At 69.5% G+C, this 115343-nt stretch carries 105 protein-coding genes, 3 tRNA genes, 1 pseudogene and 1 riboswitch (2 of these 110 only partly in view); of the genes and pseudogenes, 67 read left to right on the top strand and 42 right to left on the bottom strand.

Features of this window, described 5'->3' with window-relative positions:
- From Raf01_RS06790 to Raf01_RS06805, 4 genes are all read left to right on the top strand, one after another.
- On the top strand, positions 1–1224 hold the end of the coding sequence (locus Raf01_RS06790) for a putative bifunctional diguanylate cyclase/phosphodiesterase (RefSeq protein ID WP_203916853.1). The gene continues 1278 nt to the left of window position 1, outside the view; the window shows 1224 of its 2502 coding nt (coding positions 1279–2502); its start codon lies beyond the left edge, outside the window; the stop codon is at positions 1222–1224.
- A 55-nt stretch (positions 1225–1279) separates the two neighbouring features.
- Positions 1280–2551, top strand: a complete 1272-nt coding sequence (locus Raf01_RS06795; RefSeq protein ID WP_203916854.1) for a glycosyltransferase 87 family protein — start codon at positions 1280–1282, stop codon at positions 2549–2551.
- Positions 2548–3171, top strand: a complete 624-nt coding sequence (locus Raf01_RS06800) for a phosphoribosyltransferase (RefSeq protein WP_203916855.1) — start codon at positions 2548–2550, stop codon at positions 3169–3171. Before Raf01_RS06795 ends, Raf01_RS06800 begins: the two co-directional genes overlap by 4 nt.
- Positions 3172–3473: 302 nt before the next feature.
- Positions 3474–5081, top strand: coding sequence for an ABC-F family ATP-binding cassette domain-containing protein (locus tag Raf01_RS06805; protein WP_203916856.1), 1608 nt, complete (start codon positions 3474–3476; stop codon positions 5079–5081).
- On the opposite strand, the gene dnaB is transcribed toward Raf01_RS06805, so the two are convergent.
- Entirely contained in the window at positions 5074–6507 is a 1434-nt protein-coding gene (gene dnaB / locus Raf01_RS06810; RefSeq protein WP_373319487.1) for a replicative DNA helicase, read from the bottom strand. The genes Raf01_RS06805 and dnaB overlap by 8 nt on opposite strands.
- A gap of 380 nt (positions 6508–6887) precedes the next feature.
- Here dnaB and Raf01_RS06815 point away from each other — a divergent pair, with 380 nt between their 5' ends.
- Entirely contained in the window at positions 6888–7376 is a 489-nt protein-coding gene (locus Raf01_RS06815; protein WP_203916857.1) for a hypothetical protein, read from the top strand.
- Positions 7377–7580: 204 nt separating this feature from the next.
- Here the strand turns inward: Raf01_RS06815 and rplI are convergent, their stop codons facing one another.
- The 4 genes from rplI to rpsF all read right to left on the bottom strand — a co-directional run bounded on the left by rplI (position 7581) and on the right by rpsF (position 9225).
- The gene (rplI, locus tag Raf01_RS06820) at positions 7581–8030 is read right to left on the bottom strand and encodes a 50S ribosomal protein L9 (RefSeq protein ID WP_203916858.1); all 450 of its coding nucleotides are present in this window, start codon (positions 8028–8030) and stop codon (positions 7581–7583) included.
- A 14-nt stretch (positions 8031–8044) separates the two neighbouring features.
- Positions 8045–8284 carry a 30S ribosomal protein S18 gene (rpsR, locus tag Raf01_RS06825; protein WP_203916859.1) on the bottom strand — a complete coding sequence of 80 codons (240 nt, stop codon included), beginning with the start codon at positions 8282–8284 and terminating at the stop codon, positions 8045–8047.
- Positions 8285–8304: 20 nt separating this feature from the next.
- Positions 8305–8820: a single-stranded DNA-binding protein gene (locus tag Raf01_RS06830; protein ID WP_203916860.1), complete on the bottom strand. Its 516-nt coding sequence runs from the start codon at positions 8818–8820 to the stop codon at positions 8305–8307.
- A 114-nt stretch (positions 8821–8934) separates the two neighbouring features.
- The gene (gene rpsF, locus Raf01_RS06835; RefSeq protein WP_203916861.1) at positions 8935–9225 is read right to left on the bottom strand and encodes a 30S ribosomal protein S6; all 291 of its coding nucleotides are present in this window, start codon (positions 9223–9225) and stop codon (positions 8935–8937) included.
- Between the two features lie 503 nt (positions 9226–9728).
- Between rpsF and Raf01_RS06840 the strand changes: the two genes are divergently transcribed.
- The 3 genes from Raf01_RS06840 to Raf01_RS06850 all read left to right on the top strand — a co-directional run bounded on the left by Raf01_RS06840 (position 9729) and on the right by Raf01_RS06850 (position 13375).
- On the top strand, positions 9729–9956 hold the full coding sequence (locus Raf01_RS06840) for a hypothetical protein (RefSeq protein ID WP_203916862.1): 228 nt from the start codon (positions 9729–9731) through the stop codon (positions 9954–9956).
- A 429-nt stretch (positions 9957–10385) separates the two neighbouring features.
- Positions 10386–11159, top strand: coding sequence for a deoxyribonuclease IV (locus Raf01_RS06845; protein ID WP_203916863.1), 774 nt, complete (start codon positions 10386–10388; stop codon positions 11157–11159).
- Entirely contained in the window at positions 11156–13375 is a 2220-nt protein-coding gene (locus tag Raf01_RS06850) for a hypothetical protein (protein WP_203916864.1), read from the top strand. Before Raf01_RS06845 ends, Raf01_RS06850 begins: the two co-directional genes overlap by 4 nt.
- Here Raf01_RS06850 and Raf01_RS06855 read toward each other — a convergent pair.
- The 3 genes from Raf01_RS06855 to Raf01_RS06865 all read right to left on the bottom strand — a co-directional run bounded on the left by Raf01_RS06855 (position 13368) and on the right by Raf01_RS06865 (position 18544).
- Positions 13368–14858: a glycosyltransferase family 87 protein gene (locus Raf01_RS06855; RefSeq protein WP_239133452.1), complete on the bottom strand. Its 1491-nt coding sequence runs from the start codon at positions 14856–14858 to the stop codon at positions 13368–13370. The genes Raf01_RS06850 and Raf01_RS06855 overlap by 8 nt on opposite strands.
- Positions 14859–14975: 117 nt before the next feature.
- The gene (locus tag Raf01_RS06860) at positions 14976–17462 is read right to left on the bottom strand and encodes a transglycosylase domain-containing protein (RefSeq protein ID WP_203916866.1); all 2487 of its coding nucleotides are present in this window, start codon (positions 17460–17462) and stop codon (positions 14976–14978) included.
- Positions 17463–18118: 656 nt separating this feature from the next.
- Entirely contained in the window at positions 18119–18544 is a 426-nt protein-coding gene (locus Raf01_RS06865; RefSeq protein ID WP_203916867.1) for a DUF5318 domain-containing protein, read from the bottom strand.
- Between the two features lie 144 nt (positions 18545–18688).
- Here Raf01_RS06865 and Raf01_RS06870 point away from each other — a divergent pair, with 144 nt between their 5' ends.
- The 4 genes from Raf01_RS06870 (at position 18689) to Raf01_RS06885 (ending at position 21694) form a co-directional block, all read left to right on the top strand.
- On the top strand, positions 18689–19360 hold the full coding sequence (locus Raf01_RS06870) for a PadR family transcriptional regulator (protein ID WP_203916868.1): 672 nt from the start codon (positions 18689–18691) through the stop codon (positions 19358–19360).
- A gap of 4 nt (positions 19361–19364) precedes the next feature.
- Positions 19365–20444: an inositol-3-phosphate synthase gene (locus tag Raf01_RS06875; protein ID WP_203916869.1), complete on the top strand. Its 1080-nt coding sequence runs from the start codon at positions 19365–19367 to the stop codon at positions 20442–20444.
- A 211-nt stretch (positions 20445–20655) separates the two neighbouring features.
- A complete protein-coding gene (locus Raf01_RS06880) occupies positions 20656–21138 on the top strand; it encodes a DUF6584 family protein (protein WP_203916870.1) in 483 nt (160 codons plus the stop codon).
- Positions 21139–21190: 52 nt separating this feature from the next.
- Positions 21191–21694, top strand: coding sequence for a DUF6584 family protein (locus tag Raf01_RS06885; RefSeq protein WP_203916871.1), 504 nt, complete (start codon positions 21191–21193; stop codon positions 21692–21694).
- A 188-nt stretch (positions 21695–21882) separates the two neighbouring features.
- On the opposite strand, the gene Raf01_RS06890 is transcribed toward Raf01_RS06885, so the two are convergent.
- The gene (locus Raf01_RS06890; protein ID WP_203916872.1) at positions 21883–22362 is read right to left on the bottom strand and encodes a methylated-DNA--[protein]-cysteine S-methyltransferase; all 480 of its coding nucleotides are present in this window, start codon (positions 22360–22362) and stop codon (positions 21883–21885) included.
- Positions 22363–22553: 191 nt separating this feature from the next.
- Here Raf01_RS06890 and Raf01_RS06895 point away from each other — a divergent pair, with 191 nt between their 5' ends.
- The 3 genes from Raf01_RS06895 to Raf01_RS06905 all read left to right on the top strand — a co-directional run bounded on the left by Raf01_RS06895 (position 22554) and on the right by Raf01_RS06905 (position 26292).
- Entirely contained in the window at positions 22554–23198 is a 645-nt protein-coding gene (locus Raf01_RS06895; protein ID WP_239133425.1) for an NfeD C-terminal domain-containing protein, read from the top strand.
- A 156-nt stretch (positions 23199–23354) separates the two neighbouring features.
- The gene (locus Raf01_RS06900) at positions 23355–24875 is read left to right on the top strand and encodes a flotillin family protein (protein WP_203916873.1); all 1521 of its coding nucleotides are present in this window, start codon (positions 23355–23357) and stop codon (positions 24873–24875) included.
- 151 nt (positions 24876–25026) lie between these two features.
- Positions 25027–26292: an MFS transporter gene (locus tag Raf01_RS06905; RefSeq protein WP_203916874.1), complete on the top strand. Its 1266-nt coding sequence runs from the start codon at positions 25027–25029 to the stop codon at positions 26290–26292.
- A gap of 6 nt (positions 26293–26298) precedes the next feature.
- On the opposite strand, the gene Raf01_RS06910 is transcribed toward Raf01_RS06905, so the two are convergent.
- The 5 genes from Raf01_RS06910 to Raf01_RS06930 form a co-directional block, all read right to left on the bottom strand.
- The gene (locus Raf01_RS06910) at positions 26299–27024 is read right to left on the bottom strand and encodes an FAD:protein FMN transferase (RefSeq protein ID WP_373319480.1); all 726 of its coding nucleotides are present in this window, start codon (positions 27022–27024) and stop codon (positions 26299–26301) included.
- A gap of 7 nt (positions 27025–27031) precedes the next feature.
- Positions 27032–28513 (bottom strand): CCA tRNA nucleotidyltransferase, encoded by a 1482-nt coding sequence (locus tag Raf01_RS06915; RefSeq protein WP_203916875.1) that lies wholly within the window; start codon positions 28511–28513, stop codon positions 27032–27034.
- A gap of 156 nt (positions 28514–28669) precedes the next feature.
- Positions 28670–29602: a carbohydrate ABC transporter permease gene (locus tag Raf01_RS06920; RefSeq protein WP_203916876.1), complete on the bottom strand. Its 933-nt coding sequence runs from the start codon at positions 29600–29602 to the stop codon at positions 28670–28672.
- Positions 29599–30540, bottom strand: coding sequence for a carbohydrate ABC transporter permease (locus Raf01_RS06925; protein ID WP_239133426.1), 942 nt, complete (start codon positions 30538–30540; stop codon positions 29599–29601). Before Raf01_RS06925 ends, Raf01_RS06920 begins: the two co-directional genes overlap by 4 nt.
- A gap of 7 nt (positions 30541–30547) precedes the next feature.
- A complete protein-coding gene (locus Raf01_RS06930) occupies positions 30548–31873 on the bottom strand; it encodes an ABC transporter substrate-binding protein (protein WP_203916877.1) in 1326 nt (441 codons plus the stop codon).
- A 477-nt stretch (positions 31874–32350) separates the two neighbouring features.
- Here Raf01_RS06930 and Raf01_RS06935 point away from each other — a divergent pair, with 477 nt between their 5' ends.
- The 7 genes from Raf01_RS06935 to Raf01_RS06965 all read left to right on the top strand — a co-directional run bounded on the left by Raf01_RS06935 (position 32351) and on the right by Raf01_RS06965 (position 39333).
- The gene (locus Raf01_RS06935) at positions 32351–33121 is read left to right on the top strand and encodes a DeoR/GlpR family DNA-binding transcription regulator (protein WP_203916878.1); all 771 of its coding nucleotides are present in this window, start codon (positions 32351–32353) and stop codon (positions 33119–33121) included.
- Between the two features lie 222 nt (positions 33122–33343).
- A complete protein-coding gene (locus Raf01_RS06940; protein ID WP_203916879.1) occupies positions 33344–34876 on the top strand; it encodes a protein kinase family protein in 1533 nt (510 codons plus the stop codon).
- A gap of 15 nt (positions 34877–34891) precedes the next feature.
- Positions 34892–35515: an RNA polymerase sigma factor SigM gene (gene sigM / locus Raf01_RS06945; RefSeq protein ID WP_203916880.1), complete on the top strand. Its 624-nt coding sequence runs from the start codon at positions 34892–34894 to the stop codon at positions 35513–35515.
- A complete protein-coding gene (locus Raf01_RS06950) occupies positions 35512–36339 on the top strand; it encodes an RsmA family anti-sigma factor (protein WP_203916881.1) in 828 nt (275 codons plus the stop codon). The genes sigM and Raf01_RS06950 overlap by 4 nt, the downstream gene beginning before the upstream one ends.
- 127 nt (positions 36340–36466) lie before the next feature.
- Complete coding sequence (trxB, locus tag Raf01_RS06955; RefSeq protein ID WP_203916882.1) at positions 36467–37399, top strand: thioredoxin-disulfide reductase; 933 nt, start codon at positions 36467–36469, stop codon at positions 37397–37399.
- Between the two features lie 173 nt (positions 37400–37572).
- Positions 37573–37896 carry a thioredoxin gene (gene trxA / locus Raf01_RS06960; protein ID WP_203916883.1) on the top strand — a complete coding sequence of 108 codons (324 nt, stop codon included), beginning with the start codon at positions 37573–37575 and terminating at the stop codon, positions 37894–37896.
- Positions 37897–38172: 276 nt separating this feature from the next.
- Entirely contained in the window at positions 38173–39333 is a 1161-nt protein-coding gene (locus tag Raf01_RS06965; RefSeq protein WP_203916884.1) for an N-acetylmuramoyl-L-alanine amidase, read from the top strand.
- A gap of 31 nt (positions 39334–39364) precedes the next feature.
- On the opposite strand, the gene Raf01_RS06970 is transcribed toward Raf01_RS06965, so the two are convergent.
- Positions 39365–40021, bottom strand: a complete 657-nt coding sequence (locus Raf01_RS06970; RefSeq protein ID WP_203916885.1) for a GNAT family N-acetyltransferase — start codon at positions 40019–40021, stop codon at positions 39365–39367.
- Positions 40022–40217: 196 nt separating this feature from the next.
- Between Raf01_RS06970 and Raf01_RS06975 the strand changes: the two genes are divergently transcribed.
- Positions 40218–41561, top strand: coding sequence for an aminotransferase-like domain-containing protein (locus Raf01_RS06975; protein WP_203916886.1), 1344 nt, complete (start codon positions 40218–40220; stop codon positions 41559–41561).
- A gap of 70 nt (positions 41562–41631) precedes the next feature.
- On the top strand, positions 41632–42576 hold the full coding sequence (locus tag Raf01_RS06980; RefSeq protein ID WP_203916887.1) for a D-alanine--D-alanine ligase family protein: 945 nt from the start codon (positions 41632–41634) through the stop codon (positions 42574–42576).
- Positions 42577–42653: 77 nt separating this feature from the next.
- On the opposite strand, the gene Raf01_RS49400 is transcribed toward Raf01_RS06980, so the two are convergent.
- From Raf01_RS49400 to rpmH, 10 genes are all read right to left on the bottom strand, one after another.
- Positions 42654–43367, bottom strand: coding sequence for a hypothetical protein (locus Raf01_RS49400; protein ID WP_373319488.1), 714 nt, complete (start codon positions 43365–43367; stop codon positions 42654–42656).
- Between the two features lie 259 nt (positions 43368–43626).
- Positions 43627–44391 (bottom strand): GNAT family N-acetyltransferase, encoded by a 765-nt coding sequence (locus Raf01_RS06990; protein ID WP_203916888.1) that lies wholly within the window; start codon positions 44389–44391, stop codon positions 43627–43629.
- 143 nt (positions 44392–44534) lie between these two features.
- Positions 44535–45578, bottom strand: a complete 1044-nt coding sequence (locus tag Raf01_RS06995; protein WP_203916889.1) for a ParB/RepB/Spo0J family partition protein — start codon at positions 45576–45578, stop codon at positions 44535–44537.
- Entirely contained in the window at positions 45575–46687 is a 1113-nt protein-coding gene (locus Raf01_RS07000; protein ID WP_275412964.1) for a ParA family protein, read from the bottom strand. Before Raf01_RS07000 ends, Raf01_RS06995 begins: the two co-directional genes overlap by 4 nt.
- 369 nt (positions 46688–47056) lie before the next feature.
- Positions 47057–47818: a 16S rRNA (guanine(527)-N(7))-methyltransferase RsmG gene (gene rsmG / locus Raf01_RS07005; RefSeq protein ID WP_373319489.1), complete on the bottom strand. Its 762-nt coding sequence runs from the start codon at positions 47816–47818 to the stop codon at positions 47057–47059.
- Positions 47819–47836: 18 nt separating this feature from the next.
- Positions 47837–48406, bottom strand: coding sequence for a Jag family protein (locus Raf01_RS07010; protein WP_203916890.1), 570 nt, complete (start codon positions 48404–48406; stop codon positions 47837–47839).
- Between the two features lie 131 nt (positions 48407–48537).
- Complete coding sequence (gene yidC / locus Raf01_RS07015) at positions 48538–49725, bottom strand: membrane protein insertase YidC (RefSeq protein WP_203916891.1); 1188 nt, start codon at positions 49723–49725, stop codon at positions 48538–48540.
- 18 nt (positions 49726–49743) lie between these two features.
- Positions 49744–50010 carry a membrane protein insertion efficiency factor YidD gene (gene yidD / locus Raf01_RS07020; RefSeq protein ID WP_203916892.1) on the bottom strand — a complete coding sequence of 89 codons (267 nt, stop codon included), beginning with the start codon at positions 50008–50010 and terminating at the stop codon, positions 49744–49746.
- Positions 50007–50372, bottom strand: a complete 366-nt coding sequence (gene rnpA / locus Raf01_RS07025; RefSeq protein WP_203916893.1) for a ribonuclease P protein component — start codon at positions 50370–50372, stop codon at positions 50007–50009. The genes yidD and rnpA overlap by 4 nt, the downstream gene beginning before the upstream one ends.
- Before the next feature lie 19 nt (positions 50373–50391).
- Complete coding sequence (gene rpmH / locus Raf01_RS07030) at positions 50392–50529, bottom strand: 50S ribosomal protein L34 (RefSeq protein ID WP_203916894.1); 138 nt, start codon at positions 50527–50529, stop codon at positions 50392–50394.
- Between the two features lie 489 nt (positions 50530–51018).
- Between rpmH and dnaA the strand changes: the two genes are divergently transcribed.
- The 6 genes from dnaA (at position 51019) to Raf01_RS07055 (ending at position 57637) form a co-directional block, all read left to right on the top strand.
- Positions 51019–52755 carry a chromosomal replication initiator protein DnaA gene (dnaA, locus tag Raf01_RS07035; protein ID WP_203916895.1) on the top strand — a complete coding sequence of 579 codons (1737 nt, stop codon included), beginning with the start codon at positions 51019–51021 and terminating at the stop codon, positions 52753–52755.
- A 130-nt stretch (positions 52756–52885) separates the two neighbouring features.
- A complete protein-coding gene (locus tag Raf01_RS50505; RefSeq protein ID WP_275412963.1) occupies positions 52886–53014 on the top strand; it encodes a hypothetical protein in 129 nt (42 codons plus the stop codon).
- 855 nt (positions 53015–53869) lie between these two features.
- Entirely contained in the window at positions 53870–55000 is a 1131-nt protein-coding gene (gene dnaN, locus Raf01_RS07040; protein ID WP_203916896.1) for a DNA polymerase III subunit beta, read from the top strand.
- Positions 55001–55028: 28 nt separating this feature from the next.
- The gene (gene gnd, locus Raf01_RS07045) at positions 55029–55907 is read left to right on the top strand and encodes a phosphogluconate dehydrogenase (NAD(+)-dependent, decarboxylating) (RefSeq protein WP_203916897.1); all 879 of its coding nucleotides are present in this window, start codon (positions 55029–55031) and stop codon (positions 55905–55907) included.
- A 25-nt stretch (positions 55908–55932) separates the two neighbouring features.
- A complete protein-coding gene (gene recF / locus Raf01_RS07050; RefSeq protein ID WP_203916898.1) occupies positions 55933–57054 on the top strand; it encodes a DNA replication/repair protein RecF in 1122 nt (373 codons plus the stop codon).
- Positions 56990–57637 (top strand): DciA family protein, encoded by a 648-nt coding sequence (locus tag Raf01_RS07055; RefSeq protein ID WP_203916899.1) that lies wholly within the window; start codon positions 56990–56992, stop codon positions 57635–57637. The genes recF and Raf01_RS07055 overlap by 65 nt, the downstream gene beginning before the upstream one ends.
- Positions 57638–57645: 8 nt before the next feature.
- On the opposite strand, the gene Raf01_RS07060 is transcribed toward Raf01_RS07055, so the two are convergent.
- Both Raf01_RS07060 and Raf01_RS07065 read right to left on the bottom strand, forming a co-directional pair.
- Positions 57646–59166 (bottom strand): MFS transporter, encoded by a 1521-nt coding sequence (locus Raf01_RS07060; RefSeq protein ID WP_239133432.1) that lies wholly within the window; start codon positions 59164–59166, stop codon positions 57646–57648.
- A 253-nt stretch (positions 59167–59419) separates the two neighbouring features.
- Positions 59420–59977 carry a hypothetical protein gene (locus tag Raf01_RS07065; protein WP_203917091.1) on the bottom strand — a complete coding sequence of 186 codons (558 nt, stop codon included), beginning with the start codon at positions 59975–59977 and terminating at the stop codon, positions 59420–59422.
- 412 nt (positions 59978–60389) lie between these two features.
- Between Raf01_RS07065 and gyrB the strand changes: the two genes are divergently transcribed.
- Positions 60390–62336 carry a DNA topoisomerase (ATP-hydrolyzing) subunit B gene (gene gyrB / locus Raf01_RS07070; RefSeq protein ID WP_203916900.1) on the top strand — a complete coding sequence of 649 codons (1947 nt, stop codon included), beginning with the start codon at positions 60390–60392 and terminating at the stop codon, positions 62334–62336.
- A 100-nt stretch (positions 62337–62436) separates the two neighbouring features.
- Entirely contained in the window at positions 62437–64971 is a 2535-nt protein-coding gene (gyrA, locus tag Raf01_RS07075) for a DNA gyrase subunit A (RefSeq protein WP_203916901.1), read from the top strand.
- On the opposite strand, the gene Raf01_RS50790 is transcribed toward gyrA, so the two are convergent.
- Positions 64968–65471 carry a hypothetical protein gene (locus Raf01_RS50790; RefSeq protein ID WP_308442633.1) on the bottom strand — a complete coding sequence of 168 codons (504 nt, stop codon included), beginning with the start codon at positions 65469–65471 and terminating at the stop codon, positions 64968–64970. The two genes, gyrA and Raf01_RS50790, sit on opposite strands and share 4 nt — an antisense overlap.
- Positions 65472–65490: 19 nt before the next feature.
- On the opposite strand from Raf01_RS50790, the gene Raf01_RS50795 reads away from it, so the two are divergent.
- The 7 genes from Raf01_RS50795 to Raf01_RS07105 all read left to right on the top strand — a co-directional run bounded on the left by Raf01_RS50795 (position 65491) and on the right by Raf01_RS07105 (position 70305).
- Positions 65491–65907, top strand: coding sequence for a DUF3566 domain-containing protein (locus Raf01_RS50795; RefSeq protein WP_308442634.1), 417 nt, complete (start codon positions 65491–65493; stop codon positions 65905–65907).
- A 106-nt stretch (positions 65908–66013) separates the two neighbouring features.
- Positions 66014–66087: transfer RNA gene (locus tag Raf01_RS07085), tRNA-Ile, on the top strand.
- Between the two features lie 64 nt (positions 66088–66151).
- A complete protein-coding gene (locus Raf01_RS49405; protein WP_239133433.1) occupies positions 66152–66280 on the top strand; it encodes a DLW-39 family protein in 129 nt (42 codons plus the stop codon).
- Positions 66281–66299: 19 nt separating this feature from the next.
- A tRNA-Ala gene (locus Raf01_RS07090) sits at positions 66300–66372 on the top strand.
- Positions 66373–66786: 414 nt separating this feature from the next.
- Entirely contained in the window at positions 66787–67464 is a 678-nt protein-coding gene (locus Raf01_RS07095) for a potassium channel family protein (RefSeq protein WP_203916903.1), read from the top strand.
- 120 nt (positions 67465–67584) lie between these two features.
- Entirely contained in the window at positions 67585–68466 is an 882-nt protein-coding gene (locus tag Raf01_RS07100; protein WP_203916904.1) for a hypothetical protein, read from the top strand.
- A gap of 1305 nt (positions 68467–69771) precedes the next feature.
- Positions 69772–70305 (top strand): YbaK/EbsC family protein, encoded by a 534-nt coding sequence (locus tag Raf01_RS07105; RefSeq protein WP_203917092.1) that lies wholly within the window; start codon positions 69772–69774, stop codon positions 70303–70305.
- A gap of 86 nt (positions 70306–70391) precedes the next feature.
- On the opposite strand, the gene Raf01_RS07110 is transcribed toward Raf01_RS07105, so the two are convergent.
- Together Raf01_RS07110 and Raf01_RS07115 are read right to left on the bottom strand one after the other, a co-directional pair.
- Positions 70392–70820, bottom strand: coding sequence for a SufE family protein (locus Raf01_RS07110; RefSeq protein WP_203917093.1), 429 nt, complete (start codon positions 70818–70820; stop codon positions 70392–70394).
- A 101-nt stretch (positions 70821–70921) separates the two neighbouring features.
- The gene (locus Raf01_RS07115; RefSeq protein ID WP_203916905.1) at positions 70922–72628 is read right to left on the bottom strand and encodes a proline--tRNA ligase; all 1707 of its coding nucleotides are present in this window, start codon (positions 72626–72628) and stop codon (positions 70922–70924) included.
- 251 nt (positions 72629–72879) lie between these two features.
- Between Raf01_RS07115 and Raf01_RS07120 the strand changes: the two genes are divergently transcribed.
- The 8 genes from Raf01_RS07120 (at position 72880) to Raf01_RS07155 (ending at position 83107) form a co-directional block, all read left to right on the top strand.
- Positions 72880–73644: an SGNH/GDSL hydrolase family protein gene (locus tag Raf01_RS07120; protein WP_203916906.1), complete on the top strand. Its 765-nt coding sequence runs from the start codon at positions 72880–72882 to the stop codon at positions 73642–73644.
- 119 nt (positions 73645–73763) lie between these two features.
- Positions 73764–74672 carry a sulfurtransferase gene (locus Raf01_RS07125; RefSeq protein WP_203916907.1) on the top strand — a complete coding sequence of 303 codons (909 nt, stop codon included), beginning with the start codon at positions 73764–73766 and terminating at the stop codon, positions 74670–74672.
- 209 nt (positions 74673–74881) lie between these two features.
- Positions 74882–75466 (top strand): TetR/AcrR family transcriptional regulator, encoded by a 585-nt coding sequence (locus Raf01_RS07130; protein WP_203916908.1) that lies wholly within the window; start codon positions 74882–74884, stop codon positions 75464–75466.
- A 76-nt stretch (positions 75467–75542) separates the two neighbouring features.
- Positions 75543–76883: an acetyl-CoA carboxylase biotin carboxylase subunit gene (locus Raf01_RS07135; RefSeq protein ID WP_203916909.1), complete on the top strand. Its 1341-nt coding sequence runs from the start codon at positions 75543–75545 to the stop codon at positions 76881–76883.
- Positions 76884–76902: 19 nt separating this feature from the next.
- Positions 76903–77802 (top strand): hydroxymethylglutaryl-CoA lyase, encoded by a 900-nt coding sequence (locus tag Raf01_RS07140; RefSeq protein WP_203916910.1) that lies wholly within the window; start codon positions 76903–76905, stop codon positions 77800–77802.
- Positions 77803–77887: 85 nt separating this feature from the next.
- A complete protein-coding gene (locus tag Raf01_RS07145) occupies positions 77888–79417 on the top strand; it encodes an acyl-CoA carboxylase subunit beta (RefSeq protein WP_203916911.1) in 1530 nt (509 codons plus the stop codon).
- A gap of 15 nt (positions 79418–79432) precedes the next feature.
- Complete coding sequence (locus tag Raf01_RS07150; protein WP_203917094.1) at positions 79433–80581, top strand: acyl-CoA dehydrogenase family protein; 1149 nt, start codon at positions 79433–79435, stop codon at positions 80579–80581.
- Positions 80582–80677: 96 nt separating this feature from the next.
- A complete protein-coding gene (locus Raf01_RS07155) occupies positions 80678–83107 on the top strand; it encodes an ATP-binding protein (RefSeq protein ID WP_203916912.1) in 2430 nt (809 codons plus the stop codon).
- A 271-nt stretch (positions 83108–83378) separates the two neighbouring features.
- Here the strand turns inward: Raf01_RS07155 and Raf01_RS07160 are convergent, their stop codons facing one another.
- Positions 83379–84233, bottom strand: a complete 855-nt coding sequence (locus tag Raf01_RS07160; protein ID WP_203916913.1) for an LLM class flavin-dependent oxidoreductase — start codon at positions 84231–84233, stop codon at positions 83379–83381.
- Positions 84234–84377: 144 nt separating this feature from the next.
- Positions 84378–84869 carry a MarR family winged helix-turn-helix transcriptional regulator gene (locus tag Raf01_RS07165; RefSeq protein ID WP_373319481.1) on the bottom strand — a complete coding sequence of 164 codons (492 nt, stop codon included), beginning with the start codon at positions 84867–84869 and terminating at the stop codon, positions 84378–84380.
- Positions 84870–84960: 91 nt separating this feature from the next.
- Here Raf01_RS07165 and Raf01_RS07170 point away from each other — a divergent pair, with 91 nt between their 5' ends.
- Positions 84961–85548, top strand: a complete 588-nt coding sequence (locus Raf01_RS07170; RefSeq protein WP_203916915.1) for a YceI family protein — start codon at positions 84961–84963, stop codon at positions 85546–85548.
- 206 nt (positions 85549–85754) lie between these two features.
- Positions 85755–87233, top strand: coding sequence for a glutamate-cysteine ligase family protein (locus Raf01_RS07175; RefSeq protein ID WP_203916916.1), 1479 nt, complete (start codon positions 85755–85757; stop codon positions 87231–87233).
- 15 nt (positions 87234–87248) lie between these two features.
- Here the strand turns inward: Raf01_RS07175 and Raf01_RS07180 are convergent, their stop codons facing one another.
- Entirely contained in the window at positions 87249–88424 is a 1176-nt protein-coding gene (locus Raf01_RS07180) for a hypothetical protein (protein WP_203916917.1), read from the bottom strand.
- Between the two features lie 90 nt (positions 88425–88514).
- Between Raf01_RS07180 and Raf01_RS07185 the strand changes: the two genes are divergently transcribed.
- Positions 88515–89501 (top strand): PASTA domain-containing protein, encoded by a 987-nt coding sequence (locus Raf01_RS07185; protein WP_203916918.1) that lies wholly within the window; start codon positions 88515–88517, stop codon positions 89499–89501.
- A gap of 27 nt (positions 89502–89528) precedes the next feature.
- On the opposite strand, the gene Raf01_RS07190 is transcribed toward Raf01_RS07185, so the two are convergent.
- Complete coding sequence (locus Raf01_RS07190; protein ID WP_203916919.1) at positions 89529–89810, bottom strand: hypothetical protein; 282 nt, start codon at positions 89808–89810, stop codon at positions 89529–89531.
- Positions 89811–90416: 606 nt separating this feature from the next.
- Positions 90417–90692: a hypothetical protein gene (locus Raf01_RS07195; RefSeq protein ID WP_203916920.1), complete on the bottom strand. Its 276-nt coding sequence runs from the start codon at positions 90690–90692 to the stop codon at positions 90417–90419.
- A gap of 372 nt (positions 90693–91064) precedes the next feature.
- On the opposite strand from Raf01_RS07195, the gene Raf01_RS07200 reads away from it, so the two are divergent.
- The 4 genes from Raf01_RS07200 to add all read left to right on the top strand — a co-directional run bounded on the left by Raf01_RS07200 (position 91065) and on the right by add (position 93825).
- Entirely contained in the window at positions 91065–91910 is an 846-nt protein-coding gene (locus Raf01_RS07200) for a helix-turn-helix domain-containing protein (protein WP_203916921.1), read from the top strand.
- On the top strand, positions 91910–92134 hold the full coding sequence (locus tag Raf01_RS07205; protein ID WP_203916922.1) for a DUF397 domain-containing protein: 225 nt from the start codon (positions 91910–91912) through the stop codon (positions 92132–92134). The genes Raf01_RS07200 and Raf01_RS07205 overlap by 1 nt, the downstream gene beginning before the upstream one ends.
- Before the next feature lie 179 nt (positions 92135–92313).
- Entirely contained in the window at positions 92314–92745 is a 432-nt protein-coding gene (locus Raf01_RS07210; protein WP_203916923.1) for a hypothetical protein, read from the top strand.
- A 99-nt stretch (positions 92746–92844) separates the two neighbouring features.
- The gene (add, locus tag Raf01_RS07215; RefSeq protein WP_203916924.1) at positions 92845–93825 is read left to right on the top strand and encodes an adenosine deaminase; all 981 of its coding nucleotides are present in this window, start codon (positions 92845–92847) and stop codon (positions 93823–93825) included.
- A gap of 67 nt (positions 93826–93892) precedes the next feature.
- Here add and Raf01_RS07220 read toward each other — a convergent pair whose 3' ends face one another.
- The 3 genes from Raf01_RS07220 to Raf01_RS07230 form a co-directional block, all read right to left on the bottom strand.
- Positions 93893–94687: a WecB/TagA/CpsF family glycosyltransferase gene (locus tag Raf01_RS07220; RefSeq protein ID WP_373319482.1), complete on the bottom strand. Its 795-nt coding sequence runs from the start codon at positions 94685–94687 to the stop codon at positions 93893–93895.
- Positions 94684–95757, bottom strand: a complete 1074-nt coding sequence (locus Raf01_RS07225; RefSeq protein ID WP_203916926.1) for an NAD-dependent epimerase/dehydratase family protein — start codon at positions 95755–95757, stop codon at positions 94684–94686. Before Raf01_RS07225 ends, Raf01_RS07220 begins: the two co-directional genes overlap by 4 nt.
- A gap of 128 nt (positions 95758–95885) precedes the next feature.
- Positions 95886–95971: transfer RNA gene (locus Raf01_RS07230), tRNA-Leu, on the bottom strand.
- A 153-nt stretch (positions 95972–96124) separates the two neighbouring features.
- On the opposite strand from Raf01_RS07230, the gene Raf01_RS07235 reads away from it, so the two are divergent.
- The 7 genes and pseudogenes from Raf01_RS07235 to pknB all read left to right on the top strand — a co-directional run bounded on the left by Raf01_RS07235 (position 96125) and on the right by pknB (position 105312).
- Complete coding sequence (locus tag Raf01_RS07235) at positions 96125–96892, top strand: FHA domain-containing protein (protein ID WP_203916927.1); 768 nt, start codon at positions 96125–96127, stop codon at positions 96890–96892.
- 3 nt (positions 96893–96895) lie between these two features.
- On the top strand, positions 96896–97378 hold the full coding sequence (locus Raf01_RS07240) for an FHA domain-containing protein FhaB/FipA (protein WP_203916928.1): 483 nt from the start codon (positions 96896–96898) through the stop codon (positions 97376–97378).
- Positions 97375–98799, top strand: coding sequence for a PP2C family protein-serine/threonine phosphatase (locus Raf01_RS07245; RefSeq protein WP_203916929.1), 1425 nt, complete (start codon positions 97375–97377; stop codon positions 98797–98799). The genes Raf01_RS07240 and Raf01_RS07245 overlap by 4 nt, the downstream gene beginning before the upstream one ends.
- A gap of 18 nt (positions 98800–98817) precedes the next feature.
- Positions 98818–100290 (top strand): FtsW/RodA/SpoVE family cell cycle protein, encoded by a 1473-nt coding sequence (locus Raf01_RS07250; protein WP_373319490.1) that lies wholly within the window; start codon positions 98818–98820, stop codon positions 100288–100290.
- 22 nt (positions 100291–100312) lie between these two features.
- A complete protein-coding gene (locus Raf01_RS07255) occupies positions 100313–101824 on the top strand; it encodes a peptidoglycan D,D-transpeptidase FtsI family protein (RefSeq protein WP_203916930.1) in 1512 nt (503 codons plus the stop codon).
- A 19-nt stretch (positions 101825–101843) separates the two neighbouring features.
- Positions 101844–102854 (top strand): annotated as a pseudogene (locus tag Raf01_RS07260) (serine/threonine-protein kinase); the annotation flags it as partial.
- 730 nt (positions 102855–103584) lie between these two features.
- Positions 103585–105312, top strand: a complete 1728-nt coding sequence (gene pknB / locus Raf01_RS07265) for a Stk1 family PASTA domain-containing Ser/Thr kinase (RefSeq protein WP_203916931.1) — start codon at positions 103585–103587, stop codon at positions 105310–105312.
- Positions 105313–105410: 98 nt separating this feature from the next.
- Here pknB and Raf01_RS07270 read toward each other — a convergent pair whose 3' ends face one another.
- From Raf01_RS07270 to Raf01_RS07285, 4 genes are all read right to left on the bottom strand, one after another.
- Complete coding sequence (locus Raf01_RS07270) at positions 105411–106058, bottom strand: aminodeoxychorismate/anthranilate synthase component II (protein WP_203916932.1); 648 nt, start codon at positions 106056–106058, stop codon at positions 105411–105413.
- 5 nt (positions 106059–106063) lie between these two features.
- A complete protein-coding gene (locus Raf01_RS07275) occupies positions 106064–106309 on the bottom strand; it encodes a hypothetical protein (RefSeq protein ID WP_239133434.1) in 246 nt (81 codons plus the stop codon).
- Complete coding sequence (locus tag Raf01_RS07280; protein ID WP_239133435.1) at positions 106281–107078, bottom strand: class E sortase; 798 nt, start codon at positions 107076–107078, stop codon at positions 106281–106283. Before Raf01_RS07280 ends, Raf01_RS07275 begins: the two co-directional genes overlap by 29 nt.
- An 81-nt stretch (positions 107079–107159) precedes the next feature.
- Entirely contained in the window at positions 107160–107969 is an 810-nt protein-coding gene (locus Raf01_RS07285; RefSeq protein WP_203916933.1) for a DUF881 domain-containing protein, read from the bottom strand.
- Positions 107970–108116: 147 nt separating this feature from the next.
- Here Raf01_RS07285 and Raf01_RS07290 point away from each other — a divergent pair, with 147 nt between their 5' ends.
- From Raf01_RS07290 to Raf01_RS07315, 6 genes are all read left to right on the top strand, one after another.
- Positions 108117–108380: a cell division protein CrgA gene (locus Raf01_RS07290; RefSeq protein WP_203916934.1), complete on the top strand. Its 264-nt coding sequence runs from the start codon at positions 108117–108119 to the stop codon at positions 108378–108380.
- A gap of 247 nt (positions 108381–108627) precedes the next feature.
- The gene (locus tag Raf01_RS07295) at positions 108628–110820 is read left to right on the top strand and encodes a (Fe-S)-binding protein (protein ID WP_203916935.1); all 2193 of its coding nucleotides are present in this window, start codon (positions 108628–108630) and stop codon (positions 110818–110820) included.
- 99 nt (positions 110821–110919) lie between these two features.
- Entirely contained in the window at positions 110920–112209 is a 1290-nt protein-coding gene (locus tag Raf01_RS07300; protein WP_239133436.1) for a hemolysin family protein, read from the top strand.
- Positions 112202–113248 carry a hemolysin family protein gene (locus Raf01_RS07305; RefSeq protein ID WP_203916936.1) on the top strand — a complete coding sequence of 349 codons (1047 nt, stop codon included), beginning with the start codon at positions 112202–112204 and terminating at the stop codon, positions 113246–113248. The genes Raf01_RS07300 and Raf01_RS07305 overlap by 8 nt, the downstream gene beginning before the upstream one ends.
- 108 nt (positions 113249–113356) lie before the next feature.
- A complete protein-coding gene (locus Raf01_RS07310; protein WP_203916937.1) occupies positions 113357–114361 on the top strand; it encodes a C40 family peptidase in 1005 nt (334 codons plus the stop codon).
- 234 nt (positions 114362–114595) lie between these two features.
- Positions 114596–114730: riboswitch (cyclic di-AMP (ydaO/yuaA leader) on the top strand.
- A 29-nt stretch (positions 114731–114759) separates the two neighbouring features.
- A protein-coding gene (locus Raf01_RS07315; RefSeq protein ID WP_203916938.1) for a C40 family peptidase crosses the window boundary here: on the top strand, positions 114760–115343 show its 5' portion. 418 nt of this gene lie beyond the right edge of the window; 584 of the gene's 1002 nt are visible here — the first part of the coding sequence; the start codon lies at positions 114760–114762; its stop codon lies off the right edge, out of view.

Raw genomic sequence — 115343 nt, forward strand, 5'->3', positions numbered from 1 at the left:
GGGCACGCCGCCGGCGATCAGGTGCTGGCCGAGGTGGCCCGCCGGCTGGCCGCCGCGGCCGAGCCCGACGACCTCGTGGTGCGGCTCGGAGGCGACGAGTTCGCCGTGCTGTTCTCGAAGATCGCCGCACCCGCGCTGGCCCTGCCCCGGGCGAACGCCGTGCTGGCCGGGCTCAACCCGCCGATCGAGGTCGACGGCATGCGGATCGTCGTCGAGGCCAGCGCCGGAGTGGCGCTCGCCCCGTTCCGCGGCGGGGTCGAAGAGCTGCTGCGGCGCGCCGATGTGGCCATGTACCAGGCCAAACGCGAGGGCCGCACGGTCGAGATGTACGCCCGGTCCCGGGACACCGCCGATGTCGGGCGCCTGGCGCTGTCCGCCGAGTTGTCCCGGGCCGTCGCGGAGCACGAGTTCACGGTCAACTTCCAGCCCGTGGTGGATCTCGGTACCGGCGAGGTGATCTCCACCGAGGCCCTGGCACGCTGGCACCACCCGAAGCGCGGCGACCTCAACCCGAACCGGTTCCTCGACTACGTCGAGCGGTCCGGCCTGCTCTCCGCGTTCAGCGAGGCCGTACTCGACCAGGCGCTGCGCGCCGCGTCGGCGTGGAACGCGGACGGCTTCGCGCTTCCGGTCGCGGTGAACGTCTCACCCCGCAGCCTGCTCGATCCGGGCTTCCCCGAGGTGGTGCAGCGCCGGCTGGAGCTGGCCGACGTACCGGCCGAGACACTGATCATCGAGCTGACCGAGTCGCTGACGCTCAGCCAGCTCGACGTCGTCGACGAGGTCCTCTGCGCGCTGCGCGACCTCGGCATCCGGCTCGCGCTGGACGACTTCGGCACCGGATACTCGTCGCTCGCGACGCTGGCCCGCATCCCGGTGCACGAGCTGAAGATCGACCGGGAGTTCGTCGCCGCGATGGAGGGCTCCGCCGAGGCCGCGGTCGTCCGCTCGACGATCGAGCTGGGCCGCAGCCTGAACCTGCTGGTGGTGGCCGAGGGCGTGGAGAGCGAGCAGCAGCGCGGCCGGCTCTGGGAGCTGGGCTGCCCGGCCGGGCAGGGGCACCTGTTCGCCCGGCCGATGCCGCTTCACCGGCTGCTGGCGACGCTGCGCCGCGGGTACGACGGCCGGCCCGGCGCGCTGGCGCCGTCGCTGCACGAGTCCGGGGCGGTGATCCGGATGCCGGTACGCCGGCCCGGAACCCGTACCCGCGAGGATCTCGGCTGACCGGTCCCGCCCGTGGGCCGGATACGCCACCGATCCAGGCGCGCTAGGCTGACCCGTGCTCGACGCCCCCGCACCGGTACAGACCAGTCGCCGGTCCCGGCTCGCAGCCGCCGACCAGGCCCGCGGCGGTCTCGCCGTCGACCTCGGCCTGTACGCGATCTCGCTGCTGTTCGCGGGCTTCACCGCGCTGACGGCCACACTGCCGCCGCACGGCGCGTGGGGGCGCATCGCGATCTGGGGGTACGCCGCCGCCACGCTTCTGGTGCTCGTCCAGCTGACTGGCCGCCGCCGGTGGCCACGTTTCGCGGGTACCGCCGCCCGGACGGCGCTGACCGTGCTGACCTGGTGCGCCACCGCCCTGCTCCCGCTCGTGATCGAGGCCGCCCAGCGCGCCGCCGGGCGCACTGACCGGGCGCAGGAGGAGGTGATCGTGGTGGAGCACGGGGCGCAGCGGCTCCTGGACACCGGAACGCCGTACCTCGGCCACGACGCGATCGCCGCCCTGCCGCTCGACCAGCGACTGCTCGGTTACCTGCCGTACCAGCCGGGCATGGTCCTTCTGGGCCTGCCCCGGGCGATCGCCGGCGCAGCCTGGTGGACCGACGCCCGGGTCTGGTTCGCGCTGGTCACGGCGGCCACCGTGGGCGCGGCCCTGGTGCTGCTCCGACGGTCCGGGGCGAACGCGCCGCTCCTGGTACGGGCACTGCAGGCGGCCACCGTGGTGCCGGTGTGCACGCTCACCCTCGCGGTCGGCGGCGACGACCTGCCGGTACTCGGGCTGTGCCTGCTCGCGCTCGCCTGCGCGGCGACCCGCCGGTACGGGCTGGCCGGCGTGGCCGTGGGCGTGGCCGGGGCGATGAAGCTGTTCGCCTGGCCGGTGGCGCTGGTGCTGCTCGCCCTCGCGATCGTGCACCGGCGCGGCGGACGCTACGCCCTGGGGGCGCTCGGGCTGCCGGTGCTCTCCCTGATCCCCGCGTTCCTGGTCGACGCCGGAGCGGCAACGGAGAACGTGATCCGTTTCCCGCTCGGCAAGGGCCTGGTGCAGTCCCCGGCGGAAAGCCCCTTCCCTGGCCAGTTGATCGCCGCCCACGCTCCCGGCGGCCACACCGTCGCCACCGTGCTCCTGATCCTGGCTGGCCTCGGGATCGCCGGGTGGCTGCTGCGCCGGCCGCCACGCGACGCGGGCACGGCCGCGCTGATCTGCGCCGCGGGCCTGCTCATCGCGATCCTGCTGATGCCGGCGACCCGGTTCGGGTACTTGCTGTACCCGATCGCGTACGCGGTCTGGGCACCTGCGCTCCGGACCCGGACCACACTGGAGGAGTGAGGGCATACCGGGATCGGGAACACGCCGGTGACCAGTTGGGCAGGGAGCTGTCCGGCTACGCGAACCGTGCCGACGTCACCGCGCTGGGACTGGTCCGGGGCGGGGTACCGGTGGCCGAGCGAGTGGCCCGGTCGCTGAACGCCCCGCTGGACGTGCTGGTGGTCCGCAAGCTCGGAGTGCCCTGGTCGCCCGAGGTCGCGTTCGGCGCCCTGGGCCCGGGCGGGGTACGGGTGCTCAACCCGGAGGTACCCGACCGGATCGGGCCGGACCAGATCGATGCGGTGATCGCCTACGAGCAGGCAGAGCTGACCCGGCGGGAATCCCGGTACCGGGCCGGCCGGCCACCGCTCGACCTGCTCGGGCGTACCGCCATCGTGGTGGACGACGGGCTTGCCACCGGCGCGACGGCGGCGGTCGCGGTCACGGTGGTACGGCAGTTGGGCGCGGCCCGGACGGTCGTGGCGGCCCCGGTCGGCGCGCCGCAGGCGATCACCTGGCTGCGTGGACTCGCCGACGAGGTGTGCTGCCCGCTGGTACCCGAGGACTTCGGCGCGGTGAGCCGGTTCTACCGCTCGTTCGAGCAGGTGTCCGACGACGAGGTCGTCGCGCTGCTGCACTGAGGTCATCGCACTGCCGCACCGGTCGTCGCGCCGCTGCACCGGTCGTCGTGCCACTGCACCGATGCCGGCCGGAAATTCGGTTGCCCGGGCGCGGCCGGCCCGGGCAGCATGGTCGTCGCAGCTGTTCCCGCCAGAAGGAGCCCGCGCAGACATGAGCTGACACGCAGCCATCCGGTTTCCGGGGGACGCGTCGCGTCCTCGGCCGGGTATCTGGCTGCGGTCGGGCTGCCGTTCGCTGCGTCGCACCCGTCACCTCGCCGTACCCGGCATCTCGTTGCCCTGCGCGCTGGAGGTGAGCGGACTTGCTCAAGGCTGTCGATGTTGCACACACCTACGACGACGAACTGCTGTTCCGGGAGGTGTCGCTGCTGCTGGGCCCGGGTGACCGGGTCGGGCTGGTGGGGCCGAACGGGGTCGGTAAGTCGACCCTGCTGCGGGTACTCGTCGGTGAACTCAAGCCCGATCACGGGCAGGTCGTACTCGGTCCGGACGACCGGATCGGATACTTCGCCCAGCAGGTACCGGACCCCGAGTCCACGGTCGGCCGGTTCCTCACCGAGGCACCCGGTGAGCTGGCCGCCCTCGCCCGGAGGATGGACGCCCTGATCGCGCTCCTGGGCTCCGGCGGCCCGGATCCGTCCACCGTGGACGAATACGCCGCAGTCCAGGAACGGTTCGGCCAGCTGGGCGGCTGGGCGTACGCGGCCCGGGTGGACGCGGTACGTGGCCGGCTGGGTGTGGACCTGATCGACCCCCAGCGGCGGCTCGGTACCCTCTCCGGCGGCGAACAGGCCCGGATCATGCTCGCCCGGCTCCTGCTCGCCGAGCCATCGGTACTGGTCCTCGACGAGCCGACCAACCACCTGGACGCCGCCGGTACCGCCTGGCTCGGCGGGTACCTGGCCGAGTTTCCGGGCGCGGTACTCGCGGTCACCCACGACCGCGGGTTCCTCGACCGGTTCGCCAACCAGATCGTCGAACTCGACGGCATCGACGAGCGGCCACAGCACTACGAGGGCAACTACACCGCCTACCGGGCCGAGAAGCAACGGCGCTGGGAGCGGCTGCTGCTCGACTACGAGGCGCAGGAGAAGGCCCGCCAGCGGCTCGCCGAGGACATCGAGCGGACCAAGGAGCAGGCCAGGGGCGTCGAGCTGACCGTCCGGAGTGGACTGGGTTCGGATCAGATCCGGCGGTACGCGAAAAAGGTCGCCCGCAAGGCGAAGGCGCGCGAACGCCGGCTGACCCGGCAGATGCTGGCCGTCTCCTGGCTGGCCGAACCGCAGACCCGGCCGCCGCTGGCGCTGGCGTTCCCGGATGTGGCCGGCTGCGGCGAGCCGGTCATCAAGGCCGCCGGCGTGTGCGTACCGGGTCGGCTCCACCCGCTCGACCTGGACGTGCGCGGCGGGGACCGGGTACTCATCAGCGGACCCAACGGCGCAGGCAAGTCCACGCTGCTCGGGATCCTGTCCGCCCCGTCGGGTCCGGTGGCGATCACCGGAGGCGTCGCGCTGCTCCCGCAGACGCATGACGACCTGCCGGCGCGGATGTCGGTACTCGACTTCTTCCGATCCCGGGTGCCGATGTACGTCGACGAGGCCGAGGCGACGCTGACCTCGTACCTGTTCGACCCGGATCAGCAAGCTCAGCCGCTCGGTACCCTGTCGGCCGGTGAACTGCGCCGGCTGCTGCTCGCCACGATGGTCAACGGGGGCGCCGCCACGCTGCTGCTCGACGAGCCGACCAACTACCTCGACTTCGACTCGCTGGACGTCATCGAGGCCGCCTTGCGCGAGTTCCGCGGCACGATCCTGATGGTGACGCACGACGGGTACTTCGCGTCGTCCGTCGGGTACGGGCGGCACCTGGAGGTACGGGACGGCACGGTGACGGAGCGGCGGGTCAGTTGATCGCCATGTCGACGAACCGGGACAGGTGCAGCTGGGCGGCGACGGTGACGGTGTCGGTCGGCCCGTTACGGTGCTTCGCCACGATGAAGTCGGCCTCGCCGGCCCTGGGCGACTCTTTGTCGTAGTAGTCGTCGCGGTGCAGCAGGATCACCACGTCCGCGTCCTGCTCGATAGATCCCGATTCACGCAGGTCGGACAGTTGCGGGCGCTTGTCGGTCCGCTGCTCCGGACCGCGGTTCAGCTGGCTGACCGCGACGACCGGGCACTCGACCTCCTTGGCCAGCAGCTTCAGGCCCCGGGACAGCTCCGCGACCTCCTGCTGCCGGCTCTCCACCCGCTTCGGCGACGTCATGAGCTGGAGGTAGTCCACGATGATCAGCTTGAGATCGTGGCGCTGCTTGAGCCGCCGCGCCTTCGCCCGGATCTCCATGAGGTTCATGTTCGGCGTGTCGTCCACGAACAGCGGCGCCTCGCTGATCTCGCCCATCCGCCGGGCGAGCTTCGTCCAGTCGTCGTCCGAGAGTTGGCCGGAGCGCAGCACGTGCAGCGGTACCCGCGCCTCGGCGGACAGCAGCCGCATGACGATCTCGACCTTGCTCATTTCCAGCGAGAAGATGGCGCTGGCGTAGTTGTGCTTGAGGGACGCGCTCCGGGCGAAGTCCATGGCGGCCGTGCTCTTGCCGAGACCGGGCCGGCCGGCGACGATGACCAGCTGACCGGAGTGCAGCCCGTTGAGCAGCCGGTCGAGGTCGGTAAACCCGGTCGGTACGCCGGTCATCATGCCGGCCTGCGCGCCGACCGCCTCGATCTCGTCCAGCGTCGGCTGCAGCAGGTCGGAGAGGATCGCGAAGTCCTCGCTGACCCGCCGCTCGGTGACGTCGTAGACCGCCTGCTGCGCCAGGTCGACGAGGTCGTCGACGTCGCGGCCACCGCCAGCGGCCGAGCCGAACCCAAGCTGCACGATCCGGGTGCCGGCCTCGATGAGACGGCGCAGCACGGCACGCTCGCTCACGATCCGCGCGTAGTATGCCGCGTTCGCCGCCGTAGGCACGCTCGCGATCAGTGTGTGCAGATACGGTGCGCCGCCGACCCGACCCAGGTCGCCCGCGTCGGCCAGGGCCGCGGCCACGGTGATGGCGTCGGCCGGTTCCCCTCGCCCGTAGAGGTCGAGGATCGCGTCGAAGATGGTCGCGTGCGCCGGCCGGTAGAAGTCGACGGGCTTGAGGATCTCGATGACGTCGGCGATCGCGTCCTTCGACAGCATCATGCCGCCGAGCGCACACTGCTCCGCGGCGACGTCCTGTGGTGGCGACCGGTCGAACTGACCCTCCGCCGATCGGGGCTCGGAGCCCGAGTCGGGGTAGCGGGGCTCTGCGCTGCGTTGCTCGGGTGGGCGCGGGTCACGGTCAGCGCCGCCACTTCCCAGGCGTCCGCCAGCTCCCGTGCTTTCGCTGATCGACAAGCCGCCCCCCCAAACCGCCAGAGCCCCACTGTCGATGGTCCGCACGGGTACGACAGTTCCCCCGGGGCTAATCAGATCACGGTACGGAAGGCTGGGCCGGCCTCAAAATCGATCGGTGGATGACGCTCGGGAAAACCTGTGGACCAGCCCGTCCGAGCATGTGCGCGACGCTGTGCACATCCTGTGGACAGTGCTGGGGATTGCCGGGGAGATACGCTCCTACATGCGGAAACCTTGCCCACACGATGTGGAGCGGAGAAAGTAGGGCCGGCGTGTCGCGATCGTACCGGGATCTGTCATTTCACTCGTGGACACAGGATCGCGATGACGATGACGCTCCCACCGTGGACTACGACACCTGGCTGGGCAGAAACTCGTTCGGACAGGGCGACACGCCGGAGTCGGAGAGCGAGAGCCTGCCCGAGACCGAGCAGCGTCGCCGCGACTGGCGCGTGGTGCGGCACTCGATCGACCGGACCGACCTGGACCCGGTCGAGGGCGAGAAGTCCTACTTCGCGACGGTGGTCTGGACTCTCGCCTGGTACGTCGTGCCGTTGGCGCTCATCGTCGGCTGGGTGCTGGTGTTCGACAACGACTCGGGTACGGCGTGTGCCACACCGGTCCACAACGTGTGCCCGCCGATGCGCACCGCCGTACTCAACGGGATGATGGACGGCCTGCCCCGGCTCTGCGCGGCGCTCGTCATCAGCCTGGTGCTGGCGCTGCTCATCCGGCTGGGCAGCGGCGCGTGGCGGCCCGTGACGGCGGCGTTCGCCGCGGCCATCATCGGTGCCGGTGCCGCCACGATCCTGTTCACGGTGATGGCGTCCTGACCCCACGAGTGGGCCGGCCCGCTCCGGCGAGGCCGCTCACCGGCACTGCTCGCCCTGGACCAGCGGTTCCTCACCCGAGGATCGCTTGCCCCGGACCGGCGGTTCCTGACCCGGGACAGCGCGGCGCCCCACGCGCGTTTCGCGCCACAAACGACGAACGGCCGGAGCAGGCGCGATGCCTGCCCCGGCCGCCCGGGGAACTCGTTACTTGCCCGCGAGCACGTTGAGAGCGAACTTCGCGGTGACCTCCGGGTGCAGCTTGACCTGCACCTGGTAGGAACCGACCGACTTGATGTGGCCGGGCAGTTCGAGCCGGCGACGATCCAGGTCGGGACCGCCGGCGGACTTGACCGCCGCGGCGACCTCGGCCGGCGTGACCGACCCGAACAGGCGGCCACCGTCTCCCGCACGCGCGGAGAGGCTCACCTTCAGCCCCTCGAGCTGCGACTTGACCTCGTTGGCGTGGCCGAGGTCGCGGATCTCCCGGGCCGACCGGGCCCGCTTGATCGACGTGACCTGCTTCTCCCCGCCCTTGGTCCAGAGGATCGCGAACCCCTGCGGGAGCAGGTAGTTACGGCTGTAACCGTCCTTGACCTCGACCACATCGCCGGGGCTACCGAGACCGGAGACTTCCTGCGTCAGGATGATCTTCATGTCCGGGCCTCCCCTCAGCGAGCCGTGGCCGTGTACGGCAGCAACGCCATCTCGCGGGCGTTCTTGACCGCACGTGCGATCTGGCGCTGCTGCTGGGCGCTCACACCCGTGACCCGGCGGGCACGGATCTTGCCCCGGTCCGAGATGAACTTGCGCAGCAGCGCGGTGTCCTTGTAATCGATGTAGGTGATCCCGTCCTTGTCGAGCGGGTTCACCTTCTTCTTCGGCTTGCGAAGCGCCGCAGCCTTCGGCATGACTCTTACTCCGTAATTACTTAGAAAGGTGGCTCGTCGTCGAAGTTGCCCCCGCCACCGCCGCCGGTCGGAGCCGGCGCGGCGGTCGCCCACGGGTCGTCGTTGGCGAAGCCGCCACCGCCGCCCTGGCCACCACCGGAGGAGCCGAACCCACCGCCGCCGCCCGAGCTGCGCGACATCTTCTGCACCTTCGCCGTGGCGTAGCGCAGCGACGGGCCGATCTCGTCGACCTCCAGCTCGATCACGGTGCGCTTCTCGCCCTCCCTCGTCTCGTACGACCGCTGGCGCAGCCGACCTGAGACGATCACGCGGGCACCACGCTGCAGCGACTCGGCGACGTTTTCCGCCGCCTGCCGCCAGACCGTGCACGACAGGAACAGCGGCTCGCCGTCCCGCCACTCACCGGAAGCGCGGTCGAGAGTCCGCGGCGTCGACGCCACACGGAACTTGGCAACCGCCGCCCCGGACGGGGTGAAGCGCAGTTCAGGGTCATCGGTCAGGTTGCCGACGACCGTGATGGTGGTCTCTCCTGCCATCGCCTACTCCTCGTTTCGGGCCGCGTCGTCGTGGACCGGCATTCGGCCGGGCCTGTGGGATGACAGTCGCCAGACTGTCACACCGGTACGACAGATCGCGGGAGCGCCGGGCGCCTAGCGGACGTCCGGCCGGATGACCTTGGTACGCAGGACCGACTCGTTGAGTCGCAGCTGACGGTCCAGCTCGGCAACGGCCTCCGGCGATGCCTGGAGGTCGATGACCGCGTAGATACCCTCGGTCTTCTTGTTGATCTCGAACGAGAGGCGCCTGCGGCCCCAAACGTCGAGCTTCTCCACCGAGCCACCCGCGGTACGAATCACGTTCAGGTACGTGTCGAGCGACGGGGCGACGGTGCGCTCCTCAAGGCTGGCATCGAGGATCACCATGATCTCGTAATGACGCAAGACGTGCTCACCTCCTCTGGGCTAGCGGCCGCGGTCCTTCCACGGCAGGAGGTCTGGCGTCCGTTCACCAGGCCGGCGCCGGCCTGCCGGCGCCCGTCATCGATGAACTCGGCAAGGATACCTGGCCTGGACACGGAGCCGCGGGGCGCCCCATCCGCCTACCTGGGTGGGACCTGGGGAGGAACGACCACACCGACGAGCTGGATGACTGACGCCCCGCGGAGCTTATGGCTGAATGCTACGCCGTGGCTACCCGGATTGCACGTTGAGTAACGATAGCGCGGATTAGGGCGATAGTGACGCCGATTATGCAAACTGCCGCGATTACGACCAGAAGTCGGGCTGGTCCCTGATGCCCGGATGTCGCCGGCGTTGCCGCACCGACCGAGGCGACCATCGGTCCGCTACTCGGATCCGTCACGACGCCGCCGGCGGCGGCGGACGGTCCGGACGGCCCCACGAGACCGGGCTGATCGAGGCTCGGCGCGCCCGACGGGACAATCGTGCCGCTCGGCGAGGAGGACGGACGGCCCGGGCTGGGCGAGTTGGTCGCAGACGCCTTGACCGTCGGCGAGGCGTGGGTGGGCGCGCCGGTCGTCGGCGCGGGACCGACCGGGCTGCCAGTCGGCGAGGACACCCGGACGGACACCGTTCCGGCGCCCCCGGTGCCGAGCAGGCACGACGGCACGAGGGAGACCGACGCCGACGAACTGAACGACACGCTGACCTGATAGTTGCGGTTCAACGTCGTGCGAGAAGAACCGTTGATGAACAGCTGCGCGGAGCCGTTCAGGTGATTGACGAAGGTCACCGATGAATTGGCGGTGATCTTTACCGATCCGGTACTGGGCTGTGATGACGCACCCACGCCGAGTAGGCCACAGCCACCACTGAAGCTAACCGTGGGTGTCGACGCGGCGACGGCCGCGATCGGCGCGAGGATTGGTCCCGCCGCGACCGCCAAGCCCAGGGTCGCAGCGATTTTCCATCGGGATAACACCCGCATTTGTAGAGACTCCCCAGGTTGATTTGGGCACTGCCCCGGACATATCAACGAGCAGCGCAACGTGATGGTGATGCTCGTGGAGATTGTGGTGCAGGTCGTCGTATTGCGCCAGGGCTGGACGATATCGTCGGGGCCACGACGTAGGCTCGGCGGCATGCGAATCGGAGCCCACGTCGACCCCGCCGACCCGCTCGCCGAAGCCACCGCCCGGCACGCCGAGGTGGTCCAGTTCTTCCTGGCCGACCCTCAGGGCTGGAAGGACCCGCAGGCCCGCGCCGACGCCGACGCGTTGCGGGGTGCCGACGTCGATGTCTTCGTCCACGCTCCGTATGTCATCAACGTGGCCACGACGAACAACCGGATCCGGATTCCCAGCCGCAAGCTGCTGGTGAAGCACGCCGACGCGGCCCGGACGGTGGGCGCCCGGGGCCTGATCGTCCACGGCGGACACGTGGACAAGGGCGATCTCGCCACCGGCATCGACAACTGGCGCAAGACGTTCGCATACGCCGAGGAGAGTGGCGGCTTCGCCACTCAGATCCTGATCGAAAACACGGCGGGCGGCGAGAATGCCTGTGCCCGCCGATTCGACGCGCTGGCCCGACTCTGGGACGTGGTCGGTGAGTTCGGCGTCGGCTTCTGCCTTGACACCTGTCACGCCCATGCCGGCGGTGAAGACCTGGTGGACATCGTCGACCGGGTGAAGGCGATCACCGGGCGGATCGATCTGATCCACGCGAACGATTCCAAGGATGGCTTCGATTCGGGACGGGACAGACACGACAACCTGGGGTCAGGCAATATCGATCCAGATCTGGTCGTGGCGGTCATCCGGGCCGCCGACGCTCCGGTCGTCGTGGAGACGCCGGGCGGAGCGACCGGCCAGTCGGCCGACATTGCCTACCTGCGGAAGCGGTTGAACGGATGAGCGTGGATCAGGAAGGCTCGGCGGTCGTGCCGACCGTCGCGCCTGGCCCGGCGGCTGCCCAGGACCCTCCCGGCGAGGCCCGCACTCACGCGGAGGACACCGGCATGGCGGAGAACGCCGACGTGTCAGCGGACGCGACCGAGCCCGACGGCGACTCGAGCAGGGCGCCCGGGACCGGTCCGGCCGGCGAAACTCCCAGCGGGTCGGCGCGCGCCGACGCGTCCGGGGAAGACACCGCCGAAGCCACGGAGAAGTCGGCCACCGCGGGCGCGAGTGCCGGTGAGGCGAGCACCACCGACGCGAGCACCACCGACGCCGCCGGGACCCCGGACGCCGCCACGGCAGCGGCAGGCCCCACCACCGGGTCGGACACCGCCGCGGGCACCACGGACGCCGCCGGCGACCCGACCACGGAGACCGCCCCCGACGCCGCCGACCGCTGGACCCTGTTCGGCCCCGAGCCCGCACGGCGGGTCGGCCGGCTCCGCCGCGCCGTGGGGGGCACCGGGCGGTTCCTGGTTCACGAGTGGACCGTGGTCAGCCTGGCCGCGATCGCGCTCGCCGTCGTGATGACCTGGCCGAGCGCGTGGCATCCGGCCAGCACCATCCCGTCCGACATCTGGGACCCCACCCTGCAAGCGTGGCAGCTCGCCTGGTCCGGGCACGCCATGCTCACCGACCCGCTGCACGTGTGGAACAGCAACTCGTTCTACCCCGACTCGTACAGTTTCGCGTTCTCCGACACCCTCTTCGGGTACTTCCCATTCGGCCTGGTCGGCACCGGACCCACCGCCGCGCTGATCCGGTACAACCTCCTATTCATCCTGCTGGAGGCGCTCGCGTTCGTCGGCGCTTACGCGCTGGTACGGCAGCTCGGTGCCCGGCGTACCGCGGCGGCCGTCGCCGGTGCCGCCTTCGCCTACGCTCCCTGGCGGTGGGGGCAGGCCGGGCACATGCACGTCCTGTCGGTCGGCGGGATCGCGCTGTCCCTGGCGATGATCGCGCGCGGGCACGGGTTCTCGTTCACGAAGGGGCACCGGCGGGAACTCACCCGGCCGGGCTGGGCGTTCGCCGGCTGGTGCGTCGCCGCCTGGCAGATCAGCCTCGGTTTCGGCATCGGGCTCCCGTTCGTCTACGTGCTGGCCCTGGTCGTCATCGTGTCCGCCATCCGCTGGCTGCTGAAGGGCCGCCGGGCTCTCGGCCGCCGGCTGTTGCTGGCCGACGGCGTCGGGATCGTGGTGTTCGGCGCGGTCGGCCTGTTGATGGGCGTGCCGTACCTGGAGGTCATCAAGCAGCACCCGGAGGCGAAGCGCGGCCTCGACGCGATCGAGGCGTTCTCACCGAACCTGCACTCGTTCATCACCGCGCCCGCCCAGTCGCTGCCCTGGGGGGCCGCGCACGCCGCCGCCCGGGCCACGATGATCGCCCCAGCCGAGACCACGCTGCTACCTGGTTTCATGCTGTACGGCCTCGCCGCGGCCGGCCTGTTCTTCTCGATCTGGTCGCTGCGCACCCGGCTGTGGCTGCTCGCCGGCACCCTGGTCAGCATCGTCCTGGCCGAGGGCACCGAGTTCTACGGCGGCGGCAAGTACACGTACGTGTTCCTCTACAAGTACCTGCCGTTCTTCTCCTCCAGCCGCACCCCCGGCCGCCTGGTCATCTGGACCACCCTGCTGCTCGCGATCCTCGCGGCCGGCGCGGTCGGGGCGTTGGTCGGCCGGTCCTATGACGTTGCCGCGGAGCGAGGACCGGTGGCCACCCGGCCCGGCCTGCTGCTGCGGGTGGCCACCCTGCTGCCGCTGCTGCTGGTACTGGCCGAGGGCACCAACTGGCACACGCTTCCGCATCCGGTCGTGCCCGCCCAGCCCGCCGCCCTGCGTACCGTCGACGGGCCGATGCTGGTGCTGCCGAGCGACGCGCTGATCGACGAAAACGTGATGCTCTGGTCGACGACCAAGTTCCAGAAGATCGTCAACGGCGGCAGCGGTTTCTACCCGACCGATCAGCAGGAAGTGCGCAACGTCGCGAAGTCCTTCCCGGACCAGGCCAGCGTCGAGTATCTGCGCAACCTCGGGATCCGCGCCGTGGTGGTGCTCAAGCAGCAGGCGGCCGGCTCGACCGACTACTCCAAGGCCGCCTCGCCGGACGTGCCGTACCAGGACCTCGGCATCACCCGTCAGGATCTGGGCGACACGTTCGTCTACCGGCTCAGCTGACGCTCGCGGATCCGGCGAGGGCCGTCTGGCCCCCTGCCGCTTGGCCCCCCGTCGGCTGGCCGCCGGCGGGGACGGCGTCTTCCTCGTCCTCCGGCCCCCCGCCCCACCAGGCGATCCACGGGGCGTCCGGGGCGCCGTCGAGCACGCCGCCCTCCGGGTCGTCGGAGTAGGTGTCTCGGACGACGTCGCGCTCAGGGCGCACGATGTCGCGGATCACGTACCCGGCCAGTACGCACACGGTGACGAGGCGCAGCAGGGCGGCAAGATCGAAGACGCTCTCCGGGAAGATGCCCTTGCCCGAGGCGCCGAGCAGCTCTCCATAGAAGGCGCAGAAGTAGATGACCTCTGCCGCCTGCCAGGCCAGGAAGGCTCCCCACCGGGGCCGGGCCAGTACGGCGAGTGGGAGCAGCCACAGCACGTACTGCTGCGACCAGACCTTGGAGAAGACCAGGAACGCGGCCACCACCAGGAAGGCCACCTGCCCGAACCGGGGCCGGCGGGGTGCCATGAAGATCAGGAGTGCGATCCCGATGCAGCACACGGCGAAGAGCCCGTACTGCAGGTAGTTGACCGATGGGATGTTGGTCTGCAGGCGGTTGAAGCCGGGCAAGGCACCCAGGAACGGGAAGTGGACCCCCAGGTACCAGAGCGTGCCCCAGTCGATCCCCCGGGTCCGGTTGAGGCTGAAGAACTGGTCCCACGACTTGTGGTAGAGCAGGTACACCGGCGCGTTGACGACGATCCAGGTGATCAAGCCGACCAGGCTGGCCGTGAAGGCTTGCGAGAACCGGCGTGCCCGTAGCCCGAGGAACAGCAGCGGGATGAACAGGAAGCCCGGCCACAGTTTGGCCGCCGTACCGAGCCCGAGCAGGATGCCGGCCGCCACCGGATGTCGTTTGGCCCACGCGTACACGCCGAACATCGCCAGCCCGACGGCGAGCAGATCCCAGTTCACGCTCGCGGTGAACAACAGTGCCGGGGCCGCCGCGAACAGCGCGGCGTCCCATGGTCGTCGTCGGCGCAGCGCGAGGATCACCCCGACGGTGGCGATCGCGAGCCCGCCGAGCACGACCAGGTTGACGATGTAGAACGCCTCGCCCTGGTTGAAGCCCGGCCGATTCTCGCCGATCGCGTGCACCGGGAGACCGATGAGCCCCATGAACGCGCCGGTCAGCACCGGGTACTCGACCGCGTGGTCGCGGTACGGCACCTTGCCGTCGGAGAGGCCCTCCGCGTAGTACAGCGCGAGCACGTCGGTGTAGCACATCTCGCGGTACTGCTTGTATCCCGTCCAGGCGCCGTTTTCACACGGCGACTTCTGCACCCAGTGCAGCGCGAGGGTCAGGCAGACCAGGGCCATGACGATCCGGCCGGCGGTCCAGAACCGCCCGGACCGCCGGGGCACCGCGTGCGAGCCGACCGGGCCACCGACGGCCTCGGACAGCCCGCGCACGAACTCATCGGACCGGGACGGCGCATCCATCGATGACCGTTCGGGCTCTGCGCTCAGCGTCACCGGTACATCCTGCCCCGGGACGTGGTGGCTGCATAGCCCGACGCCCATCTGAATTCCGTTTGAGGTCCGTCGTGCCGCTTTGACCTATCCGTTGGGCGGCGCCTGCTGCTGGTTCGTCGGTGGCACGTTGTTGTTGCCGCCATGCCCGCGGCCCCCGTTGTCCCCCTGGCCCGGGCAGAACGGCGGGGTCAGGCACGGCTGCTGTTGCTGCTGCTGTTGCTGCTGGTCTGGCGGTGGCGCCTGCGGCTGCGGCGACTGCTCGTTGCCCTTGGTCGCGTCACCGACGTGCTTGGGATCCGGCAGCTTCACCTTCTTCATGCCCTTGGACGCGAGATCCATGTACGTCTTCCAGACCGTACCCGGAAGGTCGGCGCCGTTGATGTCCTTCAGATTGCCGTTGTCGTCCTTCCACTTGACGATCGGATTCTTCGGGTCACGGCTGCCGATGTGCACCACGGTGGCCAACTGCGGGGTGAAGCCCGCGTACCAGCCGTCCTGGTTGTGGGCGGTGTTGCCGTACTGCCAGGTACCGGTCTTGGCCGCCGCCTCCCGGCCACCCGCCAGCTTGTTCTTGGACAAGCCGTTCTGGATCACGCTCTGCATCGCCCAGGTCTCGTCGTCGATCTCCTGCTGGGTCAGGTGCGCCGTCTGCGCGGTGTTGGTCTGCCGGAGCCGCTCCTCGTAGACGAGGTTGGAGCCCTGGTAGACCTTTTCGACGAAGTGCGAGGGCGCCGAGATGCCGCGCGCCGCCAGGGTGGCGACACCGGTCGCGTTGTCCAGCACCGTGGTTCCGTACTGACCGATCGAGAGCTCGTTACCGAAGTACTTCGGCGACAGCTGCGCCCCGGTGTAGTTGGCGAGGTCGAAGCGCTTGTCGATGGTGCTCTTCGGGTTGGCGGGGTCCGGCACCGGCGCCCACAGGTGCTCGATGCCCATCGCCTTGGCCATGTCGATGATGTTGCTGGCGTGCACCACGTCGCCAACGCCGAAGAACACGGTGTTCATAGACTTCTGCAGCGCCATCTGCAGGGTGCAGACGTACTTGACGGGTTGGGTGTTCGCCGGGCAGCTGTCCCCGGCGCCGTCCGCGTTCGTCACCGGGCCGGCGGGACTCTTCGCCGTACGGTTCTGGTCCGGGAACTCCACCTTCGGTGCCCCGTTCCAGTACGAGTCGATCGAGATGCCCTGACTCAGCGCGGTGGCCAGGGTGTAGAGCTTGAACGTCGAACCCGGCGGGAAGTGGGCACCGGTCCAGTTACCGTCGCCGAGGACCGGGTCGTCGTAGATGCCCGCGTAGTCGAGGCCGGAACCGTCGTGGCCGCCGAAGTAGGCTTTCACCCGGCCGGTCGAGGGTTCGATGGTGACCAGGGACGCCTGCAGGTTCGTCGGCTGGCCGCTCATGACCGACCCCTTGACCTTGTCGTCCGCGGTCTTGATCGCGTCCTGCTCCATGTTGTAGTCGATCGTCGTGATGATCTTGTAGCCACCGGTCTTCAACGTCTTCGTGTTGGCCAGTGCCTTGACGTCCGTCTGATGGCTCAGCTCAGCCATCACCTGGTGCAGGATGAAGCCGGTCGGCAGGTCCAGGCCGTACTGGCTGGCGTCCATGGTGTCGGCCGACGGCTTGACCCAGTCGGTCGGGTACGTCAGCTTGCTCGCATCCGCCTGCGACATGAACTTGAGCTTCACCATGTTGGGCAGGATGTAGTTGCCCCACCGGTCCTTGGACTGGGCCAGGCCGTACGCCGGGTCGTAGCCGGGCGACGCGCTCGGATTGTTCAGGTCCGCCGGCTCGGGCTGCTTGATCACGCCGGCGATCAGAATGCCCTCGGCGGGAGTCAACTGGCTGACGCTCTTGTGGAAGTACGCCTGTGAGGCCGCCTCGATCCCGTACGCACCGCGTCCGAAGTACACGGTGTTGAGGTAGGCGTTCAGGATCTGGGCCTTGCTGTAGTCCTTCGTGAGCTTCATCGCGATCACCGCCTCGCGCAGCTTCCGCGCGTACGAGATGCCCTCCAGGTCGGCCATCTTCCGCGCGTACTGCTGGGTGATCGTCGACGCGCCCTCGCGGTCGCCACCGGTCACGTTGTTCACCAGCGCGCGCATGATGCCTCTGAAGTCCACGCCCTGGTTCGTGTAGAAGGTGTTGTCCTCGGCGGCCACCACCGCGTCCTGCACGTACTTCGGGATCTGGTTGATCCCGACGTTCGTCCGGTTCTGATCGCCGATCTTGGCCATCTGGTGCTGGCCGTCGGCGTAGTAGATCGTCGTGGACTGTGCCGGCGTCGGCAGGGCGTCGGGCATCTTCACGCTGTCGAAGTAATAGGTACCGCCGACGACGATGACGCCCGACATCATGATCAACAGAGCGGCCGCGGCCAGGATGATGTTCCGCCGGCGGGTCCGCTTGCTCGTCTTCTTCTTACCGCCGGCGCCTCCCGCGCCGGCGCGGCCCCGACCCGGTCCGTTCGGGCCTCCCGGCCCGCCCGGCCCCGAACCGTCCGGGCCGACCGACGCACGGCCGACGGTCGCCCGGCCGGCCGGGGAGCCGCCCACCGAGGCGCTGCCCACAGAGGCACTACCGACAGAGGCGCTACCTACCGAGGCGCGGCCGGCGGACGCCCGGCCCGCCGATGCCCGACCCGACGAGGCGCGTCCGGTCGACGCGCGGCCGGTCGAGCCGTAGTAGTCGTCCTGAGAGCTGGCCGGCCGGACCGAGGCACGCCCCGATCGCCCGGACCAGTCGCCCTCGTCCGCCCGCCCCGTACCTGGGACGCTCGCTGAGCCGCCGACCGACGCGCGGCCCGCGGAGGCACGACCGGCCGAGGCTGAGGCCCTTCCGGCACTCGACCGTCGCCCGGAGTCACCGTACGAGTCGTATCCGCTGCGGGAACGGTCGGCGCGATCGTCGTACCCATCGTCGGAACCCGGGGGACGGGCCCGACCGTGGGCAGCATTGTTCGAGTCGCCGTAGGACGGATTCATCTGTCACACCCTGCCGGTCGGGGTGGCGAGGGGAGAGACACCACCCGGTTGCCATGAGCGATGCTGCGAGGCTGCCCCATTCGTCGCGCGGACCTGCACCGCGATGTCGGGGTAGCACCACTCAGGCGGATCGGACGGACGCGGCGACGGTGCCACGTCCGAATAAACGGGACAAATTAGGTTTCGATCGTGCGACTCATCCGCGGTCCGTGGGTTCCGGAAGCCGGCCGGGTGAGAGAACGTCATTCCGCGGCCTCGCGTCGCCGTCGAGTCGACGTGGGCGCGTTCGGGCCAGACTCGTCGAGCCCGGAACGGCCAAGCAGGTACTGCTCGACGAGATGGTTCCATCCGCAGCCGCGGCACACTTCCACCACGAACACCTGGAACTCACGGAACGTCATGGCGAGGACGGGCAGTTCGGTCTTGGACCGGGCCTGTCCGGCGGACTGCTTGAGTTCGTCGCCATAGATGTAGTGGACGTGCGTCAGATTCTCCCGGCGACAGACCGGGCATCGGTCGTCGGTCAGTTCGCCGTGGAAGCGAGCAGCATTTTTCAGGTATGGCGAGGCATCGCAGACCTCGTAGATGCCCACCCGCCCCGAGTGCACCTCACGCAGCAGCGCTCGCTTCTGAAGCGAGTAGTCCACCACCTGCCGCTGCGTGCGCATGCGCACGAGGGTACGCGCCTCCGGCCGGACGGGCGAGTTCGTGACTGTCCGTAACGCGACCGTGTGCGAAGTGGAATTGCCGGAGTCCGGGTCCGCGAGTAACGTACCGATGTATCGGTCCGATACATCGAGAGGAGGCCGCCGGTGCTTGATCTCGCCATTCTCGGCCTCCTGCACGAGACTCCGATGCACGGATACGAGCTGCGCAAGCAGCTCGGCACCAAGCTCGGAGCGATTCGGGCGGCGATCTCCTACGGCTCGCTCTACCCGACCCTGCGACGGCTGCAGGCCGCCGGGCTGATCACCGAGGGGGCTCCCGCCGAGCCGGTGACCGCCACCGAGGTACCGGCGCTGACCACCCGCCGCGGCCGGGTTGTTTACAAGATCACAGCCGAGGGCAAAGAGCGCTTCCAGGAGATGCTCGCCCAGGCCGGTCCGGAGACGTATGAGGACGCCGGCTTCGGCGTGCACTTCGCCTTCTTCGCCCGCACGGATCAGGACACCCGGTTGCGGATCCTGGAAGGCCGGCGGCGGCGGATCGAGGAGCGCCGGGAGGGGCTGCGCGACGCGCTGACCCGGGCCGCCGAACGGATCGATGCGTACACCCTTGAACTGCAGCGACACGGCCTCGACGCCTGTGAGCGCGAGGTTCGCTGGCTGGAGGAGCTGATCGCTACAGAGCGCTCCGGCGGCCAACCCGGTCAGAACAGTCGGGCAACGCAGCCCGCTGGGCCGGGCGAGTCCAACACAACACCGCCTCCGCCTGGATCATCCAGACATCTGCCGGAGCGGACCGAAGATGAAGAAGGAGGCTGATCAGATGGGTTCGATCCGCGTGGCCATCGTCGGCGTCGGAAACTGTGCGTCATCCCTGCTCCAAGGGGTGGAGTACTACCGCAACGCCGATCCGAGCGAGCGCGTCCCGGGTCTCATGCACGTCAACTTCGGCGGCTACCACGTCTCCGACGTGGAGTTCGTCGCGGCGTTCGACGTGGATGCCAAGAAGGTGGGGCAGGACCTGGCCGAGGCGATCGTCGCCAGCGAGAACAACACCATCAAGATCTGCGACGTACCGCCGACCGGGGTGCTGGTCCAGCGTGGGCCGACGTACGACGGCCTGGGCAAGTACTACCGCGAGACGGTGACCGAGTCCGACGAGCAGCCGGTCGACGTGGTGCAGGCGCTCCGCGACGCCCGGGTCGACGTGGTCGTGTCCTACCTCCCGGTCGGTTCCGAGGAGGCGGACAAGTTCTACGCGCAGGCCGCGATCGACGCCGGCTGCGGCTTCGTCAACGCGCTGCCGGTCTTCATCGCGTCCGATCCCGCGTGGGCGGCCAAGTTCGAGGCGGCCGGCCTGCCGATCGTCGGCGACGACATCAAGAGCCAGGTCGGGGCGACGATCATCCACCGCTCTCTGGCGAAGCTGTTCGAGGACCGCGGTGTCGAGCTGCAGCGCACCTACCAGCTCAACTTCGGCGGCAACATGGACTTCATGAACATGCTGGAGCGTGATCGGCTGGAGTCCAAGAAGATCTCGAAGACCCAGTCGGTCACCTCGCAGATCCCGCACGAGATGGAGAAGGCGAACGTCCACATCGGACCGTCTGACCACGTGCCGTGGCTGCTCGACCGCAAGTGGGCGCACATCCGGCTGGAGGGCAGGGCGTTCGGCGACGTACCGCTGAACGTAGACCTCAAGCTGGAGGTGTGGGACTCGCCGAACTCGGCCGGCATCATCATCGACGCGCTGCGGGCCTGCAAGATCGCTATGGACCGGAAGATCGGCGGCCCGATCATCTCCGCGGCCAGCTACTTCATGAAGTCCCCGCCGGTCCAGTACGCGGACCCGGACGCCCGGGAGGCCGTGGAGAAGTTCATCCGTGGCGAGGTCGAGCGCTAGTCCTCTCCGCTGCGTGACGCGGCGGGATCCGGGTGCACCGGGTCCCGCCGCGTCGTCGTGTCGGTGGGTTCCTGTCGCGATCGTTTGCCGGCCCGCGGGCGAGCCCGACGCCGTCGATTTTGGCTTATGTCCTGATACGCGGAGAAACGCCCGTCCTATTTGCGGCATAGGTACTCTGGACCCGGCAGGCTCTGCTGTCCATAGTGAGGGAATGGCCAAGGCCGATGTATTTGACAGGGTCGCCGCCGACCTCGCGGACGGCCGCACCCAGCCCGCGATCCAGCGGCTGGGAAGCCTGGTCGCGACCCACCCGACCGACCTCGACCTGCGCCGTCGATTGGCCTCGGTGCACCGGATGACCGGCAACCGCATCGAGGCGGGCCGCTGGAGCTACCTCTACGCCGACGCGGACCCGGAGGAGATCCAGGCGTTCGAGCGGGCATTCCCGTCCCCGGCCGTCCGGCTGCGCAAGCTGCGCTGGCCGGCGCGCAACGGGTACGCGGCGACCGAGTTCGCCCGCCGGCGCCTCACCGAACTGGCGGAGGCGGCCGCCATCACGGGCAGCCCGGACGCGCGGACGCGGATGGCTCGGGTACTGCTGCGGCGGCGCCGGTACGCGATCGGCGCCACCGTCGCGGCGCTGCCGTTCGCGGTGCTGGGTGCGGTCACCGTGGTTCAGTGGATCGTGGGCTGATCGTTACCGTCGCTACTGGCGTCCTTGGATACGGCTGTCCGACCATCGATATGTGGCAAAACCCGACGTGCTTGCCCGGGTACAGAGCGACCTCGCACACGGTCGCACTCACCAGGCCACCCAGCGGTTGCGCACCTTCCTCGCCAACCAGCCGGATGACCTGGAAATCCGCCGAGCACTCGCCGCGATCTACCGGCGCACCGGCAACCTGGCGGAGGCCGGTCGCTGGTCGTACCTCACCGACGAGGTACGGCCGGAGGAGATGGCGGCGTTTGAACGGGCGAACCCGTCACCGTGGCTTCAGCTGCGACTGCTTCAGTTCACCGCCGATCCCCGGATGCTGTGCGAGGCTGCCCGGGCACGGCTGATGAGCCTCGCGGAACGGGCGCAGCGGGTCGGCCCGCCGGACATCTGGTCGGGACCGGCGTCGCTGGAGCACCCGGCCCGCCGCAGCAACACGGTGCCCTGTCTGTTCGTCATCGTCGCGCTGACGGTGTTCGCGGTGCTGGCGGTCATCGGGGTCTACCGGGCCGTGGTCTGGATCTGGCAGTTCTGAGCCGACGCGAGGGCTGTAATACATAGCCTCTGTTCGCCTCTTCTACACCGGCTCGGCCAGGCCCAGGCAAAAGCCCAGGCTGTAATACGCGGCCTGTGCTCGCCTCTACCAAAGAGCGGCTCCGGCTCCGCTCAGGCTGTAACACGTGGCCTGTGCTCGCCTCCACCAAAGAGCGGCTCCGGCTTCGCTCAGGCGAAATCGCGCTCGATCCGCACCCGCGCCTCCAACTCCAGCAGGAACCGCTTGCGCGGCAGGCCGCCGCCGAACCCGACCAGCTTGCCGCCCGCTCCGACGACACGGTGGCAGGGGACCACGACCGGCAGCGGATTGTGGTTGCACGCCGTGCCGACCGCCCGGGCCGCGTCGGGTTCGCCGACGTCGGCAGCGATCTGCCCGTACGTGCGCATCTGCGCGTACGGGATGGCGGCGATCGCCCGCCACACCGCCCGCTCGAAGGCGGAGCCCTCGTTGACCGACAGCGGCAGGTCGAACTCGGTCAACGCGCCGGAGAAATACCTGCCCAGCTGGTCGGCGGCGTCGTCGAACAGGGGATCCGCAGCGGGGGTCCGGGTCGGCGGCGCGCCACCGAACTGGACCCGGCAGATCCCGGTGCCGTCCACGGCGATGCCGAGGCCCCCGATCGGCGTGCTCAACTCCTGCCAGCGCATGTTTCCATTGTGGCTCGCGGATCTGACAGTTTCACCGGGCGGGCCAGACGCGGTAGTCAGCCAAGGGCCCAGCCGCGAAATCGAGCCACGAAGCCCGGTTGCGAGGCCCCGCTACGCGACCCAGCCACGAACGGTACGTCCGGCGGAGCTTCGGACGTGCACGACCGGTTTACCCTCGGATCACGGACCGGATGGACTCGTTGACCACCGGCCCGGGCGCGGGAGGCGCCACGGGGATGAGCGCGCTCGTCGTCACGTTCCTGATCATCGGCGGATTCGCCCTGCTCTTACTGATCCTCGCCCTCCTCGGCGGCGGTCACCTTCATGTAGGTCACCTGGGCTTCGGCCATCTGGACGGCGGGCACCTGCACCTCGGCGACGCCGGAGGGGGCCACGGCGGCGCGGACCTGTCCCTGCCGGTCATCGCCGGGTTCCTCGGCGCGTTCGGCTTCGGCGGGGCGATCGTCGCGGCTGTACTGCCCGGGCACGGCGCCGTCACGGTACTGGCGGCGGTCGTGGTGGGGCTGCTCGCCGCCGTACCGACCGCGTGGCTGGCCGGCCGTCTGGTCCACGCCGCGATCAACATGTCCACGGACGCCACGCTGGAAAGCGACCACCTGCTGGGTGCCACCGGCGTCGTCGTCACTCCGGTTCCGTCCGCCGGGTACGGCGAGGTGCGCCTGTCCGTCGCCGGCCAGCACATGAAGTTCAACGCGCGGTGCGACCGGCCGCTGCCGCTCGGTACCCCGGTGTTCGTCATCGGGGTTCCCAGCCCGAGCAGCGTCCAGGTCGAAGAGACCCCGCCGATCACGGACGGCACCCTGTCCGCGCCCTAGGCATGCCCGCGTGGGCCCACTCGCGCCCGGGCATCCCCGCTACCGACGCCGGCGATGCCGAGATGCCGGATCCTCCCGGCACGCGCCGTCCCACGAATCGTCCCGCAGGCCGCCGGCCCGCCGGGAAGGTCAGTCATCGAAGCAGGAAGAAGGGAAATGTCACCTCTCCTCATCGCGATCGGCGGCGCCGTGCTGCTGGTCCTGCTGATCATCATGTTCGTCCTGTCCAGGATCAGCGTTGCCGGACCGAACGAGGCATTCATCGTGACAGGCCGGAAGGGGCGCGCGGTCCGGGCCGCGGATGGCTCCACGGTCCTCGACCTGTCCGGGCAGAAGGTGGTGATGGGCGCCGCGGTGTTCGTGATGCCCGTTGTCCAGCGCCTGTACCGGCTCTCTCTGTCCAGCCGGGAGATCCCGGTCTCGGTCACGGCGGCGGTGAGCGCCCAGGGCATCCGCTGCGACGCCGACGCTGTCGCGATCGTGAAGGTGGGCGGCACGGCGGAGATGATCCGGCCGGCCGCGCAGCGGTTCCTGCACCAGCAGGACCGGATCGAGGGCTTCACCGGTCAGGTGCTCTCCGGCGCGCTGCGCGCCGTGGTCGGCCGGCTCACCGTGGAGGAGATCATCCGTGACCGGGCGGCGTTCTCGGCCCACGTCGCCGAGGAGGCGGAGCGGGCGCTCACACACCAGGGCCTGGTCCTCGACGCGTTCCAGCTGGAGGACATCCGGACCGCCGGCTCGTACCTGCAGGATCTCGGCCGGCCCGAGGCTGCGCGGGTACTCAAGGCCGCGGCGATCGCCGAGGCGCAGGCCCGGCAGACCGCGGAGACGGAGCGGATGAAGGCGGAGGAGGCCATCGCGTCGGCCGAGCGCAACCTGGCGCTCAAGAAGGCCGAGGTACAGGCCGAGATCGACGCGGCGAAGGCGCGCTCCTCGGCGGCCGGCCCGCTGGCCGAGGCGGAACGCCAGCAGGCGATCCTCTCCGAGCAGCAGAAGGTCGCCGAGCGCAACGCCGAGCTCAAGGAGCGGCAGCTGGACACCGAGGTCCGCAAGCCGGCCGACGCCGCCCGGTACAAGACGGAGCAGGACGCTGAGGCGGCGCGCAACGCGGCGGTGCTGAGGGCGGACGCGGAGCGGCAGGCCACCATCGCGGCGGCGCAGGCGCAGGCGGAGCAGGACCGGCTGGTGGGTGAGGGCGAGCGTGCCCGGCGCGCCGCGCTGGCCGAGGCGGCCGCGATCGAGGGTGCCAAGCAGGGTGAGGCCGAGCAGCGGCGCCGCACGGCGATCGCCGACGCGGTCGAACGGGAAGGCACCGCGGAGGCGTCCGCCATCCAGGCCCGGGGCCGGGCGGAAGCCGAGGCGATGCAGGCCAAGGCGGAGGCGTTCGAGCAGTACGGCGAGGCAGCGGTACTGGACCTGCTGGTCCGGATCCTGCCGCAGGTGGTCTCGGCGGCCTCGGCACCGATGAGCGCCATCGACAAGATGACGGTCATCTCCGCCGACGGTGCCTCGTCGCTGACCCGGTCGGTGGCCGCGAACGTGGCGCAGGGGCTCCAGCTGGGTACCGACCTGACCGGCGTGGACCTGGGCGCGCTGCTGGCCAAGCTCGGCGGCAAGGTCGCCGGTAACGACACGGACGACGACCCCAAGGTCATCTCTCCGGCGCCGAGTCGGTAGCCGGCAACGCGGGTGCCGCCCGGTGCGAACCGCCGGGCGGCACCCGCGCGCTACCCGGGCGGTTCGTACTAGATCGCCCGCTTGGGGTGGATACCCCCCGTAGGCTCGATCCGTGCCATCGTCCGGTACCAGGGGGAACCTCCGCGCGATCATGCGCAGTCGAGGGTTCCGCCGGCTCCTGGCGGTACGGCTGATCAGCCAGCTCGGCGACGGCGCGTTCCAGGCGGCGCTGGCCGGCAGCCTGCTGTTCAATCCGCAGCAGGCGACCGACGCGCTGTCGGTGGCCAGCGGTTTCGCGGTGCTCCTGCTGCCCTATTCGGTGATCGGGCCGTACGTCGGCGTGGTACTGGATCGGTGGAGCCGCCGTACCGTGATCTTTACGGCCAACCTGATCCGCGCCGTACTCGTGCTTCCCGCCGCGCTGCTCATCTGGTGGGGGCAGGAGGACGTGCCGTACATCCTGCTCGCCCTGCTGATCATCGGGATCAACCGGCTGTTCCTCTCCGGGCTCTCCGCGTCCATGCCGCACGTGGTACCCGAGAACCGGCTGGTCACCGCGAACGCGCTGGCCAGCACCCTGGGTACGTTGATCTACTCGCTCGGCCTCGGGCTCGCCGCGCTGGTCCTCGAGGTCACGATGCACAAGGACTTCCACGGGTACGGGGTACTCGCGGTCGCCGGTGCCGCCGGGTACGCGGCGTCCGCCCTGCTGGCCCGGTACTCGTTCGGGTGCGACGAACTGGGGCCGGACGACGCCTGCCGGCAGGGTACGTTCGTCCGCGCGCTGGTGGACGTCGCCACCGGTACCGTGGCCGGCCTGCGTCACCTGGCGTCGCGGCGCACCGCCGGGTACGCGATGCTGGGCCAGTCCCTGCACCGGGGCCTGTATGGCGTGCTGACCCTGGCCACCCTGCTGCTGTACCGCCACTACTTCTACGGCGGTGACTCGGGCAAGGCGCTGGCCGGACTGGCTCAGATCGTGGTGGCGGGCGGCTTCGGCTCACTGCTCGGCGCGTTCATCACCCCGCGGGTCGTCCGGCTGATCGGCGGCCACCGGTGGATCGCCGTACTGTTCGCCGGATCCGGCATCATGGTGCTCCTCGGCCTGCCGTTCCAGCCGGCGTTGCTGGTGGTCGCGACGTTCGGCGTCAACATCGCGTCGCAGGGCACGAAGATCGTGGTGGACACCTCCCTGCAGCGCGAATGCGCGGACGAGTACCGGGGTCGGGTGTTCAGCGTCAACGACACCACGTTCAACCTGTTCTTCGTGGTCGGGCTGTTCATCGCCGCGCTGACGCTGCCCGGCAACGGGCACTCGATCCCGGCGATCGCGCTGGTGTCGGGCGGTTACCTCGCGCTGGCCGGCTGGTACGCGCTGGCCGCCATTCGGGGACCGCTGGCGGTGGCGTCGGGCTGATCGGAGTCATGGGACCACCGGCAGATCGGGAGACCGGTACGCCCGGCCGTCGGAGGTGATCGCCGCGCTCCCGTACCCGTCGAGCCGGGCCAGCCAGGTCAGCCCGGCCTCGCCCATCGCCATGGCGGCCGTCGCGTAGGCGTCGGCGGTACCCAGGTCCGGCCCGACGACGGTGACCGAGGCCAGTGCGGTCGCCGGTCGGCCGGTACGCGGATCGATGATGTGATCGCCCCGCGCGTACCGGCCGGAGGTCGCCACCGCCAGGTCGGTCACCTCCAGTACCCAGGCCACCCGGTCGGGCTCGAACGGATGCTGAATGCCGACCCGCCAGCCGCGGTCCTCGGCCCGGCCCCGGGCGCACAGGTCACCCCCGGCGTTCAGGAAGTGATCGGTAGCGCCCGCGGCGACCAGGCGGTCAGAGGCCACCTGCACGGCCCAGCCCTTCACGTACCCGGACGGGTCGAGCCGGCCGGTCGCGTACACGTCGAAGTACCCGTCGGTCTCCCGCCACAGCTCGGCACACCGCTCGAGTACGGCGGCCAGCTCCGGTCCGGGCGAGCGGAGGGCGGCACGGTTCAGCCGGGACACCTCGCTGTCCTCCCGGTACGTGCTGAACACCGCGTCCACCTGCCGCAGCCAGTCGAACGCCTGGTCGGCCAGCGCGCCGGCCTCGGGCAGGTCGGGCAGCTGGAGGCTGACCGGCATGCCCATGACCTGCTCGACCCGGCGCACGGTCGGATCAGTCGGGGTCGCCGGAGGCGGAGGGTTTCGGCTCGATGCCCTGCTCGCGAGCCCACCGGTGCAGTTCGGCCACCGCCTCGTCGTGCTCCAGCGGGCCGTGCTCCAGCCGCAGCTCCTTGAGGTGCCGCCAAGCCTTACCGACCAGCGGGCCGGGCGAGATGTCGAGCAGCTCCATGATCGCGTTGCCGTCCAGGTCGGGCCGGACCCGGGCCAGGTCCTCCTCCGCCTCCAGCCGCGTGATCCGCTCCTCCAGCGCGTCGTAGTCCGTGGCGAGCGCGGCCGCCTTGCGCCGGTTCCGGGTGGTCACGTCGGAGCGGGTCAGCAGGTGCAGGCGGGGCAGCAGGTCACCGGCGTCGGTCACGTACCGGCGCACCGCCGAGTCGGTCCACTCACCCCGCCCGTACCCGTAGAAGCGCAGGTGCAGCGCGACCAGCTCGACCACGGCGGTGATGACGTCCTTCGGGTACTTCAGCGCCTTCATCCGCGCCTTGGTCAGCCGGGCGCCCACCATCTCGTGGTGGTGGAAACTCACCCGGCCGTCCGGGCCGATCGCCTTCGTCGCCGGCTTGCCGACGTCGTGCATCAGCGCGGCCATCCGCAGGATGAAGTCGGCGCCGTCCTTCTCCTGCCGGATCGCGTTGCGGAGCACGATCAGCGTGTGCTCGTACACGTCCTTGTGCTGGGCGTGCTCGTCGATCTCCAGCTTGAGCCCGGACAGCTCGGGCAGGAACTGGTCGGCCAGCCCGGTGTCGACCAGCAGCCGGAGGCCGGCGACCGGATCGTGCCCGGCCAGCAGCTTGGTGAACTCGTCCCTGATCCGCTCCGCCGTGATCCGCCCCAGGTCGGTGGCCATCTCCGTCATCGCGGTCACGACCGGCGGAACGACCTCGAACTCGAGCTGCGCGGCGAACCGGGCAGCGCGCAGCATCCGCAGCGGATCGTCGCCGAAGCTCTGCCGCGGCGTGCCGGGGGTGCGCAGGACGCCGGCGGCGAGGTCGTCCAGGCCGCCGTACGGGTCGGTGAACGTGTGCTCGGGTACCGACACGGCCATCGCGTTCACCGTGAAGTCGCGGCGCTGCAGGTCGTCGACGAGAGTGGTGCCGTACTGGACGACGGGGTTGCGGCTCACGCCGTTGTACGCCTCGGACCGGTACGTGGTGATCTCCAGGCGCAGCCCTCGGCGCGCGGCGCCGATGGTGCCGAACTCGCGGCCGGTCTCCCAGGTCGTCTCCGCCCAGCTGCCCAGCGCCTTGAGCGTCTGGTCTGGGGTGGCGCTGGTGGCGAAGTCGAGGTCGTTGCCGAGCCGCCCGAGCAAGGCGTCGCGGACCGAACCGCCAACGAGGTGCAGCTCGTGGCCGGCGCGGGCGAACCGCTCGCCGACCTCGTCGATCACCGGGAAGACGCGCACGAGTTCGCCCAGCGCCCGGCGCTGGGCCTGGGACAGGGCGCGGGCCTGGTTGGCAGCAGAGGACTCGGACATAGCGCGGGCAAGCCTATCCGTAGCCCGGCCGGCCACACCCGCCCCGGTCCCGCCCGCGCCGCTGGTCGGCTCCGGCTGCGCCCAGTCAGAGCCCACGCGGACTGTGCTCGCCTCCGCCACAACCCGGCTCCGGCTGCGCCCAGTCAGAGCCCAGCCTCAGCCCTTGTTCGCGCCCAGCGTCAGGCCGGAGACGAACTGCCGTTGCAGCGCGAAGAAGACGATCAGCGTGGGTAGGGCGACCAGCACCGATCCGGCCGCCAGCAGGTTGTAGTCCGTGAAGAACTGGCCGCGCAGGTTGTTCAGCGCGCTCGTGATCGGCAGCTTGTCACCGGTCGACATGAACACCAGGGCCCACAGGAAGTCGTTGTAGATCCAGGTGAACTCCAGCGTGGCCAGCGCGCCCAGGGCCGGCCGGGCCAGCGGCAGGATCACCCGCCAGTACTGGCGCCACACCCCCGCCCCGTCGACGACGGCGGCCTCGGTCAGCTCCGACGGGATCGTCTGCATGTAGTTGTAGAGCACGAACACGCAGAAGCCGGTCTGGAACGCCACGTGGATGGCGATCACGCCAAGGTACGAGTCGTACACCGTGCCCGACTCCGACAGCCAGTACGGCAGCGGAATCTTGGTATACAGCGTGTAGAGCGGCGTGACCATGACCTGGGGCGGCAGCAGGTTGCCCGCGGTGAACAGGATCAGCAGGAACTTCCGCCCCGGAATCTTGAAGCGTGCCAGGGCGAATGCCACGAACGAGGCGAAGAACAGCGTCAGTACCAGCGCCGGCGCCGTGATGATCAGAGTGTTCAGGAAGTACTTTCCCATCCCACCCTGGCTGAACGCCTGCGAGTAGTACTTGAACGACAGGTGGTGCGGCAGCGACATGTACCCGTACTTGGCGGTCTCCTGATACGGGCGCAGCGACGCGTACACGGCCAGCAGCAACGGGGCCAGCCAGCCCAGCGCCACGATCGTGAGGACGATGTACAGCAGGATCCGGGCCGGGCGTACCGGCCGGCGGTTGGCCTTCCCGGTCGCGTCCCGCCGCCGGTCGATCACATCCCGGGCCGCGGCCGAGGTGGTGGTGGTCATCGCCGGTCCTCCCGCAGGATCTGGGTCAGGTACGCGATCACGAATCCGAGCGAGGTCACCAGCAGGATCACGGCGATGGCCGACCCGAAGCCGATCCGGCTCGCCTCACCCACGATGTTCGCGGTCACCAGGACGGAGAGCAGTTCGAGCCCGTTGCGGCCGGAGTTGACCGCGTACACGATGTCGAACGCGCGCAGCGCCTCGATCACCGTGATCACCAGGACGATGATGTTGATGGGCCGCAGGGTAGGGAAGATCACCCGGAAGAAGGTCTGCCGCTCGTTGGCACCGTCGATCGTCGCGGCTTCCTTCAGCGCCGGGTCGACCGACTTGAGGCCCGCCAAGTACAGGATCATCACGTAGCCGACGTGCCGCCAGGCTGCCGCGGCGAGGATGGCCCAGATGTTGATGCTGGGATCGCCGAGGAAGTCGATGGGGTCCGCGGTCCGGCCGAGCAGTGAGTTCAGTGCGCCGTAGTCGCGCGAGTACACCAGTTGCGCGATGAAGCCGACCACGGCCAGGGACAGCACCACGGGCATGTAGAAGATGCTCTGGTACACCCGGGTGAACCTGATCCGCTTGTCGAGCAGCACCGCGAGCAGCAGCCCGAGCGGCGTGGCGAACACCCCGAGCGTGGCCAGCCACAGCAGGTTGTTACGGACGGCCCGCCAGAACGGCTCGTAGATCGTCACGATCTCGTGGTAGTTGTGCAGCCCGACCAGCTGCGGCGAGCTGAAGCCGTTGTAGTCGGTAAACGACAGCCCGATCGAGGTCAGCGTCGTACCCCAGATGAGCGCGATGTCCAGCAGCACCGGGAGGCCGATGAGCACCGCGAGGATGATGATGTCCCGCCGGGTGAAGCGGCTCAGGCGCCGGCGCCGACGGGCCACGGAGGCCTGCGGAGCCGGCGCCTGGGCGCTGACTTGAGTCGACGTCACTCCGACCTCAGTTGTCCGTGGCGAAGATGCTCTTCGCCTGAGCGTCGATGTTCTTCAGCAACGAGTCGATGTCCGAGGGCTTGTTGATGAACGACTGCAGGCTGGGGATCATCACCTGGGAGGCGAAGTCCGGCCGGGTGTCGCGGTCCATGAACTGCGAGATCTGCTTGGCGCCGGCGATGTACGCCTGGCACTTCTTCTGGAAAGCCGAGAAGTTCGAGGTGGACGCGCCGGAGTTGGTGGGGATGTTGCCGTTGTCCTTCGACTGGTACGCGTTCTCCGCATCCGGCGACGCGAGGAACTTGATCAGCGCCTTGGCGGCTTCCAGGTTCTTCGCCTTCTTGGAGATCATGAAGCCGTCGATCGGTGCCTCGACCGCGTCCTGACCGAACTCCGTATTGATCATCGGGTACGGGAAGAAGTCCAGGTCGGCGGCGTCGGCCCCCTGGAACGACTGGGCGATCTGGCCCGAGCCGCAGACCATCATCGCGGACTTCTTCTGATATACCGAGTTCGCCGCGTCCTGCCAGATCCGGCCGTTGGCACCCTGCTGGTGGTACGGCAGCAGGCTGGCCCAGGTCTCGAAGACCTGCTTGACCTTGGGATCGGTCCACGACTCCTTGCCGGCCATCAGGCTGATGTGGAAGTCATAGCCGTTGGTCCGCATGTTGATCTGGTCGAACGTGCCCATCGCCGGCCAGCCGTCCTTGTCGGCGAACGCGAACGCGTCCATCCCGGCACCCTTGATGGTCTTGCACAGCGCCGTCAGCTCGTCCAGCGTCTTGGGGGGCTGCCAGCCCTTGGCCTGCCAGACGCTGGGCCGGTAGAAGACCGCCCACGGGTAGTTGTAGATCGGCACGAAGTACTGCTTGCCGTCGTCGCCGGTGGCCGCCTTCTTGAGCGCGTCGCTGAATCCGGTGAGCCCGGACCAGACGTCGGAGATGTCGGCGGCCAGCCCCTGTGCGGCGAAGAACTTCATCCGGTTGCCGGCGAACCAGCTGAACACGTCGTCCGGGTTCCCCTTGAGGTACCGGCTGATGTTCTCCTGGAAGCTGTTGTGCTCCTGAGTATTGATCTTCACCGTGACGCCGCTCGACTTCTGGTACGCATCCATGACCGCGGCGATGCCGGCCTTCGGGATGGCGTCCGAGTAGTTGGAGCCAAAGGTCACGGTCTTGCTGTTGCCCGAGGAGCCACTGTCCTTGCCGCAGGCGGCGAGAACACCGGGGATCGCGAGGGCGCCGGCTCCTAGGGCAGTGTTGCGCAGCACGGTGCGACGCGAGACGGTCGACGAGGCCAAGCGGAGCGGCTGGTCGGGCGTTGACTGCGTCATGTGCCCCTCCTAGTCGTTGACGGGACGGAGTTGGATCAAAGATTCCAACGGAACCGTTCAAAACTCACCACAGTCCAGCCCCGGTATCGACGCGTGTCAAGACTGCCCATCCATTTGTTTCGACACCGTGACGCAGTCGTGTCAGGCCAGCTATTGACGGTCATAGTGGCGTCGCGCGGGTTCGTCGCGGCCGCGTTCATGGGCGGAAGAGTGTCGTCTCGTGTTGACTAGTGGTGAAACGAGACGGCACTCTGTGGGCATGCCGACGTTCACTTACCGGATCGACGGACTCCGTCTCGGTAGTGACTCCAGCCATGAGGAGCGCGCGCCGCTATGGCGGGCGGGGGGTCCGGTGCGTCGCGGGAGCGTGCGCATTGATCCAGCCACCGCGACCGATGTTTCCTCACCCCAGTTTTCGCACAGATATCCACAAGCTCTCTCGCCGAGCCACCCCGTTCCCCGTACCGAGGTGGGGTGATGCTCGCGCAGCAGCGCCAGCAGATCATCCACGAGATGGTCCAGCGCCTCGGCGGGGTCCGGGTCGGCGACCTCGTGCGGGAGTTCGGCGTATCGGACATGACGATCCGCCGGGATCTTGAGGCGCTCGCCGAGCGCGGGCTGGTCGCCAAGGTGCACGGCGGCGCTACGACCCTGGACCAGCACTCGACCGACGAACCCGGGTTCGCGGCCAAGCTGGTCCGCCAGCGGGCCGAGAAAGAGGCCATCGCCGCCCGGGCCGCGGCGCTGGTCCCGTCGGGCACCGCGATCGCGCTTTCGGCCGGCACGACCACCTGCGTACTGGCCGGGCTGCTGCTGGACGTGCCCGGACTGACGGTCGTGACCAATTCGGTACCGGTCGCCGACGCGTTCTACAAGGCCCGGCGCGCTGACCAGACGGTGGTGCTCACCGGGGGCATCCGTACCCCGTCCGACGCCCTGGTCGGCCCGTTCGCGGTCAACGCCATCCGGTCGCTGAACGTGGACATCCTGTTCATGGGGGTGCACGGCATGAGTACCCACGCCGGGTTCACCACCCCGAACCTGATGGAGGCGGAGACGGACCGCGCGCTGGTCGCGGCGTCCCGGCGGCTGGTGGTCTGCGCCGACCACACCAAGTGGGAACTCGTCGGCATCTCGACAATCGCCGCGCTGCACGACGCGGATACTTTGATCACTGACTCGGGTCTGTCCGTCGCCGCCCGCGATCAGCTGGGCACCGAGGTCGGCGAGTTGGTCATCGCGGACTGACCGGGCCCGCTAGGCGATCGTCCGTTTACCGACATATGCGGTGAGAGCACGCACACTCCGAGAAGCCGGTCATCGGACTGGCACTCAACGGGCAAACAGCGAAGAATGGCCACCCAGGTGCGTCACTCAACCCAGGTAAGGTCGTACTCGGCACTGGCTTCGAACGCCTAGGCTGGTGTCTGGGCAACGCGCAGCGAGTTTCATCCGGGGAGGGGAGGACTGGTGACCCAGGTCGACGAGGGTCCCGACTCGCCCGGCGTGCCGGGGATACTGACCTTTGGTGTGCCGACCGTCGGTGAAGTGCTCGCGGAGCGGTACGAGCTGCAGGAGCACATCAACGACGACGCGTTCGGCCGGCAGGTCTGGCGCGGGATCGACGTCATCCTGCGCCGGCCGGTCGCGGTCGTGCTGCGATACCCGGGCGGCGAGGCCGCGGTCGAGATGCTCGACGCGGCGGTCGCGGCCAGCCGGGTGGTCCATCCTCACCTGGTCGACGTGTACGACGCGATCGACGAAGGTAACCGGGCATACGTCGTACGGGAGTGGGTCGACGGCAGCTCGCTGCGCGAGCTGGTCATGGAGTCCCCACTCGACCCCGACCGGGCGACGTCGGTGGCCAGCGCTGTCGCCGGCGCGGTGGCCGCCGTTCACGCCACCGGCATGGCGCACGGCAACGTTCACCCGGGCACCGTCCTCATCGGAGACGACGGCCGCGTGGTGCTCGCCGATGCCCGGGCCGACGAGTCCGCCACCATCGATGGCGACGTGCGGGCCATCGGTGGGGTGCTCTACTGCGCGCTGACCGGGCACTGGCCCAAGCAGGAGGCCGGGTCCAACAGCCTGCCCGACGCCGTGCGCGACCCGTCCGGAGTGTTGGCGGCTCCCCGCCAGGTCCGCGGCGGTGTTCCCGGACACCTGTCCGACCTCGCCACCGACGTGCTCGACCCGGAACTGGCGCCGCCGTCGGCCGACGTGCTGGCCGCGGAGCTGGGCCGGCTGGACAGCGAGCAGCGCGACAGCGAGTTCTTCGGCGATGGTGGTCCGCTCGACTTCAACCAGACCCGGCTCGCCGAGCCCGTCACCCCGGAAGCGCGCCGCTCGGTCGGCCGCAAGCTCGCGGTCGGCGTCGCCGGGCTGGTCGTGCTCGCGCTCATCGGCCTGCTGATCGTGACCAAGGTCTTCTCCGGCCCCTCCGGCGGCGGCCAAGCGCAGTTGCAGCCGCCGTCCAACGGGCACACGAGCGGCGCCCCGACGCCGGCCGCTGGCCAGCCGACTCAGGTGAGCCTCGGTGCGGACCAGGTCCGGATCGTCGACCCCCAGGGCGACGGGCAGGAGCGGCGGGACGCCGACAAGATGGTCGACGGCAACAGCGACACGGCGTGGGAGACCCAGCACTACAAGCACGGACCCAACTTTGGCAACACGAAGTCCGGCATGGGTGTCTGGATCGACCTGGGCGCGGCCAAGAAGGTCAGCCTGGTCAAGATTGACTTCACGATTCCCGGCGCCACGGTGCAGCTGAAGGCCGGCAACACGGCGTACCCTTCCACCTCGGCCGGCGATGCCCAGACGGTGGCCAACTACACACCGATCGGTTCGGTGAGGGCGGATGCCCCAGCGACGACGACCCTGCTCGACGGCAACGGTCAGTCCGTCCGCTACCTGCTGGTCTGGATCACGTCCCTGCCGCAGTCGACAGATCAGTCCGATCGCTGGCAAGTCGGCATCGACGAGATCCAGGTTCTCGCGAGCTGACGCTGGGGAGCCGTGATGGTGCGGCCGGTCGACCGGGTGCAGTCTGGCGGTGAGCCGGCCGCGTCGGATGACAAGGCACTCCTCGCCGCACACGTCGCCGGTGATCCCGACGCGTTCGGTGAGCTGATCAGGCGCCACCGCGACCGGTTGTGGGCGGTGGCCCTGCGTACGCTTGGCGACCGGGAGGAGGCCGCCGACGCGCTCCAGGACGCGATGATCTCGGCACTTCGCGGGTCGGACCGGTTCCGCGGCGACTCGGCGGTCACCACCTGGCTGCACCGGATCGTGGTCAACGCCTGCCTGGACCGGATCCGGCGGCGCCAGGCCCGGCCGACGGTGGCGCTGGCCGACTCCGACCCGGTACCGGCGCCCGCCGTCGACTCCGACACCGCCCTGGACGTACGCGCCGCCCTGGCCCGGCTGCCCGACGAGCAGCGGATCGCCCTGATCCTGGTCGACATCGAGGGCTACCCGGTCGGCGAGGTCGCGGCGATCCTGCGCGTGGCCGAGGGCACCGTGAAGAGCCGCTGCGCCCGCGGTCGGGCGAGACTCGCGACACTCCTCGGGCACCTGCGGAACCCGGCGCCGGACCGAGCCGTCCCATCGCAGAGAACGACGAACAGCGAGGAGGCGGGGTGAGTCCGATCAGCGAAGATGACCTCGACCGGCTGGCGGACTACACCGCGGGCGTACTCGACCCGCCGGAAGCCGCGGAGGTGGACCGGCTCATCGCCACCGAACCGGCCTGGGCCCGGGCGTACGACGAGCTGACCGCGGCACAGCCGACGCTGGACGAGGCGTTGTCCGAGCTGCCCCGGGAGCCGATGCCGGCCGATGTGGCGGCCCGGCTGGACCTCGCCGTGGCTACCGCGTCCCGGCCCGGTACCGCGAAGGTCGTCCCGTTCCCGCGACGGCGCTGGCCCCGCTTCGCCCTGACCACCGCCGCGGCCGTCGCGGTCGGGGTGGCCTGTGTCGGCGGCATCGCCGCGCTGAACCGCTACGGCGGCACCAGCAGCACCTCGTCCAGTGGGCTCGCGAAGGGCGACAGCGCCACCGCGCCCAGCCCGTTTTCCCGGGCACCGGTCCTCCCGAACACGGGTGCGGGTGCCGGCGCCGCTGGCGGCACGGTCCCCACGACGGCGAGCGGCGTCGACTACACCCACGGCACCCTGACCATGGCGGCCAGCACCACCAGCAAGGCACCGGCCGCGGCACACGCGGAGTCCGTTCCGGATGGTCCCGGCGGACTCGGCCGCCTGTCGGCTCCGTCCGCGCTCGACGCCTGCCTGGTGGCGATCACCGGGGCGGAGGGCGGCCGGGCGCTCAGCGTGGACTACGCCCGGTACCAGGGGCAACCGGCCCTGATCGTGGTCCTCTCCGGCGGCTCCGCCAGCGTGGTCGCGGCCGGCGCCGGCTGTGGCCTGCCGGGCGAGGGCGCCGCGCTGCTCGACAGCGTGGGTTAGCCCCTATCTCGTCGATCTTGTCGGGACGCGCCGGGGTGAGCTGGCGCACCGCCCATGTGCACATGGGAATTTCCTGTTCGTACGATGGCGTTTGCGCGTGTGCGAGCGTCATGACAAGGAGCCGAAGTTGACTGACATCCGCAATTTGATCATCGTGGGCTCCGGGCCGGCCGGGTACACGGCCGCGGTTTACGCGGCCCGCGCCAACCTCAAGCCCTTGATCATTGAGGGTGCCGCGTCCGGCGGTGCGCTGATGACCACCACCGAGGTCGAGAACTTCCCTGGCTTCCCGGACGGGATCCTGGGGCCGGAGCTCATGGACAACATGCGCAAGCAGGCGGAGCGCTTCGGCGCCGAGTTCATCACCGATGACGTCACCCGGCTCGAGCTGTCCGGTGACGTGAAGCGGATCTGGATCGGCGAGACGGAGTACCAGGCGCGCGCGGTCATCCTGGCCACAGGCTCGGCCTGGCGGCACATGAACGTCCCCGGCGAGGACGAGCTGCTCGGACGCGGGGTCTCCTCCTGCGCGACCTGTGACGGCTTCTTCTTCCGGGGGCAACCGATCGCGGTGATCGGCGGCGGCGACTCGGCCATGGAGGAGGCCAGCTTCCTCACCCGGTTCGCGGAGAGTGTGACGATCGTCCACCGGCGCGACGAGTTCCGGGCCAGCAAGATCATGGCCGAGCGGGCGCTCGCCAACCCGAAGATCAAGGTGTCCTGGAACTCGGTGGTCACCGAGGTGCTCGGCACCGATGGCAAGGTCAGCGGCGTGCAGCTGCGCGACACGGTCACCGGCGACGAGACCAGGCTCGACGTCACCGGTGTCTTCGTGGCGATCGGTCACGACCCGCGCAGCGACCTGCTGCGCGGCCAGGTGGAGCTGGACGAGTCGGGGTACGTCGTGGTGGACGCCCCCAGCACCCGTACCAACGTGACCGGTGTCTTCGCCGCGGGCGACGTCGTGGACCACACGTACCGCCAGGCGATCACCGCTGCCGGCACAGGCTGTGCCGCGGCTCTCGATGCCGAGCGGTTCATCGCCTCGCTGGAGGCTTGAGCACCACCAGCCGGGCCGCCCGATCCGGTAACTCCGAGGACGGCGGCCCGCTGCGTGATCACCGGGCGCAGGCCACCCGGTGACAGCACGGATCGGCGATCCCGGATCCGACAACATACCTGGCAGCTCGCGGGGACGGGGGGCGGCGACGTGCGACATCGAGAGGACAGTTCATGGCAGCCACCAGAGCGGTCACCGACGCGACCTTTGTCGACGAGGTGCTGCGATCCGAGACACCGGTCCTCGTCGACTTCTGGGCCGAATCCTGTGGCCCCTGCCGGCGGGTCGCCCCGGTACTCGATGAACTCGCCAGTGAGCTGGGCGACCGGGTGAAGGTCGTCAAGGTGGACATCGATGCCAACCCGGACATCGCTCGCGATTACGCCGTCCTGTCGGTGCCGACGCTGACCGTCTTCAAAGGTGGCCTGCCGGTACGGTCGGTCACCGGTGCCCGGGCCAAGGGCGACCTGGTTCACCTGGTCGAGTCCGTACTCTGAAGCCGCAGGTGACAGCGGGCGCTACTCTCGGCGAGGGTCCCCGCGCCGGGCACGGCGTGTGCGCCGGACGCCGCCGGGTAAGAGGTCTCGCGGACTCGCAGCCGGTTCGGCGGCCCGGACGGCTGGTGAGGATTGCTCCGCAATGCGGGGCGGCAGCGGTGGGACCACGGTAGGCTCCGGTGGGTTTGCGGGTACAAGGGCGTAGAAGGGCCGGTGGCGCGGGCGAGGATCGGATCGCGCCCGGAACGCGGCGACGAACATCCAGAGGGGAGCAGGATGCGAGCGATCAGGCGTGGCGATCGTGGCAACGCGGTCGCGGAGATCCGCTCGATCCTGCGCAGCCTGGAGCTGCTGCCACCCATGCGGGAGCTGGGCACCCGGGCTGAGTTTGATGAGCAGACCGAGGTGGCCGTCCGGGCGTTCCAGCAGAGCCGGGGACTGTCCGTCGACGGCCAGGTCGGCGACGAGACGTGGCGCGCGCTGGACGCGGCCCGGTGGCGGCTCGGCGCCCGTACCCTGTACCAGTCGGTGCCCGACCCGCTGGTCGGCGACGACGTCCGTCAGCTGCAGGAGCGGCTGCTGGAGATGGGATACGACGTCGGTCGGGCGGACGGCATCTACGGCTCGCGTACGGCCCGCGCGGTGGCGACGTTCCAGCGGGAGGTCGGCCTCCCTCCGGACGGCGCCTGCGGTCCGCACACCATGCACGCGCTGCGCCGCCTGGGCCGCAAGGTTGTCGGTGGTGCCCCGCTGGCCCTCCGGGAGGCGGCGAAGCTGCACCAGTCCGGCCGGGCGCTCATCAACAAGACCATCGTGATCGACCCGGGGCACGGCGGTCCCGACCTCGGTGTGGTGGTCCCCGATGGGGTGCTGCGGTGGACCGAGGCCGATCTCGCCTTCGACCTGGCCAACCGGCTGGAGGGACGGCTGGCCGCCGCCGGCATGCGGGTACACCTGACCCGGGGACCGGCACCGGCCGCGGAGTTGGGCGACCGGGAGCGGACGCAGCTCGCCAACGACCTCAACGCCGACCTGTTCATCTCGCTGCACATCGACGGGTACGACAACCCGGATGCGAGTGGGGTGGCGACCTACCACTACGGCTCGGACAACGGGGTGAACTCGACGGTCGGCGAGCGGCTGGCCGGCCTCGTCCAGCGCGAGATCGTCATGCGTACCGGCATGCACGACTGCCGTACCCATGCCAAGACCTGGGAGCTGCTCCGGCTGACTCGGATGCCGGCGGTACGGGTGGAGGTCGGGTACCTCACCTCGTCGGTGGACCGGGCGCAGCTGATCGACCCGCTGTTCCGGGAACGGGTCGTTGAGGCGATCGTGGCCGCGGTCCAGCGCATGTATTACCCGGTCGAGGACGACGTGCCCACCGGTTCGATCGACGTTTCCTCGCTGCGGGCCACGGTCGCCGCCTCGACCTGACGGTCGCTCGAATCCCGGGCGCCGGCGGCCGCTAGGAGGACGTCGACCTGGTGGCCGGGCGTACCGGCCGAAGCAGGGACTCCGGGCTCATCGAGCCGAGCAGCTTCTCCAGCGCGTACTCGACGTCGGACTTCCAGGACATCGCGGTGCGCAGTTCCAGCCGCAGCCGGGGGAACCGCGGATGCGGCCGGACCGTCTTGAAACCCACGGACAGGAAGTAGTCGGCGGGCGCCAGGCAGCCGCCGCCCTCGGCCAACTCACCGAACTTCGCGTCGCCGAACGCCTCGATCGCCTTGATCCCGCGCTTGGTCAGATCGCGGGCCACCCCCTGCACGAGCATCCGGCCCAGCCCGCCACCCGCGAACGGCGGCACCACGTGCGCCGTCATGAGCAGCGCCGCGTCCGCCGAGACCGGCGACGTGGGGAACGCCATGGACCGAGGCACGTATGCCGGCGGCGCGAACATCACGTATCCGGCCGGCATCCCGTCCACGTAGACCAACTTGCCGCAGGAACCCCACTCCAGCAGGGTCTGCGACACCCACGCTTCCTTCTCCAGACCCGGGTCACCCGCCTGGCAGGCGCGCTCGGCGGCCACCGGATCGAGTTCCCAATAGACGCACAGCCGGCACGGACGCGGCAGGTCTTCCAGCGTGTCAAGGGTCAGATTGACCAGGCGTCGCGACATTGGCAGATCCCTCGAGACCACCTGAGTTCGGCCACGCGCCGCCCTCTTTGTCCCAAGTCCAGAATCGTACGCTGGAAACGACTGCTGTGGGAGATGTCCGCGGGAGTACGATCAACGAACCTGGCGCCTGGTCGCCGGTCGGGTGGCAGCGCGGCCGCTGACCAGCGCGGCGCCGCAGCGCCGCAAGGGAGGGCCCGTGACTGGCACGACGCTCGACGACTATACCGATCGGTACGCCCAACGCGTCCGTGGCATGACGGCGTCGGAGATCCGAGCCCTCTTCTCCGTGACGAGCCGCCCCGAGGTGGTCTCCCTGGCCGGCGGCGCACCGTTCGTCTCCGCGCTTCCGCTGGACGCTGTGGGCGAGATGCTCGGCCGGATCGGCGGCCCGGAGCACGGCGCGACCACCCTCCAGTACAGCGGCGGCCAGGGCGACATCGCCCTGCGCGAGCGGATCTGCGAGGTCATGTCGCTGTCCGGCATCGACGCCACGGGCGGTGCCTCTCCCGACGACGTGGTGGTGACGGTCGGCGCGCAACAGGCGCTCGACCTGGTGTCGCGCGTCTTTCTCGACCCGGGTGACGTCGTGCTCGCCGAGGGGCCGAGCTACGTCGGCGCGCTCGGCGTGTTCCAGGCCGCCCAGGCCGACGTGGTGCACGTACCGATGGACGAAGAGGGGCTGATCCCGGCGGCGCTCGCCGAGGCCCTGGTCACGGTCGCGAAGGCCGGCAAGCGGGCCAAGTTCCTCTACACGGTGCCGACGTACCACAACCCCGGCGGTGTGACGCTCTCCGAAGACCGGCGCGAGGAGATCCTGGAGATCGCCGAGCGAGCCGGTCTCCTGGTGATCGAGGACGATCCGTACGGGCTCCTGGGCTTCGACGGGGAGCCGGTTCCCGCGCTGCGTTCCCGCCGCCGGGACGGCGTTCTCTACCTCGGCACGTTCTCGAAGACGTTCGCGCCGGGCATGCGGGTCGGCTGGATCCTGGCTCCGCACGCGGTACGCGAGAAGCTGGTCATCGCGTCCGAGGCGCAGATCCTCTGCCCCAGCATGTTCGCGCAGACCGCGATCTCCACGTACTTCGCCACGATGCCCTGGCTCGAGCAGATCAAGTCGTTCCGGGAGATCTACCGGGAGCGCCGGGACGCGCTACTCACGGCGCTGACCGACATGATGCCGCCCGGCACCCGCTGGACCCAGCCCAAGGGCGGCTTCTACGTGTGGCTGACGCTGCCCGAGGGGCTGCACTCCAAGGAGATGCTGCCCCGGGCGATCGCGGCGCGCGTCGCGTACGTTCCCGGCACCGGGTTCTACGCGGACGGCTCGGGTGGCTCGCACCTCCGGCTGTCGTACTGCTTCCCGACTCCGGAGCGGATCCGGGAGGGCGTACGGCGGCTCGCCGGCGTACTGGGCGAAGAGATGAAGATGCGCGAGGTGTTCGGTACCGCCGCCCCGGGCACCCGGCCGGCCGTGTCGTGGACGCCCGCGGGCACGTACAACGCGGCCGCCGCGAACCATCCGGCCCCCGGTCTGGAATGATCGACCCCCGGTCGCCCGGGGCGCGCCGAGTGGGCATGCCGCCGAACGGGCAACCGGAATCAGGAGAGCCATGGACACGCATGTTCTGATCCTTGCCGGCGGTCTGTCGTACGAGCGGGAGGTGTCGCTGCGCTCCGGCCGTCGGGTACTCGACGCGCTGCGCGCAGTCGGCGTCGACGCGGCGCTCAGCGACGCGGATGTGACCCTGCTGCCGAGGCTGGCCTCGGAGCGTCCGGACGCCGTCATCATCGCGCTGCACGGAGCACCGGGCGAGGACGGTTCGTTGCGCGGCGTTCTCGACCTCTGCGGGGTGCCGTACGTCGGCTGTGACGCGCGCGCGTCCCGGCTCGCCTGGGACAAGCCGTCGGCCAAGGCGGTGCTCCGCGAGTCCGGCATCCCGACCCCGGACTGGGTCGCGCTGCCGCACGACCGGTTCTCCGAACTCGGCGCCGTCGCTGTGCTCGACCGCATCGTTGACCGGCTCGGGCTGCCGTTGATGGTGAAGCCGGCACAGGGCGGTTCCGGTCTGGGGGCGGCCGTCGTACGCGACGCCGCCGAGTTGCCGGCCGCGATGGTCGGGTGCTTCGCGTACAACCAGACGGCTCTCGTCGAGCAGTACGTACCGGGTGTGGACATCGCGGTCTCGGTGGTGGACACCGGTGAGGGCCCGACGCCGCTGCCGGCCGTCGAGATCGTTCCGCAGAACGGCGTGTACGACTACGCCGCCCGGTACACCGCCGGGCTCACCACCTGGCACGCGCCGGCCCGACTCGAACCGAAGGTCGCCGCCACGGTCGCAGACCTGGCCGTGGCCGCGCACTCGGCGCTGGGACTGCGCGACCTGTCGCGCGTGGACCTGGTCGTCGGCCACGACGGTGAGGTTCGAGTCCTGGGAGTCAACGTGGCGCCCGGCATGACCGAGACCTCGCTCCTGCCGCTCGCGGTCGGCGCGGCCGGCCTCGATCTCGGCAAGCTCCTCGCGACGCTCGTTAGCCACGCGATCGAACGCGGCTGAACAGTCTCTACGAACGAAACGGCCCCGCTCCGTGGAGCGGGGCCGTTTCACGTGAAACGAGGCGCGGGGAGCGACAACTACGAGGCCGCCGATGAGGTCGCCGGACGCGCACCGGGGCTCGAGCCCTCGGGCGACCCGGGAGGCGCGGCCGGGACGCCGTAACCGGGGGCGGTCCGCGCAGCGGCGCCGACAGACTGGTCGACCGGCGCCGTGCCGACGAACGTGCGCGTCTCCTCGACCGGCTGTGGCCTCACCCCGGGCGCGGCCGCCGGGGCTGTACCAGACACCACGGCGGTCGGCTGTGCGGACTCGGCGAACTGTGCGGGCTCGCGGGGCTGTGCCGGCTCGGCGGGCGGAGTAGGCGCGTCGGACAGCAACGGCGAATCGGTGGTGCCGGCGGCGACCGCTTCGGACTGGCTCAACAGCGTGGACGGCGCCTGCCACTCGATCCGTGGCGGCTCGGCGAGTGGGCGACCGCCGAACTCGGCGAGCCAGGCGGCGACGAGCGCGAGATTCTCCCGCCACTGCGACTCCGGTATCGGCGGAAGGATCTCGTCCCAGAGCGACAGGAACGAGCCGCGCAGCTGGAGCCGGCCGGTCGGCCGAGCGAGGAACCACAGGTGCAGGTGGGCCGAGCCGTCGCCCCAACGATTCACGTGAACCCGGGCAACACCGTCCAGTGACCGGATCGCCCGCTCGAGCCGGACCGTCATCACGCCGAGTTCCGCGGCGAGGAGGTTCGGCAGATCGCCGAGATCGAGGTGCGAGCGCGACTCGAGGATCAGGACCATCGGCAGGCCGGTCGGGCGATCCATCGCCCGCACCCGCCAACGTTCACTGACCCAGATGTAAGCCTCGTCGGGTGCGCTGCACGCGAGGCAGCTACCGGCGTCTTCACCTTGCCGTGGAGGCTCATGGTCGGCGATCGGCTCCAGCGGCTTGACGCGCAGATCGCCCTCGAAGGGAAAGCTCGGCCAGGAAACGAAGTCGGGAAGATTAGCAGGGGTGTCGGGCACGAGACAAACCTAGCGGAGCCGGGCGCCGCTGTCGTCATCCGATGGGGCACCCGCTAGGGGATGGAGCCCACCAGACCGCCTCACTGATCGCGTGGAATCCGAGACTCTCGTAAAGCGGGCGGCCCTGATCGGTCGCGGTCAGCGTCACCGGTACGTCCGCGTGCGCGGCGAGGATGCTCTCCATCACCGACCGGGCGACTCCGTGGTACCGGTGCTCCGGGAGCGTGGCGACCTGGTACACGCCGAGGCTCTCCCCGTCGTGGTACGTGTACGCCGCCCCGGCGGGTACGTCGGAGCGCCGGCCGAGCCATACCTGCCACCCGGGGATGTCGAGAACCCGGGACGGCATCGTCCGGCCGAACATGTCCGCCTCGACCCGAGCGGGCGGGAAGACCGCGGCGATGACCCGCTCGGCGATCCCCAGCGTCTCGGTGTCCCGGGCGACGGACACCAGGCCGGGCTCGTCGCGAGCGGGTGCGCCGACGGCGCCCGGGGGCCGGAGCATCACGGTCATCCGGAAGCGTGGCTCGAACCCGTAGGGCTGGAGGTCCAGGGTGCCGCTCGGATCCTCGACGATGCGGCGCGGAAGATCCGCCCGGGGGAGCACCAGAGCCCTGACTCTTTCCATCGTCTCCTCGGACGTGGCCCCCGCGTCGAGGACGATCGCGCGCAGCGCGTGGTACGGCGACGCCTGCAGGATCCGAACCTGCCTGGTCCACGCCAGAAGCTCACCATGACCGTCGGCGAGGGCCCACCACATCGCCGCCGCGTTGCGCGCGTGGATCATGTAACCCACCATGACTCGGGAGTCTCCCATCCGTCGTCCACAGGGGGCCACCCCCTCCCACGCGCTGTTTCACGTGAAACGAGCCAGCCTGTGGATAACTTCTGTGGATAGAAAAGGCCCGCCGTCGACGGCGGGCCTTTTTCGTGGATCGGGTGTCAGGCTTGGCCGCCCCGGCCCTCCACGCCGATGATGCCAACGATCCGCTCCAGGTCGTCGACCGTCGCGAACTCGATCGTGATCTTCCCCTTGCTCCGGCCGATGTCGACCTTCACCCGGGTGTCGAACCGGTCGGAGAGCCGCTCGGCGAGGTCGGTCAGCGCCGGAGCGTGCGGCTTCGCCCTACGCTTGACCGTCGTCGGCTTGGTCGGCCCGTCCGCCAGAGCGAGCGCGACCAGCTCCTCGGTCGCCCGCACCGACAGCCCCTCGGCCACGATCCGGGTAGCCAGCTCCTCCTGCCGCTCGCTGTGTTCAATGCCGAGCAGTGCCCGGGCGTGGCCGGCCGAGAGGACACCGGCGGCAACGCGTCGCTGCACCGGGGCCGGCAGGTTCAACAGCCGGATCGTGTTGGAGATCTGCGGACGACTGCGTCCGATCCGGCGGGCCAGCTCCTCGTGCGTCGCGCCGAACTCGTCGAGCAGCTGCTGGTACGCCGCAGCCTCTTCGAGCGGGTTGAGGTTGGCCCGGTGGATGTTCTCCAGCAAGGCGTCGCGCAGCATGGCATCGTCGCGGGTGTCCCGGATGATGGCCGGGATCGCGTCCCGCCCCAGTGCCTGGGCCGCACGCCAGCGGCGCTCGCCCATGACGAGTTCGTACTTCTGCGGCCCGAGTTCGCGAACGACGATCGGTTGAAGGAAGCCGACCTGCTCGATCGACACCTTCAGCTCGTCGAGCGCCTCGTCGTCGAAGACGCTGCGCGGCTGCTTCGGGTTGGGCACGATCGCGTCGACCGACACCTCGGCGAAACGGGCACCCGGTACCGGGGCCAGATCGTCGGGCCCGACGGCCGGATCGGCAGTGGCCGCCGGGGCGGCCGTGCCGGGTACAGCCGCCGGCTGAGCCGGTGCGTCGGTCTGGGCGGGCGGTACGGCGACGGGCTGCGCGGGCACGTCCGACTGCGGTACCGGCGGGACCGGCACAGGGGCGGCCGTAGGTATCAGGGCACCCAGCCCTCGGCCCAAACCACCACGCGGCTTGCTCATGCCAGACCCCCCACCCTGGCGCCACGCTCGGCGATCTCCTGCGCGGCCTCGAAGTAGCTGATCGCCCCCCTGGAGCCCGGATCGTAGGTCATCACCGACTGGCTGTAGCTCGGCGCCTCGGACACCCGCACGTTGCGCGGGATGACCGCATGGAGGACCTTGTCTCCGAAGTGCGCCCGGACGTCCTGCTCGACCAGGTCGGCGAGCCGGGTACGGCGGTCATACATGGTCAGCAGCACGGTCGTGATGTCGAGCGCCGGGTTGAGGTGAGACTTCACCAGCGCGATGTTGCTCGTGAGCGCCTGCACACCTTCCAGGGCGTAGTACTCGCACTGGATCGGGATCATGACCTCCTGCGCGGCCACCAGCGCGTTGACCGTCAGCAGGCCGAGGGAGGGTGGGCAGTCGATGAAGATGTAGTCGTACTCGGTCGAGGACGCCTGGATCGCCCGGGCCAACCGGGATTCGCGAGCGACCACGGAGACCAGCTCGATTTCGGCGCCGGCGAGGTCGATCGTCGCCGGGACGCACGAGAGGTTGGGGATCCCGTCGACCTGCTGGGCGACATCGGCGAGCGCCGTGCCGTCGATCAGGCAGTCATAGACGTCGGGCACGCCCACGTGATGCGGCACGTTGAGTCCGGTGGACGCGTTGCCCTGCGGGTCCAGATCGATCACGAGTACCCGGTTGCCGTGGAGCGCCAGAGCCACCGCGATGTTCACCGCTGTGGTGGTCTTGCCCACCCCACCCTTCTGGTTGGCCACGCACACGACCCGTCGCCGGGTTGGACGAGGCATCGTGATCTCGCCGCTCGGGTTGAGTACTTTCACAGCCCGTTCGGCCTCCTGAGCAAGGGGCGGGTCTTCGGTTTCACGTGAAACATCGGCCTCCGGTTCGGGGGGCGACGCGGCGAGGGCACCGTCCGACGCCTCCGCCCGGGGTGACGGCACCACAGCCGGCGCGCCCGCCGCCGGCTCGCCCTCGTAACCGGAACCGGGGCGGGATCGGGAAGCCGTTTGCTGCTCGGCGGCGGCGCCTACCGCCCAACCGTCATACTCCGGCTCCGCGGAGCCGGCGCCATGTGAGCTGAAAGAACCAGTCTCGTGCACGCTGTCATCCCTGCCCGCTGTGGATGGATCTGACCGACGATCTCGTAGACCACGCCGGAAATAAACGCGGCGGTGCGCGGCAAGCCTACGGCGTGACGGACTCGCTAAGCCACCGATGTCCGAGAGTCGGCCGTGTTCGACACCGTCATTCGATTCACCGGGCCGCCTCGAGCGGTCAATTCCACCCGATCCGTCCTCCGCGTCGAGCCCGCCACTCAGCGCGTCCACGCCACTCCCGCTCCGCTCTATGGCTCGACCAGTCCGGCTCGGCGCGTCTGACGCTGCCGGCGACCCGGACCAGTCAACAGGACGGGCCGCCTCCGGTTCCGGATGAAAGAGGGGGCGTCCGCCCATTGTCAACAACGACCGTCACCAACGTGATCGAGTCGAACCGCCCCGCCGCGCACGCGGCCGTTCCGCGCGACCCGCCGGAGCGCGGGTACCCCGCCGTGACGTCTCGACCTCGCGTTCCCGGACGACTTCCACGACCGTCGCCGGCTGTTCGAGGAGGCCGGCTCCGCATTCGCGGATCACCGGCGTACCACCGCCGAGCCGACCGATCGCGTCGCGATGCGTCTCCACCTCATCGGCCGCCGAGGCGCCCTTGAGCGCGAGCAGCCTGCCACCGACCGAGGCGAGTGGCAGGCACCAGGCGGCGAGCCGGTCCATCGGTGCGACCGCGCGGGCGGTGACGACGTCGCCGGGTGATACCTGTCCGGCCAGGGGGCCGCGGACGAGTTCCTCAGCACGTCCCCGAACTACCGACACCCGCTCCTGCAGATCGAGTCGGGCCACCGCCTCGGTCAGGAACAGGGTGCGCCGGGCGAGCGGCTCGACCAGGACGACCGTCAGGTCCGGACGGGCTATAGCGAGAACGACGCCCGGCAGTCCCGCTCCCGAGCCCACATCCACAACGGCTGCGCCGGCCTGGACCAGCTCGGCCATGGCGGCGCAGTTGAGCAGGTGCCGATCCCAGATCCGGGGCGCCTCGCGCGGCCCGATCAGACCACGAATCACGCCATCGGTTGCGAGCAGGTCGGCGTACTGCCGCGCCAGGGGAAGCCGGTCGCCAAAGAGAACCCGAGCCGCCGGTGACAGCGACTCGGGTAGCGGCGACGGCGACTCGGGGATGTCAGATGTGGACACCGGCTATGCCGACGGCCGAACCACGATCCGCCGGCTGGGCTCGACGCCCTCGGATTCGCTCTCCACCCCGGCCAGTGCGTTGATCACATCGTGTACGCACTTGCGCTCGAACGCGGACATCGGCTCCAGCCGTACCGGCTCGCCGTACTCCTTGACCTTCTCTGCCGCGTTCTTGGCGATCGCGCCGAGTTCCTTGCGCCGGGCCGCGCGGTACCCGCCGACGTCGAGCAGGAGACGGCTGGGCGAGCCGGTCTGCCGGAAGATCGCCAACCGGGTCAGTTCCTGCAGCGCCTCTAGAGTGGCGCCGCGCTGCCCGACCAGGGCCTGCAAGCGCCCGCCGACCACCTCGACCACCGGGCGACCGTTCTGGATCAGCTCGTCGATGTCGCCGTCGTAGTCAAGGATGTCCAACAGGCCCTCGACGTAGTCCGCGGCGATCTCGCTTTGCCGGAAGAGATCGCCCTCGCTGGTCGGCGCCGCGGTCTTCTCCTCGGTCGCTTCCGCTACTTCCGCGATCTCCTCGTCCCCCGCGTTTTCCGTCCCCGTCGCGGCTGGGCTGCTTGTTTCGGTCACGTTGTCATCTCCGGATTACTGAGATCCACTTCCCCCGGACGCCGATCGAGCATCGGTTCGAGGATGTCTGTTCACTCGGGGAGCGTCGCTCGGCCCGCGGGTCCACCGAGGACCCGCGGGCGGCGTCCGCATCAACCCGAAAGGCGTCTCGCCGTCCCCTTCTTCGGGTTCACCGGCTTGGCTCCGGGCTTCGGCGCGAGCGTCGGGCCATCGTCATCGACTGGAGTGCCGTTCGATCCCGACGCGCCGTTCACCGGCTTGCCGTTGGCGCCGTTCGGCGTGGCAGCCTTCTTCGCCCCGGGGGTGGGGACCTTCTTCGCGACCTCGGGAGTGCCGGCCTTCTTCGCGGCGGCCGGCGCACCGGCCTTCTTCACACCGGGAGCACCGGCCTTCTTCGCCACCGGCTTCGCACCCGGCTTCGGGGCCAGGGCCTTGGCAGCCGCGCTCGGAGCCGCCTTGACGCCCGGCTTCGCGGTCTTGGCCGCGGTGCCCGACTTCGCCGCACCGGTCGTGGCCTTGGAGGCGTTCGGCGGCGGCGGGTACTTGCGAAGCACCCAGAACTGCTGGCCGAGCGAGAACAGGTTGGTGGTGGTCCAGTAGATGACCACACCGATCGGGAACAGGCCACCGGAGATCAGCAGAGACACCGGGATGCCGAAGAGCATCAGGCGCTGGATCATCTTCTGCTGCGGATCCTCCGACCAACCGGTCTTGAGGATCATCTGCCGGCTGGTCATGAACGTCGTGATGATCATGGTGGCGATCAGCACGCCGGCCACCAGCTTCACGGTCGTGCCGTTGGCGTGCATGTTCGCGAGGTCCGTCGAGCTGGACCGGAACGAGGCGGCGATCGGCGCGCCGAAGAGCTTCGCGTGCGAGGCGCTCTCGAACTGCGCGGTCGTCCAGCCGTACAGGGTCTGGAGCCGTACCGGCATGGTCGGCTTGAGGTGGCGCAGCACGTGGAACAGCGAGATGAAGACCGGGATCTGGACCACCATCGGGAGGCAGCCCATTAGCGGATTGGCCTTCTCCTTCTTGTACAGCTCCATCATTTCCCGCTGGAGCGTCTCCCGGTCGCCCTTGTGCTTGGCCTGGAGCTCCTTGATCTGCGGAGCCAGCGCCTGCATGGCACGCTGCGACTTGATCTGCTTGACGAAGACCGGGAACAGGATGGCGCGGATGCTCAGCACCAGGAAGACGATCGCCAGGACCCATTCCCAGTTGGTACGCAGGAACGAGCTGCCGTGGAACGCCAGGTTCCACAGAGCGTGCCACTCCAGCAGGATCCAGGAGATCGCCCTGTAGAGGGGATCCAGCACGTCAATACTCCCGTTACGTCAAGGTCGAGTCGGCGGCACCGGGTCGTACCCGCCGGGATTGAAAGGTTGGCACCGCAGCAGCCGCCAGACCGCCAGCCGGAGTCCACGCACCGCGCCGTGTGTCGCAATCGCCTCAAGGGCGTATGCGCTGCATGACGGGTAGAACCGGCAACGGGCCGGCAGTGCCGGGCTTATCCAACGACGGTACGCGATGATGGGGGCTGTCAACACCTTCGCGCCGAGCGTGGTCGGCCCGGACCGCGCGTGCACGTGTTGAACGCTCATCGCCGCACCGCCCCACGAGCGCGAGCGGCGCCTAACGCGCCGTCGAGATCGGCCGCGATCTGCGGGTACGGCCGGGTCGCCGCCCCGGGCAGCGCGCGGACCACGAGGTCCGAACCCACCGGCAGGTCACCGAGCCGTTCACGGACGAGTTGCCGCAGGCGCCGTTTCACCAGGTTTCGGGCAACGGCCACGCCAACGGACTTTGGCACGACAAAACCGGCACGCGGGGAGCGCGCCGGTTCACTGCCGACCTCCGGGGACATCAGATGCACGACGATCACGCCACGACCAGCACGCCGACCGCCACGGATCGTCGAGGCGAACTCACCGTGGCGACGGAGCCGCTGCGCGGCGGCCAGCACCCGATCCCCCCAGCGGCCCTCAGGCCGAAAGGCGGGCGCGGCCCTTGGACCGGCGCGCCGAGATGATCGCGCGCCCGGCGCGGGTGCGCATGCGCAGCCGGAAGCCGTGGGTCTTCGCGCGCCGGCGGTTGTTCGGCTGGTAGGTGCGCTTGCTCACGTCGAGCTCCGTCTCAGAACTGTCCGGCGACGCGCGCCGAACCAGGATCCAGAAAGTCCACAAACAATTCTGCGTGACCGACTTGCGGGCACGCTTCCGAGCCAGCCTACCAGCCGGACGCCTGATCAGCCCAAACGGTACCGGCGCGGACCCGTGCCCCGGCGCATCCGCATACGTCCCGTGATCCTCCGGAAACGGTGGGTATGACCTGGAAGAAACTTGGCGCAGCCGCATAGACCCCAGGTGTGGACAAGCGTGACACAAGCATGTGGACAACGGTTGAGAGGGTGTGGACAACGCTGTTAACCTGCCCGCTTGCCGGTGATGTCGACGAGGCTGGCCACGCGTAAAAACGACAAGCCGGACAAATGACGAACGGAACGGAATGGCGTGGTGCCGTCACGCGAGGCGGCAGGGGGTGCGCGGCGAGGGAGATCACTCTCCCACCGCTCCTAGTAAGTCGATTCACAGGCTGTGGAAAAGCTGTGGATGACGCGCGTGGGCTGTGGACGCGATGTGTACCCGTGGGGGACGGGCCTGGGAACAACAGGGGGTGCGGCGGTGGCGGATGCGTATGACCTCGGTGCTGTGTGGGCGGCGGCGACGGACGAGATCGGCTCGGCTCAGCACCGCGCCTACCTCCGGCTGACCCGGCTGCGCGCGATCGTCGAGGACACCGCCCTGGTGGCCGTTCCGGACGCGTTCACCCGCGACGTGATCGAGTCCAAGCTGCGGCCGGCGATCACCGACGCGCTGTCCCGGCAGTTGGGTCGCCGGATAGATGTCGCAGTCACCGTGCGGGCGCCCGAGGAGCCTCCCCGGCCGGTGTCGCCGCCGGTCCCGATGTCCGCGCCCGTGCCCGAGGTACCCGCGTTCATCGCTCAGGCGCCGGTGACCCGGACGGCCGAGCCGACCCTGTTCGACGCCGCGCTCATGCGTGAGCCGGGGATGGGCACGGAGACCAGCGAAGAGGCGACAATCCCGCCGCCGCGCACCGGGTACGAGGTCGGGTACGAGCAGCGGTACGGCCGGATCAGCCCGCCGCCGCAGGCCAACCCGTACCAGAGCATGCCGCCCGCGCCTCCGATGCAGCGGACGCCGACCAGCCCGCCCGCGCCGATGCACCCGCCGGTCACCTCGGGTGGCGGCGGCACCGGCCGGGACGACCACCGGCCCTCGATCGGCCCGAGCGACGGCGGCAATCGACTCAACCCGAAGTACATGTTTGAGACGTTCGTCATCGGGTCCTCGAACCGATTCGCGCACGCGGCCAGCGTCGCGGTCGCTGAGTCGCCGGCGAAGGCGTACAACCCGCTGTTCATCTACGGCAGCTCCGGGCTGGGCAAGACCCACCTGCTGCACGCGATCGGGCACTACGCCACGACGCTCGGCACCGCCCGCTCGGTCCGGTACGTATCGACCGAAGAGTTCACCAACGACTTCATCAACTCGCTGCGCGACGACAAGACCCAGGCGTTCCAGCGCCGGTACCGGGACGTCGACATTCTCCTGATCGACGACATCCAGTTCCTGGAGACCAGGGAGCGCACCCAGGAGGAGTTCTTCCACACCTTCAACACGCTGCACAACTCCAACAAGCAGCTGGTGATCACCTCCGACCGTTCCCCGAAGCAGCTCGCGACGCTGGAGGACCGGCTGCGTACCCGGTTCGAGTGGGGCCTGCTGGCGGACATCCAGCCGCCGGACCTGGAGACCCGCATCGCCATCCTGCAGAAGAAGGCGGCTCAGGAGCGGCTGTCCGCCCCCGCCGACGTGCTGGAGTTCATCGCGTCCCGGATCTCCAGCTCGATCCGTGAACTCGAGGGCGCGCTGATCCGGGTCACCGCGTTCGCCAGCCTGACCCGTTCCCCGGTCCAGCTGTCGCTCGCCGAGGAGGTGCTGCGCGACTTCATCCCGGACGGCACCGGACCGGAGATCAACGCCGACCAGATCATGGCCTCCACCGCCGACTACTTCGGCGTCAGCCTGGAAGACCTGCGCGGCCACTCCCGCTCGCGGGTACTGGTGAACGCGCGCCAGGTCGCGATGTACCTGTGCCGGGAACTCACCGACCTGTCCCTGCCCCGCATCGGGCAGGCGTTCGGCGGTCGCGACCACACCACGGTCATGCACGCCGACCGGAAGATCCGCCAGCAGATGGCCGAGCGCCGGTCGCTCTACAACCAGATCGCCGAGCTGACCAACCGGATCAAACAGACTCCCTGACCGCGCGGCCAGTCGACCGCAGTCCGACCGCAGTCCGTCCGTGTCCGCCGGCGCCCCGCTACGAGGGCAAGCCGGCGTTCGCCGACGGGGCCACCCGGCAGACCATGACCGTCTGGGTCACCCTCGGTCGGTGGAGCCGGCGCGCACCTTCTCCTATTGCGGCTGCACGTTCTCCTACCGCTGGCCGCACGCCGCGGGCGTCCCGGCCGAGGACGGGAACTCGGTACTGGTCGAGTCCGCCGTTACCCGGGGATGCTGACGGCGGCCGGCAGCACCAGGAGAGCCACGAGGTTCGTTGCGCCGTCCAGCCCGAGCGGCTCGAAGCCACCGCCCAGACGTTGACGGCCGCCGCCCAGACGATGACCCGCCGCCCAGACGTTGACGGCCGCCGCCCAGGGGATGACCCGCCGCCCCAGGCGATGACGGTCGCCGCCGAACGCTGGAACGCAGGGCTCAGGACGATCCAGCCGCTCTCCGAGGCCGCGTACCGCGACCAGCGACTCGACGACGAGCCGAAGTAGCCGGGCTGAGCACACCGACGGTGACCGGTCGGTCCATCGTCGGTAGCCCTTCGCGTGTCATAACCAATCCACACCCTGTGGGTCACCATCCACAATCGACCCAAGTTATCCACAGAGTGTGGATCCCGCCTGGGGAAGCCGTGTGGAACTCATGTGGACGTGTCCGTTTGGCCGTGGACACCTTGTGTACGACGTTTCCCCACAGCTGGGGGTAAATCCTGGGCATAACAGGTGGATAACCGGTGGACGGCCGTGGACAAGTGTGCCGGCGCCGGCCGGGTTGGGGACAAGTCGCCGTTTCAGACAGTCTTGTTCCACACCCTCCCCACCTGTGGAAATGCGAGCTGAGCAGTGCCGATGGCAGTTCTCCACAGAACGCACAGGTGCGAAGAAGACGATGAAATAGATCTTCTAAGAAAACAAAAAGCAATCATCTGCGTGTGGAAAGAACCGGGTGCCAAAGTTGCCGGGGTCGGTGCACGGCCAGCTTGCGTTCGCCATACAGTGCGAGAGGCAAACGATGAGTTTGACCGGACGGCGGCCCGGACCGCCGGTGACCACCAGGCCCCCAGCCTGGATCGGGAGGGCACAAGATGAAGTTCCGAGTCGAGCGTGACGCGCTCGCTGACGCCGTCGCGTGGACAGCCAAGAGCCTGCCCAGCCGGCCGTCGGTGCCGGTCCTGGCCGGAGTGATGCTGCGCGTGTCAGGTGGTCAGCTGGTCGTTTCCGGCTTCGACTACGAGGTCTCCAGCCAGGTCTCGGTCGAGGTCGCGCCGGACGCGGACGGGGCCGCGCTGGTTTCCGGTCGTCTACTCGCCGAAATCACCAAGGCGCTCCCGGCCAAGCCGGTCGACGTGGCCGCGGTCGGCGCGCACTTGGAGCTGGTCTGCGGCAGTGCGCGGTTCACGCTGCCCACCATGCCGGTGGAGGACTACCCGACGCTGCCCGAAATGCCGGCGACCGCGGGCACCGTCGACGCCGCCACCTTCGCCTCGGCGGTCGCCCAGGTGGCGGTCGCCGCCGGGCGGGACGACACGCTGCCGCTGCTGACCGGTGTCCGGGTCGAGCTGGAGGGCTCCACGATGACCCTGCTGGCCACCGACCGGTACCGATTGGCGATCAAGGAGCTGCAATGGCGCCCGGACACCGCCGAGGCCAGCCTCCAGGCGCTGGTACCGGCGAAGACGCTGGCCGACACCGCGAAGACGCTCGGGCCGCTGGGCGGCGAGGTCACGCTGGCACTGGCCCGCGGTGGCATGGGTGAGGGCATGGTCGGCCTCGTCGGCGGCACCCGGCGGACCACGAGCCGGTTGCTCGACGGGGAGTTCCCCAAGGTGCGCAACCTGCTGCCCGATCACCACAGCGCGCAGGCCCGGATCCAGGTCTCGGCGCTGGTCGAGGTCGTCCGGCGGGTCGCGCTGGTGGCCGAGCGGACCACCCCGGTGCGGCTGTCGTTCAGCGAGGACGGGCTGATCGTCGAGGCCGGCGGCACCGAGGACGCGCGGGCCAGCGAGGCCATGGACTGCACGTACGAGGGCGAGGCGATGCAGGTCGCGTTCAACCCCGGGTACCTTCTGGAGGGCCTGCAGGCGCTGGACGGACCGACCGCTGTGCTCTCGCTCACCGACCCCCGCAAACCGGCGGTATTGGCTCCGGCCGGTGAGAATGGGGAGATCATCCCCGGGTACCGGTATCTGATCATGCCGATCCGGATCGGCGCCTAGTCCAAAACGCAACAAAGGGAGAAACGCCATGCAGCTCGGGCTGGTTGGCCTCGGCCGGATGGGCGGCAACATGCGCGAGCGGCTCCGCCGTGCCGGGCATGAGGTCATCGGTTACGACCCGAATCCGGAGAAGAGCGACGTTCCGGGTTTGGCCGACATGGTGGCGAAGCTGACCATGCCGCGAGTTATCTGGATCATGGTCCCGCAGCAGTTCACCGAGGACACCATCGACAAGCTGGTCGAGGTGCTCCACGAGGGCGACCTGATCATCGACGGCGGCAACTCCAAGTTCACCGATGACAAGCCGCGCGCCGAGCGCCTGGCCGGGCACGGGATCGGATACCTCGACGTCGGCGTGTCCGGCGGCGTGTGGGGTCTGGCCAACGGGTATGGGCTGATGGTCGGTGGCGCCAAGGAAGACGTCGCCAAGGCCCAGCCGATCTTCGACGCGCTCAAGCCCGAGGGCGAGTTCGGGTTCTCGCACGCCGGCCCGGTGGGCGCCGGCCACTACGCGAAGATGGTGCACAACGGCATCGAGTACGGGCTGATGCACGCGTACGCCGAGGGGTACGAGCTGCTGGAGGCATCCGAGTACATCACCGACGTACCAGCCGTGATCAAGTCCTGGCGCTCCGGCACGGTCATCCGCTCCTGGCTGCTCGACCTGCTCGACCTGCAGCTGGACGACGACCCGAAGCTGGACACGCTGCGCGGGTACGCCGAGGACACCGGCGAGGGCCGCTGGACGGTCGACGAGGCCGTCCGGCTCGCCGTGCCGCTGAACGTCATCGCGGCTTCGCTGTTCGCCCGGTTCGCCTCGCGGCAGGAGGACTCGCCCACCATGAAGGCGGTCGCCGCGCTGCGCAACCAGTTCGGCGGGCACGCGGTCAAGAAGGAGATCGGCTAACGGCCGCCGGCCCCGGGAGAAAGACTTGTACGTCAGACGGCTCGAACTCGTCGACTTCCGCTCGTACCCTCGGTGTGTCGTCGAGTTCGAGCCCGGGTGCAGCGTGCTGGTCGGCCCGAACGGCGTAGGCAAGACCAACCTCGTCGAGGCGCTCGGCTACGTGTCGACGCTGGACAGTCACCGGGTGGCCACCGACGCACCGCTGGTCCGGGCCGGTGCCACGTCGGCGGTGATCCGATCCGAGATCGTGCACGAGCACCGGTCCCTGTCGGTCGAGCTGGCCATTGAGCCGGGCAAGGCCAACCGGGCCCGGCTCGGCGGCTCTCCGGTACGGCGGGCGCGCGACGTGCTGGGCGCGCTGCGCATGGTGCTGTTCGCTCCCGAGGATCTGGCGCTGGTCCGCGGAGACCCGGCCGAGCGCCGCAACTACCTCGACCATCTCCTGGTCGCCCGGCAGCCCAGGTACGCCGGGGTACGCGCTGACTACGAGCGGGTACTCAAGCAGCGCAACGCGCTGCTGCGCACCGCGTACCTGGCGCGCAAGACCGGCGCGGGTACCCGTGATCTGTCCACGCTGGACGTGTGGGACGTGCACCTCGCGTCGCACGGCGCCGAACTGCTGGCCGCCCGGCTGGAGCTGTGCGCCGCACTCGGGCCGCACATCGCCAAGGCATACGACGCGGTGGCCGCCGGCCGGGGCCGGGCCGGCATCGCGTACCGGTCTCGGGTACCGATCGAGCCCGCCGACCGGGAGTCCCTGTCGGCGGCGCTCTCGGCCGCGCTGGTCGAGTCCCGGCCCAGCGAGGTGGAGCGCGGCATGACCCTGGTCGGGCCACACCGCGACGATCTCCTGCTGACGCTCGGCGAGCTGCCGGCCAAGGGGTACGCGAGCCACGGCGAGTCCTGGTCGATGGCGCTGGCACTGCGGCTGGCCGCGTACGAACTGCTGCGCACCGAGGGGATCGAGCCGGTACTGGCTCTGGATGACGTGTTCGCCGAGCTGGACGCCGGGCGTCGGGAACGGCTCGCCGAACTGGTCGGCTCGGCCGGTCAGCTATTGATCACGTGCGCGGTGGCGGAGGATGTACCGGCCGCGTTGCGCGGAGCCAGGTACGAGGTCAGCGAGGGTGAGGTGCACCGTGCCTGAGGAACGGCCAGAGCAGACCGGGCCGGCGGCCGAGGCCGGCTCCGCGCCCCCGGGCGGTCCCGAGGCCGACGGGCAGCGGCTGACCGGACCCGAACTGGCACGGGCGGTGCTCGACGCCGCCAAGGTGCGCCGGGACGCCGCCCGATCGTCCCGGCCCCGCCGAGTCGACGCGCAGGGCCGTCCGCTGACCCGCCGGCTCCGCGGCTATTCGGGCCCTGGCCCCGACCCGCGCGATCCGCAGCCGTTCGGCACGGTACTGGCCAAACTGGTCAAGTCGCGCGGGTGGCAGCGGCCGGCGGCCGAGGCCACCGTGTTCGGCGACTGGCCGAAGGTGGTCGGTGCGGAGATCGCGGAACACTGCCGGCCCACCAAGCTGGAAAACGGCGAACTGACCATCGAGGCCGAATCCACCGCCTGGGCGACGCAACTGCGGCTGCTGTCCGGCAAGCTGCTGTCCGGCATCGCCGCGCGGGTCGGTCACAACGTGGTGACCAAGCTGCACATCCACGGTCCGGCGGCGCCGTCGTGGAACCGCGGGGCCCGGCGGGTTCGTGGTCGCGGGCCGCGCGACACGTACGGCTGACCGGGCCTTTACTGGACGAGCGGAGCAGCCGCCTCTTCGGCGAGCACCGGGGCGGGATCCGTCACCGGAACGGGCTCGGCGGCTGCGGTGTGCTCCGCCTGCCGGGCCGTGGAGTGCGCCACCGATCGGGACGCGGCCCGGGGGCCGGTCGAGCGGTCGACCCGCTGGCCGGGTACCACGGCGAGCTGCCCGGACAGCAGGCGACCCGGTGCGACCAGACGGCGTGCCATGAGACGGCGCGAGTCGGCGATCCGGCCGGACACCGCGATTCGCCGGGAGGCCGCCGACTCACGGACGCCGACGAGCAGCTCGCGTGCCTGCGCGGCGGTCGGGAGTGACAGGTCGAGGCGCCGGGACAGCGCGAACGCGGCGATCACGCAGGCGGCCAGGGTCACCACGCCGCCCAGCGCCAGCGTGGAACGCGGCCCGGTGACGTCGGACAGCCAGCCGAGCAACTGCGCGCCCAGCGCGCTGGACAGCGAGCTGGTCATGGCGAGTGCCGCCAGCACCCGGCCGCGCATGTCCGCGCGGGTGTCCAGCTGTACGCGGGTGGACACAGTCGTGTCGATCAGCACCGCGGCCGCGGCGATCGGCAGGATCGCGGCGGCGAAGCTCCACAGGCCGCCGGAGAAGCCGGCGGACAGTTCGAGCGCGCTGCCGACCAGGCCGGCGACGATCAGGGTCGGGTACCCGAGCCGGCGTTGGCGGGCGGCCAGGAAGCCGCCGGCGACGGAGCCGACCGCGAAGACCGTGGAGAGCATCCCGTACCCGGCCGCGCCGGCGCGCAGCGGACCTTCGCTCATGGCGGCCATGGTCACCTGGTAGTTCCGGCCGAGGCTGCCCAGCACGGCCGCCAACGCCAGGGTGATCAGTACGACCGGCTGGGTGAGCAGGTACCGGAACCCGTCCCGTACCCCGCGCTTCTGGGGTTCGGCCAGGTCGACCGGCTTGTGGGTACGGATGAGGAACAGCGCGACGATCACCACGAGGAAGGCCGCCGCGTTGCCGGCGAACAGCGGTGCCGGGCCGAGTACGGCGACGGCCACGCCACCCAGGCTCATCCCGAGGATCCGGCCGGCGGAGTTGTTCAGCGAGCCCAGCGCCAGCGCGTTGCCCAGGGTGTCTGCGTCGACCGTCGAGGAGGTGAACCTGCCCAGCGCCGGTCCCTCGAACGTGCTGACCAGCCCGGAGAGGATCGAGATCACGTAGAGCACCGACATGCCGCCGGCGTGGTGCCAGGCGACCACGGCCAGGCACGCGGCCAGCGACGCGTGCGCGAGCTGGGTGCAGACCAGCAGCCGGCGGCCGGGGAACCGGTCGGCCAGCGCGCCCGCCCAGGAGCTGAGGAGCAGCACCGGCAGCGCCTGCAGCAGCAGGTTGAAGCCCATCTGGGTGGTCGAGCCGGTGAGCTGGAGTACGAACCAGTTGATGGCGAGGGTCTGCATCCACCGGCCGGTGACAGACACGAAGTCCGCGGCCATCCAGATGCGGAAATTGCGTTGGCGTAGGGCAGCAAAAGTGCTGCGCACGACTACCGTCTCCTCGATCGCTGACGGCAGCCCGATTGGGTGCACACCGCCTTGTCCAGGCCGGTCGGTTCACCGGCCGGGGGCAAGTGTCGCTTCTGCTCCGGCCGATTGTCGGCAGATCGTGAGGCGATTCACTGTGCGTACACAGTCTGTAGCAATGGGAAACAGTGCCTGGTCGCCGACTGGTCTGGGTCGTGGTGCGGCGCCAGACGCACCGAGCCAGACTGGCCGGAGCGGCAGTACGAGAACCGGGTCAGAAGTCGGCGTAGACGGCGAAGCCCCGGTCGGCGCACCGGCGGTAGAAGCTGGCCAGCACGGCCAGTTCGGTGAGCGTGAAGGTCCAGTTCGGCGGCGTGCCGTCCTCGTCGCGCAGCGCCCCGAGCCGGCCGTCCAGCCACCGAAGCTGCTGGTCGGCGAGCCGGCCGGCGGAGATCGCCTTGCGCATGACGTCGGCCACCGTGTCGAACGTGACCTCCTCGCCGTACTCCTGGTGCCCGGCGACGAAGCGCTCGAGGCCACCGGCGATCCACGCGCAGCCGTCTGGGTCGATCACCGGGTCCTCGTCCTCGGCGGACGCGTCAGTGGCGTACAACACACCGTTGAGTCCGAGCAACAGATCGACGAGTTCGGTGTAGCCGGTGGCCCGTACGGTGCCGGTCTCCGCGACGTGTTCGGCCAGAGCCGCGGCCGGCCCGGCGATCTTGGGAACCTGCTGCTCCACGGTGGCGAAGTCGACGAACTCGGCAGGCGCGACCGGCTCATAGAAGCGGCCCGTACGCGGCCACTGCACGGCGACGTTGTCCAGGCCCATCGTGGCCCCCATCATCCTGATGCGGATAAGCGAACGCGGCGAGAGGGTACGGCACGAAGGGGTCGCGGCGCGACCCCCGAACCGGCGGAGTTGGCGCATCCGGGTGCGGCAAGATCTAAATCGCCCCTCAACGCGACGGCGGCTCCTGGCCCGCCGGGCGTGTGGGGGAGGTTGCGCCCGGCCCGAATCTCGCCGCTACGGCGATTTGAGGGGGTGCCGCGGGCGGCTTCTGTGGTCAGCGCGCAGTAGGATTGACGACGGAACAGATCAGCCGATCACGACCAGCGGGCCTCCCGGGATCGGCGCGCCATTTTCTCGCTCCGTCAGGCGTGCGGACCGTGGCGTGCCCATGCCCGGCGGCATCGCCTGACCGCGTCCGGAGCTTACCGCCGGACGAGAAAGCGATCGAGGAGTGGCAGCGCCGAAGCAGCAGCCGGGCGACTACAACGCGTCGTCCATCACCGTCCTTGAGGGCCTGGAGGCCGTCCGTAAGCGTCCCGGCATGTACATCGGGACGACCGGCGAGCGTGGTCTCCATCATCTGGTCTGGGAGGTTGTGGACAACGCGGTCGACGAGGCGCTGGCCGGCTTCTGCGACACCACCGAAGTGACCCTGCGGTCCGATGGCGGGGTGCGCGTCGTGGACAACGGCCGGGGCATCCCGGTCGACATGCACCCGGTGGAGAAGCGGCCGACCGTCGAGGTCGTGATGACCATGCTCCACGCCGGCGGCAAGTTCGGCGGCGGGGCATATGCGGTCTCCGGCGGCCTGCACGGGGTCGGTATCTCGGTGGTCAACGCGCTGTCCACCCGGGTCGACCTGGAGATCAAGAAGGACGGGTACGTCTGGCGGCAGTCGTACCACAACTCCGTCCCCGGCCCGCTGGAGAAGGGCGAGCCCACCCAGGAGACCGGCACCACCGTGACCTTCTGGCCGGATGCGTCGATCTTCGAGACGGTCGAGTTCTCCTACGAGACGGTGTACCGCCGCCTGCAGGAGCACGCGTTCCTCAGCCGGGGCCTGACCATCGTGCTGCGCGACGAGCGCGCCGAGGCTACCGAGGAGAAGCGCGAGGTGACCTTCCTCTACAAGGACGGCATCTCCGACTTCGTGCGGCACCTGAACCAGACCAAGACGCCGATCCACAAGTCGGTGATCGACTTCGACGCCGAGGGTGAGGGCATGGCGGTGGAGATCGCCATGCAGTGGAACGAGTCGTACGGCGAGTCGGTCTACACGTTCGCCAACTTGATCAACACGCACGAGGGCGGTACCCACGAGGAGGGCTTCCGGGCCGCGCTCACCGGTGTGATCAACAAGTACGGCGCCGACAAGAAGCTCCTCAAGGGCGACGAGCGGCTCTCCGGTGAGGACATCCGGGAGGGGCTGGCCGCGATCATCTCGGTCAAGCTCGCCAACCCGCAGTTCGAGGGCCAGACGAAGACCAAACTCGGTAACACCGACATGAAGAGCTTCGTGCAGCGCGTCTGCAACGAGTGGCTGGCCGACTGGTTGGAGCGCAACCCGAGTGAGGCCAAGGTGATCATCACCAAGGCGTCCCAGGCGGCCCGGGCGCGCATCGCCGCGGCCCAAGCCCGCAAGCTCGCCCGCCGCAAGTCGCTGCTGGAGTCCGGCTCGATGCCGGGCAAGCTGGCCGACTGCCAGTCGACCGATCCGCGGGAATCCGAGGTGTTCATCGTCGAGGGTGACTCGGCCGGCGGCTCGGCGAAGCAGGGTCGGGACCCGCGGGTACAGGCGATCCTGCCGATCCGTGGCAAGATCCTCAATGTCGAGAAGGCCCGCATCGACCGGGTACTGAAGAACAACGAGGTCCAGGCGCTGATCACGGCTCTGGGCACCGGGATCCACGACGACTTCGACATCGAGAAGCTGCGGTACCACAAGATCGTGCTGATGGCCGACGCGGACGTGGATGGCCAGCACATCCAGACGCTGCTGCTCACCCTGCTGTTCCGGTTCATGCGACCGCTGGTGGAGCTGGGGCACGTGTACCTGGCGGCCCCACCGCTGTACAAGATCAAGTGGAACAAGAAGGGCGACGACGCGCAGTACGCGTACTCCGACCGGGAGCGCGACGGGCTGATCCGGCTGCGCCAGGAGACGAAGCCCAACGCCAAGCCGGATGACATCCAGCGGTTCAAGGGTCTCGGTGAGATGAACTACCCCGAGCTGTGGGAGACCACGATGAACCCGGCGACCCGGACGCTGCGCCAAGTCAGTTTGGACGACGCGGCAACCGCGGACGAGTTGTTCAGCGTCCTCATGGGTGAGGATGTGGAAGCCCGGCGCTCGTTCATCCAGCGCAACGCGAAGGACGTGCGGTTCCTGGACATCTGACAGCTTCGTGTACCCGCAGGTCAGGCCCCTTCCCCCGGCCACGGGTCCACAGGTTATCCCCAATATCCACAGGCTTTTCCACAACTCATGAGGGCTCATTGTGACTGACACTCCGGATGTCAACCCGGCCGAGCCGGGCGACGCCTCCGGCGCCGGACCGGGCGGACCGATAGAACTGCACGTTGGTGGGCGCGTCGAGCCGGTCGGCCTCGAAGTCGAGATGCAGCGCTCCTACCTCGACTACGCGATGAGCGTGATCGTCGGGCGGGCGCTGCCGGACGTACGGGACGGGCTCAAGCCGGTACACCGCAAGATCCTGTACGCGATGTACGACTCCGGGTACCGGCCCGACCGCGGGTACGTGAAGTGCTCCCGGGTCGTCGGCGACGTCATGGGGCAGTTTCACCCGCACGGCGACGCGGCCATCTACGACAGCCTGGTCCGCATGGCGCAGCCGTGGTCGCTGCGGTACCCGCTGATTGACGGCAACGGCAACTTCGGCTCGCCCGGCAACGACCCGGCCGCGGCCATGCGGTACACCGAGTCGAAGCTCCAGCCGCTGGCCATGGAGATGTTGCGCGACATCGACGAGGACACCGTCGACTTCGTCCCCAACTACGACGGCCGGGCCCAGGAGCCCACCATTTTGCCGTCCCGCATCCCCAACCTGCTGATCAACGGCTCGGACGGCATCGCGGTCGGCATGGCCACCAAGATCCCGCCGCACAACCTGCGCGAGATCGCCGAGGCCGTCCAGTGGTGCCTGTCCAACCCGGAGGCCGACGAGGCCACCACGCTGGACGAGCTCCTCAAGATCGTTAAGGGCCCGGACTTCCCGACCGCCGGCCTGATCGTCGGTACCACCGCGATCCAGGACGCGTACCGGACCGGTCGCGGGTCCATCCGGATGCGCGCGGTCGTCGAGGCCGAGGAGGACAGCCGCGGTCGGACCAGCCTGGTGGTGACCGAGCTGCCGTACCAGGTCAACCCGGACAACCTCGCCGAGCGCATCGCCGAGCTGGTCAAGGAGGGCAAGCTCACCGGCATCGCGGACATCCGCGACGAGTCCTCCGGCCGGACCGGCATGCGGCTGATGCTGGTGCTCAAGCGCGACGCGGTCGCCAAGGTCGTACTGAACAACCTGTACAAGCACACCCAGCTGCAGGAGACCTTCGGCGCGAACATGCTCGCCCTGGTCGACGGAGTGCCGCGCACGCTGAACCTGGCCCAGTTCCTGCGCCACTACATGAACCACCAGATCGAGGTGATCGTCCGGCGCACCGCGTACCGGCTGCGCAAGGCCGAGGAGCGGGCGCACATCCTGCGCGGTCTGGTCAAGGCGCTGGATGCCCTGGACGAGGTGATCGCCCTGATCCGGCGCTCACCCACCGTCGAGGAGGCGCGCACCGGCCTGATCCAGCTGCTGCAGATCGACGAGATCCAGGCGACCGCGATCCTCGACATGCAGCTGCGCCGGCTCGCCGCGTTGGAGCGTCAGAAGATCATCGACGAGCTGGCCAAGATCGAGCTGGAGATCGCCGATCTGAGGGACATCCTGGCCAAGCCGGAGCGGCAGCGGAAGATCGTCTCCGAGGAGCTGGCCGCGATCGTCGAGAAGTGGGGCGACGAGCGTCGCACCCAGATCATCCCGTTCGACGGCGAGGTCTCGATGGAGGACCTCATCGCTCGGGAAGACGTTGTGGTGACGATCACTCGTACCGGCTACGCCAAGCGCACCCGGACAGACCTGTACCGTTCGCAAAAGCGGGGCGGAAAGGGCATTTCGGGCGCTACGCTTCGCCAGGACGACATCGTCAGTCACTTCTTCGTCAGCTCGACCCACGACTGGATCCTGTTTTTCACCAACAAGGGCCGGGTATACCGCGCGAAGGCGTACGAGCTGCCGGAGGCCAGCCGTGCCGCTCGGGGTCAGCACGTAGCCAACCTGCTGGCCTTCCAGCCGGATGAACACATCGCCCAGGTGATTCAGATCGCCGACTATCAGGTCAGCCCGTACCTGGTGCTGGCGACCAAGAACGGCCTGGTGAAAAAGACCAGGTTGGAAGAGTTTGACTCCAACCGGGCCGGGGGAATCATTGCCATCAACCTGCGGGAGGACGACGAACTCGTGGGGGCGGCATTGATCGGTCCGGAGGATGATCTCCTTCTGGTGTCCAAGAGCGCCCAGGCCATCCGGTTCAACGCCACGGATGACGCACTGCGGCCGATGGGCCGGGCGACGTCCGGAGTGATCGGCATGCGTTTCACCGAGGGCGATGAACTGCTGGCCATGGAGGTCGTGCGGGAAGAAATGGATGTTCTGGTAGCTACCAACGGTGGCTATGCCAAACGGACGCCCATCGACGAGTACCCTGTTCAGGGCCGGGGCGGCAAGGGCGTACTCACCGCGAAAATCACCGAACGACGGGGTGGACTGGTGGGCGCGGTCGTGATCAGCCCCGACGACGAACTATTTGCGATCACGTCCAACGGAGGCGTTATCCGGACTCCGGTGAAGCCTGTACGCCGAACGCGAGATCGGAACACAATGGGTGTCAAGCTCATGGACCTCCCGGAGGGCGTGACCCTCGTGGCCATAGCTCGCAATGCCGACGAGCCTGACGAACAGGACTAGTTGATGACGGAGACACAGGCGACGTCGGGGTCGGCCGCGACCTCGACTTCCCCGGTCGACAGCGAGGCCGCCGAGGGCGCCGAGGGCGCCGCAAACGGCTCCGCGGCCGGTCGCGCGGTGGTGGGCCGCGCGAGCGTCCCCGCCGAGACCCCGGCCCCGAAGTACACCAGGGCGCCCGGCATGCCGCCACCGCCCGAGGCGCCGACCGAGCAGAAGCAGGATGGCGCCGGTGCGGAGTCGGGCGGCTCGCCCTCGGGATCGGAGTCCGGCGGCGCGACCGCCACGGTCGGGGTGCCTGGCGGCGTCGGCTCGGCGCAGGTGAGCACCGGCCGGGCGTCTGTACCGTCCAGCATCCGTGGTTCGGCCAAGCCGGCCAGCCCGACGGTGCCGACCGTGCCCAGTGGTCGCACGGCGCCGAACGACTCGGTGACGAGCAGGTTGACCGGTGCGGCGGCTGCGGGCGGGGGCGCTGCCGCCGGGGCCAGTGCCGGCCGGGGCATCGGGACCGGCGGCGGACGGGTGGCCGAGGCGGTCCGCGCCGCGCGTGCCACGGTGTCGTCGGCTGCCGCTCGCGGCCCACGCCGGGCGCGGCTCTTCGTCAAGCGGATCGACCCCTGGTCGGTGATGAAGTTCTCGTTCGCGGTCGCGTTCGTGCTCTTCTTCGTGGCGATCGTGGCGACCGCGGTGCTCTACCTCGCCCTCGACGCCATGGGCGTGTGGGAGAGCGTGAACAAGGCGCTGGCCGACATGCTCGGCGCGACCGGTGCGAAGAATGGCTTCAAGGTCACAGCGGTCGGCGTGATCGGTGCGGCCGGTGTCCTGGGCCTGGTGAACGTGGTGCTGTTCACAGCGCTCGCCACCCTGTCGGCGTTCATCTACAACGTCTGCGCCGACCTGGTGGGCGGCATCGAGGTGACCTTGTCCGAGAAGGACTGACCTGCGACAACCGAGTTGGCCCGCCCGTGTGCGGGCCAACTTCGTGTCTACGGGTACCGGTTTGGGAGAAGCGCGGCCAGTACGGTAACCTTGCTCGTCGCGTCACGGGGCTATAGCTCAGTCGGTTAGAGCGCAGAGCTGATAACTCTGAGGTCGATGGTTCGATTCCATCTAGCCCCACTCGTCATAACCCCGGTCGTCACGTCTGGCGGCCGCTAAGCCCGATCACGAAAGGGCCTGTCCGATGGTGAAGAAGCTGCTGGTCATCGCCGGGTTGCTCGGCGCGGCGGTATACGTGGCAAAGAAGGTCAAGGACGCCAACGACGAGCGGGCGCTCTGGCACGAGGCGACCACCTCGCCCGACCTCCGGTAGTTCCTGGCCTTCCCGGCCGGGGGACGTAGCTCAACTGGCAGAGCACTGCCTTTGCAAGGCAGGGGTTAGGGGTTCAAGTCCCCTCGTCTCCACCTCTCGATCTTTTGGACATTCGATCCTCTTGGCCAGCGGCCTTATTCGCGCCGCGACTGTTTCTGGACGCTCAGGCTGACCACGTCCAAGGCAAACCGAGCCACCAGCAGCTGTCTCGGTGAGTCGGGTGAGACCTTCAGGGCTCTCGTTGCGGCTAATACGCCACATTCGACGCGTTTGTGGGCAAATTGCCAGGGTAAGCCGCGCTGTCCACAGCAGGCCGGAGGTGAGGGAAATCGCGACCGTGGCCTCGTGCGGTAGCCCCGCCCCGGCACCCCTCCGTGCCGGAGGTGAACCCTTCGCAGCCCGCTCGGCCTGCTCGGCCCGCTCGGCCCGGCCAGCCCGCTCAGCCCGGCCACGCCGCGACGAACTGCCCCGGCTCCTCCACGGATCCGATCGGGCGTGATCGCGGCATGGGCGACAACGTGGCGCCGCAGAATCTTGGGGCGGCGAGGCCCGCGTCAGACCGTTACGACCTGGTCTTCGCGCTGCTGGTCGCCAGCTTTCTCCTGACCGCATCCCTGCCCGGCGGGCGGGCACGAGTCCTACCGTTCGTGCTGTATGTGGCCGCGCTGACATTGGCCCTGCGTGGCGCCTTCAGGGACCGACGGGTGTCTCACCGTCTGCTGTGGACGCTGCTGGTCGGTTCCGCGGTCGCCGTCATCCTCCTCATCGTCGTACCGAACGGCACGGTGCACGGGGTGGTCTCGCTGTGGGTGGCCGCGATCTTGGTGCTCTCGATCGTGGCTGTGGTGAGGCGAGTGCTGGCTCACCGGGTGGTCACCATGCAGACCATCTTCGGTGCCCTGAGCGCGTACCTGCTGATCGGCTTCCTCTACGCCGCGCTGTTCTCTGCCGTGTCCGAGCTGCACCACACCGCACTGTTCGCCCACGGTCAACCAGCCAACAGCAAGACCATCCAGTACTTCAGCTTCATCACCATGACCACCGTCGGGTACGGCGACTTCACCGCGGCCAGTGAACCGGCCCGCACACTGGCCGTGTTTGACGCGCTGAGCGGGCAGATCTTCCTCGTCACCCTGGTCGCGCGGCTCGTGTCCATCTTCGGAACCACGCGATCGGAACGGTAGCCGCACCGACGCCGGCAAGACGCGAGGCCCGCGACCGAGCACCGTGAGCGGAGCTCTCCGGAGGCGGCTTCGCCATCATCGGGCCACCCACCCCAGCCTGGATCCGGTAGCCTGCGCCGGATGAGGGTGAGGGCCACGTTGGTGGCCTGGTCCGCGGAGTGGCGCACAGTGATCCAGATGCCGATTGTCTGGCTGTTGCCGCCGGCCGTCGCCGGACTCGCGTACGCGTTGGTGCCGTTCAACGCATCGATCTCCGAGTTTATGAACCCGTACGACCGCGACACCGCTCGGGAGATAGTCGACACCTTCCACGCCGACGCTCTGAACGTGTACACCGCTGGCTTCGGATGCGGCCAGTTCCTGTCCCTGCTGTTCGGCGCGGGCTTGGTACTCCTGGACCGCCGTCCGGCCCGGCTTCGAGCTTCTGGCCGTTCGGCCGTTGATCCGACGTCGGCAATGCCCGCGAAACTGCTAACGGCCGTCGTCGTCGGTATCGCCCTCGCGCTGGTCGACCTCGCCGTCACGCTGCCGGCCGCCGCGCCACGAGCGCGGCACTTGTGGGACACCTACGGGTTCGGCTACGTCGCCGACCCGAACTTACTTCACGACCCGGCAGTGCGGTCGGCGGTGATCCTGGGCGTCGCGGGGTTCCCGCTGTGGGCCGCCATGGGTGTCGGTCTCGGTGCCCTGGCGGGTGGGTGGGCCGCACTGGTGCGCTTCCTCGGCGGTGGGGCGATCGTGACCACCTGTGTCTTCTACGGGACGGCCGGGCTGGGTGGCTCGATCTGGGCGACGATGGGCATCGCGCTCGTGCCTCCTCCGGTGCTGCCGCCCAGCACGGTCCTATCCCTCGCGGCCACTGTGGGCAGTCCCTACCGCTGGCCCACGGCCGTCTCGGGCACGCTTGGCGCGGTGCTCTACGCCGTGCTGTTCTACGGGGCGGGACGGGCCGTCCTGCGGCGCCGGTTCGTCCGCGAGCGGGCCGGCTCGGCACCGGCTTAGGGCGGCGACCGGATCGTCCGCTTCCCAGTTCTTCGAGTCCACGGCGAAGGCCACCGGCGTGATCATCGGCGGGTACCAGCCCTCCGTCGGGATCAGTCGAGCCGGCCCGCCTGTGGACGCCGTGGGGATAAGTCGCCCTGTGGATGCCACCCGGCGAAAGCTGACCTGTGGACATCGTGTGGGAAGAGCCGGCCTGTGGACGGTGTGCGGGAAAAGCTGTGGATCGGCCGGTGTACAGGTGTGGAGCCCTGTGGACTGGCTGTGGATAACTTGGCGGGCATCACGCCTGGCGTCGATTCCGGCCGTACCGCATCGACCGACCGTCGGCGGGTAGTTGCCGGCGATGGTGTGGTTGCTGCGGCGCCTCGCCGTCCTGGTGGGGATGGCGCTACTCAGGCGGATCTGGCGGCGGATCGCTGCCCGGCGCGGTTGGGGCGCCGGTCAGCGCGGAGGCCCGCGAGCACGGGCGTGATCGAGTCACAAACCGGCGAACGCCGCCGTTTTGCATCGATAGGCGTGAGAAATCCCTGGTCAAGACGGCTTCGAGGCGCGAGTGCTTGTCGCTCGGATCGGGGATTGTCGTGGGATTCCGGGAGAGGTCTAATCGGGGCACAAGCTCCGGACGGCTGTAGAACGGGGGAGTCAGAGATACCGGAAATTCGCCGGTGTGTCCGGATCGGTGAACCGGCTCGACGAGCCGTCCGATCCATTCGGGTTGATCCGCACGAAAGGCGACTGAACCATGCACAGCGCACGACGCCGTAGCCCGAGGCTGGTCCCGGAACAGTCCAGTAACGGCGGAGCACCGCTACCACTTCGCTGGGCAGTGATCATTCTGGCTGCCGGAGTGGTGGGATTCTCCATCGACAGCATCGCCGGCCTGGTTCCGGCAATAACCGCGGCGGCGACGGTCGTCGGGCTGCTGCACCAGGTGCTGCCGTGAGTGGCCGGAAATAGAAACGACCCCCGGGGCTTCCGCGCTCTGTGCGCGGACCGGCTGGACTGGGCCGGTACCCCGAGGGTCGGGTGGCTGTCTCGTATTCGCTGGGCCGCTGTGTCGCGGTCTCGGCGATGCGAGTCCTGAGGACAACGGCTAGCGGACAGTCACCTCACGAGTCCAACGCTTATACAACTTCGGACCACCTCCCTTCCCGTGTACCACCACACTAGGCATGCGATCACCGTCGCGGCAACGTATTTGCTTCGGATTACAGCGATCCCTGCGTGGTATGCACGCCAAACCGCCTGCGCCTGCCGAGATGGGCGACCCTGCCGGACGGTGGATGGGGCAGGATGGCTCCCATGATGGGTACTCTCCAGACCGAACCCGCCGTAAGCCGCCCGGATCTCCTCGCACCGCCGGTGCTGGCGGCGCTGCAGACCTGGGACCGGGCCGGCGAGGTGCAGGTGGCGCCGATCGACCCGGAGTTGGCGGACACGGCCGCGTTCTGCGAGGCGTACCAGGTCGGCCTGGACGTCAGCGCGAACTGCGTGGTGGTGGCGGGTAAGCGGGAGGGTCTCGTCCGGTACGCGGCGTGCCTGGTCCTCGCCACGACCCGGGCCGACGTCAACGGCGTGGTACGGCGCCGGTTGGACGTACGGAAGGCGAGCTTCGCGCCGATGGATTCAGCGGTCAGCGAGACCGGCATGCAGTACGGCGGCATCACGCCGATCGGGCTGCCGGCGGCGTGGCCGATCCTGGTCGACGCGGCGGTGGCAGCTACCCCGCAGGTGATCATCGGGTCCGGCATCCGAGGCAGCAAGATCATGCTGCCCGGCAAGGCTCTCGCGGACCTGCCGGGCGCGGTGGTCATCGACGACCTGGGGATATCAAGCTGATCTATGCCGTTTCACGTGCAACCAGCCGTCACGGGCGGCTGAGCTGCCCTTTCGTCAACACCCGTCGATGACGAACCGCGGGTCGCTCATCCTTGTGCCTCTTTGATCTGTCGCTTCAGCCGGGCCAGGATGGCGGAGCCGCCCCGAACCCGTAGTGGGCTGATCGCCCCCGCCAGGCCCATGCGCTGGTACAGATCGTCCGGTACGGCCAGCACCTCGTCCGCGGTCGCGCCGGCCAGGCCCTCGGCGAGGATCCCGGCGAATGCCCGGGTCGTCGGGGACTCGGGCGGGCAGTCGAACCAGGTGGCGACGGTACCGTCGGGCGCCACGGTGGCACGCAGGAAGAACGGAGTCTGGCACTCGGGTACCTGCTCCATGCCGGTGTGCCCGGCCAACTCTTCGGGCAGGGGTGGCACCGCGTCGGCGTACTCCAGCAGCATTTCCAAGACGACCTCGCGCGGCGCCGAGGCGAATTCCTCGATGATCTCCGCGAGCCTCGGTGGCATGTCCATCAGTCCGACCCTAGACCCTGTTCCGCCGACCGAGTGGCGACCGGCGGCGGGCCGCTGACCGAACGATCGGCGACGGGCCCGGGCCCGGGCATGGAAGCAGACGATCAGCGCAGCCGTGCCCGGACCGCCTCCGCCAGCGCGCCGACCGCCACGTCCTCGCGGGTACCGCCGACCCGCTCGCGCACCTCGACGTACCCCTCGGCCAGCCGCCGCCCGGCGACCACCACGACCGGTACGCCGATCAGTTCGGCGTCGGCGAACCGGACACCGGCCGACACCCCGGTCCGGTCGTCAAACAGCACCCGCAGGCCGGAACGCTCCAGCTCGCCGGCGAGCGACGCCACCGCCTCCCGGTCTCCGAGCCCGACCAGGTGTACGTCGGCCGGAGCCACACTGGTCGGCCAGCAGATGCCGTTCTCATCGTGGTGCTGCTCGACGACCGTGGCCAGTACGCGCGACAGCCCGATGCCGTAGCTGCCCATGGTCACCCGCAGCGGGCGACCGTCCGGGCCGAGGGCGTCCAGCCCGAACACGTCGCTGTACCGCCGGCCGAGCTGGAACACGTGGCCGACCTCCACGCCGCGGCGCAGTTCGAGCGGACCGGCGCACCGCGGGCACGGATCGCCGGTGCGCACCACGACCGCTTCGATCGTGCCGTCAGGTGTGAAATCGCGTCCGCAGACCACGTCGATCGCGTGCCGGCCGGGTTCGTTCGCGCCGGTGACCCAGGCGCTGCCCGGCACCACGCGGGGATCCACCAGGTACCGGGCCTTGAGTTCGCCCTGCGGGCCGAGGTACCCGCGTACCAGGTCGGGCCGGGAGCCGAAGTCGTCGAACAGCGCCACCGTGGCCGGGTACAGCGCCGCCTCCACCCGGCGCAGGTCCACCTCACGATCGCCGGGTACCCCGATGATCAGCAGCTCTCCGTCCACCGTGAGCACGATGTTCTTCAGGGTGTCCGCGGCCTGCCAGCCGTCGTGGCCGCCGGCCCGCCGGGTGTTGAGCACGTCGACCAGCGAGTCGATGGTGGGCGTATCGGGGGTGTCCAGCACCTGGCTCTCGCCCGGGGTCCGGGAATTCGGGCTGTCCGGGATCGGGGTGGTGACCGCCTCGATGTTCGCCGCGTACCCGCACTCGCAGGCCGCGAAGGTGTCCTCGCCGACCGGTGTCGGCGCCAGGAACTCCTCGGATGCCGAACCGCCCATCGCGCCGGCGGTCGCGTTGACGATCCGCACCTCGACACCGAGCCGTTCGAAGATGCGCTGGTACGCCGCGCGGTACCCGGCGTACGAGGCGGCGAGCCCGTCGTCGTCGAGGTCGAACGAGTACCCGTCCTTCATCAGGAACTCCCGGCCGCGCAGCAGGCCCGCCCGAGGCCGGGCCTCGTCCCGGAACTTCCACTGCACCTGGAAGAGGCTCACCGGGTAGTCCTTGTACGACGAGTACAGGTCGCGGACCAGGCCGGTGAACATCTCCTCGTGCGTCGGGCCGAGCAGGTGGTCGGCGCCGCGCCGGTCCTTGAGCCGGAAGATCTCCGAGCCGTACTCGTCCCAGCGGCCGCTGCGCTGGTACGGCTCCCGGGGCAGCAGGGCCGGGAACGACACCTCCTGCACCCCGATCGCGATCATCTCCTCGCGCACCACCCGGGTCACCTGATCCAGCACCAGCCGGCCCAGCGGCAGCCACGCGTACCCGCCCGGCGCGACCCGCCGGATGTAGCCGGCCCGGACCAGCAGGCGGTGGCTGGGTACCTCGGCCTCGGCGGGATCCTCCCGGAGGGTACGCAGGAACAGCGTCGACATCCGCAGCATCCCGGCAGCGTACGGCGTGGTGCCGCATGAGCGTCGATATTTTCCGGGCCGCGTTGGCGGCCTCCTTCCCGACGGCGGCGTCGGCCGCCGGGCATGCGACTGACGGACTCCTTCCCGACGGCGGGGTCGGTCGTTGGGACCGCCGCGGACGGCTCGGCGTTGCCTGCGCCACGTTTGCCGGAGGGGTGCTTTCCGCTCTGGCACCGGGTGAGTAGCTTTCCGTTAGCTGGACAACAGGTGCGGGAGTGGGCATGGGCTGGGGCAGTTTCGTCGCGATCGGGGACAGCTTCACCGAGGGCATGGACGATCTGTACCCGGACGGCACCCTGTACCGCGGTTGGGCCGATCTGGTCGCCCAGCGGCTGGCCGAGGACCAGCCCGGGTTCGGGTACGCCAACCTGGCGATCCGTGGCCGGCTCTTCGACCGGATCGTGGACGAGCAGGTACCGATCGCCCTGCGGGTGGCGCCCGACCTGGTCAGCTTCGCAGCCGGCGGCAACGACGTGCTGCGCCGCAACTTCGACGGGCCGGCCCTGACCAAGCGGCTGGATGACGTCATCCGTGCCCTGCGTGCGACCGGCGCCGACGTGATCGTGTTCCGGTTCGCCGACGTGACCCGCCGGCTACCCGGGCGGCGCCTGGTGCTGCCCCGGGCCGCGTACCTCAACAGCGCGATCGGCGAGACCGCGCGGCGGCACGGCGCCCGGCTGATCGACTTGTGGCAGGACGAGGAGTTCTACAGCCCGCTGCTGTGGAGCGTGGACCGGCTGCACCTCAACGAGGTCGGGCACCGGCGGGTGGCCGCGCACGTGCTGACCGCGCTGGACGTGAAGCCCGACCCGGCGTGGTGGGACGTTCCGCCGCCCGGTCCGGTGCTGTCCTGGGTGTCCCGTCGCGCGGCGGACACCCGTTGGGCCCGCCAGTACTTCGCGCCGTGGATCAAGCGACGGCTGACCGGCCGGTCGTCCGGCGACCACGTGGTCGCCAAGCGGCCCACGCTCAGCCCGCTGGACTGACCAGGGGCCCCGCGCACCGGGATTCAAACCATTCAAACCTGTTCAGGCAGTCAAACTGGCGACACTGATCACGCAGTCAGTGACCTCGTGCCCGCCGTACCTCGCGCTAGCGTGAGGGGATGCCGGTAGCTCCCGACACCTCCCCGACCCTCCAGCAGTACGCGCACCCCGAGCGTCTGGTCACCACCGAGTGGCTGGCGGAGCACCTGGGCGACCCGGGGCTGGTCGTGGTCGAATCCGACGAAGACGTGCTGCTCTACGACACCGGCCACATCCCCGGCGCGGTGAAGGTCGACTGGCACACCGAACTCAACGATCAGGTCAGCCGGGACTACCTCACCGGCGGCGGCTTCGCCGAGCTGTGCTCCGCGAAGGGCATCGACCGGGACGACACGATCGTGTTCTACGGCGACAACTTCAACTGGTGGGCCGCGTACGCGCTCTGGGTCTTCTCGCTCTTCGGCCACCCTGACGTGCGGCTGCTCGATGGCGGCCGGCAGAAGTGGAGCGCCGAGGGGCGCGAGCTGACCCGGGATCGGCCGACCCGCCAGCCGACCCGGTACCCGCTGGTGGAGCGCGACGACACGCCGATCCGGGCGTACCGCGACCAGGTGATGGCGCACATCGCCGCCGGCCGTCCGCTGGTCGACGTACGTTCGCCGGGCGAGTACACGGGCGAGATGCTGTCCATGCCGGACTACCCGCAGGAGGGTGCGCTGCGTGGCGGGCACATCCCGGGTGCGGTCAGCAAGCCGTGGAAGCAGGCGGCGAACGACGACGGCACGTTCAAGCCGGCCGGCGACCTGCGCGCCATCTACCAGGACGAGCTGGGTCTGTCGACGGCCGACGACGTGATCGCGTACTGCCGTATCGGCGAGCGCTCCTCGCATACCTGGTTCGTGCTGACCCACCTGCTCGGGTTCGGGCAGGTGCGCAACTACGACGGCTCGTGGACCGAGTGGGGCAACCTGGTCCGGGCGCCTGTCGCTCGGGGCCCGGAACCGGGCGGCATCTCCCCGCAGACCTGACCGCTTACGACCGACCAGTCTGGCTCGGCGCGTCTGACGCCACGCCGCGACCCAGACCAGTCGCCGACCAGTCTGGCTCGGCGCGTCTGGCGCCACGCCGCGACCGAGACCGGTCGCCGGCCGGCGCGGGCATCGATCCCGCCTGGATGTCGATCTCGCCTGGTGAGCCGATGGTGAACGGCGAGGTAACTGGTGAGTAGGCTGGCCAGATGGTGGTCGAGCAGCAGGACCGGGTACGGCGCCGGAGCAGGCGGGACGAGATCCTGGAGATCGCCATGGGTCTCTTCGCCGCCCGCGGGTACCACGGCGTGTCGATGGATGACATCGGCGCTGCCGCCGGCGTGACCGGGCCGGCCCTGTACCACCACTTCGCCGGCAAGGAGGCGATGCTGGTCGCGGCGCTGATGCCGGTCAGCAAGAGCCTGCTCGCCGGCGGCCGCGCCCGGGTCGCCGAGAACCCGGACGATCCCCGGGAAGCGCTGGAATCCCTGGTCGAGTTCCACGTGACGTTCGCACTGGCGAACCCGGTCGTGATCGCCCTGCACCTGCACGAGCTGGACCGGCTGCCGGAGGACCCGCGCCGCAACATCCGCCGGCTCCAGCGGTTGTATGTCGAGGTCTGGGTGCAGACCCTGATCGCGCTGCGCCCCGAACTGCCCCCGCAGGAGGCCCGGGTGCTCGCGCACGCAGCCTTCGGCCTGATGAACTCCACGCCGTTCCTCGGCGGTGAGGTGGATCGCGACCGCCGGTCCGACCTGCTGCGCGCGGCTACCCTGGCCGCGCTGCTCGGCTGAGCCACCCCGGCCGCTGTCCGACGGCCGGCCTGAACGAGTAGCCTAACGATCGTTCAGTACGGCTAGGAGGGCGCACATGATCGAATCGCTGCTCGTGGCGAACCGGGGGGAGATCGCCCGCAGGGTGATCCGCACCGCGCGGCGGCTGGGCATCCGTACCATCGCGGTCTACTCCGACGCCGACGCGAGTCTCCCGTTCGTGCAGGAGGCCGACGAGTCCGTGCTGATCGGCCCGGCGAACCCGGCTCAGTCCTACCGCAACGCCGAGGCGATCCTGAGCGCCGCCAAGGCGACCGGCGCGCAGGCCATCCACCCCGGATACGGGTTCCTGTCGGAAAACGCGGACTTCGCCCGGGCGGTCGCCGACCACGGACTCATCTGGGTCGGGCCAGGCCCGGACGCGATCGACGCGATGGGCGACAAGATCAATGCGCGCAACCTCATGGCGGCGGCCGGCGTACCGGTCGCGCCCGGCACCACGGACCCTGCCGCGACCGTCGAAGCCGCGGTCGCCGAGGCGGAGCGCATCGGGTACCCGGTGATGGTCAAGGCCGCGGCCGGCGGCGGCGGGATGGGGATGGCTGCGGCCGCGGACGAAGCCGCGCTGCGCATCGAGTACGAGAAAGTGCGCGCGTTCGCCGAGCGGATGTTCGGCGACGCGTCCGTCCTCATCGAGCGCTACTTCCCCCGGGTGCGCCACATCGAGGTGCAGATCCTGGGGCTCGCCGACGGTCGGGTCGTCGCGCTCGGCGAGCGCGAGTGCTCGGTGCAGCGACGCAACCAGAAGGTGCTGGAGGAGTCACCGTCTCCGGCGGTCACGCCGCAGTTGCGCGAACGGCTGTGTGCGGCGGCGGTACGGGCCGGGGAGGCGGTCGGCTACCGCAACGCCGGTACCGTCGAGTGCCTCCTGGATCCGTCCACCAACGAGTTCTTCTTCCTGGAGATGAACACCCGGCTGCAGGTCGAGCACCCGATCACCGAGTCGGTGTACGGGGTGGACCTGGTCGAGGAGCAGTTGCGGGTCGCGTCCGGACTGCCGCCGACGTTCGACCCCGACGCGCTGAGCCCGTCCGGGCACGCGATCGAACTGCGGATCAACGCGGAGGACCCGAAGCGGTTCCTGCCCGGGCCGGGCGCGATCACGACCTGGGTGGAGCCGGAGGGCGAGGGGGTACGGGTCGACGCCGGGTACGCCGCCGGCACGACGGTCACTCCGAACTACGACTCGCTGATGGCCAAGCTGGTGGTGTCCGGACCCGACCGGTCCACCGCGATCGAGCGGGCCCGCGCTGCGGTGCGCGACTTCCAGGTCGCCGGTCCGAAGTGCAACCTGCCGTTCTTCGCCGAACTGCTGGACAACCCGGAGTTCGTGGCCGGCGACTACGACACCGGCATCGTGGGGCGGATGAGGAAATGAGGGAATGAGGGGATCCGGCATGACCGACGTCGTTTCGATCCGTGAGGTGGGCCCCCGCGACGGCCTGCAGAACGAGGACCCGGTACCCGCCGAGGCGAAGGTGCAGCTGCTCGACGCGCTGTCCGGCACTGGGGTGCGGCGGATCGAGGCGGTCTCCTTCGTCCATCCGAAGGCGATCCCGCAGATGGCCGACGCCGACGAGGTGTGGGCCGCCGCGACCAAGGCCCCCGGCGTCCGCTACTCGGCGCTGGTACCCAACTCGCGCGGTACCCAGCGCGCGCTGGCTGCCGGGTTCACCGAGATCGAGGTCGTGGTCTCGGCCAGCGACACGCACAACCGCAAGAACTTGAACCGGTCGACCGCCGAGTCGCTGGACGACATCACCGCTCTCATCCAGGCCGGGCACAAGGCCGGCGCGAGTGTCGAGGTCATCGTGGCGACCAGCTTCGGCTGCCCGTACGAGGGCGACGTCGACCCGCGCCGGGTGGCGGGCATCGTCGAGCGGGTACTCGCGGATGGTGCCGACCGGGTGGCGTTCGGTGACACCACCGGCATGGCCACCCCGCGCCGGGTCCGTGAGCTGCTCGACGTCGTGCCGCGCGAGGCGCCGATCCTGCTGCACTTCCACAACACTCGGGGTACCGGCCTGGCCAACATCCTGACCGCGTTGGAGCTGGGCGTCAGGGAGTTCGACGCGAGCATCGGCGGGCTGGGTGGCTGCCCCTACGCGCCGGGGGCCAGCGGCAACGTGGCCACCGAGGAGGTGGTGCACATGCTGCACGACATGGGCGTGGACACCGGGATCGACCTCGACGCGCTGCTGGAGGCGGCGGCGCTCGCGGAGCGGATCGTCGGCCGCACCCTGCCGTCCGGGGTGCTGCGCGCCGGTCCCCGTACCCGCCTCACGCCCGTTCACTAGGCGCGGTCCGCGATCGCGACCGTGATAGCCTAACGATCGTTAAGTACGGGGTCGGACCTTCCGATCCAGCGTGACGGGAGGCGCGGTGACCCTCGACCACGAGTCATTGGAGCAGCTGAGCAAGCGTGTCCAGGCCGGCGGCGCCGACCGGTACCACGCGGCCAACGCTGCCAAGGGAAAGCTGTTCGCTCGCGAGCGCATCGCGTTGCTGGTGGACGAGGGCTCCTTCGTGGAGGATGGCCGCTACGCGAACGCTCTGGCGGACGGCCTGCCCGCCGATGGCGTGATCACCGGCATCGCCACCGTCGATGGGCGGCAGGTCTGCCTGATGGCCAACGACTCCACGGTCAAGGCGGGTTCCTGGGGCGCCCGTACCGTCGAAAAGATCATCCGGGTGATCGAGCGCGCCTACACCACCGGCGTGCCGATGGTGTACCTGGTGGACTCCGCCGGTGCCCGGATCACCGACCAGGTCGACCTGTTCCCGGGCCGGCGCGGCGCCGGAAACATCTTCTACAACCAGGTCCGCGCGTCCGGCAGCGTGCCGCAGGCGTGCGCGCTGTTCGGTCCGTCCGCCGCCGGCGGCGCCTACATCCCGGCGTTCTGCGACGTGGTCGCGATGGTCGACGGCAACGCGAGCATGTACCTGGGCAGCGACCGGATGGTCGAGATGGTCACCGGCGAGAAGACCACGCTGGAGGCGATGGGCGGCGCGAAGGTCCACTGTGGAGAGTCCGGGGTCGGGCACTTCCTGTGCAAGACCGAGGCCGAGGCGATCGAGACGATCCGCCGGTACCTGTCGTTCCTGCCGCCCAACTGGCAGTCCACGCCGCCGGTGACCGAGCCAGTACCCGCGCCGGAGGTCGACCTCGCGGCGCTGATCCCGGCGAGCGAGCGGCAGGCGTTCGACATGCGCAAGGTCGTCCGCGGGCTGCTCGACGGCGGCGAGTTCTTCGAGATCCAGGCGCTGTGGGCCCGCGAGCTGACGGTCGGCTTCGGCCGGCTGAACGGCGCGGTCGTCGGCGTGGTGGCCAACAACTCGCTCTACAAGGGCGGCGTGCTGTTCATCGACTCGGCGGACAAGGCCACCAGGTTTGTGCAGCTGTGCGACGCGTTCAACGTGCCGCTGGTGTTCCTGTCCGACGTACCCGGCTTCATGGTGGGCAGCGCGGTCGAGCGGCAGGGCATCATCCGGCACGGCGCCAAGATGATCACCGCGATCAGCGAGGCCACGGTGCCCAAGATCTGCGTGGTGGTCCGCAAGGCGTACGGAGCCGGCCTGTACGCGATGGCCGGACCGGGCTTCGCACCGGACGCGACGATCGCGCTGCCCACCGCGAAGATCGCGGTCATGGGCGCGGAAGCGGCGGTCAACGCCGTGTACGCCAACAAGATCGCCGCGCTGCCCGACGACGAGGCCCGCACCACGTTCGTCACCGAGAAGCGCGCCGAGTACGAACGCGACATCGACATCGTCCGGCTGGCCAGTGAGCTGGTCGTGGACACCATCGTCGAACCGTCGGCGTTGCGCGCCGAACTCATCGCGCGGTTCGCCGCGGCAGCCGGCAAGGACCGGCACTTCGCCCGGCGCCGGCACGGCGTCACACCGGTCTGAGGGGGGCCCGAGATGATCAGCTTTGAACTGGACGAGGAGCACGCCGCGCTGCGCGACTCGGTACGGCAGTTCGCCCGCGACGTCGTCGCGCCGGTCGCGTTCGAGCACTACGAGCAGCACTCGTTCCCGTACGAGGTCATCCGGCAGATGGGCAAGATGGGCCTGTTCGGGCTGCCGTTCCCGGAGGAGTACGGCGGCATGGGCGGCGATTACTTCGCGCTGTGCATCGCGCTGGAGGAGTTGGCCCGGGTCGACTCCTCGGTCGCGATCACCCTGGAAGCGGCCATCAGCCTGGGCGCCATGCCGGTGTACCGGTTCGGTACGCCGGAGCAGAAGGCGACCTGGCTGCCGAGGCTGACCAGCGGCGAGGCGCTGGCCGGGTTCGGCCTCACCGAGCCCGGGTTCGGGTCGGACGCGGGCGGCACGCAGACTCGCGCGCTACTCGACGGCGACGAGTGGGTCATCAACGGCAGCAAGGCGTTCATCACCAACTCGGGTACCGACATCACCGCGTTCGTGACGGTCACCGCGCGCACCGGTACCCGGCCGGACGGTACCCCGGAGCTGTCCACGATCATCGTGCCGAACGGTACGCCGGGGTTCACGGTCGCGCCCGGGTACTCGAAGGTCGGCTGGTGCGCCTCGGACACCCATGAGCTGCACTTCGACGACGTCCGGGTACCGGCGGCCAACCTGCTCGGTGAGCGCGGGCGCGGCTTCGCGCAGTTCCTGCGGATCCTCGACGAGGGCCGGATCGCGATCGCCGCGCTGGCCACCGGTCTGGCTCAGGGCTGCGTGGACGAGTCCATCGCGTACGCGCACCAGCGCCACGCCTTCGGCCAGCCGATCGGCAACTTCCAGGCCATCCAGTTCAAGATCGCCGACATGGAGGCGCGGGCGCACACGGCCCGGCTGGCGTACTACGACGCCGCTGCCCGGATGCTCGCCGGCACCGACTTCAAGCGGCAGGCGGCCATCGCCAAGCTGCATGCCAGCGAGATCGCGGTGACCAACGCGCGGGAGGCCACCCAGGTACACGGCGGCTACGGGTTCATGAACGAAACGCCGGTCGCCCGGTTCTGGCGGGATGCCAAGATCCTGGAGATCGGCGAGGGGACTTCCGAGGTCCAGCGCATGATCATCGCCCGCGACCTCGGCGTGTGAATTCTCTCACGCCACTGTCGTAGATCGGCTCAACTGCGGTCGCGATCTTGACTCGCACCTCGCATCGGCCCGCCTCACCGCCTAGTCTTCGTGACCATGTCTCGGCCCGTCGGCGCGGTACCCAGCAGTACTTTCGCCGGGCTTCTGCGTGCCCACCGGCACCGCAGCGGGATGACTCAGGAGGAGTTCGCGGCGAAGGCCGGAGTGGGCGTGCGGACTCTGCGGGATCTGGAACGCGGCCGGTCCCGGCCGCAACGAGCGACGGTGGAGCTGCTGGCCGCGGCGTTGGGGCTGCGCGGCGCGGCCCGGGACGAGTTCCTCGCCGCGGTACGCCGGGGTGAGGCCGGCGAGTCCACCGAGTCGGGCGTCAACTTGCCGCCGGCTCCGGTCCTGATCGGCCGCGAATCCGAACTGTCCAACCTGGAGGCGGCGCTCCGGCACGCCGCGCTGGTCACCCTCGTCGGCGTCTCCGGCGTCGGCAAGACGAGCCTGGCCTGGGCTGTCGCGCACCGGGTCGCGGCACGGCATCCGGGCGGCGTGGCCGGCGTCGTGATCACCGAGGTGTCCACCGAGGCCGACACTCTCGCCACCGTGGCGAGCGTGTTCGACGTCGGCCGGGCCAGCGACCTGCCCGCGCGGCTCGCCGGCCGGCCCGCGCTGCTGCTGGTCGACGCGATCGAGCGGGCCGTCGAGCCGGCGATCGCGGCGTTGAACTGGTTGCAGCGCAACGCGCCCAGCCTGCGCGTGATCGTCACCGGCCGGCGGCCGACTGGCATCGCCGGCGAGTACACGTGGCCGGTGACGCCGCTGGAGTGCCCACCGCCCAGCGTCGTCGAGCTCGAGCAGGTCGCCCAGTACCCAGCGGCCGAGCTGTTCCTGGAGCGGCTGCGCGCGGTCGGCAACGGCGACGTGCAGCCGGCCGATGGCCGGGCGGTCGGCGAGCTGGTCAGGCGGCTGGGCGGACTGCCCCTCGCCCTGGAACTGGGTGCGGCGCGGGGTCGGATCCTGGAGGTCGGCGAGATCCTCGACCGGTACGGCGACCGGGTGCTCGACCTTCGCCGGGAAGCCCGCGACGGCGCCGCGACCACCCTGCGCGAGGCGATCGCCGGCAGCTACCGGCTGCTCGAACCGGCCGAGCGCGCCGCGTTGCGCCGGCTGGCCCAGTTCCATCACCGGTGGTCGGTGGAGCTGGCAGAACAGATGCTGGCCGACTGGAAGCCGGGCCAGTCGCCCGGATCGGCGGACGGCACGGGGGCGTCCGCCGGCGGGCGGGACGTGGTCGCCGTACTGGACCGGCTCGTCGGGCTGGGCCTGGTGAGCGTGCGGGGCACCGGGGCGACCCGGTTCTGGATGCTCGACATGGTGCGCGAGTTCGCCGTCGAGCAGAGCGAACTGGAAGGCGAGCTGGCCACCTTCCGCGACCGGCACGCGGTGGTGATGGCACGGTACGCCGCCCGTACCGCGCCCCGGCTGGTCGGCAGCCAGTTGCGCGAGGCGGCTCTCCAGCTCGACGACCTCAACAGTGACCTGCGCTCGGCGCTGGTCTGGGCGAACGGCCGCGACCCGGAGACCGCGCTGTACCTGGCGTCGAAGCTGCCCCGCTGGTGGCGGCTGCGCGGTAACGACCGGGAGGGGCGCAACTGGCTGCGGCGGCTGCTCGACGACCCGGAGACGGCACACGCGGACCCGACCGTCCGGGCGTGGGCGCGGCTGGGCCTGGCGCAGCTCGCCGCCGAGCACGGCGACGGGCTCGCCGAACTGGGCGAGCTGGAGGCGGCGCTGGTCACCTTCACCGAGCACGGCCGGGTCACCGGGCAGCTCGCCGCCCGCAACCAGCTGTGCATCCTCCACCAGGCGTACGGGAACTACGAGGCGGCCCGGGAACACGGGGAGGCCGTACTGCGGCTGGCCACGCGGCACGGCCGTACCCGCGATGTGGTGGTGGCCCAGAACAACCTGACCTGGCACGACATCCGCGTCGGCGACCTGGCCGGGGCGCGGCGCCGGTTGGTCACGGTGCAGCGGCTGGCGGCCGAGGTCGGTGAGGATCGGCTGCGGGCGCTGGCGCACGCGAATCTGGCCGAGGTAGCCAGGCTGGACGGCCGGTACCCGGAGGCGGTCGCGATCGGGCGGCGTTCGCTGCCGCTGGTCGACCAGCTCGGCGACCCGCGGCACAAGTCGCGGGTGATCGGCTGTGTCGCGCTGGCGCTGGCGCAGGCCGGCCGGGTGGCCGAGGCGCGGTCGACGATGGTCGACGTGGGTGACCCCGCCGTGGTCGAGCTGATCGAGGCGTACCTGGCGTTGGCCGAGGGAGACCGGACCGCCGCCGCCGACCGGTTCGCGGTCGCGGCCGACGCGCTGGCCGGCCGGCACGATGTCCGCGACGTGGTGGAGGCGCTGGTCGGCGTCGCGTCGAGTACCGACGACCCGAAACGCCGCCGCCAGGTGCTGAGCGAGCTGGACGACCTGTGTCAGCGCAGCGCGGTCAGCCTACTGGCAAGGGAAAAGGCCCTACTCGATCGGTGATCATCCGACGGCCGTGATGGCGGCGGACATGCCGCCGCCATCACGGCTGAGGCCCCCGGCCGGGCGAAGTCCCCCGTACAGCCCCACCTTCTCCGCCCGTGCCCGATCCCGTGACCGGCGCCTCCCCACCCGGTGGAGATTAGTCGCGGACCGGACGGCAGTACGCCGTGATCAACCTGGTTTGTCCGGCCGTTGGACCGGTTCTGCCGGTAGTTCTGCCGGTTCCCGCCCACTGGGTCGGGAAAGGGCCGGGATGGACGGGCCGGGCCGGTCAGCGGGAATCCGGATCGGGGTGGCGTGGTGGGCCGGCGGCGAGCCGCTGCTCGGCATAGTCGCGCACGGACTGCCTGGGTTGGGACCAGTCCGCCTCCAACCACCAGGTGCCGCCGGCCTCCCGCCATGGTTCGACGATCCGGGCGGCGGTACCGGCATCGTCCGCCGGCGTGGTGCCCTCGCAGATCACTTCGTACCCGTCGACCGCCAGCCCCTCGACCGTACGGAAGTCGCGGATCCAGGATGTCCCCGCCCGTACCTGCTCCGGGGTGGGTGGGCCGGCCGACCCGCTGACGATCGCGTTTGGGAGCCACCCGTCGTACCGCGCCGCCCTGCGCATCGACTTCGTCGACGGCCAGCCGCCGACCACCCAGATCGGGATGCGCGGCTGCTGTACCGGTGGCGGTGGCGAGTTGTGATCGGTGGGGCTGACCCGGTAATGCCGGCCCTGGTACTCGAACGGCTGGCCGGCCCACAGTCCGGTCAGTACGTCCAGCCCCTCGTCGAGCAGTTCGGCGCGGGTACGCCGGCCGGGATCGGGTTCGAACGCGAGCCAGTTGGCGTCCGTGGCGCCCAGCCCGACCGACAGGATCAGCCGGCCGCCGCTCAGATTGTCCAGGGTCGCGGTCTGACCGGCGAGATCCCAGGGCCGGCGGCGCGGCAGCGGAGTGAGCAACGTACCGAGACGGATATGTGAGGTGACCATGGCCGCAGCGCTCAGGGCGACCCAGGCGTCGATGCCCCAGACCGGTTCCCATACGAAGAATCCGTCCCAGCCGTGCGTTTCGGCGAGGGAGGCCAGGTCGGCGGCGGTACGGGCATCGCCCCAGGGAAGGATGAATCCGTACTTCATCTCCGCACCTTAGGCCCAGTCAGGCAGTGTTCTCGCGGCCTTGTGCTCGTCTCCGGGCTTGAGCTGGGTCGGCCTGTGCTCGCCTCCGGGATTGAGCTGCGACGGCCTGTGCTCGCCTCCGCCACAACCCGGCTCCGGCTGCGCTCAGGCGGGTGTTGTCGCCCCCACGCCAGCGGTAGCACCGGGACGCACCGCGTCCCGGATGATCCGCAGGCTGGCCATCATCGACGCCAACTGGTCGGGGGTGAGCAGGCCGGTGAACCAGCGGTCGATCACCGTCAGGTGACCGGGCAGGACGGCGTCCAGCCTTTCCCGGCCCGCCTCCGTGAGCACCGCGTAGGAGCTGCGCCGGTCGGTCGGGCACGCGGTGCGGCAGACCAGGCCGTCGCGTTCGAGCCGGTCGACGACCCGGGTGACGCCACTGGTGGTGAGGCTGGTCTGGGCGGAAAGGTCGGTCATCCTCAGCTGGCGCTCGGGCGAACGGGCCAACCTGATCAACACTTCGAACTCGATCAGGGCGAGGCCGTGCTCGGCGATCTGTCCAGAGAACTGAGCGCTGAGCCCGTCGAACACCTCGCTCAGCAGGCCGATCGCCGTGATCCGTTCGTCCTTTACCAGATCCTTGCTCACGCCCATATCCTATCAGAGCTTGACACGGAAATAATTGACGGGTCTATAGTTGTTCCGGCAGACATCTGGTAGACCGCATACTTTGGAAGGACCTCCGATGACCGACACCACCAGCTCACCACTCGCGTCCCGGGACTACAACGGGGTTCAGATCCCGGTGCCCGGCACGTACACGCTCGACCCGGCCCACAAGCGGGTGGGCTTCGTTGCCCGTCACCTGATGGTGAGCAAGGTCCGCGGTGGTTTCGACGAGGCGACCGCGACCATCACCGTCGCTGAGAACCCGCTGGAGTCCTCGGTTACCGCGACCATCCAGGCGGCGAGCATCACCACCCGCCAGGAGCAGCGGGACGGCCACCTGAGGAGCGGCGACTTCCTGGAGGCGGAGAAGTACCCCACCCTGGAGTACCGCAGTACCGGCGTGAAGTCGTTCAACGGCAACGAGTTCACCGTCACCGGTGAGCTGACCATCAAGGACGTGACCGTCCCGGTTGACCTGAATGTCGAGCTGGAGGGCGTCACCACCAGCCCGTACGGCAAGATCGTTTTCGGGTTCAGCGCGACGGCCGAGATCGATCGTGAGGCGTTCGGGCTGACCTACAACATGGCGCTGGAGACCGGCGGTGTGATGATCAGCAAGAACATCAAGATCGAGATCGAGGGCGAGGCGGTCCGGGAGGACTGATCCTGCCCCGTTTTCGCTCCATTGGCCCCCACTCACGAGGTGGGGGCCAATGTCATACCTACCGTGCGGTTTCCCTCACATAGCGCTTTCAACACGCCTGCTTTGTCCCTAGCCTCAAGGGCCTGACCCCACATAACGTGGAGATTCATTGCAGTGCGCTGCCGCGTGCTCACGCAGCCGCAACCGAAGCTGGACGGGAAGGACCCATGGGCAAGGATGTGTCCCTCTCCAGGTTCACGCGTGAGGACCGCGTGCGGTTCCGCTACAAAGTGCGCCAGTGTCTTGATGTCTTCGCCCTGATGCTCAACGACTCCCGGTTCGACGGGGATCGGCCGATGACCGGGCTGGAGCTGGAACTCAACCTGATCGACAAGGACGGCGCACCGGCGATGCGCAACGCCGAGGTGCTCGCCGACCTGGGCGATCCCTCGTTCCAGACGGAACTCGGGCAGTTCAACCTGGAAATCAACGGAGAGCCACGGTTGCTCGCCGGCACCGGGTTCGAACAGTATGAGGACGAGCTGACCACCCGGCTGGCCCGAGCCGAGGACCGGGCGGCGAAGGCCGATGCCCGGGTGATCCTGATCGGCATCCTGCCGACGATCATGCAGCGTCACGCGGTGCTCGACAACATGTCCACCGACTCCCGCTACCGGGTGCTCAACGAGCAGCTGGCCAGCGCCCGGGGTGAGTCCTTCATCCTGGACATCCAGGGCGCGGAGCACCTGCATCTGATCACCGACTCGATCGCGCCCGAGGCCGCGTGCACCAGCGCGCAGTTCCACCTCCAGGTGGCACCGGACGACTTCGCCAGCCACTGGAACGCGTCCCAGGCGGTCGCCGCGGTGCAGCTGGCCGTCGGCGCGAACTCCCCGTTCCTGTTTGGCAAGCGGCTCTGGGCGGAGACCCGGATCGCGCTGTTCGAGCAGGCCACGGACACCCGTCCGGAAGAGCTGAAGACCCAGGGGGTACGCCCGCGGGTGTGGTTCGGCGAACGCTGGATCACCTCGATCTTCGACCTGTTCGAGGAGAACGTCCGCTACTTCCCGGCCCTGTTACCGGCGCTCGACGACGAGGATCCGGTCGAGGTGCTGCACTCCGGTGGAGTACCTCAGTTGTCAGAGCTGCGCTTACACAACGGCACCATCTACCGGTGGAACCGGCCGGTCTACGACATCATGAACGGCCGCCCGCACCTGCGCGTGGAGAACCGGGTGCTGCCGGCCGGGCCGACCGTACTCGACCTGCTGGCCAACGCCGCGCTGTACTTCGGGCTGGTCCGGGCGCTGGCCGAGGCCGATCGTCCACTGTGGGAGGAGCTGACCTTCGGCCGGGCCGAGGAAAACTTCCACGCCGCCGCCCGGGACGGGCTGTCCGCCGAACTGTTCTGGCCACGGCTCGGTGCACTGCCGGCGACCAGCCTCGTGCTGGACTGGCTGTTGCCGCTGGCGCACGACGGGCTCGCCCGGTTCGGTGTGCCGTCATACATCCGCGACCGGCTGCTCGGCATCATCGAGGGCAGGTGCCGCACCGGCATCAACGGCGCGTCCTGGCAGACATCCACAGTGGAGCACCTCGAACAGGACCGGGGACTGGACCGGCCGGCCGCGCTGCGCGAGATGCTTCGCCGGTACGCCGAACTGTTCGCCGGCAACGCGCCGGTGCACACCTGGCCGCTGGACTGAGTCCCGGGACCGAGGTCAGCGACGGCCCTTGCCCCTGGCCGGTCTCGCCTCGGTGACCGTGCCGGCCGTCTGCGCGGTGACCTCGTCGGTCTCGCCCGACCAGGCCGGCGACCGGCCGGCTACCGGCAGTTCGGCCGTGGGCGCGGCGACCAGGGCCGGGACGCCTTCGATCGGATAGTCGCCCAGCTGCGAGTACCCCTCGTCGACCGGATCGCCCATCGACGGCGGTCCCGGCTGGAGCGGCAGCGTGACGCCGGCCTCGGCCGCCCGGCGCTGCTCGCGGTGCGCGATCAGGCCAGAGAGCAGGACCGAACCGGCAAGTCCGGCGATCACCGCGTACGGCGCGATCAGGTACGCGGACAGCTGCTCATCGGCCCGGACACCGACCAGCTTCGGGGCGGCCAGGAAGTATGCCGCCGCGACCATCAGCGGCCCCGTCGCGCCGGAGATCGCCACCCCGACCCGGTTGTCGCCGCGCCGGCCGGCCGGCAGCGCCGCGAGTACGCCGATGACCAGCGCGGCGCCCATCATCTGCGCCGCGCCGGGTAACGAGAAGATCTTCTGCATGAAGTACTTGCCGCCGAACCGCCACACCGCGAGTTGGGCCGACGTCTGCCCGTGCCGGCCGGCACCGTACAGCGCGGACACCACGGCCAGCGCCCACAGCCAGGCGGTGGTGGACACGACATTCGCCGCGACGGCCCGCGAGGACAGCACCGCGAGCGCCACCAGCAGGCCGACCACGACGCCGACGATGGCGTAGCCCCCGGCGATCGTCTGCGGCGAGAACGTGTCGGGCCGGTGTGCGGCCCGGGCCGGTACCGCGACCAGCGGCACCGTGATCAGGCCGCCGAGCGCCGCGGTCAGCGCGATCGCCAGGCGCCACGCGGTCGTCGCGATCATTCCGGACCGCGCCGCGTCGTCCACTGTGGAGCGGCGGCCCACCGGGGCGGAGGCGGTCCGGGCGGAGGACAGCCGGTCGGCGGTGACGGCGCCGAGCACCGTCGACGTCGCCGCTATCCAGGTCGTCCAGGCGAGGCTGGCGAGCCAGGTATCCACGCCGGTGGTGTCGGTCGCTGACGTCCAGGCGAGGATGCCCAGGCCATAGCCCAGGCCGAGCTGCGCGGCGGCACTGCCAGCGGCAACGCCGATCGCGAGCGCGACCGATCCTCCCCAGCCACGTGTGGCCATGCCGCGCAGCCTAACCCGAACCCCCGAAGCGAGCGAGCCCAGCAGGCGAGGTTGGCCGGCGGTGCGGCGCCGGCATGATGAGATGGTTCTGTGGTCGATGATTCAGACCGGTCCGAATCGGGCGAGCAGGGAGCCGGCGAGCGACCGGAGGGCTCCTCCTGGCCGCCGACGTCGGGGACACCCGATCCGGACGGGCCGGCGGGGGCGGACCAGCCCACCCCCGAACAGCCGAGCGGGGTGTGGGGCGAGTCGGCCGGGCCATGGGAGCGGCCCGCCGGACCGTGGGAGGAGTCGTCGGCGCCGTGGCAGGCCGGCGGCCCGAGCGGTTCGGCCGGCGAGCCACCCGGCGGGTCGACCGGCGACGTGTTCGGCGGTGAGGCGCAAGATCCCTGGTTCGGCGAGGACGAGACCCAGATCCACCCGGCGGCCGCCGAGGAGACGAGTGCCCTGCCGCCGCTGGATCCGAACGCGACGTCGATCCTGCCGCCGGGCGGCGGCGACAACGATCCGACGCGGCGGTGGGCGGCGCGGGCCGGGGTGCCGCCGGCCGGCGGCCAGCCGCCCCAGCAGCCGGAGTGGGTCGAGGTCGAGGAGACCCGCGGCGGGGCCTGGTGGATGCCCATCCTGGTCAGCATCATCGTCCTGATCCTGCTGGCCCTGCTGGGGCTCGGCCTCTGGCTGGGCTTCCGCGGCGACCGCGGAGGTCCGGCCCCGGTGACGAGCCCGACCGGCAGCCCGAGCGCCTTCTCGCCGAGTCCGGTCCCGTCGCCCAGCCCGTCGCTCAGTCCATCCGTCAGCCCGTCGCCGTCCCTGGTGAACCTCCCGTCGCTGCGTGGCGTGGCGGCCGACGAGGCGCAGCAGCTGCTGACCGGGCTGGGCCTCGTCGTCCAGCAGCAGCAGACGCCGGACAATACGCTGCCTCCGGGTACGGTGCTGGGAACGCAGCCGGCCGCCGGCACTCAGGTACCGGTCGGGAGCACCGTGACCCTGATGGTCGCCTCGGCCCCGTCGCCCTCGCCGCCACCACCACCGTCGCCCAGCCCCTCGCTGCCGTTGCCGAGCCCGTCGGTGTCCTGACCACCGGAAGGCGGCACGGCCGGCGGGTCACCACTGCCGGCGGAGCCGGGTGACGACGATCAGGCCGGTACCGGCGACGAGCAGGCTGAACAGGCCGGAGGCGATGAGCACCGCGGGCAGGTAGGCCGGCGGCCCGACGATCATCGGTTCGGAGGCGGCCTGCCATGCCGGCGCCAGTGATGCGGGCAGCGACCAGGCACCGGACGGCTGCGGGGACTGCGACGGCTGCTGCCGGCCGGGCGGCTGGTTCGCCGCCGCTCCGGCCGGACCCGGGTACGGCGGGGTCGGACCGGGCGGGTGGTCCGGCACGGGGTACCGCGGCTCCCCGACCCAGGACTGCCCGACCCACGGCTGCCCGACCCAGGACGGACCGATCCCTGGCTGTCCGGCCCCTGGCTGTCCAGCCCCTGGCCAGGGTGTCGCCGGTGCAGCCGGGAACGTCGGTGGTGGCGGGGCGAGCGGCGGGAACGCGGCTGATGGCGGTGCGACCGGCGGGAACGCGGCCGGTGGCGCCGCGCCAGGTGGAGGGGACTCCGACGGCGGCGCCTGCCTCACCCGCTCGGCGGGTCTGAGCAGGTCGGCAGGTCTGAGCAGGTCAGCGGGGCTGAGCGGCTCGCCCGGCCCGAGCGGGTCAGCCGGTCTGAGAAGTTCGGCAGGTCGTGCGGTTACGAGGGTGGTCGCCGCCGCCGCGACGGCCGGAGGCGGAACCAACCGCGTGCCGGCGCCGCTGGCGCTCGCCGTGCCGGCCAGGGCACCGGCGCTGAGCAGGGCACCGGCGATGGCGGGTAGCAGGCGGGCAGGATCGGCGTTGAGCATGGACACCGTCTCCCGAGGATGTCGGGGTACGGGTCACGCCAGGGTGAAACCAGCAGGTGTCTTCGATCCTATGGCGGTGTGGCGGATCGTGAGGCGCGTTTACGTTACGGAGGAGCGGACCTGGCGCTGGCTGCCGATCCGGTACCGGGGAGGCATCGGTCCGACCGTTGCCCGCTGCAGGCCGTCGAGCTGCACGAAGATGGTGCGCCGTTCCACGGCGTCGCCTGAGCTGTCCAGCTCGTATCCGTCGAGCCAGCACCAGCCGTCATAGGTGGCCCAGTCATGAACCCTGATTACCCGGAAGAGTAGCGGGGAGGTGAACTGGACACTTGCCGCGCGAGTCACGCGCAGCACGTCGCCAGAACGGGGCAACATATAGACTCCTGTCCGGTACCAAGAGCGCCGGTGGATAATGGCCACCGAATGGTCGCGTGGATCCCCCGCATGGTGGCGTGGTTCCGGAACGACCACGGGATCTTTCCGGCTAGCCCGGTCAACCGCGCCATATCGACAGCCTGCACCTCAACTAGTGATCAATGCAAGTTGCATGGCGTGCCTTTCGCTTCTACCGTGGTGGCAGTAACGCGGTTCGATCTTTAGTGGGCCGGCCCTGGCGAACCCTGGGTCCTGGCCCCGACCGTCGTCCGCCTACCACCCACCCTTTCCTCGCCGGTTCCGGCGGGCCTACGAGGGGCTCCTGTGTCGCCGTTGCCGTCTCAAGTCCGCCCTCGCGGCGGGAGGTGAACCGTGAGTGTCCGCCGCAGCCCGACCGTCGGCCGCCGCCGCCTCGGTCTTGAGCTACGCCGGTTACGGGAAGCATCCGGGCTGACCATCGAGATGGTCGCCGACCGGCTGGAGTGCTCGTCGTCGAAGATTTCCCGCATCGAGACCGGCCACACCGGGGTGACCCCCAGAGACGTCCGGGACATGCTGGCCGTCTACGGCCTGCGCGGGCCCGCCGCCGACGAGCTGGTCCAGGTCGCCCGGGACGCCCGGCAGAAGGGCTGGTGGCACCTGTACGGGACGGTGCTGACCGGCGCGTACGTGGGGTTGGAGGCGGCCGCCTCGTCGATCCGGTCGTACGAGGTGCAGGTGATCCCGGGTCTTCTTCAGACCGAAACCTACGCTCGGAACATGCTCCAGGCCGGCGGCCCCGGCAGGAGTGAGACCGAGGTCGATCGGCGGGTGCACGTCCGGATGGCCCGCCAGTCGTTGTTGGTACAGGATGATCCGCTGGATCTCTGGGTCGTGTTGGACGAGACGATCTTTTACCGCCTGGTAGGGGGTTCCGCAGTGATGCGCGAACAACTCAATCACCTGGTGCGGTCGTCTGCTCGCCCGAACGTGACCATCCAGGTGCTGCCCTTCTCGGCCGGCGCGCATGTGGCAATGGAAGGATCATTCACCATCCTCGGATACGACGAACCGGCCGACCCCGACGTCGTTTTTGCGGAGAATGCAGCTGGAGGCTTGTTCCTGGAAAAGGACGAGGAGCTTCAGCGCTACCACTACATATTCGATCATTTGCGGGCGACCGCGATGCCTCCGGAGGAGTCAGTCGCGTTCATCGCCGCGCGGGTAAAGGAGCTGTGATGGAGATCGAGACCAAGGGGCTCCGGGTCGACCTGAGCCGTGCCGCCTGGCGCAAGAGCTCGGCCAGCGGCCCCAACTGCGATAACTGCGTCGAAGTCGCCTTCATCGACGACGCGATCGCGGTACGCGATTCGAAGAACCCCGACGGGCCAGCGCTGATCTTCACCCAGGCCGAGTGGGACGCCTTCGTCGGCGGCGCCAAGGACGGCGAATTCGACCTATGACACGGCCGAGGGGTGCCCGGACGGACGGGCGCCCCTCGTCGTTTCCGCAGGTCTTGGCGCGAAACCGTCGCCGCACGGAGGCAGCCTCGTTGAACCGGGCGGCACGGCGTTCGCCGGGTCACCTCGCCGCAGGAGGCGTCATGGCGGTGCAGAAACGCAGACAGAGGCAGGCGATAGGTATGCAGAACGTGTCCGAGAACGTGAACAACGGCGCGTCGAGCGGTGAGGACCGCTTCGCCGGCCAGTTGGACTACCGCGGTGCCGCCCGCCGCGAACCCGGCGGGATCCCCACCGGTACCGCTCCGGTGAGCCTGGCCGAGGAGCGAGCCGGCTCGCTCGGTTCGGTGATGGACACCCCGCTGCCCACGCAGCCGACGATGTCACTGGGCGAGCTGGACAAGCTCGCCGAACCGGTCTTCCCGCCGACCGGCTGGATGGACATGCCACCCGGCGCCCTGGCCGACCACCCGCTGCTGCGTGGGCTGCTGATGGAGTTGCCGCCGAAGGGTGTCATGCCCAGCGCGGCCTGGTTGGACCGCTGGTTCGAAGCGACCCGCGCGATCCTCGAACTGCTCTACGTACAGAACGACGCGACCGTCGGGCGTCGCTGAGCCGAGACCATCCAGGGGCGAGCGGCCCCAGGCGTCCCGGTGACGTGCGCCGCACCACGCGTACGCGACCGGCGCGACCATTTCTGGGAAGCTGAGCGGGTGAGCGAATCGCCCGCGGTACCCAAGATCGAACTGCACGTGCACCTTGAGGGCACGATCCGGCCAGCGACGCTGTTGGAGATCGCCCGGCGCAACGGCGAGTCGTTGCCCGCTGATTCCGTGGCCGGGCTGGAGAAGCTCTACGAGTTCACGAACTTCGCGCACTTCATCGACGTCTGGATCCTGACGACGAATTGCCTGCGCACCGCCGACGACTTCCGTCGGGTCGTCGTGGACTACGCCGCCGAGGCGGCCAGCTTCGGCGCGGTGTACCTGGAGGGCATCTTCTCGCCCGCCGAGCGGTTCGAGCGCGGGATCGGTTGGGACGAAATCTTCACTGGATACTGCGAGGGCGCCGTCGAGGCGTACGAGCGCAGCGGCGTGGTCGTCCGGTTCACCCCCGACCTGCGGCGGGGACTGGATCCGGAGATCGCGGAGGAGTCGGCGCGGGTCGCCGTCCGGTACGCGGATCGTGGAGTGGTCGGCTTCGGACTGGGCGGCATGGAGGCCGGGATGCCGGCGGAGCCGTACCGTCGGGCGTTCGACATCGCCCGGGACGGCGGCCTGGCGCCCGTACCGCACGCCGGCGAGGCGGCCGGGCCGGACTCGATCCGAGAGATCCTCACGTTCAACCCGGCCAGGATCCGGCACGGCATCCGTGCGGTCGAGGACCAGGAGCTGCTCAAAGAGATCGTCGAGCGGGGCATCGTGCTCGACGTCTGCCCGACCTCGAACCTGCGCACCGGGGTGGTGCCCTCGATCGAGGAGCACCCGTTGCCGGCGCTGCACGAGGCCGGTGCGCTCTGCACCATCAACACCGACGACCCGGCGATGTTCGGCACCGATCTCGGCCGGGAGTACGAGATCGCGTCACGGTTGGGTCTCGATCCGGCCGAAGCGTACGCCGCCGGCCTGGCCGGTGCGCTGTGCGACGACACGACCCGGCAGCGCCTGGCCGGCCCGCCGGTGCTCGGGAGCTGATCGCCCCCGGTGCTCGGGAGCGAGCTGATCGCTCCCGGCAGGCCGGGGGCGGACCGGGAAGACCGAATCAGACCGGGAAGGTGGCCAGCCGCTCGGTGGCGGGCGGTGGCGGGGTCGCCTTCCACAGGTGCAGCTTTTGCGCGGTGAGGCGGGCAAGGTAAGCCGGGTTGAGAATCAGATACCGCTTCCACAGGCGGCGTGGCTCCAGACCCAGGCGCCACAGCCACTCCAGGCCCCGCTTCTGCATCCACGGCGGCGGCTTGCGCAGCCCCCCGGCGTGGTAGTCGAACGCGGCACCGACCGCGAGCTGCGCCATGGGCAACAGGGGCCGCATCGCGTACGCGAAGATTTCCTGCCGCGGGCAGCCGAGCCCGACCAGGACGATCCGGGCCCCGGACGCGATGATCCGGGACGCGATCTCGGCGTCCTCGCCGGGTTGCGCGGTGCGGAACTTGGACGGCTCCCGGCCGGCGATCTTCAGAGCCGGGAACATCTCCTGCAGCTTCGGGATGAGCCGGTCGAGCGTCTCGTCCGTCGAGCCGTACAGGTAGACGGGCAGCCCTTCGGTGGCGGCCCGCTCCAGTACCTTCAGGGTCAGCGTCGGGCCGTACACCCGGTCGGTGAGCCCGGCACCGTACAGAGAATTCAGTGCCCAGCGCACCGGCTGCCCGTCCGGCGTCACCATGTCGAAGCCGTTGAGCCGGGCGTTGTGGGCCTTGTCCTGCACGCCCGTCATCACGCCGTGCACAGCCAGCGCGGTCAGCGCGAACGATCGGCCCTCGCGCGCCGCGGCGAGAACCGCCTCGGCGGCCTCGTCGTAGGTCGTCGCGTCCACCAGGACGCCGAGGACGCTGTTTTTCACTGGGCCGGAACCCACTTGTCGACGTTGGCCTCGTAGATCTCGGTGAGAATCATCGGCACGTCGTAGACTTGCTTCCAGTCCGGGTAGTCGTGCTGGAAGGCGGCGTTGGACCCGATCCACCACTGGTGGTCGCCGATCCGGTTGGCGTCGTGGTACTCGGTGATCATTTCCTTGCCGGTGATGCGCTCGGAGATCGCGAACGCCTCCAGGTGGGAGGTGTTCGAGTGCCGGCCGCCGCCCAGGTTGTAGACCGCGGCGCTGCGCGGGTTGCGGAAGAACGCCTCGAAGGCGGAGATCACGTCGTGGCTGTGGATGGCGTCGCGCACCATCTTGCCCTTGTACCCGAAGATCTTGTACGTCCGGCGCTCCATGTTGCACCGCATCACGTAGCCGAGGAATCCGTGCAGCTCGGTGGCGGAGTGGGCCGGGCCGGTCAGCGTGCCGCCCCGGAAGCAGGCGGTCTTCATGCCGAAGTAGCGACCGTATTCCTGGACCATGATGTCGGCGGCGACCTTGGACGCCCCGAACACCGAGTGCAGGCACGAGTCGATCGACATGTCTTCGCGGATGCCCTGCTCGTAGGTGTGCCCGGGCTCGATCTCCCAGCGGGTGTCCAGCTCGACGTACGGCAGCGAGTTGGGCCGGTCGCCGTACACCTTGTTGGTGGAGCAGTGGATCACCGGAGCGTCGATGCTGTATTCGCGGACGTTCTGCAGCACGTTGAGCGTGCCGCCCGCGTTGACGTCGAAGTCGGTGAACGGATCGCGTACCGCCCAGTCGTGGGACGGCTGCGCGGCCGTGTGGATCACGACGGCGATGTCCTTGCCGTACCGCTGGAAGATCTTGGCCAGCCCGTCCCGGTCGCGGATGTCCACGTCGTGGTGCGTGTACGAGTCGCCCAGCTCGCTGGTCAGCCGTAGCACGTTCCAGGCCGTGGACGCCTCGGCGCCGAAGAATTTGGCTCGCATGTCGTTGTCGATGCCGACCACGTCCAGGCCGAGGCCGGCAAAGTGCCGGACCGCCTCGGAGCCGATCAGACCGGCGGATCCCGTCACCAGCGCGACGCTCACTCCGAACTACCCCTTGCCTTCTCGACTACGGAACTTGTGGAGCATACGCTCCGTCCTTCCGGCCACAGTGAGTAATGGCCACCCGGGCCCGGACGGACAGACGGCCGGCTCGCTGAGCCGGCCGTCATTGGTGGGGAAGGAGGGAGTTGAACCCTCACGCCCTTTCGGGCACACGGACCTGAACCGTGCGCGTCTGCCATTCCGCCACTTCCCCGGTGCCTGACGCCCAAGAAGGGGCGAATTCGAACCCCCGTTTTGGGCCGCGCGGCAGCGCGGGGCAAACTGTAGCACGACTCAAACCGATCGGTGCGCGTGCGCGCGTGCGGCATCCGGATACCATCAGACCTCGGAACCCGAGGAGGAGCCGGTGAGTGTGCTGCAACGCTTCGAGAAGCGTCTAGAGGGCCTAGTAGAGGGGGCCTTTGCGAAGGTCTTCAAGGGTGTCGTCCACCCTGTGGAGATCCTTAACGCCATGCAGCGGGAGGCGGAGGCGCACAAGGCTATCCTGGCCGGCGGGCGCACTCTGGTACCGAACCGCTACGTGATTGATCTGTCACCGTATGATCACAGCCGGCTGGCGCCGTACGCCGCCGCGCTCGCCCAGGAACTCGCCCAGTCGCAAGCCGAGTTCATCGGCGAGCAGGGCTGGACGGTCTACGGCGACGTGATCGTCGAGATCGAGCGGGGCGACGGACTGGACACCGGCATGTTCCGGGTCACCGCCGAGGTCTACACCGGTGGCGACGTGCCGCCGATGCAGTCCTACGAGCAGCCGCCGCCACCCCAGTACCCGCCCTATGACCACCAGCCCTACCAGCAGCAGGGCCGCCCGGTCAGCGGACCACCAGGGGGGCACGCCGTCCGGCTGGTCGCCAACGACGGGCGGACCTACCCGCTGTCCATCGGCTCGACGGTCATCGGCCGGGGGGACCAGGCCAACCTGCGGCTGCCCGACGTCGGCATCTCGCGCCGACACGCCCGCCTCGACTACGACGGCGCCCAGGTCGTACTGACCGATCTCGGTTCCACCAACGGCACCATGGTCAACGGCCAGCGGGTCTCGGCGGTCGCGCTCAATCCCGGCGACATGATCCAGCTCGGCACGACCACACTGACGTTCCGCGTGGACGGCTAGACCTTGCCGCAGGAACTTGTCCTCACGGTCGCCCGGATCGGCTTCCTGGTCCTCTTGTGGATATTCGTATTCACCGTGGTCGGAGTGGTTCGGCGGGACCTGTTCGCGGGTTCCCGGTCAAGGCTCGTCGCGGCGCCTAGGGGGATTGGCGCCACGGCGGTGGGGGGTAGGCCAGCGAAGGCCAAGCGCGGACGGGCGGCGCATCAGCTGGTGGTAACGGCTGGAGCACTCGCCGGCACCCGAATAACCCTCGGTGAGCATCCAATAACTATTGGTCGCGCCGAGGACTCTACTCTCGTCATCACGGATGACTACGCGTCGGCCCGACATGCTCGACTTGTACCCCGGGCGGGACAGTGGCTCCTTGAGGACCTAGGTTCGACTAACGGGACCTACCTCGATCGTGAGAAGGTCACCGGACCAACCCCCGTGCCCCTCGGCGTGCCGATTCGGATCGGCCGCACTGCCCTTGAGTTGCGACCATGACCCTCACCCTGCGTTATGCGGCCCGCAGTGACCGCGGCCTGATCAGAGACGGGAACCAGGATTCCGTCTACGCCGGGCCGCGGCTGCTTGCCGTTGCCGACGGCATGGGCGGCATGGCCGCCGGTGACGTCGCGAGCAACATAACCATCGCCGCCATGGCACCCCTGGACGAGGATGTTCCCGGTGATGCCCTGGTCGACGCCCTCCGATCGGCCGTGGATACGGCCAACCAGCAATTACGCGACGCGGTCGACGCCAACCCGGCCCTGGAGGGCATGGGGACGACGCTGACCGCGATGCTCTTCTCCGGCAGCAAGTTCGGGATGGTGCACGTCGGCGACTCCCGCGCCTACCTGCTGCGCGAAGGCGAGTTCGTCCAGGTAACCAAGGACGACACCTACGTGCAGATGCTGGTGGACGAGGGGCGGATCAGCGCCGAGGAGGCCAGCAGCCATCCCCAGCGCTCGCTGCTCACCCGTGCGCTCGACGGCCGCGACATCGACCCCGAGTATTCGGTGCGTCAGGCGGTGCCGGGCGACCGGTACCTGCTGTGCAGCGACGGGCTGACCGCGGTGGTCAGCGCGGAGACGATCGCGCAGAGCATGCGGGAGTACTCCGATCCGGGCCAGTGCGTCGAGCGGCTGGTGCAGTTGGCGCTGCGCGGCGGCGGCCCGGACAACATCACCGTGATCATCGCGGACGTCACCGACGGCGACATCGTCGAGCAGCGACCGCTGGTCGGCGGGGCCGCCGCCCGCGATCGCGGGATGGTGCAGAACGTCGAGGGCTCCACGCCCGCCTCCCGCGCCTCGGCTCTCCAGACGCCCCGCGCGGCGGAGCCGGAGCCGGCCCAGGAGGAGGATCCCCGGCCCAAGCGACACCCGGTACGGACAACGGTGCTGCTCGTCGTCGTACTGGGGGTGCTCGGCGGGCTGCTCTGGGGCGGCTGGACGTGGAGTCAGTCGCAGTACTACGTCGGCGCGACGCCCGACGGGATGGTCGCCGTCTTCCAGGGCGTACCCGGCCAGATCGCCGGTGTGCACCTGTCCAAGGTGCACCAGTCCAGCGACACCCGGGTCGGTGACCTGACCAGGGTCGCGCAGGACAAGGTGAAGCAGGGCATCCCGGCCAACAACGAGGCGGACGCGCAGCGCAAGCTCGCCGACCTGATCGATCCGGCCAACGGAAACGTGGTCGCCGCCTGCCCGTCACCATCGGTGCCGGACGTGACCCCGACGAGTCCCGGCGTGGTCATCCCGAGCAGCCCGGGGACGGTCAGCCCGGACGCGCCGACCTCCGGCGAGTCGCCGGGCTCCACCAACATGACCCCCAGCGGTAGTCCGAGCCCGCACCCATCTGTCCAGACCTCCGGATCGCCCTCACCGGATCCTGTCGTCACGCCGAGCAGCAGTGGCTGCTGATCGCAGGGGATCGCCCGAATCGTGACCGCGCCCACCGCGCCCGCCACGCCGAGCACGCCCAGTGCGCCGGCTGACCCGCGCATATCAACCCGACGCAACACCGAGCTGGCCCTCATCTTCGCCGCCATGGTGATCGTGCTGGCCTACTCGGCGGCCGTCGAGGACGCGCTGATCGGCCGGGTCACCGCCCGGTTCTGGCTGATCCCCGCACTGCTCACGCTGGTGTTCGTGGCCGCGCACATCATCGTGCGGATGCTGACGCCATATGCCGACCCGGCGATCCTGCCGTGCGTGGCACTGCTCAACGGGCTGGGCGTGGCGTTCCTGCGACGGCTGGATCTAGGCGAGGTCGACACGGCGAATCGGGCCCACTACGGGGCGTTCGCCGGGCTCGGATTCCGGCAGCTGCTGTGGACGCTGGTCTCGATCGTGGTGGCCGCGGTGGCCCTCGCGATCGTCCGCGACCACCGGGTGCTGTCCCGGTACGCGTACACCCTCGGGTTCGTCGGCCTCGTGCTGATGATGATCCCGGCGGTGCTGCCCAGCTCGCTGTCCAGCATCAACGGGGCCAAGCTCTGGATCAAGTTCGGCGGCTTCTTCCAGATCCAGCCGGGTGAGTTCGCCAAGCTGCTGCTGCTGTCGTTCTTCGCGTACTACCTGGTGCGCAAGCGCGAGGTGCTGTCGCTGGCCAGCCGGAGATTTCTGGGTATCGACTTTCCCCGCGGGCGCGACCTCGGCCCGGTGCTGGTGGTGTGGGTACTGAGCCTGCTCGTTCTCATCTTCGAGAAGGACCTGGGTACCGCGCTGCTGTACTTCGGCATGTTCGTGGTCACCCTGTACATCGCCACCGAGCGGGTCAGCTGGCTGATCATCGGTCTGCTGCTGTTCATCGGCGGCGCCTTCCTGGCCAACGAGCTGGGTGCCACGGTCGGCGGTCCGTTCGCCAACTTCCACGAGCGGGTCGAGATCTGGCTCCACCCGTTCAGCGACGCGACCGGCGCCGGTTATCAGCTGGTCCAGTCGCTACTCGGGCTCGGCACCGGCGGCCTGTTCGGCGCCGGCCCGGGAGCCGGGCAGCCGGGTAATGTCCCGTTCGTCAACAACGACTTCATCTTCGCCGGCATCGGCGAAGAGAGCGGCCTGTTCGGGCTCACCGCGTTGCTGGTGGTGTACCTCATCATCACGGTGCGGGGCCTGCGTGCCGCAATCGCCGTACGCGACTCATTCGGCAAGCTGATGGCCGGCGGTCTGGCGTTCACCCTGGGACTTCAGGTGTTCGTGATCGTCGGCGGGGTCACGAAGCTGATCCCGCTCACCGGCCAGACCACGCCGTTCCTGTCCGCCGGTGGATCGTCCCTGATGGCCAACTGGCTGCTCATCGGCCTGTTGTTGCGCATCTCGGACGCGTCCCGGCGCCCGGTGAACTCCAGCCCGATGCCGCCCGGTCAGCCGCAACGGCTGGCGGGGATGACGACGGAGATAATCCGGTGAGCGCGCGCGAGCGGAGGAAGTCATGAACGCGCCCCTGCGCCGAGTGGGCGTGGTCGCGTTGGTCCTGTTCGGACTGCTGTTCCTGAACCTGAACTGGGTGCAGGCGTACAAGGCGAACGCGTACCGTACCGACCCGCACAACTCGCGGACGCAGCTGACCGAGTACCAGCGCCAGCGCGGCCAGATCGCGGTGTCCGGCGGGCAGGTGATCGTGGCGCAGAGTGTCGCGACCGGTGACGAGCTGAAGTTCCAGCGCGCGTACCCGCTCGGCGCCGAGTACGCGCCGTTTGTCGGGTACAAGCCGGTCAGCGGTCTGGCCACCGGCGTGGAGCAGGCGGAGAACGACTTCCTGTCCGGTAACGCTCCCGAGCTGTTCGCCGATCGGATCAAGGAGATGTTCGGCAACAAGAGCACCGGCGGCAACATCCTGCTCACCATCGACAAGAAGGTGCAGGACCAGGCGTACAACGATGTGGTGCACAACCGCAGCGGCGCCAAGAACGCGGCGGCGGTGGTCCTCGATCCCAGCACCGGGGCGGTCCTCGGCCTGGCCTCCACCCCGAGCTACAACCCGACACCGCTCGTCAGCCACGACACGAAGACCGCGGACAACGCGTACGAGCAGCTCAACGCCGACCCCGACAAGCCGCTGCTGAACAAGGCCACCCAGGAGACCTTCTCGCCGGGCTCGACGATGAAGGTGATCGACTCGGCGGCCGCGCTGGCCACCGGCCAGTACACGCCGCAGACGGTGATCCCCGCCGGGGCGTCGTACACGCCGATCCCGGGCGGTACGTTCACCATGCACAACGCCGAGGCGTCGACCTGCCCGGACCCGAACATCACGCTGATCCAGGCGCTGACCGTCTCGTGCAACACCGCGTTCGCGCAGCTGGGGGTCAAGCTCGGCTCGGCGCAGATCAAGTCGATGGCGCAGGCGTTCGGCTTCGAGGACGACGGGCTCAGCCTCGGCCGGGACGGTCACGGCTCCGGGCTGGGGGTCGTCGCCAGCCACACCGGGGACATGACGGACGCCAACGGCCAGGACGACCCGAACTACGTCGCCCAGTCGAGCATCGGCCAGTTGAACGTGCGGATGACGCCGATGGAGGGCGCTCTGATCGCGGCGACTGTGGCCAACGACGGCAAGCAGATGCGCCCGTACCTGGTGGACAAGGCTCAGGCTCCGGACCTGACGTCGGCGTACACCGCGTCGCCCAAGGTGCTGCGGACCCCGATCAACAACCAGGTGGCCGGCGATCTCCAGCAGATGATGGAGAGCGTCGTCCAGAGCGGTACCGGTACCCGGGCCAAAATCGACGGCTTCCAGGTGGGCGGCAAGACCGGAACGGCACAGAACGCCGCGGACGATGGCGACCACGGCTGGTTCATTGGATTCGTGATGAAGGACAACCGGCCGATCGCGGCGGTCGCGGTCTTCCTGGAGCACGCCGGCACCGGCGGCAGCGGGGAGGCCGCCCGGATCGCCGGCGACCTGATGAAGACCGTGATCTCCGAGAAGGGGATCAAATGAGTCGGAGTGAGCCATCGCGATGGTGAACGTGGGCACCATGCTCGGTGGGCGGTACCGGCTGGACGAGCGGATCGCCGGTGGCGGCATGGGCGAGGTCTGGCGCGGCACGGACGATGTGCTCGGACGTACCGTGGCCGTGAAGGTCCTCCTACCTCAGCTGCTGGAGGATCCCGGCTTCGTCGAGCGGTTCCGGGGCGAGGCGCGCACCATGGCGACCATCAACCACCCGGGCGTGGTCAACGTCTATGACTACGGATCCGACCCGGTCGTCGGCGCGTACCTGGTGATGGAGTACGTGGAGGGCGACGCGCTGTCCCGTACCCTCGGGCGCGTCGGCCGGCTGACCCCGGGCCGCACCATGGCCCTGGTCGCGCAGGCCGCCGACGCTCTCCAGGCCGCCCACGACAAGGGCATCGTGCACCGGGACGTGAAGCCGGGCAACCTGCTGGTCCGGCCGGACGGAACGCTGGTGCTGACCGACTTCGGGATCGCCCGCTCGGCGATCGTCGGGCAGCTCACCGCGGCCGGGTCGGTGCTGGGTACCGCGTCGTACATCTCCCCGGAGCAGGCGGCCGGCGCGGTGGCGACACCGCTGTCCGACGTGTACGCGCTGGGCGTCGTGGCGTACCAGTGCCTCGCCGGGCGCCGCCCGTTCGAGGGCGACAACCCGCTCGAGATCGCGATGCAGCACGTCCGTTCGCAGCCACCGCCGCTGCCCCGGGACACCCCGCCGAACGTCCGGGCGATCGTCGAGCGATCCATGGCCAAGGAGCCCACGGCCCGGTACCCCAGCGCGGCCGCGCTCGGGCAGGTCGCACGGCGTGCCTCGGCAGGCTTGGCGGGTGGCGGCGGACCGGGCGTGGGACCGGCCGGCGCTCCGGTCTCGGTACCGCCCATCGCGTCCCAGACCTCGCCCGGCCCGCTCGGGTCGAGCACCGCACCGACGATGCGGGCGCCCGTCGGCGGTGTACCGGTCGCCCGGCCGCCGGCCGGTGGCGTACCGGCGACCCGCGCCATGCCCGGGTACCCGGGCGGGACGGCGCGCACCAGGCCGGTCAGCCCGGCCGGGTACGCCCGGGGAAGCGCACTGCCACCGACCCAGACGCCGCCGCGCCGACCGGAGCCGGCGTACCCGGCCGCCACCCCTCCGTCGAAGGGCAACGGGAACGGTCGGGCCGTGCTCACCGGTGTGCTCGTCGGCCTGGTCGCACTGCTGCTGATCGGCGCGGGCGTGCTCGCGTTCGTGCTTGCCTCCCAGCACAACAACGACGGCACGCCGGGGCCGACCGACAGCCCCAGCAGCCCGGCGACGACGGCGGCGGCACCGCCACCCACAAACGACCAACCGCAGAACACGCCCACCACGGGCTCCGCCAACCAGCTCGTCAACCTGCACTGCGACCAGCTGATCGGCAAGCCGTACAGCGCGGTGGCGAGGACGCTGCAGGACGCGAATTTCGGCGTCGACGAGGAAGAGGTGGACGGCGGTGGCAAGTCCGGCACGGTGCTGGATGTCACCCCGTGCCAGGCCCGACCCGGCGACACGATCAAGGTCGAGGTCACGACCGGCAAGGATGGTGGCGACGGCGGAAACGGCGGCAACGGACCGACCACCCAGCCGACGACGGCCAAGCCGGATCAGACCTGCGGCGGGCGGAACGGGAACGACTGCACCCCGGACCCCCGGAAATCCCAATGAACGCCATCGGGTAGGAATGGCAAGGGACGATGAACATCGATGTTAAAGGACGACTGACGAAATGAGTGCGGGCCGCCTGCTCGGGGGCAGGTACCAGGTCGGCGATTTGCTCGGCTATGGCGGGATGGCCGAAGTGCACCGCGGCCGAGACCTCCGCCTGGGCCGGGACGTAGCGATCAAGATGCTGCGTACCGACCTGGCCAGGGACCGCACCTTCCAGGAGCGATTCCGCCGCGAGGCACAGAACGCGGCCTCGCTGAACCACCCGGCGATCGTCGCTGTCTACGACACCGGCGAGGAGCGCGCGCCGACCGGCGAGACCATCCCGTTCATCGTCATGGAGTTCGTCAACGGCCGCACCCTCAAGGAAGTACTGACGGCCGAGGGCAGGCTGATGCCGCGCCGGGCGCTGGAGATCACCGCGGACATCTGTGCCGCCCTGGAGTTCAGCCACCGGCATTCGATCATCCACCGGGACATCAAGCCCGGAAACGTCATGCTCACCCAGACCGGCCAGGTCAAGGTGATGGACTTCGGCATCGCCCGCGCCCTGGCCAGCGGCGCGACCACGATGACGCAGACCAGCGCGGTGATCGGCACCGCGCAGTACCTCTCGCCGGAGCAGGCCCGAGGCGAGGCGGTGGACGCTCGTTCCGACGTGTACGCCACCGGCTGCGTCCTGTACGAGCTGCTCACCGGCCACCCGCCGTTCGTCGGCGACAACCCGGTGTCGGTCGCGTACCAGCATGTCCGGGAAGACCCGCTCCCGCCCAGCGACTCCAACCGGGACGTGCCGCCGGACGTCGACGCCGTGGTGCTCAAGGCGCTGGCGAAGAACCGGATGAACCGGTACCAGAGCGCCGGCGAGATGCGCGGCGACGTGCTGCGCGCGGCGGCCGGCCGGCCGGTGCTCGCGACGCCGGTCATGCCCGCGGACGAGCGCACCATGACGATCCAGCCGCAGCAGCCCCGCCTGGTCGGCAACCGCAACACCGGCACGATGGCCCGCGTCGGCAACCCGCAGCGGCGCCGGGCCTCGAACTGGGTGATCGCCTGCCTGGTGATCCTCGGCGTGCTCGCGCTCGGCGCCCTGGGCACCGGTCTGTACCTGGCCAACAAGACGCCGCAGTCGCGGGTGCCGGATCTGGTCCACCAGAGCGTCACCGACGCGCAGAACCTCCTGAAGCAGAACAAGCTGCGGGGCCAGCAGAACAACACGGTGTTCAACACCGAGTGCACGAAGGACACCGTGGTCGACCAGGCGGTGCAGGCGCAGACCCAGGTGAATCAGAACACCGTGATCGGTTACGACGTCTGTGGCGGCCCGCAATCGGTCAAGGTGCCCCCGCTCACCGGCCTGACCCAGGCCGCGGCCCAGAGCGCGCTCAGTGCCGCGCAGCTCAAGCCGAATTTTCAGATGGTCGACAGCCTTGTCAACGACAAGGGCAAGGTGGTCAGCGTCGATCCCAAGGAAGGGACCGCGACCTCTCAGGGACAGACGGTCACCGTCGGCATCGGCAAGGGCAACGAAGCCCAGGTGCCGGACCTGTCCGGGCTGACGGAGGACCAAGCTCGACAGCGGCTCAGCGACCTGAACTTCAACAACGTGGACGCCTCGCAGCAGCTGACCGACAACCCGGACGAGGTGGGTACGGTCACCAGCCAGTCACCGTCGCGGAACACGGTCGCGAAGCTGGACGCCCATATCACGATCTTCATCGGCAAGGCCGCCCAGGTGAGTTCGCCGTCGCCGACCGTGACGGAGAGCAGCGGATCCCCGACGCCGTAGCGCTCGCCGCAACCCGCCCGGTGTGACGCCGGGCGGGCCGGGCCGGCCTGAGGGATCGGGTGGCGCCAGCGATGAGGTAGGTGGGCGAGCCGCCGGGATCAGGCGGCGAAAGCCGCCAGCCGGTGCGCCTCGACCTCTTCGACGAGAGCCGGTGCGCGGTCCAGAGCCTGCGGGTAGCCGCAGGTGGCCAGCCAGTTCGCGAGCAGCAGGTGGCCGCCCTGGGTCAGTACCGACTCGGGATGGAACTGCACCCCCTCGATCGGCAGGCTCCGGTGGCGCATCGCCATCACCACGCCCGACTCGGTGCGGCCGGTCACCTCGATCTCCTCGGGCAGCGTGGACTCCACCACGGCCAGCGAGTGGTACCGGGTCGCCGTGAACGGGTCGGGCAGGCCGGCAAGGACGCCGTCGCCCCGGTGGTGTACCTGCGAGGTCTTGCCGTGCAGCAGCTCCGGAGCCCGGTTGACGGTCGCGCCGTACGCCGCCCCGATCGCCTGGTGCCCCAGACAGACTCCGAGGATCGGCCACCGGTCGCCGTACTCCCTGACCAGCGGCATGCAGATCCCGGCGCGCTGCGGGGTGCCCGGTCCGGGCGAGAGGAGCACACCGGCCGGGTCGATCCGGCCGACCTCGGCCAGGTCGACCTCGTCGTTGCGCCGGACCTCGCAGTCCACGCCGAGCTGGCCCAGATACTGCACGAGGTTGTAGACGAACGAGTCGTAGTTGTCCACGACCAGGATGCGCATGAATGTCACCTTGTGGGAGAGGGGGAGACCGGGACCACGCTGTCCTGGCTCGTCGAGCCGTTCCCGTTGGTCACCTGACCGTCGTTGTACGGCAGGTAGGGATCGACCGCCGGGAAGGCCAGGTACCAGAGTAAGGCAGCCGCCGCGCCGATGAGCAGCACCGACCCGGCGAGCTTGCCGGGCCACCCGAACGGCAGCCTGTGCCAGATCCAGCCGTACACGTCAACTCCCCAGTTCAGCCGGTCGGACATCGTGGGGGGTGGTCTGCACCAGGGTGCCGTGAACGATCATCCGTTGGTAGTTGTCCCACTTGGGATTGCAGGTGGTGAGGGTGATCTCCGCCTGGGTCGGCGTGACGCCGGGCTTGTCCGGGGTGGGTGCGATGACCTCCATCGCGTGCGGGCTCACGATCTCGTTCTGGTAGACCTTGTACACGTACCAGTTGGTCTCGGTCTCCATCACCAGGTAGTCGCCCGACTGGATCTCGTCGAGGTCCCAGAACATGCCCCGTTCCCGGTGCCCGGCCGTGGCGAAGTTCCCGATCTGACCGGGCATCGCGGTGCTCGGATAGTGCCCGGGCGCACCCCGGAGATCGTCGAGCGAGACCCCCTCGACGACGACCCAGTCCAGGTCGAGCTTGGGGATGTAGAGCCGGCCGATCGCGGAGCCGTCCGGCGGCGGCGGCTGGGGTGCGGCGGCCGACGGCGCGGCGGGAGCGGTGCTCGGCACGGTCGGCGGGGCGACCCAGTTCTGGGCCAGCCGGCGGTCGAGGTCCCGCTGGTGATCCTTGATCATCCCGACCCGGCCGTAGAGCTGGTACGCGACGAAGAGCAGGACGATCACGCCGAACGTGATCATCAGCTCCCCGCCGGTACGTGCGACCGTCCGCACGGTACGGGCGAAGCGCCCCGGTACCGGGGAGATCCGGTCCGGGCCCTCGGGCTGCACCGGCACGGCCGGCCTTGGCAGGGTGCCTGGCGAGGCATCCTCCACCGCGGACATCTCCATCGTGACGTCCATGGGATCCATCTCGACGGTGACATCGCTGTCCGTTGAGCGGTGTTTGGGCCTATGCGCCATAGTTTTACCCTGTCACGAGTTTCACCCTGTCGTGTGGGCGAACTGCAAATCGGTCGAACCGTCATAGGCAGGCAGGGTCACGTCGCTTCGGGTCTGAACGCCGTAGCCGAGGCCGAACGCGGCAACCGCCTCCCGGTAGATGTGCACGCCGCTCGAGGCGTCGAGCGCGGCCTGGAGTTGGTCGGGGTCGCCGATCGCGGTGATCTCGAACGGAGGCGAATACACCCGGCCGTTGAGCAGCAAAGTGTTGCCCACGCAGCGGACCGCGCTGGTGGAGATGACGCGTACCCCCATGATCGTCATGGCTTCCGCGCCACCCGCCCACAGCGCGTTGACCACGGCCTGGACGTCCTGCTGGTGGACCACGACGTCATCCGGGTGGGCGCCCGGCGGCAGCGAACCGTCCGCGCGCTTCGGCGCGTCGTTGAGCTTGATGGTCAGCCCCGGCCCGTGCACCTTGCTCAGGCCGGCGCTGGCCTTCTCCGAGTCCGCGCGGGACTGCTCCCTGGCGGTGTCCGCGTCGGAGCTACCCACCTGGTCGGTCTTCGCGTTGTTCTCGTCACGCAGGCCGGATTCCTGCTTGTCCAGTTGATCGATCTGCCGCTTGCGGTCGGCGATCAGGTTGGAGAGCTGCGGGGTCCGGTCATCGCGGAGAGCGGTGCCCTGGGCGGTGTGCGCGCTCGTGGTCAGCAGCATGCCGGTGAGCAGCGCCACTACCGGTACCAGGGCGGACCACGCGGTCGGCCGCCGCCGGCGGCGGTGCAGCAGGCCCAAACCGACCCGCCGAAACGCCTCACGCCAGGACGAGGTGCCCGATGTGTACTCCTCCACGACCCTCCCTCATCTCGCCCCCCACCTGATAACGCACGGGTGCCCGGGCGACTACGCTTGTTACGGACATTATTCTGGCTGTGCTCGGGTGTTCACATAGCGGGCAGACGCGGTAGTGTTCAGCGACATTCCCTCCAGGAGAGCCCAGTGCCCAAATCCCGAGTACGACAGAAAAAGGTCTACACGCCGCCGACCGACATCGCGCCCCGCGTGTCGACGGTCAGCAAGCGGCCGAGTCCGACCTGGGTGCCGGCTAGCGCGGTGGCACTGATCGGCATCGGCATCGGCTGGCTGGTGACGTTCTACCTTTCCACCGGCAACTACCCGGTCTTGGCGTGGGGGTATTGGAACCTCGCGATCGGGTTCGGCGCGATGGTCGCGGCCCTGGCCCTGCTGGCCCGCTGGCGTTGATCCCGCCTGCCCGGTGAGTGCCGGGCAACCCTTTTTGATCAAGGCACCGACCTGTGGATGACCCATGTCCGAATGGCTGGGTATTACACAAGTGTGGTTTTCCCCAGGCTTATCCACAGGCTGTGGGTAAGCCTTCACGCAGCGAACCGGGGACTGACTGCGGTGGATCTCACGTTACCAATGAGTAACTAGACCGGTTAGGCTGCGGCACGAACGGGAGTTCCACCGCCAGTAGGGAGCCGCACCGATGGGACCGGTCCAGATCGTGGCCGCCACACTCGCCATCGTCATCACCCTGGGTGCGATCGCCCTGGTGGTCCGCGCGGTACGCGGGATCCTGCGGGTGGTGCGGCTCGGGCAGCCCGATCCGGAACGGTTCGACCGCAAGCGAGCCCGGCTCGCCACCATGCTGACCGAGACGCTCGGCCACACCCGGATGCTGCGCTGGACAGTGGTCGGCGCGGCCCACTGGTTCGTGATGGTCGGCTTCGGCGCGCTGCTGTTCACGCTGATCGAGGCGTACGGCGAGACCTTCAGCCCGGCCTTCGAGATCCCGGTCATCGGGTACTGGTCCGGGTACGGGCTGATCATGGAGCTGATCGCGGCACTGACCGGTGTCGGGATCCTCACGCTGATCGTGATCCGGCTGCTGAACCTGCCCACCCGCCGGTCCCGCTCCCGGTTCGCCGGCTCCACGTTCTGGCAGGCGTACTACGTCGAGTACACGATCGTCGGGATCGTGGTCTGCATCTTCCTGATCCGCGGGTTCAAGGCGGCCCGCGGTCAGCTGCCGTACCCGGTCTGGGCGGCGCCGATCTCCCACGGCCTCGGTCACATCCTGCCGGCCAGCGCGGACGCCATCACGGTCACCGCGATCGTGAAGATCATCGTGAGCATGGCCTGGTTCGTGGTGATCGCGTTCAACCTGAGCATGGGCATCGCCTGGCACCGGTTCGCCGCCTTCTTCAACATCTTCTTCAAGCGCACCGCGTCCGCCGCTCCGGCCCTGGGCGGGCTGCGGCCGATGATGAGCGGCGGGAAGCCGCTGGACTTCGAGGAGGCCGATCCGGAGCGGGACCAGTTCGGCGTGGCCGCGGTGGAGCAGTTCACCTGGAAGGGCCTGCTCGACTTCACCACGTGTACCGAGTGCGGCCGGTGCCAGTCGCAGTGCCCGGCCTGGAACACCGGCAAGCCACTGTCGCCGAAGCTGCTGGTCCTGTCGCTGCGCGATCATGCCTACGCCAAGGCGCCGTACCTGCTCGCCGGCGGCGCCGGCGCGAACGGCGGTACCCCGGACGGTGGCGCTCCGGACGGTGGCGCCTTGGACGGTGGCGCCCCGGACGGCGGGTCCGGAGCCGGGGTCGACCACTCGAAGATCAACGTACTGGCGCTGGCCGAGGCGCAGCGGCCGCTGATCGGCGGGCCGGACGAGCAGGGCGTGATCGACCCGGACGTGCTCTGGTCCTGCACCACCTGCGGTGCCTGTGTGGAGCAGTGCCCGGTGGACATCGAGCACGTCGACCACATCGTCGACATGCGCCGGTACCAGGTGCTGATCGAGTCCAACTTTCCCAGCGAGGCCGGCGTCATGCTGCGCAACCTGGAGTCCAAGGGCAATCCCTGGGGCGCGCCCCCGGCCACCCGGGAGGACTGGACCAAGGGTCTCGACTTCGAGATCCCGCGGGTCAGCGACGGCGGGGACTTCGAGTACCTGTTCTGGGTCGGCTGTGCCGGGGCGTTCGAGGACCGGGCCAAGAAGACCACGCGGGCCGTGGCCACGCTGCTGAACGAGGCCGGGGTCTCCTTCGCGATCCTGGGCAACGGCGAGACCTGCACCGGCGACCCGGCCCGCCGGATCGGCAACGAGTTCCTGTTCCAGACGCTGGCCATGCAGAACGTGGAGACGCTGAACGATGCCGGGGTCACCAAGATCGTGGCTAGCTGCCCGCACTGCTTCAACACGCTCGCCAACGAGTACGGGCAGCTCGGCGGCCGGTACCAGGTCATCCACCACACGCAGCTACTGGCCGAGCTGGTCGGCAGCGGGAGGCTCACTCCGGTACAGCCCCTGGACGGCGGCCTGACCTACCACGACCCGTGCTACCTCGGCCGGCACAACCGGGTGTTCACGCCACCCCGGGAGGTGCTCGGCGCCGCCAGCGACAGCCTGGTCGAGATGCCCCGCAACTCCGAGCGCTCGTTCTGCTGCGGTGCCGGCGGCGCCCGGATGTGGATGGAGGAGCGGATCGGGAAGCGGATCAACGTCGACCGGGTCGAGGAGGCGGTGGCCACCGGGGCGAAGACGGTCGCGGTCGGCTGCCCGTTCTGCATGACCATGCTGTCCGACGGGGTGAACGGAGTGGCTCCGGGCCAGGCCGAGGTGGTGGACGTGGCGACGGTACTGCTGCGGTCGATCAAGCCGGAGCCCGCCGCCGGCTGACGCCGGCGGTCACCGCGGGTCCACCCGGGCGGCGCCCCGCGCCCGGTCGCGGCTATCCGGCACAATGGATGCCGAGGTGAGTCGACTATTTCCGCGCTATTGACAGTTCTCCCCCTCGTCGCATTTGTGCTGCTCACCGCCGCCAACGCGTTCTTTGTCGCGGCCGAGTTCTCGCTGGTCACCGTCGACCGGTCGACGATCGAGCAGAGCGCACAGTCCGGCGACCGGGCGGCCCGCACGGTCCGGAACCTGCTGCACGAGCTGTCCTTCCAGCTCTCCGGCGCCCAGCTCGGCATCACCCTGGCCGCGCTGCTGACCGGGTACCTCGCCGAGCCGGCCCTGTCCCGCCTGCTCAAGCCGCTGTTCGGTGATCACCGCACACTGACGTACTTCGTCGCGCTGGCCATCGCCACGCTGTTCTCGATGCTGTTCGGCGAGCTGGTGCCGAAGAACGCCGCGCTGGCCCGGCCCATGCCGCTGGCCCGCGCCACGGCCCGTCCACAGCGGGCCTTCTCCTCGGTCCTGCGCTGGTTCATCCGGGCCTTGAACGGGTCGGCCAACCTCATCGTGCGCGGCTTCGGGCTGCAGCCGCAGGAAGAGCTGGCCAGCGCCCGGTCTCCGGAGGAACTGGGCCTGCTCGCGGCGATCTCGGCCCGGGCCGGCGCACTCCCCGAGGACACCGCCCTGCTGCTCCAGCGCACCATCCGGTTCGGCGAGAAGCGCGCCGCCGAGGCGATGACGCCCCGGGTCGACGTGATCGCGCTTCCGGCCGGCACCAGCATCGTCGACCTGCTGACCACCGTCCGGGACACCGGGCACAGCCGGTTCCCGGTGTACGAGTCGACGGTCGACCTGGTGACCGGCGTGGTGACCGTGATCGACGCCCTGGCCGTCCCGCCCGCCAGCCGGCTGACCACCACCGTGGCCAGCATCGCCCGCGAGCCGATCTACGTACCCGAGAGCCTGGACCTGGACGGGGTACTGGAGATCCTTCAGGCGGGTTCGGCGGACCTGGCGATCGTGGTCGACGAGTACGGCGGCACCGACGGCATCGTGACCGTCGAGGACCTGGCCGAGGAACTGGTCGGTGAGATCGCCGACGAGTACGACGTCGCTCCGGCGGCGTTCGAGATCACCGCGCCGTCCGGCGACCGCAGCGTGCTGGTCGAGGGCGTGCTGCGCGAGGACGAACTGGCCGAGGCGACCGGGTTCCGTCTGCCCGAGGGCCCGTACGAGACGCTGGCCGGGTTCATCCTGGCCCGGCTCGGGCACATCCCGGTCAACGGCGAGACGCTGCGCGAGCAGGGCTGGGAGTTCACCGTCGTGGAGGTGGACCGGCACCGGATCGAGCAGGTCCGGGTGACCCGGCCGGAGCCCAGCGATGACTAGCCTGATCATCATCGTCCTGCTGCTGGGCAACGCGTTTTTCGTGGCGGCCGAGTTCTCCCTGATCGCATCGAGGCGTACCGCCGTCGAACCGCTGGCCGCGACGTCACAGATGGCCCGGTCCGCGCTGCGGGCGATGGAACAGATACCGGTGATGATCGCCGGAGCCCAGCTCGGCGTGACCATCTGCTCCCTGGGTCTGGGCGCGATCGCCGAGCCGACGCTGTCCCACCTGGTCGGCGACGGGCTGGACGTGACCCACCTGCCCGCCTCGGCGGCCCACCCGATCGCGTTCGTCCTCGGCCTTGTCGCGGTGACCTTCCTGCACACCGTGCTCGGCGAGATGGTGCCGAAGAACCTGACGCTGGTCGGTCCGGAGCGCGCCGTGCTCTGGCTCGGGCCGCCGATGCTGTGGTTCTGCACCGCGACGAGGCCGCTGTTGATCGCCATGCGGTGGGCGTCCCGGGTCGTGTTGAAGATCTGGCGGATCGAGTCGACCGACGCGGTGAAGACCGTCTACACGGCCGAGGAGCTGGCCGGTCTCGTCGCCGAGTCGCGGACCGAGGGCCTGCTCGACCCGGAGGAGCACCGGCGGATCACCGGCGCGCTGGCGCTGCACGAACGTACCGCCGGCGACGTGCTGCGACCGTGGAACGCGGTGACCACCGTCGCCGAGGACGTGTCGCCGGCGTCGCTGGAGGTGCTGGCTACCCGTACCGGCCTGTCCCGCTTCCCGGTGGTCGACCGGGAGACCCGCCGGGTCCGGGGCTTCGTGCACGTCAAGGACGTGCTCGGGGTGGTCGGCCAGGCGCGCCGGGCTCCGATCGAGCCCACGCTGATCCGGCCGCTGCCGGTGATCCCGCCGAACCGGACGCTGGCCGAGGCGTTGCTGGCCATGCGCCGGGAGCGCCGGCACATCGTGCTCATCACCGACGGGCGCACCCCGCTGGGACTGCTCACTCTCGACGATGTTCTGCGGGCCGTGGTGGGTGCGAGCGAGGGCGGAACAACCAATCCGGTGGTACGCAGCGTCGCCAGCTGAATGCGCAGCGAATTACCCGAGATCTCGGCTTGATTGCGTACCGGCGGCTTCCCTAACCTAGGGGATCGTCCCGCTCCGTCCCCCCGGGAGCGAAGGAGTCCAAACTTCGTGAGAACCTCTCTGACCGTGTCCATGTCACGGTCCTCGCGTCGTGCCTTCATGGTCGTCGCTGCCAGTATCCTTGCGCTTACCGCCGCGTTGCTTCCGGGCACGCAGGCGCACGCGACGCCGTCGGTGACCGACCTCGAGGCACAGATCGACCAGAAGTGGAATCAGCTCGAACCACTGGTCGAGAAGTACAACAGCGTGCACGACCAGCTTCAGCAGAACCTGAGCAAGCAGGCGACGCTGAACAAGCAGCTGGCACCGCTGCAGACCCAGGTGCAACTCGCTCAGGTGCGGGTCGGCGCGATGTCCGCCGAGCTGTACATGAACGGTCCCGGCTCCAACCTGAACGCGTTGCTGGAGAGCGGTTCGCCGACCACCCTGGTCGACCAGCTCACCAGCCTCAACCAGGTGGCGCGCGAACAGCAGCGCACCGTCGCGGCGGTGCAGGAGCAGGTGCAGAAGTACGCGAAGCAGAAGCAGTCGCTGGACGCGCTCGTTATCCAGCAGCGGAAGCAGGATCAGGCGCTGGCCACACAGAAGAGCCAGATCACCGGCCAGATCAACCAGTTGACGAAGCTGCGTGACCAGGCATACGGATCGGGCGGCGGCGCAGGCGGCAGCCTCCAGCCGGTGGCCTGCCCGTACACGCCGAGCAGTGGCGCGGGCGCCACGGCGGCGAAGAAGGCGTGTTCGCTGATCGGCAAGCCCTACGGTTGGGGCGACGCCGGTCCGACGTACTACGACTGCTCAGGCATGACGATGACGGCGTGGAAGGCGGCCGGCGTGTCGCTGCCGCACAACGCGGCGGCCCAGGACAGCGCTACCCCGGACATCAGCGCGAGCTCGCTGCGACCGGGCGACCTGGTGTTCTACGGATCCGACGACCACCACGTCGCGCTGTACGTGGGCGGCGGCTGGGTCGTGCACGCACCGAAACCGGGTGACCACGTTCGGATGGCCAAGATGGCCGACATCGGATCCCCTAGCGGCTACGGGCGACCGTAGCTGATCTGCCCTAATTTTCCGAGATTTCGGCGGCGGTGTCCACAATGGACACCGCCGCTGCCAGTCTCGACAAGGGTTTAACGAACGACTCGGCCCCGGGATGCGGCGATTACGGCGCGTCGAGAAGGGAAATTCGACGAGTAGTAGTGGCCGCGTTCGCTTGCGCACCACGGTCCCGTATCCCTACCGTTATGAATCGCCGCTCGGAAGTCGGTCGCCCGCAAGGGGAGACCCCGGACGGTACCGCCGAATCGACGTACCGAACCGGGGACCCACCGGCACCATCGGGGTGAATCCGCGCGACGCGCGGTAGGGCGCTTCCCAGCCCGAACCCGTCAGCTAACCCGGTAGGCGGTGAAGGCTGTTCGCCTTCATAGGGAAGAAAGGGTCGTACCACCGTGGCAGGGTCTGCCGCACGCCCGCACCGTACCCGGTTCACTCACTCCTTCCGTCTCTTCGGCCTGATCGCCGCAGTCGCCGGCCTGGCACTCGCCCCGGCAACCGTCGCGCACGCCGCTCCGGCCAGCCCCGGCCAGATCGAGGCGCAGATCGACCAGAAGTTCAACCAGCTCGAGCCGCTGCTGGAGCAGTGGGACGGCGTCCACGAGAATCTGGTCAAGAACCAGCAGAAGGTCGCCAACCTCCAGGCTCAGATCAAGCCGCTGAAGCTGCAGGTCGACCTCGCCATGACCCGGGTCAGCGCGGTCTCGGCGAAGTTCTACGAGCACGGGCCGGGATCAAATCTCAACGCTCTGCTGGAATCCGGCTCACCGTCCACATTGGTCGATCAGCTCGGGATGCTGAACGAGATGTCCCGTCAGCAGACCCAGAGCATCGCCGACGTGGTGAAGCTGCGCCAGAAGTATGAGGAGCAGGAGGCGCCCATCGACGCGATGGTCGCCAACCTCAGCAAGCAGCAGGCCACCTTGGACGCGCAGAAGAAGCAGCTGCAGGGCCAGCTCAACCAGTTGCAGCAGCTGCG

The organism is Rugosimonospora africana, assembly GCF_016862975.1.
In the GTDB taxonomy this organism is placed as follows: Bacteria; Actinomycetota; Actinomycetes; order Mycobacteriales; family Micromonosporaceae; genus Rugosimonospora; species Rugosimonospora africana.

Coding starts and splice junctions, on each gene's coding strand:
- rplI (WP_203916858.1), bottom strand. CDS start 8,030: ATGAAGATCATCCTGACGCAGGAAGTCTCCGGTCTCGGTAGCCCCGGC.
- rpsR (WP_203916859.1), bottom strand. CDS start 8,284: ATGCCGAAGGCTGCGGCGCTTCGCAAGCCGAAGAAGAAGGTGAACCCG.
- Raf01_RS06830 (WP_203916860.1), bottom strand. CDS start 8,820: ATGGCAGGAGAGACCACCATCACGGTCGTCGGCAACCTGACCGATGAC.
- Raf01_RS06845 (WP_203916863.1), top strand. CDS start 10,386: ATGCGAATCGGAGCCCACGTCGACCCCGCCGACCCGCTCGCCGAAGCC.
- Raf01_RS06850 (WP_203916864.1), top strand. CDS start 11,156: ATGAGCGTGGATCAGGAAGGCTCGGCGGTCGTGCCGACCGTCGCGCCT.
- Raf01_RS06855 (WP_239133452.1), bottom strand. CDS start 14,858: ATGGATGCGCCGTCCCGGTCCGATGAGTTCGTGCGCGGGCTGTCCGAG.
- Raf01_RS06865 (WP_203916867.1), bottom strand. CDS start 18,544: ATGCGCACGCAGCGGCAGGTGGTGGACTACTCGCTTCAGAAGCGAGCG.
- Raf01_RS06875 (WP_203916869.1), top strand. CDS start 19,365: ATGGGTTCGATCCGCGTGGCCATCGTCGGCGTCGGAAACTGTGCGTCA.
- Raf01_RS06880 (WP_203916870.1), top strand. CDS start 20,656: ATGGCCAAGGCCGATGTATTTGACAGGGTCGCCGCCGACCTCGCGGAC.
- Raf01_RS06890 (WP_203916872.1), bottom strand. CDS start 22,362: ATGCGCTGGCAGGAGTTGAGCACGCCGATCGGGGGCCTCGGCATCGCC.
- Raf01_RS06895 (WP_239133425.1), top strand. CDS start 22,554: ATGGACTCGTTGACCACCGGCCCGGGCGCGGGAGGCGCCACGGGGATG.
- Raf01_RS06900 (WP_203916873.1), top strand. CDS start 23,355: ATGTCACCTCTCCTCATCGCGATCGGCGGCGCCGTGCTGCTGGTCCTG.
- Raf01_RS06905 (WP_203916874.1), top strand. CDS start 25,027: ATGCGCAGTCGAGGGTTCCGCCGGCTCCTGGCGGTACGGCTGATCAGC.
- Raf01_RS06915 (WP_203916875.1), bottom strand. CDS start 28,513: ATGTCCGAGTCCTCTGCTGCCAACCAGGCCCGCGCCCTGTCCCAGGCC.
- Raf01_RS06920 (WP_203916876.1), bottom strand. CDS start 29,602: ATGACCACCACCACCTCGGCCGCGGCCCGGGATGTGATCGACCGGCGG.
- Raf01_RS06930 (WP_203916877.1), bottom strand. CDS start 31,873: ATGACGCAGTCAACGCCCGACCAGCCGCTCCGCTTGGCCTCGTCGACC.
- Raf01_RS06935 (WP_203916878.1), top strand. CDS start 32,351: ATGCTCGCGCAGCAGCGCCAGCAGATCATCCACGAGATGGTCCAGCGC.
- sigM (WP_203916880.1), top strand. CDS start 34,892: ATGGTGCGGCCGGTCGACCGGGTGCAGTCTGGCGGTGAGCCGGCCGCG.
- trxA (WP_203916883.1), top strand. CDS start 37,573: ATGGCAGCCACCAGAGCGGTCACCGACGCGACCTTTGTCGACGAGGTG.
- Raf01_RS06965 (WP_203916884.1), top strand. CDS start 38,173: ATGCGAGCGATCAGGCGTGGCGATCGTGGCAACGCGGTCGCGGAGATC.
- Raf01_RS06970 (WP_203916885.1), bottom strand. CDS start 40,021: ATGTCGCGACGCCTGGTCAATCTGACCCTTGACACGCTGGAAGACCTG.
- Raf01_RS06980 (WP_203916887.1), top strand. CDS start 41,632: ATGGACACGCATGTTCTGATCCTTGCCGGCGGTCTGTCGTACGAGCGG.
- Raf01_RS49400 (WP_373319488.1), bottom strand. CDS start 43,367: ATGGTCCTGATCCTCGAGTCGCGCTCGCACCTCGATCTCGGCGATCTG.
- Raf01_RS06990 (WP_203916888.1), bottom strand. CDS start 44,391: ATGGTGGGTTACATGATCCACGCGCGCAACGCGGCGGCGATGTGGTGG.
- Raf01_RS06995 (WP_203916889.1), bottom strand. CDS start 45,578: ATGAGCAAGCCGCGTGGTGGTTTGGGCCGAGGGCTGGGTGCCCTGATA.
- yidD (WP_203916892.1), bottom strand. CDS start 50,010: ATGAGCGTTCAACACGTGCACGCGCGGTCCGGGCCGACCACGCTCGGC.
- dnaA (WP_203916895.1), top strand. CDS start 51,019: ATGACGCGCGTGGGCTGTGGACGCGATGTGTACCCGTGGGGGACGGGC.
- dnaN (WP_203916896.1), top strand. CDS start 53,870: ATGAAGTTCCGAGTCGAGCGTGACGCGCTCGCTGACGCCGTCGCGTGG.
- gnd (WP_203916897.1), top strand. CDS start 55,029: ATGCAGCTCGGGCTGGTTGGCCTCGGCCGGATGGGCGGCAACATGCGC.
- Raf01_RS07055 (WP_203916899.1), top strand. CDS start 56,990: ATGTACCGGCCGCGTTGCGCGGAGCCAGGTACGAGGTCAGCGAGGGTG.
- Raf01_RS07065 (WP_203917091.1), bottom strand. CDS start 59,977: ATGGGCCTGGACAACGTCGCCGTGCAGTGGCCGCGTACGGGCCGCTTC.
- Raf01_RS50790 (WP_308442633.1), bottom strand. CDS start 65,471: ATGCCCCGGCCGGCACTGGCCCCGGCGGCAGCGCCCCCGCCCGCAGCC.
- Raf01_RS49405 (WP_239133433.1), top strand. CDS start 66,152: ATGGTGAAGAAGCTGCTGGTCATCGCCGGGTTGCTCGGCGCGGCGGTA.
- Raf01_RS07095 (WP_203916903.1), top strand. CDS start 66,787: ATGGGCGACAACGTGGCGCCGCAGAATCTTGGGGCGGCGAGGCCCGCG.
- Raf01_RS07100 (WP_203916904.1), top strand. CDS start 67,585: ATGAGGGTGAGGGCCACGTTGGTGGCCTGGTCCGCGGAGTGGCGCACA.
- Raf01_RS07105 (WP_203917092.1), top strand. CDS start 69,772: ATGGGTACTCTCCAGACCGAACCCGCCGTAAGCCGCCCGGATCTCCTC.
- Raf01_RS07115 (WP_203916905.1), bottom strand. CDS start 72,628: ATGCTGCGGATGTCGACGCTGTTCCTGCGTACCCTCCGGGAGGATCCC.
- Raf01_RS07120 (WP_203916906.1), top strand. CDS start 72,880: ATGGGCTGGGGCAGTTTCGTCGCGATCGGGGACAGCTTCACCGAGGGC.
- Raf01_RS07125 (WP_203916907.1), top strand. CDS start 73,764: ATGCCGGTAGCTCCCGACACCTCCCCGACCCTCCAGCAGTACGCGCAC.
- Raf01_RS07130 (WP_203916908.1), top strand. CDS start 74,882: ATGGTGGTCGAGCAGCAGGACCGGGTACGGCGCCGGAGCAGGCGGGAC.
- Raf01_RS07135 (WP_203916909.1), top strand. CDS start 75,543: ATGATCGAATCGCTGCTCGTGGCGAACCGGGGGGAGATCGCCCGCAGG.
- Raf01_RS07140 (WP_203916910.1), top strand. CDS start 76,903: ATGACCGACGTCGTTTCGATCCGTGAGGTGGGCCCCCGCGACGGCCTG.
- Raf01_RS07155 (WP_203916912.1), top strand. CDS start 80,678: ATGTCTCGGCCCGTCGGCGCGGTACCCAGCAGTACTTTCGCCGGGCTT.
- Raf01_RS07160 (WP_203916913.1), bottom strand. CDS start 84,233: ATGAAGTACGGATTCATCCTTCCCTGGGGCGATGCCCGTACCGCCGCC.
- Raf01_RS07165 (WP_373319481.1), bottom strand. CDS start 84,869: ATGGGCGTGAGCAAGGATCTGGTAAAGGACGAACGGATCACGGCGATC.
- Raf01_RS07170 (WP_203916915.1), top strand. CDS start 84,961: ATGACCGACACCACCAGCTCACCACTCGCGTCCCGGGACTACAACGGG.
- Raf01_RS07175 (WP_203916916.1), top strand. CDS start 85,755: ATGGGCAAGGATGTGTCCCTCTCCAGGTTCACGCGTGAGGACCGCGTG.
- Raf01_RS07180 (WP_203916917.1), bottom strand. CDS start 88,424: ATGGCCACACGTGGCTGGGGAGGATCGGTCGCGCTCGCGATCGGCGTT.
- Raf01_RS07195 (WP_203916920.1), bottom strand. CDS start 90,692: ATGTTGCCCCGTTCTGGCGACGTGCTGCGCGTGACTCGCGCGGCAAGT.
- Raf01_RS07205 (WP_203916922.1), top strand. CDS start 91,910: ATGGAGATCGAGACCAAGGGGCTCCGGGTCGACCTGAGCCGTGCCGCC.
- Raf01_RS07210 (WP_203916923.1), top strand. CDS start 92,314: ATGCAGAACGTGTCCGAGAACGTGAACAACGGCGCGTCGAGCGGTGAG.
- Raf01_RS07245 (WP_203916929.1), top strand. CDS start 97,375: ATGACCCTCACCCTGCGTTATGCGGCCCGCAGTGACCGCGGCCTGATC.
- Raf01_RS07255 (WP_203916930.1), top strand. CDS start 100,313: ATGAACGCGCCCCTGCGCCGAGTGGGCGTGGTCGCGTTGGTCCTGTTC.
- pknB (WP_203916931.1), top strand. CDS start 103,585: ATGAGTGCGGGCCGCCTGCTCGGGGGCAGGTACCAGGTCGGCGATTTG.
- Raf01_RS07270 (WP_203916932.1), bottom strand. CDS start 106,058: ATGCGCATCCTGGTCGTGGACAACTACGACTCGTTCGTCTACAACCTC.
- Raf01_RS07275 (WP_239133434.1), bottom strand. CDS start 106,309: ATGTCCGACCGGCTGAACTGGGGAGTTGACGTGTACGGCTGGATCTGG.
- Raf01_RS07280 (WP_239133435.1), bottom strand. CDS start 107,078: ATGGACGTCACGATGGAGATGTCCGCGGTGGAGGATGCCTCGCCAGGC.
- Raf01_RS07295 (WP_203916935.1), top strand. CDS start 108,628: ATGGGACCGGTCCAGATCGTGGCCGCCACACTCGCCATCGTCATCACC.
- Raf01_RS07305 (WP_203916936.1), top strand. CDS start 112,202: ATGACTAGCCTGATCATCATCGTCCTGCTGCTGGGCAACGCGTTTTTC.